Origin of the sequence: Pseudomonas sp. PGPR40 (genome assembly GCF_022014505.1) — a bacterium.
Lineage (GTDB): Bacteria > Pseudomonadota > Gammaproteobacteria > Pseudomonadales > Pseudomonadaceae > Aquipseudomonas.
In genome coordinates, this window is record NZ_JAKLSP010000005.1 from 1 (window position 1) to 114229 (window position 114229).

At 59.1% G+C, this 114229-nt stretch carries 112 protein-coding genes, 4 tRNA genes and 1 riboswitch (1 of these 117 cut by a window edge); of the genes, 34 read left to right on the plus strand and 82 right to left on the minus strand.

What is annotated here, in order from left to right; translation table 11 throughout:
* Positions 1–372 precede the first annotated feature (372 nt).
* The 5 genes from MEB48_RS06005 to MEB48_RS06025 form a co-directional block, all read right to left on the minus strand.
* Positions 373–780, minus strand: coding sequence for a sel1 repeat family protein (locus tag MEB48_RS06005; protein WP_237882800.1), 408 nt, complete (start codon positions 778–780; stop codon positions 373–375).
* Positions 781–1152, minus strand: coding sequence for a hypothetical protein (locus tag MEB48_RS06010; RefSeq protein WP_007898892.1), 372 nt, complete (start codon positions 1150–1152; stop codon positions 781–783).
* Positions 1149–1490: a helix-turn-helix domain-containing protein gene (locus tag MEB48_RS06015; RefSeq protein WP_237882802.1), complete on the minus strand. Its 342-nt coding sequence runs from the start codon at positions 1488–1490 to the stop codon at positions 1149–1151. Before MEB48_RS06015 ends, MEB48_RS06010 begins: the two co-directional genes overlap by 4 nt.
* A gap of 115 nt (positions 1491–1605) precedes the next feature.
* Positions 1606–2061, minus strand: a complete 456-nt coding sequence (locus MEB48_RS06020; RefSeq protein ID WP_237882804.1) for a YkvA family protein — start codon at positions 2059–2061, stop codon at positions 1606–1608.
* A 295-nt stretch (positions 2062–2356) separates the two neighbouring features.
* On the minus strand, positions 2357–3070 hold the full coding sequence (locus MEB48_RS06025) for an FKBP-type peptidyl-prolyl cis-trans isomerase (RefSeq protein ID WP_237882806.1): 714 nt from the start codon (positions 3068–3070) through the stop codon (positions 2357–2359).
* A gap of 269 nt (positions 3071–3339) precedes the next feature.
* Between MEB48_RS06025 and MEB48_RS06030 the strand changes: the two genes are divergently transcribed.
* Together MEB48_RS06030 and MEB48_RS06035 are read left to right on the plus strand one after the other, a co-directional pair.
* Entirely contained in the window at positions 3340–5172 is a 1833-nt protein-coding gene (locus tag MEB48_RS06030) for a di-heme-cytochrome C peroxidase (protein WP_237882808.1), read from the plus strand.
* A gap of 3 nt (positions 5173–5175) precedes the next feature.
* Complete coding sequence (locus MEB48_RS06035; protein WP_237882810.1) at positions 5176–6312, plus strand: catalase family protein; 1137 nt, start codon at positions 5176–5178, stop codon at positions 6310–6312.
* 219 nt (positions 6313–6531) lie between these two features.
* Here MEB48_RS06035 and MEB48_RS06040 read toward each other — a convergent pair.
* The 4 genes from MEB48_RS06040 to MEB48_RS06055 form a co-directional block, all read right to left on the minus strand.
* Positions 6532–6608 (minus strand) — tRNA-Asp (locus tag MEB48_RS06040).
* Positions 6609–6627: 19 nt separating this feature from the next.
* Positions 6628–6703: transfer RNA gene (locus MEB48_RS06045), tRNA-Val, on the minus strand.
* Between the two features lie 198 nt (positions 6704–6901).
* Positions 6902–6978, minus strand: a tRNA-Asp gene (locus MEB48_RS06050).
* A 19-nt stretch (positions 6979–6997) separates the two neighbouring features.
* A tRNA-Val gene (locus tag MEB48_RS06055) sits at positions 6998–7073 on the minus strand.
* Between the two features lie 159 nt (positions 7074–7232).
* Here MEB48_RS06055 and rdgC point away from each other — a divergent pair.
* Together rdgC and sugE are read left to right on the plus strand one after the other, a co-directional pair.
* On the plus strand, positions 7233–8153 hold the full coding sequence (gene rdgC / locus MEB48_RS06060) for a recombination-associated protein RdgC (protein ID WP_030131679.1): 921 nt from the start codon (positions 7233–7235) through the stop codon (positions 8151–8153).
* A 234-nt stretch (positions 8154–8387) separates the two neighbouring features.
* Positions 8388–8702, plus strand: coding sequence for a quaternary ammonium compound efflux SMR transporter SugE (sugE, locus tag MEB48_RS06065; RefSeq protein WP_123599434.1), 315 nt, complete (start codon positions 8388–8390; stop codon positions 8700–8702).
* Positions 8703–8826: 124 nt separating this feature from the next.
* On the opposite strand, the gene MEB48_RS06070 is transcribed toward sugE, so the two are convergent.
* From MEB48_RS06070 to MEB48_RS06080, 3 genes are all read right to left on the minus strand, one after another.
* Complete coding sequence (locus MEB48_RS06070; RefSeq protein WP_237882811.1) at positions 8827–10701, minus strand: MFS transporter; 1875 nt, start codon at positions 10699–10701, stop codon at positions 8827–8829.
* Positions 10702–10823: 122 nt separating this feature from the next.
* The gene (locus MEB48_RS06075; protein WP_237882813.1) at positions 10824–11975 is read right to left on the minus strand and encodes a TDT family transporter; all 1152 of its coding nucleotides are present in this window, start codon (positions 11973–11975) and stop codon (positions 10824–10826) included.
* Positions 11976–12080: 105 nt separating this feature from the next.
* A complete protein-coding gene (locus MEB48_RS06080) occupies positions 12081–12392 on the minus strand; it encodes a cupin domain-containing protein (protein WP_237882815.1) in 312 nt (103 codons plus the stop codon).
* A 268-nt stretch (positions 12393–12660) separates the two neighbouring features.
* Here MEB48_RS06080 and MEB48_RS06085 point away from each other — a divergent pair, with 268 nt between their 5' ends.
* The gene (locus MEB48_RS06085; protein WP_237882817.1) at positions 12661–16131 is read left to right on the plus strand and encodes a hybrid sensor histidine kinase/response regulator; all 3471 of its coding nucleotides are present in this window, start codon (positions 12661–12663) and stop codon (positions 16129–16131) included.
* Between the two features lie 239 nt (positions 16132–16370).
* Here MEB48_RS06085 and rmuC read toward each other — a convergent pair whose 3' ends face one another.
* Together rmuC and MEB48_RS06095 are read right to left on the minus strand one after the other, a co-directional pair.
* Entirely contained in the window at positions 16371–17735 is a 1365-nt protein-coding gene (gene rmuC / locus MEB48_RS06090) for a DNA recombination protein RmuC (protein WP_185047204.1), read from the minus strand.
* Positions 17736–17910: 175 nt separating this feature from the next.
* Positions 17911–18234 (minus strand): sel1 repeat family protein, encoded by a 324-nt coding sequence (locus tag MEB48_RS06095; RefSeq protein WP_237882819.1) that lies wholly within the window; start codon positions 18232–18234, stop codon positions 17911–17913.
* Between the two features lie 991 nt (positions 18235–19225).
* Here MEB48_RS06095 and MEB48_RS06100 point away from each other — a divergent pair.
* The 3 genes from MEB48_RS06100 to MEB48_RS06110 all read left to right on the plus strand — a co-directional run bounded on the left by MEB48_RS06100 (position 19226) and on the right by MEB48_RS06110 (position 21624).
* Entirely contained in the window at positions 19226–19450 is a 225-nt protein-coding gene (locus MEB48_RS06100) for a hypothetical protein (protein WP_237882821.1), read from the plus strand.
* A gap of 272 nt (positions 19451–19722) precedes the next feature.
* Positions 19723–20205, plus strand: a complete 483-nt coding sequence (locus tag MEB48_RS06105) for a hypothetical protein (RefSeq protein ID WP_095051849.1) — start codon at positions 19723–19725, stop codon at positions 20203–20205.
* A gap of 147 nt (positions 20206–20352) precedes the next feature.
* The gene (locus MEB48_RS06110; RefSeq protein WP_237882823.1) at positions 20353–21624 is read left to right on the plus strand and encodes an OmpP1/FadL family transporter; all 1272 of its coding nucleotides are present in this window, start codon (positions 20353–20355) and stop codon (positions 21622–21624) included.
* 76 nt (positions 21625–21700) lie between these two features.
* Here MEB48_RS06110 and MEB48_RS06115 read toward each other — a convergent pair whose 3' ends face one another.
* The 14 genes from MEB48_RS06115 to cobO all read right to left on the minus strand — a co-directional run bounded on the left by MEB48_RS06115 (position 21701) and on the right by cobO (position 33251).
* Complete coding sequence (locus MEB48_RS06115) at positions 21701–22249, minus strand: glutathione peroxidase (RefSeq protein ID WP_237882825.1); 549 nt, start codon at positions 22247–22249, stop codon at positions 21701–21703.
* Positions 22250–22305: 56 nt separating this feature from the next.
* Positions 22306–22428 carry a hypothetical protein gene (locus tag MEB48_RS29120; protein ID WP_269137410.1) on the minus strand — a complete coding sequence of 41 codons (123 nt, stop codon included), beginning with the start codon at positions 22426–22428 and terminating at the stop codon, positions 22306–22308.
* Entirely contained in the window at positions 22425–23633 is a 1209-nt protein-coding gene (locus tag MEB48_RS06120) for an MFS transporter (protein WP_237882827.1), read from the minus strand. The genes MEB48_RS29120 and MEB48_RS06120 overlap by 4 nt, the downstream gene beginning before the upstream one ends.
* A gap of 52 nt (positions 23634–23685) precedes the next feature.
* Positions 23686–24090, minus strand: a complete 405-nt coding sequence (locus tag MEB48_RS06125; RefSeq protein ID WP_095051845.1) for a MarR family winged helix-turn-helix transcriptional regulator — start codon at positions 24088–24090, stop codon at positions 23686–23688.
* Positions 24091–24232: 142 nt separating this feature from the next.
* Positions 24233–24967, minus strand: a complete 735-nt coding sequence (locus MEB48_RS06130; RefSeq protein ID WP_237882829.1) for an adenosylcobinamide-GDP ribazoletransferase — start codon at positions 24965–24967, stop codon at positions 24233–24235.
* A 2-nt stretch (positions 24968–24969) separates the two neighbouring features.
* A complete protein-coding gene (gene cobC / locus MEB48_RS06135) occupies positions 24970–25545 on the minus strand; it encodes an alpha-ribazole phosphatase family protein (RefSeq protein ID WP_237882831.1) in 576 nt (191 codons plus the stop codon).
* The gene (gene cobT / locus MEB48_RS06140) at positions 25542–26597 is read right to left on the minus strand and encodes a nicotinate-nucleotide--dimethylbenzimidazole phosphoribosyltransferase (RefSeq protein ID WP_237882833.1); all 1056 of its coding nucleotides are present in this window, start codon (positions 26595–26597) and stop codon (positions 25542–25544) included. Before cobT ends, cobC begins: the two co-directional genes overlap by 4 nt.
* The gene (gene cobU / locus MEB48_RS06145; protein WP_237882835.1) at positions 26594–27115 is read right to left on the minus strand and encodes a bifunctional adenosylcobinamide kinase/adenosylcobinamide-phosphate guanylyltransferase; all 522 of its coding nucleotides are present in this window, start codon (positions 27113–27115) and stop codon (positions 26594–26596) included. The genes cobT and cobU overlap by 4 nt, the downstream gene beginning before the upstream one ends.
* 146 nt (positions 27116–27261) lie before the next feature.
* The gene (locus MEB48_RS06150) at positions 27262–28713 is read right to left on the minus strand and encodes a cobyric acid synthase (RefSeq protein ID WP_237882837.1); all 1452 of its coding nucleotides are present in this window, start codon (positions 28711–28713) and stop codon (positions 27262–27264) included.
* Positions 28710–29702 carry a threonine-phosphate decarboxylase CobD gene (cobD, locus tag MEB48_RS06155; RefSeq protein WP_237882838.1) on the minus strand — a complete coding sequence of 331 codons (993 nt, stop codon included), beginning with the start codon at positions 29700–29702 and terminating at the stop codon, positions 28710–28712. Before cobD ends, MEB48_RS06150 begins: the two co-directional genes overlap by 4 nt.
* A complete protein-coding gene (gene cbiB / locus MEB48_RS06160; RefSeq protein ID WP_038979718.1) occupies positions 29695–30603 on the minus strand; it encodes an adenosylcobinamide-phosphate synthase CbiB in 909 nt (302 codons plus the stop codon). Before cbiB ends, cobD begins: the two co-directional genes overlap by 8 nt.
* A complete protein-coding gene (bluB, locus tag MEB48_RS06165; RefSeq protein ID WP_237882840.1) occupies positions 30600–31250 on the minus strand; it encodes a 5,6-dimethylbenzimidazole synthase in 651 nt (216 codons plus the stop codon). The genes cbiB and bluB overlap by 4 nt, the downstream gene beginning before the upstream one ends.
* A complete protein-coding gene (locus tag MEB48_RS06170; RefSeq protein ID WP_237882843.1) occupies positions 31247–32629 on the minus strand; it encodes a cobyrinate a,c-diamide synthase in 1383 nt (460 codons plus the stop codon). Before MEB48_RS06170 ends, bluB begins: the two co-directional genes overlap by 4 nt.
* A 10-nt stretch (positions 32630–32639) precedes the next feature.
* Positions 32640–33251: a cob(I)yrinic acid a,c-diamide adenosyltransferase gene (gene cobO, locus MEB48_RS06175; RefSeq protein WP_237882845.1), complete on the minus strand. Its 612-nt coding sequence runs from the start codon at positions 33249–33251 to the stop codon at positions 32640–32642.
* Between the two features lie 81 nt (positions 33252–33332).
* Positions 33333–33564, minus strand: a riboswitch (cobalamin riboswitch).
* 154 nt (positions 33565–33718) lie between these two features.
* Between cobO and MEB48_RS06180 the strand changes: the two genes are divergently transcribed.
* Positions 33719–34303 carry a hypothetical protein gene (locus MEB48_RS06180; protein WP_237882847.1) on the plus strand — a complete coding sequence of 195 codons (585 nt, stop codon included), beginning with the start codon at positions 33719–33721 and terminating at the stop codon, positions 34301–34303.
* A gap of 68 nt (positions 34304–34371) precedes the next feature.
* Positions 34372–35682 (plus strand): PQQ-dependent sugar dehydrogenase, encoded by a 1311-nt coding sequence (locus tag MEB48_RS06185; RefSeq protein WP_237882849.1) that lies wholly within the window; start codon positions 34372–34374, stop codon positions 35680–35682.
* A gap of 146 nt (positions 35683–35828) precedes the next feature.
* Here the strand turns inward: MEB48_RS06185 and MEB48_RS06190 are convergent, their stop codons facing one another.
* From MEB48_RS06190 to MEB48_RS06210, 5 genes are all read right to left on the minus strand, one after another.
* Positions 35829–36365 (minus strand): C40 family peptidase, encoded by a 537-nt coding sequence (locus tag MEB48_RS06190; RefSeq protein ID WP_237882851.1) that lies wholly within the window; start codon positions 36363–36365, stop codon positions 35829–35831.
* A gap of 165 nt (positions 36366–36530) precedes the next feature.
* Positions 36531–37181: a C40 family peptidase gene (locus MEB48_RS06195; protein WP_030131708.1), complete on the minus strand. Its 651-nt coding sequence runs from the start codon at positions 37179–37181 to the stop codon at positions 36531–36533.
* 226 nt (positions 37182–37407) lie between these two features.
* On the minus strand, positions 37408–38112 hold the full coding sequence (gene hda, locus MEB48_RS06200; protein WP_007898944.1) for a DnaA regulatory inactivator Hda: 705 nt from the start codon (positions 38110–38112) through the stop codon (positions 37408–37410).
* A gap of 228 nt (positions 38113–38340) precedes the next feature.
* Positions 38341–39414: an AI-2E family transporter gene (locus tag MEB48_RS06205; RefSeq protein WP_237882853.1), complete on the minus strand. Its 1074-nt coding sequence runs from the start codon at positions 39412–39414 to the stop codon at positions 38341–38343.
* A gap of 30 nt (positions 39415–39444) precedes the next feature.
* Entirely contained in the window at positions 39445–40503 is a 1059-nt protein-coding gene (locus tag MEB48_RS06210; RefSeq protein ID WP_237882855.1) for a DUF2066 domain-containing protein, read from the minus strand.
* Positions 40504–40895: 392 nt separating this feature from the next.
* Here MEB48_RS06210 and purM point away from each other — a divergent pair, with 392 nt between their 5' ends.
* Genes purM through MEB48_RS06225 form a run of 3 tightly spaced genes read left to right on the plus strand, consistent with a single transcriptional unit; the run spans position 40896 to position 43326 of the window.
* Positions 40896–41954 (plus strand): phosphoribosylformylglycinamidine cyclo-ligase, encoded by a 1059-nt coding sequence (purM, locus tag MEB48_RS06215; protein WP_095051829.1) that lies wholly within the window; start codon positions 40896–40898, stop codon positions 41952–41954.
* Positions 41954–42604 carry a phosphoribosylglycinamide formyltransferase gene (purN, locus tag MEB48_RS06220; RefSeq protein ID WP_237882857.1) on the plus strand — a complete coding sequence of 217 codons (651 nt, stop codon included), beginning with the start codon at positions 41954–41956 and terminating at the stop codon, positions 42602–42604. The genes purM and purN overlap by 1 nt, the downstream gene beginning before the upstream one ends.
* Positions 42605–42612: 8 nt before the next feature.
* The gene (locus MEB48_RS06225) at positions 42613–43326 is read left to right on the plus strand and encodes a DUF3108 domain-containing protein (protein WP_237882858.1); all 714 of its coding nucleotides are present in this window, start codon (positions 42613–42615) and stop codon (positions 43324–43326) included.
* Between the two features lie 219 nt (positions 43327–43545).
* Here MEB48_RS06225 and MEB48_RS06230 read toward each other — a convergent pair whose 3' ends face one another.
* The gene (locus tag MEB48_RS06230) at positions 43546–44010 is read right to left on the minus strand and encodes a DUF3859 domain-containing protein (protein WP_237882860.1); all 465 of its coding nucleotides are present in this window, start codon (positions 44008–44010) and stop codon (positions 43546–43548) included.
* A 236-nt stretch (positions 44011–44246) separates the two neighbouring features.
* On the opposite strand from MEB48_RS06230, the gene MEB48_RS06235 reads away from it, so the two are divergent.
* Both MEB48_RS06235 and MEB48_RS06240 read left to right on the plus strand, forming a co-directional pair.
* The gene (locus MEB48_RS06235; protein WP_237882862.1) at positions 44247–44663 is read left to right on the plus strand and encodes an OsmC family protein; all 417 of its coding nucleotides are present in this window, start codon (positions 44247–44249) and stop codon (positions 44661–44663) included.
* Between the two features lie 61 nt (positions 44664–44724).
* On the plus strand, positions 44725–45612 hold the full coding sequence (locus MEB48_RS06240; protein ID WP_095051824.1) for a pirin family protein: 888 nt from the start codon (positions 44725–44727) through the stop codon (positions 45610–45612).
* Positions 45613–45759: 147 nt separating this feature from the next.
* Here the strand turns inward: MEB48_RS06240 and htpG are convergent, their stop codons facing one another.
* The 3 genes from htpG to MEB48_RS06255 all read right to left on the minus strand — a co-directional run bounded on the left by htpG (position 45760) and on the right by MEB48_RS06255 (position 48671).
* Positions 45760–47664 carry a molecular chaperone HtpG gene (gene htpG, locus MEB48_RS06245; protein ID WP_237882865.1) on the minus strand — a complete coding sequence of 635 codons (1905 nt, stop codon included), beginning with the start codon at positions 47662–47664 and terminating at the stop codon, positions 45760–45762.
* 81 nt (positions 47665–47745) lie between these two features.
* On the minus strand, positions 47746–48198 hold the full coding sequence (locus MEB48_RS06250; protein ID WP_237882867.1) for a PaaI family thioesterase: 453 nt from the start codon (positions 48196–48198) through the stop codon (positions 47746–47748).
* A complete protein-coding gene (locus MEB48_RS06255) occupies positions 48195–48671 on the minus strand; it encodes a PaaI family thioesterase (protein ID WP_237882869.1) in 477 nt (158 codons plus the stop codon). Before MEB48_RS06255 ends, MEB48_RS06250 begins: the two co-directional genes overlap by 4 nt.
* A 157-nt stretch (positions 48672–48828) precedes the next feature.
* Between MEB48_RS06255 and MEB48_RS06260 the strand changes: the two genes are divergently transcribed.
* Positions 48829–49089, plus strand: coding sequence for a hypothetical protein (locus MEB48_RS06260; protein WP_237882870.1), 261 nt, complete (start codon positions 48829–48831; stop codon positions 49087–49089).
* Between the two features lie 67 nt (positions 49090–49156).
* Here the strand turns inward: MEB48_RS06260 and MEB48_RS06265 are convergent, their stop codons facing one another.
* From MEB48_RS06265 to sdhC, 12 genes are all read right to left on the minus strand, one after another.
* Entirely contained in the window at positions 49157–49558 is a 402-nt protein-coding gene (locus tag MEB48_RS06265) for an MAPEG family protein (RefSeq protein WP_237882872.1), read from the minus strand.
* Positions 49558–50295 (minus strand): DUF599 domain-containing protein, encoded by a 738-nt coding sequence (locus tag MEB48_RS06270; RefSeq protein WP_237882874.1) that lies wholly within the window; start codon positions 50293–50295, stop codon positions 49558–49560. Before MEB48_RS06270 ends, MEB48_RS06265 begins: the two co-directional genes overlap by 1 nt.
* Positions 50296–50566: 271 nt before the next feature.
* Entirely contained in the window at positions 50567–51880 is a 1314-nt protein-coding gene (gene brnQ, locus MEB48_RS06275; protein ID WP_095051819.1) for a branched-chain amino acid transport system II carrier protein, read from the minus strand.
* A gap of 421 nt (positions 51881–52301) precedes the next feature.
* Entirely contained in the window at positions 52302–53183 is an 882-nt protein-coding gene (sucD, locus tag MEB48_RS06280) for a succinate--CoA ligase subunit alpha (protein WP_003223019.1), read from the minus strand.
* A complete protein-coding gene (gene sucC / locus MEB48_RS06285; protein WP_007898980.1) occupies positions 53183–54349 on the minus strand; it encodes an ADP-forming succinate--CoA ligase subunit beta in 1167 nt (388 codons plus the stop codon). Before sucC ends, sucD begins: the two co-directional genes overlap by 1 nt.
* 179 nt (positions 54350–54528) lie before the next feature.
* The gene (gene lpdA / locus MEB48_RS06290; protein WP_237882876.1) at positions 54529–55965 is read right to left on the minus strand and encodes a dihydrolipoyl dehydrogenase; all 1437 of its coding nucleotides are present in this window, start codon (positions 55963–55965) and stop codon (positions 54529–54531) included.
* 110 nt (positions 55966–56075) lie between these two features.
* Complete coding sequence (odhB, locus tag MEB48_RS06295; RefSeq protein ID WP_237882878.1) at positions 56076–57293, minus strand: 2-oxoglutarate dehydrogenase complex dihydrolipoyllysine-residue succinyltransferase; 1218 nt, start codon at positions 57291–57293, stop codon at positions 56076–56078.
* A 42-nt stretch (positions 57294–57335) separates the two neighbouring features.
* Entirely contained in the window at positions 57336–60167 is a 2832-nt protein-coding gene (locus tag MEB48_RS06300; RefSeq protein ID WP_237882880.1) for a 2-oxoglutarate dehydrogenase E1 component, read from the minus strand.
* Positions 60168–60426: 259 nt separating this feature from the next.
* The gene (locus MEB48_RS06305; RefSeq protein ID WP_007898989.1) at positions 60427–61131 is read right to left on the minus strand and encodes a succinate dehydrogenase iron-sulfur subunit; all 705 of its coding nucleotides are present in this window, start codon (positions 61129–61131) and stop codon (positions 60427–60429) included.
* Between the two features lie 11 nt (positions 61132–61142).
* Positions 61143–62915 (minus strand): succinate dehydrogenase flavoprotein subunit, encoded by a 1773-nt coding sequence (sdhA, locus tag MEB48_RS06310; RefSeq protein WP_237882882.1) that lies wholly within the window; start codon positions 62913–62915, stop codon positions 61143–61145.
* Between the two features lie 3 nt (positions 62916–62918).
* On the minus strand, positions 62919–63287 hold the full coding sequence (gene sdhD, locus MEB48_RS06315; RefSeq protein ID WP_153377267.1) for a succinate dehydrogenase, hydrophobic membrane anchor protein: 369 nt from the start codon (positions 63285–63287) through the stop codon (positions 62919–62921).
* On the minus strand, positions 63281–63655 hold the full coding sequence (gene sdhC / locus MEB48_RS06320; RefSeq protein WP_056852964.1) for a succinate dehydrogenase, cytochrome b556 subunit: 375 nt from the start codon (positions 63653–63655) through the stop codon (positions 63281–63283). Before sdhC ends, sdhD begins: the two co-directional genes overlap by 7 nt.
* Before the next feature lie 363 nt (positions 63656–64018).
* Here sdhC and gltA point away from each other — a divergent pair, with 363 nt between their 5' ends.
* Positions 64019–65305: a citrate synthase gene (gene gltA, locus MEB48_RS06325; protein ID WP_237882884.1), complete on the plus strand. Its 1287-nt coding sequence runs from the start codon at positions 64019–64021 to the stop codon at positions 65303–65305.
* A gap of 288 nt (positions 65306–65593) precedes the next feature.
* On the opposite strand, the gene MEB48_RS06330 is transcribed toward gltA, so the two are convergent.
* From MEB48_RS06330 to MEB48_RS06340, 3 genes are all read right to left on the minus strand, one after another.
* Positions 65594–67252, minus strand: coding sequence for a cation acetate symporter (locus tag MEB48_RS06330; RefSeq protein WP_237882885.1), 1659 nt, complete (start codon positions 67250–67252; stop codon positions 65594–65596).
* Entirely contained in the window at positions 67249–67560 is a 312-nt protein-coding gene (locus MEB48_RS06335; protein ID WP_030131730.1) for a DUF485 domain-containing protein, read from the minus strand. The genes MEB48_RS06330 and MEB48_RS06335 overlap by 4 nt, the downstream gene beginning before the upstream one ends.
* A gap of 253 nt (positions 67561–67813) precedes the next feature.
* The gene (locus MEB48_RS06340) at positions 67814–68665 is read right to left on the minus strand and encodes a glycine betaine ABC transporter substrate-binding protein (protein WP_237882888.1); all 852 of its coding nucleotides are present in this window, start codon (positions 68663–68665) and stop codon (positions 67814–67816) included.
* Between the two features lie 286 nt (positions 68666–68951).
* Here MEB48_RS06340 and MEB48_RS06345 point away from each other — a divergent pair, with 286 nt between their 5' ends.
* Positions 68952–70559 (plus strand): glycoside hydrolase family 17 protein, encoded by a 1608-nt coding sequence (locus MEB48_RS06345; RefSeq protein ID WP_237882890.1) that lies wholly within the window; start codon positions 68952–68954, stop codon positions 70557–70559.
* A gap of 20 nt (positions 70560–70579) precedes the next feature.
* Here the strand turns inward: MEB48_RS06345 and MEB48_RS06350 are convergent, their stop codons facing one another.
* A complete protein-coding gene (locus MEB48_RS06350; protein WP_237882892.1) occupies positions 70580–71575 on the minus strand; it encodes an RHS repeat-associated core domain-containing protein in 996 nt (331 codons plus the stop codon).
* Between the two features lie 219 nt (positions 71576–71794).
* Positions 71795–72163, minus strand: coding sequence for a hypothetical protein (locus MEB48_RS06355; protein WP_237882894.1), 369 nt, complete (start codon positions 72161–72163; stop codon positions 71795–71797).
* A 223-nt stretch (positions 72164–72386) separates the two neighbouring features.
* Here MEB48_RS06355 and MEB48_RS06360 point away from each other — a divergent pair, with 223 nt between their 5' ends.
* Positions 72387–73685, plus strand: coding sequence for a serine/threonine protein kinase (locus MEB48_RS06360; protein WP_237882896.1), 1299 nt, complete (start codon positions 72387–72389; stop codon positions 73683–73685).
* On the plus strand, positions 73678–74466 hold the full coding sequence (locus MEB48_RS06365; protein ID WP_237882898.1) for an MlaA family lipoprotein: 789 nt from the start codon (positions 73678–73680) through the stop codon (positions 74464–74466). The genes MEB48_RS06360 and MEB48_RS06365 overlap by 8 nt, the downstream gene beginning before the upstream one ends.
* A 175-nt stretch (positions 74467–74641) precedes the next feature.
* Here MEB48_RS06365 and MEB48_RS06370 read toward each other — a convergent pair whose 3' ends face one another.
* Positions 74642–75556, minus strand: coding sequence for a DUF808 domain-containing protein (locus MEB48_RS06370; RefSeq protein WP_237882909.1), 915 nt, complete (start codon positions 75554–75556; stop codon positions 74642–74644).
* A 135-nt stretch (positions 75557–75691) separates the two neighbouring features.
* Here MEB48_RS06370 and MEB48_RS06375 point away from each other — a divergent pair, with 135 nt between their 5' ends.
* Positions 75692–76297: a TetR/AcrR family transcriptional regulator gene (locus tag MEB48_RS06375; protein WP_237882911.1), complete on the plus strand. Its 606-nt coding sequence runs from the start codon at positions 75692–75694 to the stop codon at positions 76295–76297.
* Positions 76298–76523: 226 nt separating this feature from the next.
* On the opposite strand, the gene MEB48_RS06380 is transcribed toward MEB48_RS06375, so the two are convergent.
* A complete protein-coding gene (locus tag MEB48_RS06380) occupies positions 76524–76964 on the minus strand; it encodes a GlcG/HbpS family heme-binding protein (RefSeq protein WP_237882913.1) in 441 nt (146 codons plus the stop codon).
* A gap of 266 nt (positions 76965–77230) precedes the next feature.
* Here MEB48_RS06380 and gcl point away from each other — a divergent pair, with 266 nt between their 5' ends.
* The 9 genes from gcl to MEB48_RS06425 all read left to right on the plus strand — a co-directional run bounded on the left by gcl (position 77231) and on the right by MEB48_RS06425 (position 88320).
* Positions 77231–79006 (plus strand): glyoxylate carboligase, encoded by a 1776-nt coding sequence (gcl, locus tag MEB48_RS06385; RefSeq protein WP_237882915.1) that lies wholly within the window; start codon positions 77231–77233, stop codon positions 79004–79006.
* A gap of 133 nt (positions 79007–79139) precedes the next feature.
* Positions 79140–79922 (plus strand): hydroxypyruvate isomerase, encoded by a 783-nt coding sequence (gene hyi / locus MEB48_RS06390; protein WP_237882917.1) that lies wholly within the window; start codon positions 79140–79142, stop codon positions 79920–79922.
* A 148-nt stretch (positions 79923–80070) separates the two neighbouring features.
* Positions 80071–80961 carry a 2-hydroxy-3-oxopropionate reductase gene (locus tag MEB48_RS06395; RefSeq protein ID WP_237882919.1) on the plus strand — a complete coding sequence of 297 codons (891 nt, stop codon included), beginning with the start codon at positions 80071–80073 and terminating at the stop codon, positions 80959–80961.
* 163 nt (positions 80962–81124) lie between these two features.
* A complete protein-coding gene (locus tag MEB48_RS06400; protein WP_237882921.1) occupies positions 81125–82405 on the plus strand; it encodes a glycerate kinase type-2 family protein in 1281 nt (426 codons plus the stop codon).
* Positions 82395–83810: a pyruvate kinase gene (gene pyk, locus MEB48_RS06405; RefSeq protein ID WP_237882923.1), complete on the plus strand. Its 1416-nt coding sequence runs from the start codon at positions 82395–82397 to the stop codon at positions 83808–83810. The genes MEB48_RS06400 and pyk overlap by 11 nt, the downstream gene beginning before the upstream one ends.
* Positions 83811–83949: 139 nt before the next feature.
* Positions 83950–84864, plus strand: a complete 915-nt coding sequence (locus tag MEB48_RS06410) for an urea transporter (RefSeq protein WP_237882925.1) — start codon at positions 83950–83952, stop codon at positions 84862–84864.
* A 21-nt stretch (positions 84865–84885) separates the two neighbouring features.
* Positions 84886–85710: an ion transporter gene (locus MEB48_RS06415; protein ID WP_237882927.1), complete on the plus strand. Its 825-nt coding sequence runs from the start codon at positions 84886–84888 to the stop codon at positions 85708–85710.
* Positions 85711–85816: 106 nt separating this feature from the next.
* On the plus strand, positions 85817–86815 hold the full coding sequence (locus MEB48_RS06420) for a sulfate ABC transporter substrate-binding protein (protein WP_237882929.1): 999 nt from the start codon (positions 85817–85819) through the stop codon (positions 86813–86815).
* 299 nt (positions 86816–87114) lie between these two features.
* A complete protein-coding gene (locus MEB48_RS06425) occupies positions 87115–88320 on the plus strand; it encodes an MFS transporter (RefSeq protein ID WP_237882931.1) in 1206 nt (401 codons plus the stop codon).
* 91 nt (positions 88321–88411) lie between these two features.
* Here the strand turns inward: MEB48_RS06425 and MEB48_RS06430 are convergent, their stop codons facing one another.
* Together MEB48_RS06430 and MEB48_RS06435 are read right to left on the minus strand one after the other, a co-directional pair.
* A complete protein-coding gene (locus MEB48_RS06430; RefSeq protein WP_008014960.1) occupies positions 88412–88816 on the minus strand; it encodes a type II toxin-antitoxin system HicB family antitoxin in 405 nt (134 codons plus the stop codon).
* Positions 88816–89028, minus strand: a complete 213-nt coding sequence (locus MEB48_RS06435; RefSeq protein WP_095051789.1) for a type II toxin-antitoxin system HicA family toxin — start codon at positions 89026–89028, stop codon at positions 88816–88818. The genes MEB48_RS06430 and MEB48_RS06435 overlap by 1 nt, the downstream gene beginning before the upstream one ends.
* A 266-nt stretch (positions 89029–89294) precedes the next feature.
* Here MEB48_RS06435 and MEB48_RS06440 point away from each other — a divergent pair, with 266 nt between their 5' ends.
* Both MEB48_RS06440 and MEB48_RS06445 read left to right on the plus strand, forming a co-directional pair.
* The gene (locus tag MEB48_RS06440; protein ID WP_237882933.1) at positions 89295–89762 is read left to right on the plus strand and encodes a helix-turn-helix domain-containing protein; all 468 of its coding nucleotides are present in this window, start codon (positions 89295–89297) and stop codon (positions 89760–89762) included.
* The gene (locus MEB48_RS06445) at positions 89759–90334 is read left to right on the plus strand and encodes a PIN domain-containing protein (RefSeq protein WP_237882935.1); all 576 of its coding nucleotides are present in this window, start codon (positions 89759–89761) and stop codon (positions 90332–90334) included. Before MEB48_RS06440 ends, MEB48_RS06445 begins: the two co-directional genes overlap by 4 nt.
* A 56-nt stretch (positions 90335–90390) precedes the next feature.
* Here the strand turns inward: MEB48_RS06445 and MEB48_RS06450 are convergent, their stop codons facing one another.
* The 10 genes from MEB48_RS06450 to ccmA form a co-directional block, all read right to left on the minus strand.
* Positions 90391–90798, minus strand: a complete 408-nt coding sequence (locus tag MEB48_RS06450) for a hypothetical protein (RefSeq protein WP_237882936.1) — start codon at positions 90796–90798, stop codon at positions 90391–90393.
* 14 nt (positions 90799–90812) lie between these two features.
* Positions 90813–92015 carry a c-type cytochrome biogenesis protein CcmI gene (gene ccmI, locus MEB48_RS06455; RefSeq protein WP_237882938.1) on the minus strand — a complete coding sequence of 401 codons (1203 nt, stop codon included), beginning with the start codon at positions 92013–92015 and terminating at the stop codon, positions 90813–90815.
* Positions 92008–92481 (minus strand): cytochrome c-type biogenesis protein, encoded by a 474-nt coding sequence (locus MEB48_RS06460; RefSeq protein ID WP_237882940.1) that lies wholly within the window; start codon positions 92479–92481, stop codon positions 92008–92010. The genes ccmI and MEB48_RS06460 overlap by 8 nt, the downstream gene beginning before the upstream one ends.
* The gene (locus tag MEB48_RS06465; protein ID WP_237882942.1) at positions 92478–93014 is read right to left on the minus strand and encodes a DsbE family thiol:disulfide interchange protein; all 537 of its coding nucleotides are present in this window, start codon (positions 93012–93014) and stop codon (positions 92478–92480) included. The genes MEB48_RS06460 and MEB48_RS06465 overlap by 4 nt, the downstream gene beginning before the upstream one ends.
* A complete protein-coding gene (locus MEB48_RS06470) occupies positions 93011–94999 on the minus strand; it encodes a heme lyase CcmF/NrfE family subunit (RefSeq protein WP_237882944.1) in 1989 nt (662 codons plus the stop codon). The genes MEB48_RS06465 and MEB48_RS06470 overlap by 4 nt, the downstream gene beginning before the upstream one ends.
* A gap of 3 nt (positions 95000–95002) precedes the next feature.
* Positions 95003–95458, minus strand: coding sequence for a cytochrome c maturation protein CcmE (ccmE, locus tag MEB48_RS06475; RefSeq protein ID WP_237882946.1), 456 nt, complete (start codon positions 95456–95458; stop codon positions 95003–95005).
* Positions 95455–95631, minus strand: a complete 177-nt coding sequence (gene ccmD, locus MEB48_RS06480) for a heme exporter protein CcmD (RefSeq protein ID WP_237882948.1) — start codon at positions 95629–95631, stop codon at positions 95455–95457. The genes ccmE and ccmD overlap by 4 nt, the downstream gene beginning before the upstream one ends.
* Positions 95628–96383, minus strand: a complete 756-nt coding sequence (locus MEB48_RS06485; RefSeq protein ID WP_237882950.1) for a heme ABC transporter permease — start codon at positions 96381–96383, stop codon at positions 95628–95630. Before MEB48_RS06485 ends, ccmD begins: the two co-directional genes overlap by 4 nt.
* Before the next feature lie 80 nt (positions 96384–96463).
* Positions 96464–97132: a heme exporter protein CcmB gene (ccmB, locus tag MEB48_RS06490; RefSeq protein WP_008072659.1), complete on the minus strand. Its 669-nt coding sequence runs from the start codon at positions 97130–97132 to the stop codon at positions 96464–96466.
* Positions 97129–97764 (minus strand): cytochrome c biogenesis heme-transporting ATPase CcmA, encoded by a 636-nt coding sequence (gene ccmA / locus MEB48_RS06495; protein ID WP_223487736.1) that lies wholly within the window; start codon positions 97762–97764, stop codon positions 97129–97131. Before ccmA ends, ccmB begins: the two co-directional genes overlap by 4 nt.
* 198 nt (positions 97765–97962) lie before the next feature.
* Between ccmA and fliK the strand changes: the two genes are divergently transcribed.
* Positions 97963–99537, plus strand: a complete 1575-nt coding sequence (gene fliK / locus MEB48_RS06500) for a flagellar hook-length control protein FliK (RefSeq protein WP_237882952.1) — start codon at positions 97963–97965, stop codon at positions 99535–99537.
* Positions 99534–99863 carry an EscU/YscU/HrcU family type III secretion system export apparatus switch protein gene (locus MEB48_RS06505; protein WP_237882954.1) on the plus strand — a complete coding sequence of 110 codons (330 nt, stop codon included), beginning with the start codon at positions 99534–99536 and terminating at the stop codon, positions 99861–99863. Before fliK ends, MEB48_RS06505 begins: the two co-directional genes overlap by 4 nt.
* 120 nt (positions 99864–99983) lie before the next feature.
* Here the strand turns inward: MEB48_RS06505 and MEB48_RS06510 are convergent, their stop codons facing one another.
* The 14 genes from MEB48_RS06510 to flhA form a co-directional block, all read right to left on the minus strand.
* Positions 99984–100376 carry a DUF2802 domain-containing protein gene (locus MEB48_RS06510; RefSeq protein WP_237882956.1) on the minus strand — a complete coding sequence of 131 codons (393 nt, stop codon included), beginning with the start codon at positions 100374–100376 and terminating at the stop codon, positions 99984–99986.
* Positions 100377–100862: a chemotaxis protein CheW gene (locus MEB48_RS06515; protein ID WP_007946765.1), complete on the minus strand. Its 486-nt coding sequence runs from the start codon at positions 100860–100862 to the stop codon at positions 100377–100379. It lies immediately after the preceding gene.
* Between the two features lie 41 nt (positions 100863–100903).
* On the minus strand, positions 100904–101770 hold the full coding sequence (locus MEB48_RS06520) for a CheW domain-containing protein (protein WP_237882958.1): 867 nt from the start codon (positions 101768–101770) through the stop codon (positions 100904–100906).
* A 117-nt stretch (positions 101771–101887) separates the two neighbouring features.
* Entirely contained in the window at positions 101888–102676 is a 789-nt protein-coding gene (locus MEB48_RS06525; protein ID WP_237882960.1) for a ParA family protein, read from the minus strand.
* Positions 102677–102719: 43 nt separating this feature from the next.
* Positions 102720–103616: a flagellar motor protein MotD gene (gene motD, locus MEB48_RS06530; protein ID WP_442969066.1), complete on the minus strand. Its 897-nt coding sequence runs from the start codon at positions 103614–103616 to the stop codon at positions 102720–102722.
* Between the two features lie 12 nt (positions 103617–103628).
* Positions 103629–104369, minus strand: a complete 741-nt coding sequence (locus MEB48_RS06535; protein WP_095051775.1) for a flagellar motor protein — start codon at positions 104367–104369, stop codon at positions 103629–103631.
* Positions 104369–105505: a protein-glutamate methylesterase/protein-glutamine glutaminase gene (locus MEB48_RS06540; protein ID WP_237882964.1), complete on the minus strand. Its 1137-nt coding sequence runs from the start codon at positions 105503–105505 to the stop codon at positions 104369–104371. The genes MEB48_RS06535 and MEB48_RS06540 overlap by 1 nt, the downstream gene beginning before the upstream one ends.
* Before the next feature lie 49 nt (positions 105506–105554).
* Positions 105555–107786 carry a chemotaxis protein CheA gene (locus MEB48_RS06545; protein WP_237882966.1) on the minus strand — a complete coding sequence of 744 codons (2232 nt, stop codon included), beginning with the start codon at positions 107784–107786 and terminating at the stop codon, positions 105555–105557.
* Positions 107787–107823: 37 nt separating this feature from the next.
* Positions 107824–108612 carry a protein phosphatase CheZ gene (locus MEB48_RS06550; protein WP_237882968.1) on the minus strand — a complete coding sequence of 263 codons (789 nt, stop codon included), beginning with the start codon at positions 108610–108612 and terminating at the stop codon, positions 107824–107826.
* A 30-nt stretch (positions 108613–108642) separates the two neighbouring features.
* Positions 108643–109014 carry a chemotaxis response regulator CheY gene (locus tag MEB48_RS06555; protein ID WP_024012118.1) on the minus strand — a complete coding sequence of 124 codons (372 nt, stop codon included), beginning with the start codon at positions 109012–109014 and terminating at the stop codon, positions 108643–108645.
* Positions 109015–109182: 168 nt separating this feature from the next.
* Positions 109183–109923, minus strand: coding sequence for an RNA polymerase sigma factor FliA (fliA, locus tag MEB48_RS06560; protein WP_095051771.1), 741 nt, complete (start codon positions 109921–109923; stop codon positions 109183–109185).
* Positions 109920–110750: a flagellar synthesis regulator FleN gene (gene fleN / locus MEB48_RS06565; RefSeq protein ID WP_003222917.1), complete on the minus strand. Its 831-nt coding sequence runs from the start codon at positions 110748–110750 to the stop codon at positions 109920–109922. Before fleN ends, fliA begins: the two co-directional genes overlap by 4 nt.
* Before the next feature lie 116 nt (positions 110751–110866).
* Entirely contained in the window at positions 110867–112192 is a 1326-nt protein-coding gene (gene flhF, locus MEB48_RS06570; protein ID WP_237882969.1) for a flagellar biosynthesis protein FlhF, read from the minus strand.
* Between the two features lie 11 nt (positions 112193–112203).
* Positions 112204–114229 carry the 3' portion of a flagellar biosynthesis protein FlhA gene (flhA, locus tag MEB48_RS06575; protein ID WP_237882971.1) on the minus strand. Its footprint extends 104 nt past the window's final position, so 2026 of the gene's 2130 nt are visible here — the last part of the coding sequence; the start codon falls outside the window, past its right edge; the stop codon is at positions 112204–112206.

The following is a 114229-nucleotide window of genomic DNA, read 5'->3' on the forward strand; positions in this document are numbered from 1 at the left end:
TCCTAACAAGTCTGCTCTGACGCTACATGCCGTTGCGGTATCAGCCTCTCATCGTGCTTGATGCCTGGCGCATTCACTTGTTTGTTGCGCGACAGCGCGGCGCCTTGGCGGCGGGGAATCTCCTACAGGGTTTGGTGTCGTATGTGATTATTGCGAACGACACCAAACCCTGTAGGAGCGAGGCTTGCCCGCGAAGAGGCCCGCTCAGGCACCACAAATTCCCAGGACTAATCCATCACTAGGCATCGCCCGAAGCCCGAACCCGCAACCGCCGCCCAATCACATCCAGCCATTAATCAACAAACAGGCAGAAACGCAAACGTGGCGGGAGGTTTCCCTCACGCCACGTTAATTTGTCAGACACACAATTATTTAATCCGCAGAACTGCGAGACGCCAATTCTTTCAATTTGATCTCAGCCAGCGGATGCCCGACTTTCGCCGCCATTTCCCACCAGCGAGCCGCTTCAACCGGATCCGGCGCCTTGCTCGGCGTTCCGGCCAGGCTGATAACGCCAACCTGATAGGCCGCTTTGCCATCCCCCGCCAACGCAGCCAGGCGCAGTAATCGCACACCCTCCTCGCGCGCACCAAGACCGACGCCACGAAAGGTCAGAATGTGGCCGTAGAAGCTCTGGGCGCCGACATCACCCAGGTTCGCCATACGGGCGAATTGGCCCTCGAGCCAATTCCAGCCTCGCGGCTGACGCACAAACCACGACCAGTGGAACAATCGACGGGCCAGCCAGTAACCGGCCCGCGCCTTGAGTCGTAGAAACACTCAGGCTTCCGCCGACTCGGGGTACTCGTATTCGAACACCCGCACCACTTCCGAAGCATGCCAGGACGCGGCAGCCACGCCATCGGACGGTCCGGAAAAGCGCCCGAGGCGCTCGACACATTCAAAGAAGCCGGTGCGCGGCAAGCGGCTGGCGCCCTGGCTGATCACCAACGAGCTGCGCAACGGCTGCTCGGCTCTGGCATCCAGCGCGGCCAGATGCTCAAGGGCTGCGGTCAATGTTTGCATGGCCGGCGTGGGTAGCTGCAAACGCTCCAGCAACGCCCGATAAGTCAAAAGATGGCGCTGACGACGCGCCTGGTCCAGCTCCCCCAACAATCCATCCCAATGTTGACGACTGATGCGTACGCTCACGATTCATCCCTCCATCCTGGCACCGTCAATTCCCAGGCGAGGCTGCGGCGAATAGCAGCGTCGGGTTGACGCTCACCGCTTTCGATCAAGGCGAGATATGACGGGCTGATGCCTACCGTGCGGGCGAGCGCCTCAATGGCGATGCCCTTCCCTTCGCGCAAACTGCGTAGTTGATCCAGACCCGGAAGAATCGGGTCTGGTGTCACCGCGCAAGGCACTGTGGCGTCGCGCGCTGGTTGTTGCTTGATGCCTGCTGCTTTCAGTAGAGCCTGATACTGAGCCCATGGCAGAACCGCATACTCGGGTTCGCCTTCGCGTGTAATTATCTGAATATCCATGACTACCCCGTAGGACAACGACACTTAGCGAGTCGGCGCTTTTCCTTAGAAGTGTAATCCTAACAGCGGCCAAGGTCGCGGGGGGGTATGAATATAGGGAGGATTCTGAATTGGCTCAGTTTTTTTTCGGGCCCTGAAGCTGCAGTTGTTCCGGGGTATCGGGCAGGCGTTCGACCACCGCGAGCTTCTCCGGCAGCTGGCGCTTGCGCCAGGCGCGGAAGGCGTTGAGCTCGTCATCGAGGACTTTCATCAACCAGGCGAGCACGGCAATGTCGTCGAGCATGCCAAACATTGGAAGGAAATCCGGGATCGCATCGAGCGGACTCAGGAAGTACATCAGCCCCGCCACCACCGAAACTATTGCTTTCGGGCTGATGGCCCGGTATTCGCCACGCCAGTAAGCCAGGCAGAGTGCCTGTAACAGGCGCAGATCGTCTTTGAGCTTACCCAGACGATTCCCCTGGCTGGCACCTTTGCTGGCAACCGCGAACAGCAGGGTCGGCAAACGACCACGGGCGAGCAGGCGTCCGGCCAGAGGCAGGAAACGAGCGAAATTCCAGGGCGTTTTCATTTGTTCCTCTCGCTGAAATGTTATCCACACAAATTGTGGATAACCTTGTGAACAGAGCTGCATTTCATCGCTGAAAGCCCCGTCTCATAAGGGCCTGACTCAGATCGGGCGTTTTTTACTCACATAAAAAAACCCCAAGATTTCATTGACTTGGCGTTCTGGCCCGTCTAGATCGAGCGCTCTCACTGGCTATGACTTCAGCGTACCGCATCCGTTCGCTTTGTTTACCTCCACTGAACGCCAGATGCAACAACGCCCCGCATAAGCGAGGCGTTGTTGTCAGAGCGGACGCGGATTACTGGGGGGCGTCTTGTTTTGCTGGATCCTTGATGGCCAGCAGCTCCAGGTCGAATACCAGCACCGAGTTGGCTGGGATCGCCGGGCTTGGGCTTTGGGCGCCGTAAGCCAGTTCGCTAGGGATGTACAGTTTGTACTTCTCGCCAACGTGCATCAGTTGCAGGCCTTCGACCCAACCCGGAATCACACCGCTGACCGGCAGATCGATCGGGCTGCCGCGCTCGACGGAACTGTCGAAAACGGTGCCGTTGGTCAGTTTACCGGTGTAGTGAACAGTCACCACGTCGGTCGGCTTGGGCTGTGCGCCATCGGCCTTCTTGACCACTTCGTATTGCAAACCGGAAGCCGTGGTGATGACACCCGCTTTCTTGCCGTTCTCTTCGAGGAATTTCTTGCCGGCAGCGGCCGACTCTTCGCTCATCTTGGCCAAACGTTCTTCAGCACGCTTCTGCAATGCTGCGAAGGCTTCAACCAGTTCCTCATCCTTCAGCTTCTGTTCTTTCTTGCCGACGGCATCTTCGATGCCTTGGGCTACGGCTTTGGAATCCAGGTCATCCATGCCTTCTTGAGCCAGGCTTTTGCCCATGTTCAGGCCAATGCCGTAGGAAGCTTTTTGCGCCGGGGTTTTCAGCTCTACGCTGGTCTGCGAATCACAACCCGCAAGTACCAGGCCAACCAGGGCCACCGCCGCCGCCAACCGATGCTGTTTCATGCTATTTCCTTGTTCATGCGCCTAAAGGGCAATCGAGTAAAGCCGCGAGCTTATCAGGCGGCCACGACCAATGGCTACCGGCATGAGAGCAGGAAACGTCTGATAAGTTCAGGTGTTTAAACGCATTTCGGGATTAGAACGATGAAGCTTCTGTCATCTGGCTCTTACAGCGTCGTATGCAGGTTCCCACAGCCTCCGGCGTAATGGCCTCTTGCCGCATCTCGTCAGCTGAGGCATAAGACAGCTACAAACTGACAAGGATGTTTATCTTGCGCCTCATATTCCGCTTGCTGATTCTGATCGCTGTACTGCTGGGGCTGTCCCTTGCCGTGGTGCTGTACTACGTTGCCAACCCGAAATTGCCGGTCTGGTCACCGGCACAACAGGTGAATTATCTGGAGCAATGGAGCGCCGCCGACCGACAGACTTACTACTTCACGCCTCAGGGTACCCAGGTCAAAGGTTTGCGCTATGACTGGTTCAACGCCCTGGAACTGCCCTTCTCGCAACGCCGATTCGCCGCTCCCGAATACCTCGCACGCTTTGGTTTTCTGATCGACCCGAACCAGAAAGCTACGCCGAACAACCCTGGTAACCTGCCTGTCGGCTTTGCCCGTCATCAAAATCCCGGCAGTCAGGACGAGTTTCTGGACATCACTTGTGCCGCCTGCCACACCGGCGAATTGCGCTTCAATGGCCAGGCCGTGCGCATCGACGGCGGCTCGGCACAGCATGTGTTGCCGTCCAGCGTTCCTACGCTGCGAGGCGGAAGTTTCGGACAAGCACTGGTCGCCAGTCTGACCTCGACTTACTACAACCCCTGGAAATTCGAACGTTTCGCACGCAACGTTCTGGGTCAGGACTACGACGCCCGGCATCAACAGCTGCGCAAAGACTTCAAAGTCTCCCTCGATACCTTCTTGAAAGTCGCCTGGAACGACACCCATCGCGGCCTCTACCCCACCGAAGAAGGCCCCGGTCGTACTGACGCCTTCGGGCGTATTGCCAACGCCAGCTTCGGCGACGCGATTTCACCCGCCAACTACCGCGTGGCCAATGCTCCGGTGGACTACCCGCAACTGTGGGAGATGTGGACCTTCGACTGGGTGCAATGGAACGGTTCGGCGCAGCAACCGATGGCCCGTAATATCGGTGAAGCCTTGGGTGTGGGCGCTACGCTGAATTTCTTCGACAGCAGCGGGCAGCCGCTCAAGGGCGACGACCGCTACCCGTCCAGCGTCAGGGTGCGCGATCTGCACCGGATCGAAGAAACGCTGCAACGACTCAAACCGCCTGCCTGGCCGGAGGCCCTGTTGGGCAACATCGATAAGCCCATGGCCGCAAAAGGCCGCGAACTGTTCGCTGAAAACTGCGCAGGGTGTCATGTACCTCGCGTCACACAAAGCGACGGCAGACCGGTGCAACATCTGAAATTGCTGCCTGTGGAGGTGGTTGGCACAGACCCCGGCGCCGCCAACAACATTGCCGACCATCGATTCGACCTGACGGCCTTGCAGTGGGATCCGGCAGAGCTTGCGCAACTGGACGTACAACTGCATCCCAAACCCACGGAACCATTGGATTTGAGCCAGTTATCAGTGGCCAAGGGATTGGCTTACGTCACTGCTTTCGTGGGCACCCAGGCCTACCGCGAAGCCAATGTGACGCCCGCAGAGCGCCCGAACCTGGACGGATTCGGCCTGCCGATCGGCGTTCAGGAATTACGCAGCTACAAGGCCCGACCACTGGCGGGCGTCTGGGCCACGCCGCCGTTTCTGCACAACGGTTCAGTACCGAGCATCTATCAACTGCTCTCGCCCCAGGATGAACGCGCGACCACATTCTACAAAGGCACCTTCGAATACGACCCCAAGCATTTGGGCTATCGCACCGAAGCCTTCACCAATGGTTTTGTGTTCGACACGCGCATCACCGGCAATCACAACAGCGGTCACGAGTTCCGGGCAGGCGAGCGCGGGAATGGCGTGATCGGTCGCCTGCTGCAACCGGAGGAACGCTGGGCGCTGCTGGAATACCTGAAAGTGCTGGGCGGCCCGCTGGAGTCGCAATTGCCAGACCACCGTCTCAGTCAAAAGGATTGACCCATGCTGATCACTCTCTGGTTGCGTCTGGGCGCCTTCCTTGGCAAAACCCTGCTGTGGTTGCTGGGTCTGGGCTTGCTCGGCTGGGCGCTGGTCATGGCCTGGTCCACCTGGCAGCATCGCGGCCCGGTGTCGGCTGAAGAGCTGATTCCGGAAGGCGAAGCGGCAATGACCCAGGACATCATCCAGACCGCCGTGCGTATCGTCGATCAACACCGTGAAAGTACCCGCTACCTGCGCGATGCCCATGCCAAGGCTCATGGCTGTGTGAAGGCCGAGGTTCAGGTGCTGCCGGATCTGGCGGCGGAGCTACGTCAAGGGGTGTTCAGCGAACCCGGCAAAACCTGGCAAGCGACGATGCGTCTGTCCAATGGCAATGCGTATCCGCAGTTCGACAGCATCCGCGATGCCCGGGGCATGGCGATCAAACTGTTCGATGTGCCCGGCAAACAGTTGCTGAGTGACCGACAAGGGCGCAACGAGCAGGATTTCGTGATGTTCAACCATCCGAACTTCTTTGTCAGCGATGTCGCCGAGTATCGTCAGAATGTGGCCGCTCAGGCTGATGGCAAAAAGGTGATGGCGTTCTTCCCGGGTTGGGACCCGCGCACCTGGCAGGTGCGCCATCTGTTTATTGCGCTGGCGACCCTTTCCCCTGCCCCGGCAAGCCCGACGCAGACCACTTACTTTTCGGTATCACCATACAAGTTTGGTGAAGCCAACGCCAAATTCCGGGTGATGCCGGATCCTGATAGCTGCCCGGCCTACGTGCTGCCTATGCAAAATGAAAACCTGCCGAACTTCCTGCGCAGTGCGCTGAACCAGCAGTTATCGACCGATCGAGTGCCGGCGTGTTTCGTCTTGCAGATCCAGCGCCAGGATGTGGGCAAGTACATGCCGATCGAAGACACCAGTATCGAGTGGAGCGAAAGCTACGCGCCCTTCGAAACCGTGGCCAGGATCAAACTGCCTGCCCAGGACTTCGACACCCCGGCGCTGAACCTGCAATGCGACAATCAGTCGTTCAACCCATGGTTCGGCCTTGAAGCCCATAGGCCGATTGGCGGGATCAACCGGTTGCGCAAAGCCGTTTACGAAGCTGTCAGCGACTATCGACACAGTCGCAACGCCGAACGATAGGCAAGGTAGAAACGAAAAAGGCTTTTCGTAGGAGCCAGGCTTGCCGGCGAAGGCGCTCTTAAGGACGCCTTCGCCGGCAAGCCTGGCTCCTACAATTACCCGAACAGGTCGCTTTTTCAGTGGAAGACCAGCACAAAGCCAAATCCCAGACAGCAAAAAGCCCGCATTAAGCGGGCTTTCTGTGGTGACCTGGCGTTCAGTGTTCCAGGTTACCGAATATGGCGCAGCGGACGGGACTCGAACCCGCGACCCCCGGCGTGACAGGCCGGTATTCTAACCGACTGAACTACCGCTGCGCGTAGCGTTGAAAGTAAATGGTGGGTGATGACGGGATCGAACCGCCGACATTCTGCTTGTAAGGCAGACGCTCTCCCAGCTGAGCTAATCACCCTTTACCTTCGTTGCGGGGCGCATTATGCCACAGGTTTTTATAAAGTGTTGATTTATTTGAAGTTTTTTTCAAAAAATCTAAAAACCGGTGAAACGATGCAACCCACAGGAACAACAGTGAAACTTGAGGCAGAAAAAAGCCCGCCTAAGCGGGCTTTTCCGTGGTGACCTGGCGTTCAGCGTTCCAGGTTACCGAATATGGCGCAGCGGACGGGACTCGAACCCGCGACCCCCGGCGTGACAGGCCGGTATTCTAACCGACTGAACTACCGCTGCGCGTAACACTTAAAACGAATGGTGGGTGATGACGGGATCGAACCGCCGACATTCTGCTTGTAAGGCAGACGCTCTCCCAGCTGAGCTAATCACCCTTCGCTTCGGTGTGGCGCGCATTCTACGGAGCGACCCAACCTCTGGCAAGTACTTTTTTAAATAATTTCCTCAGGCCTTCCAAAGGCTTAGCGAAGGGTTGGCCTATGACGCCGCGCGGAGAATAATGCCCCCCTTTGTATAAAGGAGAGACTCACCCCATGTGGTTCAAAAACCTGCTTATCTATCGCCTGACCCAAGATCTGCCTTTTGATGCTGAGGCGCTGGAAACTGCACTGGCCACCAAACTGGCGCGTCCATGTGCAAGCCAGGAGTTGACCACCTACGGTTTCGTCGCGCCGTTCGGCAAAGGCGAAGATGCCCCACTGGTGCATGTCAGCGGCGATTTCCTGCTGATTGCCGCACGCAAGGAAGAACGCATTCTGCCAGGCAGCGTTGTACGTGACGCCGTCAAGGAAAAGGTCGAAGAGATCGAAGCCGAGCAAATGCGCAAGGTCTATAAGAAGGAACGCGATCAGATCAAGGATGAAATCATCCAGGCTTTCCTGCCCCGCGCCTTTATCCGTCGCTCGTCGACCTTCGCCGCCATCGCGCCGAAACAGGGTCTGATCCTGGTTAACTCGGCCAGCCCGAAACGTGCCGAAGACCTGCTGTCCACCCTGCGCGAAGTGATTGGCACCCTGCCGGTGCGTCCGCTGACCGTAAAAATGTCCCCGACCGCGACCATGACCGAGTGGGTCACCACCCAGAAAGCCGCGAATGATTTCTTCGTGCTGGACGAGTGCGAACTGCGCGATACCCACGAAGACGGCGGCATCGTGCGTTGCAAGCGTCAGGACCTGACCAGCGAAGAAATCCAGCTGCACCTGAGTACCGGCAAAGTGGTCACTCAACTGTCGCTCGCCTGGCAGGACAAACTGTCGTTCGTGCTCGACGACAAAATGGTGGTCAAGCGCCTGAAGTTCGAAGACCTGCTGCAAGATCAGGCGGAACAGGACGGTGGCGACGAAGCACTGGGCCAACTGGACGCCAGCTTCACCCTGATGATGCTGACGTTCGGCGACTTCCTGCCGTCGATGGTTGAAGCGTTGGGTGGTGAAGAGACCCCGCAGGGTATCTAAGCCGACGCACGGTCTAAATGTGGGAGCGGGCTTGCTCGCGAAGGCGATCTGCCATTCAACGATGATGTTGACTGCCAGGACGCCTTCGCGAGCAAGCCCGCTCCCGGCGAATCAAGCCGCCGACTTGATCCTCGGATTAATGATGGGCACTCTATGGCGCAACGCGGGGACGACCTCGCGGTTCGATCGAGTGATTAATCCGGGGACGACCCCATCCATCGATGGAGGTCTGTGATGTCCTGGATCATTCTGTTTTTCGCTGGTTTGTTCGAAGTCGGCTGGGCCGTCGGCCTGAAATACACCGACGGTTTCAGCCGCCCTCTTCCTACCGCACTGACCGTGGCCGCCATGGCGATCAGCCTTGGCCTGCTGGGCCTTGCCATGAAGGAATTACCGCTGGGCACGGCCTATGCGATCTGGACCGGGGTGGGTGCAGTCGGAACGGTAATCGCCGGGATCATTTTGTTTGGCGAATCCATGGCGCTGTTTCGGCTGGCCAGTGTGGCGTTGATCATTGCCGGGTTGGTTGGGCTCAAGATTAGCGCTTAGGCCTCTACCGTCTTCGCGGGCAAGCCTCGCTCCTACAGGGGTTGGTGTCGTATGTGATTATTGCGACCGACACAAAACCTGTAGGAGCGAGGCTTGCCCGCGATGAGGCCCGCCCGATCACCGACTATCTAACGGCCCCACGCAATTCCCCCACCAACCCTTGTAGTGTCGCCGGTTCAGCCACTTCAACGGCCACCGCCGGCCCCGCCACCAGAGTCACCCGCGACCACAGCCTGCGAAACACGCCCTTGTCCGGATCACGGCTGAAGAAACTTCCCCACAATCCCTGCAACGCCAGCGGAATCACCGGCACCGGTGTTTCTTCGAGAATCCGTGTCAGCCCGCCCTTGAACTCATTGATCTCGCCATCGGCAGTCAACTTGCCTTCAGGGAAAATGCACACCAACTCGCCATCCTTCAGATACTGGGCGATGCGAGTGAAGGCTTTTTCGTAGATCTGTATATCTTCCTGACGCCCCGCGATCGGAATTGCCCCGGCGGTGCGGAAGATGAAGTTCAGCACCGGCAAGTTGTAGATTTTGTAATACATCACAAAGCGAATCGGCCGACGCACTGCGCCGCCAATCAGCAAGGCATCGACGAACGACACATGGTTGCAAACCAGCAGTGCCGCGCCTTCATCGGGAATCAGCTGCAGATTGCGATGCTCGACACGGTACATGGAATGGCCGAGCAGCCAGATCATGAAACGCATACTGAACTCAGGGACGATCTTGAAGATGTAAGCGTTGACGCCGATGTTCAGCAGCGACACCACCAGGAACAGCTGCGGGATCGACAGCTTGGCGAGGCTCAGCAAGACGATCGACACAATCGCCGACACCACCATGAACAGGGCGTTAAGAATGTTGTTGGCGGCGATTACCCGTGCCCGTTCGTTCTCGACGGTGCGCGACTGGATCAGCGCATACAGCGGCACGATATAGAAACCGCCGAAGATTCCGAGCCCGAGAATATCGATCAACACCAGCCAGGCGTGGCCAAATACCAGGACTTCGATCCAGCCATGGCCAGCAACGCTGTCTGGAATCCCATCAGAATGCCACCACAGTAACAGGCCAAACACCGTCAGACCGAATGAGCCGAAAGGCACCAGACCGATCTCGACTTTGCGCCCGGAGAGCTTCTCGCAGAGCATCGACCCCAGTGCGATACCGACCGAGAACACCGTCAGAATCAGCGTCACCACGGTCTCGTCGCCGTGCATCCATTCCTTGGCATAGGCCGGAATCTGCGTCAGATAAATCGCCCCGACAAACCAGAACCATGAGTTGCCGACGATCGAACGCGATACCGCAGGGGTTTGCCCGAGACCCAGTTTCAAGGTGGCCCAGGACTGGCTGAAGATGTTCCAGTTCAGGCGCATTTGCGGCGATGCCGCCGCGGCCCGGGGAATGTTGCGGCTGGCGAGGTAACCGAGCACCGCGATACCGATGATGGCCGTGGACACCACCGGTGCGTAGTTGCTGGCGGACATCATGATCCCGGCACCAATCGTCCCGGCGAGAATTGCCAGGAAGGTGCCCATTTCTACCAGACCGTTGCCGCCCACCAGTTCTTCTTCGCGCAAGGCCTGCGGCAGGATCGAATACTTCACCGGCCCGAACAGCGCCGAATGGGTGCCCATGGCAAACAGCGCCACCAGCATCAGCGACAGGTGATCGAACATGAAACCGACCGCGCCCACCGCCATGATGACGATTTCCCCGAGCTTGATCAGACGGATCAGCGCGTCCTTGGCGAACTTTTCCCCGAACTGCCCGGCCAGCGCCGAAAACAGGAAAAACGGCAGGATAAACAGCAACGCACACAAGTTGACCCAGATCGAGCGGTCACCCTCGATAGTCAGCTTGTACAAAATGGCGAGAATCAGCGACTGCTTGAAGATGTTGTCGTTGAACGCCCCAAGCGACTGCGTGATAAAAAACGGCAGGAAGCGCCGAGTGCGAAGCAAGGTGAACTGTGAGGGGTGACTCATCTTCCATGTGTCCTGATGTTGGCTAGAGAGTGGGTAGCTGATTTTAGGTAGAGAGTGGCGTGGATACTTTTATTGGAATATCGATCCTAGATCCAGGCCACAGACTACCCAATCTTTGCCGGTTATTTCTTTAATCCTGCAATGCACGGCGAAACAAATAACTCACCCCGCCACGCGCCCTGCACCGTACGTTTGGCGACGATCAACCACATCACCGCCAGTAACGCCACCAACACGCAACCAAAGACACTGAAAAACGTCAGGCTCAAGGTGCTGGCCAGTTTCAGCGTAGCCAGGGAGTAGACCCCCAGCGGGAACGTGAAGCCCCACCAGCCGAGGTTGAACGGGATACCGGCGCGCAAGTAACGCACGGTGATCAGCAACGCCATCAGCATCCACCAGAGCCCGAAGCCCCACAGCGTGATGCCGGCCACCAAGCCAAGCCCTTCGGCAATCTCACCGATACCCGGCAAACCGTTGGCGGCAAAGATCGCTGGCGCATCGTCGCCTAACAGCAACATGCCCAGCGCACCGGTGCCAATCGGCCCAAGGGCCAGCCAACTCGAGGCGGCCATATTTTCGTGGGGCAATTTATGCAACGCCATGCGCAATAACAGGATAGTCAGAATGCTGAACGCCACCGGCAGGGAAAACGCCCAGAGCACGTAGCTGGTCACCAACACCACGAGCTGTGAATGGGCATCGACCAAGTGCGGCACCAGCAAGCCGCCACTGGCAGCTGCCACTTCCGCCGCCACCACTGGCAACAGCCAGACGGCGGTCATTTGGTCGATGCTGTGCTCCTGACGGGTAAACATCATGTAGGGAATCAATACGCCGCAGGCCAGCGACATCGCCACGTCGAGCCACCACAGCACTTCGGCGAGATGAATCACACCGTCGCCCCAGCGCGGCAGCCCGAACAGCAGAACGCCATTGATGATGGTCGCAAGCCCCATGGGAATGGTGCCGAAAAACATTGAAACCGTGGAGTGCCCAAAAATCCGCCGCGCCTCGTCGAAGAACATGACCCAACGCGCGGCATACAGGGCCGTGAACAAAACAAACAGGGCAATATTGAACAGCCACACCCCTTCGGCAAAGGCATGCAGACCGGGATTCGACACCGGCAATTGCGCAAGCGCCAGTGCCAATACACCCGTGCCCATGGTCGCCGCGAACCAGTTGGGGGTGAATTGGCGGATGGCCTCTCGAGGGTGCTGCAAATGACTGAGCGGTTTGATACCGGGTTTGACGCTATGGGTGCAGGTCATGGTGAACTCCTGTCCTCTTGTGAGGTGGAGCTCATGATAGATCCGAATAGAATATCGATATAACGGGTAATATCTCTAACTGTTATCTGCTTTACAGATAACCAATCAGACACTGCCTTCAGATTCGATCACCAATATTCTTGCCACACCCAACGGATGAGCCACATGCTCGGCGCCCACTGAGGCATAAAAAATATCGCCGACTTCGAGTAGCGTTTCTTTTTCCAGGCCTTCTTCGCGATAACGCATCTGCACCTGCCCATCGAGTACCACGAACACTTCCTGACCGTCGTTGATGTGCCATTTATAGGGCTGATCGGTCCAGTGCAAACGAGTGGTGATGCCGTTCATGTTGGCGATATCCAAAGCGCCCCAGGCACGATCGGCGGTGAAGGATTGGCTGCGGATGATTTTCAAGGGGTCGGTCCGTCGAAATGAATGGCGGTGCCAAGGCTAACGGTCATGGAACATCGATGCCACAGACTTTGACGGACTGCATCGGTTGATCGATATTGCGTTGCTGTAGGAGCGAGGCTTGCCCGCGAAGGGGCCCGCACAAATGACAGATAATTCGCCTGCGACACACCACCGCGCCACGACCTTGGTCGACACTGACTAACGCTGGTGGTCATGCGAAACTGTTTTGACCGGGCGCAGTCCCGGATGTCTTTTGCCTGGAGCTCCCATGTCGCTGTCCATCGGGCTGATCGCCACCGTCGCCCTGGCCTATATGGCCATCCTGTTCGCTATCGCCTTTTACGGCGACCGTCGTAGCACGCCGTTGCCGCCACGGGTGCGTGCCTGGGTGTACAGCCTGTCGCTGGCCGTTTATTGCACCAGTTGGACATTCTTTGGCGCCGTGGGCCAGGCGGCCGAACAACTCTGGTCATTCCTGCCGATCTACCTCGGGCCGATCCTGTTGCTGGTGTGTGCGCCGTGGGTTCTGCAAAAAATGGTGATGATCAGCAAGCAGGAAAACATCACCTCCATCGCCGACTTCATCGCCGCCCGTTATGGCAAATCCCAATCGCTGGCGGTGGTGGTGGCGCTGATCTGTCTGGTCGGCGTGTTGCCCTACATCGCCTTGCAGCTCAAGGGCATCGTGCTGGGCGTGAACCTGCTGATCGGCGCCGGTGCCGATGCCATGGGTACCCGCGCGCAGGACACTGCACTGATCGTCTCCTTGGTGCTGGCGCTTTTCACCATCGTTTTCGGTACCCGCAACCTCGACGCCACGGAACACCACCGCGGCATGGTGCTGGCGATTGCCTTTGAATCGCTGGTCAAGCTGTTCGCTTTTCTCGCGGTCGGCGCGTTCGTGACCTACGGCTTGTACGACGGTTTCGACGACCTGTTCGACCAGGCCATGCTCGCCCCGCGCCTCGAAGCGTACTGGAAAGAAACCATCAATTGGCCGTCCATGGTGGTGCAAACCGGCGTGGCGATGATGGCGATCATCTGCCTGCCCCGGCAGTTCCACGTGACCGTGGTTGAAAATATCGAGCCCCAGGATTTGCGCCTGGCCAAATGGGTGTTCCCGGCCTATCTGGCGCTGGCAGCGTTGTTTGTGGTGCCGATCGCACTGGCCGGTCAGATGTTGCTGCCCAGTTCGGTATTGCCGGATTCATTCGTCATCAGCCTGCCCCTGGCCCAATCCCACCCTGCCCTGGCAATGCTGGCGTTTATCGGCGGTGCTTCAGCGGCGACCGGCATGGTGATCGTGGCCAGCGTGGCGCTGTCGACCATGCTTTCCAACGATCTGTTGCTGCCCTGGTTACTGCGGCGCAACAACGCCGAGCGACCGTTCGAAGTGTTCCGCCAGTGGATGCTTTCGGCGCGTCGGGTGAGCATTGTGGTCATTCTGCTGCTGGCCTACGTCAGTTATCGACTGCTGGGCTCCACCGCGAGCCTGGCAACCATCGGCCAGATCGCTTTCGCCGCCGTCACCCAACTGGCCCCGGCCATGCTTGGCGCGCTGTACTGGAAGCAGGCTAACCGTCGAGGGGTATTCGCCGGGCTGGCCGCCGGCACGTTCCTCTGGTTCTACACCCTGGTGCTGCCGATTGCCGCCAACGGTCTCGGCTTGCCCCTGAGCAGTTTTCCGGGCCTGGCCTGGCTGCAAGGCAACCCGTTGAACCTGCCGATCACCCCGCTGACTCAAGGCGTGGTGCTGTCCCTGGCGGGTAATTTCACCTTGTTCGCCTGGGTTTCTGTGCTGTCGCGCACGCGGGTGTCGGAGCACTGGCAGGCCGGCCGCTTCATCGGCCAGGAAATCAGCGCCCGCCCCAACGCCCGTTCGATGCTGGCGGTACAAATCGACGACTTGCTGCAACTGGCTGCCCGTTTTGTCGGCGAAGAACGGGCTCGTCAAAGCTTCATCCGTTTCGCCTACCGTCAGGGCAAAGGCTTCAATCCGAACCTGAATGCGGACGGTGAATGGATCGCCCATACCGAACGCTTGCTGGCCGGTGTACTCGGCGCATCTTCAACTCGGGCGGTGGTAAAAGCCGCCATCGAAGGTCGGGAAATGCAACTCGAGGATGTCGTGCGGATCGCTGACGAAACCTCGGAAGTGCTGCAGTTCAACCGCGCCTTGTTGCAAGGCGCCATCGAGAACATCACTCAGGGCATCAGCGTGGTCGACCAGTCGCTGAAACTGGTGGCCTGGAACCGGCGCTACCTTGAGCTGTTCAACTACCCCGACGGTTTAATCAGCGTTGGCCGGCCGATTGCCGACATCATTCGCTACAACGCCGAGCGCGGTCTGTGCGGGCCCGGCGAAGCGGAGGTGCATGTCGCCCGTCGCTTGCACTGGATGCGTCAGGGCCGGGCCCATACCTCCGAGCGGCTGTTTCCCAATGGTCGAGTGATCGAGCTGATCGGTAACCCGATGCCCGGCGGCGGTTTCGTCATGAGTTTTACCGACATCACCGCGTTCCGCGAAGCCGAGCAAGCGCTGAAAGAAGCCAACGAAGGCCTCGAGCAACGGGTCACCGAACGGACCCACGAACTGTCGCAACTCAACCTTGCCCTGACCGAAGCCAAGGGCACCGCCGAATCGGCCAACCAGTCGAAAACCCGTTTCCTGGCCGCCGTCAGCCATGACTTGATGCAACCGCTGAACGCTGCGCGGCTGTTCTCTGCCGCCCTCTCTCATCAGGAAGACAGTTTATCCAGTGAGGCGCAGAAACTGGTTCATCACCTGGACAGTTCGCTACGCTCGGCCGAGGACCTGATCAGCGACCTGCTGGACATTTCCCGCCTGGAAAACGGCAAGATCAACCCTGATCGCAAGGCCTTCGAACTCAATGAGTTGTTCCGTACATTGGGCGCCGAGTTCAAGGCTCTGGCGCAAGAACAGGGCTTGGAGTTCCGTGTCCGGGGCAGCGCGTTACGGGTCGACAGCGACATCAAACTGCTTCGGCGGATTTTGCAGAACTTCCTGACCAATGCCTTCCGCTACGCCAAAGGGCCGGTGCTGCTCGGCGTTCGGCGGCGCAACGGTGAGCTGTGCCTTGAGGTCTGGGATCGTGGACCGGGCATTCCGGAAGACAAACTGCAGGTGATTTTCGAAGAGTTCAAACGCCTCGACAGCCACCAGACCCGGGCCGAAAAAGGTTTGGGCCTGGGCCTGGCGATTGCCGATGGTCTGTGCCGCGTGCTGGGTCACACCTTGCACGTGCGTTCCTGGCCGGGGCGTGGCAGCGTGTTCAGTGTCAGCGTGCCGCTGGCCCGGGCACAAACCGTGGCGCCGACCAAAGTCGCCGAACTCAATGGCCATTTGCTCAGCGGCGCGCAGGTGCTGTGTATCGACAACGAAGACAGCATCCTGATCGGCATGAACAGTTTGCTCACGCGCTGGGGTTGCCAGGTCTGGACTGCGCGCAATCGTGATGAATGCGCGACGCTGCTTGGCGATGGGATGCGTCCGCAATTGGCGCTGGTGGATTACCACCTGGACGATGGAGAGACCGGAACCGAATTGATGGCGTGGTTGCGCACGCAACTGGGCGAGCCGGTGCCAGGGGTGGTGATCAGTGCCGATGGACGACCGGAGACGGTGGCCCAGGTGCATGCGGCGGGCCTGGATTACCTGGCCAAACCAGTGAAACCGGCGGCGTTGCGGGCATTGTTGAGTCGGCATTTGCCGTTGTAATGCGGCAAGCTTTGCATCCTGTAGTGGGGCGATTGACGCCTTCGCGGGCTTGCCCCAATGCCTGTCAGTTAAGCCGCGAGACCCTGTAGGAGCGAGCTTGCTCCGGGCGGCGTTCCGACGAAGACGGCAGTACAGTCAACATTGATGTCGCCTGACCTACCGCTTTCGCGAGCAAGCTCGCTCCTACAGGAGTTTCGCTTAACTGACTGGCATTGGGGCAAGCCCCCGAAGCTTTTCGGCTATTCAGGCAACTCGGCCAAGCCATCGACATCCGTCATCGCCCGCTCCAGCAGGTCCGCCGGCAAGCTCTTGCTGGCCCGCGCCCCAAGCAGTTTGAGCTGCTCGCTGCGGCTGACCAGGTTGCCGCGGCCTTCTGTCAGCTTATTGCGTGCAGAGCTGTAGGCCTTGTCCAGTTGCTGCAGGCGATTGCCGACTTCATCCAGATCCTGAATGAACAACACGAACTTGTCGTACAGCCAACCGGCGCGCTCGGCGATTTCCCGGGCGTTCTGGCTCTGGCGCTCCTGCTTCCACAGGCTGTCGATGACCCGCAAGGTGGCCAGCAACGTGGTCGGGCTGACGATCACGATATTGCGGTCGAATGCCTCCTGAAACAGCGTCGGCTCAGCCTGCAACGCCGCAGAAAACGCCGCTTCGATCGGGACGAAAAGCAGAACGAAATCCAGGCTGTGCAAGCCGTCGAGCCGCTTGTAGTCCTTGCCGGCCAAGCCTTTGACGTGACTGCGCAGGGACAGCACATGCTGCTTGATCGCGATCTGGCCGATGGCATCGTCCTCGGCCGCCACATATTGCTGATAAGCCGTGAGGCTGACTTTGGAATCGACTACGACCTGCTTGTCGCCGGGCAGGTAGATAATCACATCCGGCTGGAAACGCTCACCGTCCGGGCCCTTGAGATTGACCTGGGTCTGGTACTCACGCCCCTTCTCCAGGCCCGCGTGCTCAAGCACCCGTTCGAGAATCAATTCACCCCAGTTGCCTTGGGTTTTCTGCCCTTTCAAGGCGCGCGTCAGGTTGGTGGCTTCGTCGCTCAGGCGCAGGTTCAGTTGTTGCAGCCGCTCCAGTTCCTTGGCCAGGGAAAAGCGCTCGCGGGCTTCGGCCTGATAGCTTTCCTCGACGCGTTTTTCGAACGACTGGATCCGTTCCTTCAACGGATCGAGCAACTGCCCCAAACGTTGTTGGCTGGTTTCGGCAAAGCGTTGCTCACGCTCATCGAAGATCTTGCCCGCCAGCTCGGCGAATTGTGCACGCAGCTCGTCTCGAGAGCCTTGCAGGTCGTTAAGGCGCTGCTGATGGCTTTCCTGCTGCTCACGCAGTTCGGCGTTAAGAGAGGCTGCCTGAGCGTCGAGGCGACGCAACTCAGCCTCTTTGCCTGCGCGCTCGATATTCCAGGCGTGGGCCGCGTCACGGGCATCGTCGCGCTCGATCTGCAGCAGTTCGACTTCACGGCGCACGGCGGCCAGATCGGCCTGTTTGGCGGCGTTGGCCTGGCTCAAGTCGGCGATTTCATCACGACAGGTATCAAGTTGGGCATTCAAGCCGTCCTGCGTCAGCTGGGCGATGGCGAGGCGCTCTTCCAGCAGCGCCAGCTCGGCCTGCCCCGAACTTGCCCGACGCTGAAGTTGCCAGGCCAGTACCAGTAACGGCAGTGCAGCGCCCGCCAGACCCAGCAATGCGCTGGTCAAGTCCATCGCCATAGCCACTCCTGCCGATTAGATAAAGCGTGAAGGTTAACCAAGGCGTCAGGTCTTGGACAGCTCAGTCTTCGGTCAGGCCGAGTTCCTGTTGTGCGCGTCGGTCGCCCGCACGTGCGGCCTGACGCAACAGCTCCTGACCAATGCGGCGATCCCGGGCATTTCCACATTCGCGGCACATCAGCTGACCGAGGCGGCTTTGCGCAGCCACGACGCCTTCGCGGGCAGGCTGCTTGAGCAAGCGTCCGGCAAAGTGTTTGACGTTGGAGTTTTCGCCCAGTCGCGGGCTATCCAATAGCCACTCGGCCACGCGCATTGAAAAGCGCTTGGGTGGGGTAACACTGGGGGATGTTGGGGCAACAGGGACTGATACTGAGCGAAACTTCATAAAGCACTGTGGGGCAGATCGGAAGGCGCGCCACTCTACTCTTTTTTTCGTACAGGTAAAGCCGAAAAAAGCCTGCACGCCCGTCCTAGAGCAAGCGCTTGGGACAATCCACAGAAGCTGTGGATAACTCAGTGGACAACCGCCTTTGAACTCGCGCAAAGCCGTGTGGGATGGGGCTCGCAGTCAAACTGACGATTTTTTCACCAGTAAAAAAAAGCGATGTTTTTCATTGACTTAAATTTTCATTACAGGCACCCACTCCCATTGAGGCGAGGATGACAGTGGGATTACAGTTCGCGCAACTTATGTGCACAAGTCCCTGCGAGGCAGTTATATCGATGCGCTTTTTCGGCGCGTTTTCTGGTAAGGCCTGGGGATAAACCCGGGCAACCCGCGCGACGATTGATCCTGGCTCGATCGTTCTCTCGGATCAACGGTAGGATTGCGGGTTATCACGGGGCACTCGTCTGCGGATGACGCTTGCGACCACTCAGCTGGAACTCGTCGGTAGGTACTCCAGCGATCTTTTTTGCGAACAGACTTCCCTTCGGCAGTGCAATCCGTTAGTATCCGCGGCGTTAGTACCAAGCTGAAAGTCAATTCTGGTCGAACAAATCCCCCCGGTCAGCCTTCTCCAAGAGAGGCCCTCACCGACAAAGCGGGATCGACCACCTCGATGGTTTCCAGGTAAACCTTGCGCCAACATAGCCTTTGAATCGAAAACAAAGGGTGTTGCGAAGCTCACTTACTCTGACCGAACCAACCTGCAAATTGATCAGGATCTTCACCCTGGGCCCAGAACCTTTGCCCTTGATGTGTTGCCTGCCCTCCTAAGTACGTACCTGCCAGCCCAAGCGCGCCAATTTATCAGCGCTTCAAACTGGCTGCTTTGTTCCAGTCGGGTTCTTCGTTCGACCAATGGTGGTCGTCGTCACTGGAACGTTTTAACTTTGCACGGTTCTTATCCGTGTCGCTTGTAGGAACACCCATTATGTCCACTCAAATCCACGCTCAGGATGCCATTCGCACCCTAACCAACGCTTTTGCTCCAATGAACTGCCTGATCATGGCCGCTCGCAAAGGCTGCTTCAGCTTCACTCTAGTCAACGAACACGGCATCGCTCGTCACAGCGAACGCCTGTACCCCGATCAATACTCCAGCGCAGAACCGCTGCAGGCCGTGATCGAACGTACTCGCCAGGCATTGATTGCCTGAGACGCCAGAAAGGCTGAAACCCCAAAAACCCTGCTGAAAAGCGGGGTTTTTATTGCCCGATATTTCTAATTTCATGGCCTGCGACTAAGCACCAACCGATATAACGGTTATAACTCGAAGCCGGAAATATTTTAAAAACAGTCCTTTACAGCGAAATAATGACACTACACTTCAACTCAAGCGGCTTGATCCGCTTGCGGCGAGCCTGAATCGATCCAAGCTGCCAAGGCGCCTTTCAGGCCTCGCCGACCACCTCATGTTTCGAGGGGCTTATGGGTATCGCTGCCAGCGAACTGTGTCGTTATGTGATCCGCCCGACATTGATCTACCTCGGGCGCCACAGCGCAACTGCCGAATCCCTGCTGCTGGGCATCGCCGCCAGTCAGTCAGCCCTGGGTTCAGCCCTGCATGACCGCCGTGGACACGGCTTGTACCGAATCACCGAACTCCGCCACAAGGCACTTTGGGATCACTACCTGGCTCTGGACCCGGATCGGGCAAGCCTGGTCCGCGGCTTGGCCAGCCAGCATGCTTTTCTCAGCGGCCCGCACGTGGAATTGACCGTCAACCTGCGTTACGCCACTGCCATCGCCTGGCTGCTGGTAGAAGAACAGAACACTCCCCTCCCCGCCTCCGATGACCTGTTGGGAATGGCCCGAATCTGGCGCCAGACATTCCAGCCCCAAGGTCGTCTGCGAGATTTCACCTATGCCTGGCAAACCTGTGTTTCATCCTTGAATCAGGTCGCCTGCTGATCTCCCCATTTTCCGAAGATCGTGCAAAATGTCGCGATTTTGGTCGGATTGTCCTACAAAACCGCTCTAACTCAAGCGATATAGGCTATAGCGCCCGAACGAAAATGTTGGTAATTTTCGCCCCGGTGATCACCAAGAGTTCTAATAATGAAAAAAGTAATGCTCAAAACCACCCTTAGCCTCGCCGTTGCCTTGGCATCCACCCAAATATTTGCGAGTGGCTTTGCCCTCAATGAACAAAGCATCAGCGGGATGGGTACAGGTTTTGCCGGGCGATCTTCCTCTGCCGACGACGCAAGCACCATTTTTGGCAACCCTGCCGGTATGTCTCGCCTCAAGCGCGAACAAGTGACCGGTGGTGCTGCACTGCTCGACGCACACACTGACATCAGCCACGCCAGTTCCAGCCCGAATAGCGGCAGCAACGATGGCGACATGGTTCCGCTCGTTGCCGTACCGATGGGCTACTACGTCAAGCCAATCGATGAGCATTGGGCATTCGGCATTGGCATGTATGCCCCGTTCGGTCTGGTGACCGACTACGAGAACGGCTTTGCCGGCCGTTACTTCGGCAGCAAGAGCGAAGTGAAAGTCATCACCTTGCAACCGACCGTCAGCTACGCCTTCAACGACAAAGTGTCGATCGGCTTCGGCCCGACCATCAACCGCATCGAGGGCACACTGGAATCGAACCTGTCGATCACCCAGGCCGCGCCGGACGGCAAGGTCAAGATCAAGGGCGACGACACCGCGCTGGGCTACAACATCGGCGTGCTGGTTCAAGCCACCGACAGCACGCGCGTTGGCCTGACCTACCACTCGAAAGTGAAGTACAAGCTCGAAGGCGACACCAAGATCAACTACAACGTCCTCGCAGCGGTGGGCCAGAGCACAAGCCAGAAGTACGATGCTTCGCTGGACCTGACCACGCCTGAATCGGTCGACTTCTCGGTCACTCACGCGCTGAACGACAAGTGGACCCTCTACGCAGGCAGCACCTGGACTCGCTGGAGCCGCCTGAAAGATATCACCGTTGAAAACGAAGGCGTGCCGACCCTCCTGAACGGCCAGTTCGGCACCATCACCGAAGAACAGAACTGGCACGATACCTGGGCTCACGCCATCGGCGCGTCCTACCAACTGAACAAGGAATGGGTATTGCGTACCGGCCTGTCCGTCGACCAGGCACCGACCAACAACGTCAACCGCTCCCCGCGCATCCCGACAGGCGATCGCAAGATTTTCAGCCTGGGCGCCGGCTGGAGCCCGACTGATGATCTGACCATCGACGTGGCGTATTCCTACCTGCATGAAGAGTCGGTCAAGATCAACAACAGCAACAACCGTGGCCAGACCTATAACGCCGAGTATGAAAACTCGGCGAACGGTTTCGGTGTCGGCGCGACCTACCGTTTCTGACGGTTCGTCACTCGCTGCCTGAATTGAAGAAGCCCCGCACTCTTGTCCAGAGGCGGGGCTTTTTAGTGCGCGTCGATCAGGGTTGCGAAGCCAGGGCTTTCTCAACCGCCTCGATAAACTCGGGATTGTCAGGTTTGGTCAAGCTGGAAAAATTGGCGATCACTTTGCCTTGGCGATCGACCACGTACTTGTAGAAATTCCACTTTGGTGAACTGCTTTGTTCAGCAAGGACCTTGAACAAATGCGTTGCGTCATCGCCGCGGACTTTCTGCGGCTCGGTCATGGTGAAAGTCACGCCGTAGTTCACGTAACAGACCTTGGCAGTCTCTGCGCCATCCTTGGACTCTTGCTTGAAATCATTGGACGGAACACCGACCACCTCAAGCCCTTGATCCTTGTAACGCTGATACAGCGCCTCAAGGCCTTTGAACTGCGGGGCAAAGCCGCAGAAGCTCGCGGTGTTGACCACCACCAGTGGCTTGCCGGCGAAGCGCTGGCACAGATCGATGGATTCCTTGGCTCGCAGCTTAGGCAACGAGCCTTGCAAAAGCTCTGGGCATTCGGCTCGCGCCAATCCAGTAAAAGCCACCAGCAACGCGGGAACTGCAAGCCAGCGCATCAGCATTTCAGTGCATCCTTGAACAATCGTCAGAAAACGAAATTACTCGCCTTCGTCGCTCGCTAGCAAGCACCCATGCCCAACTGCATCAATGCCAGGCCACCTTGATGCCAGCCCCACCATGCCAAGGCCAGCAGCAATATACCGATGGCGATGACAGCCATCCGCGGCCAGAGGCTGTTCATGCGGCACTCATCCGGGTTTGCAGACGTGTCACCGGCTGCTCGCGCACCGGCCAGTTCAGGGCTGCGGCTACCAGACTCAGAAGAATCGCCACCTGCCAGATCAAGTCGTAACTCCCGGTTCGGTCATACACCACCCCACCCAACCAGCCGCCGAGGAATGATCCGAGCTGGTGGAAGAGAAAAACGATCCCACCGAGCATGGACAAATTTCGTACACCGAACAAGGTCGCCACTGTGCCGTTGGTCAAGGGCACCGTCGATAACCAGAGAAAGCCCATGGCCGCACCGAATAGATAAGCCGTGACTTGAGTGACCGGCGCCCAGAGGAACAGCACAATCACCACCGCCCGCAACAGATACAACCCAGTGAGCAAACGCGGCTTGGACATCCGCCCGCCAAGCCAGCCCGCCGTATAGGTGCCGAAGATATTGAACAGCCCGATCAGCGCCAGCACCGTGGTGCCGACGGAGGCTGGCAAATGTTGGTCCACCAGATAGGCCGGCAGGTGCACGCCGATGAACACCACTTGAAAACCGCAGACGAAAAAGCCGAACGCCAACAGCCAGAATCCTGAATGGGAACAGGCTTCGCGCAGCGCTTCAGAGAGGGTTTGCTCGTGCCCGAGAACCGGCAGCGGTTTGTCCTTGAGCATGCTCACCAGTGGCACAATCAGTGCCACCACCAGACCCAACACCAGCAAAGCCGCGGACCAGCCAAGCCAGCCGATCAATCCCAGCGTACCGGGCAACATGGCGAATTGACCGAAAGAACCGGCGGCGCTGGCGATCCCCATGCCCATGCTGCGTTTTTCCGGCGGCACGGCACGGCCGACCACACCGAGGATCACCGAGAATGAGGTGCCGGACAGGCCGATGCCGATCAGCAGCCCGGCGCTCAAGGACAAGGTCATCGACGAATCGGACAGCCCCATGAACACCAGGCCCAATGCGTACAAAACACCCCCGATTAACACCACCTTCGCGGCGCCAAAGCGGTCGGCCAGTGCGCCGGTGAACGGCTGCGCCAGGCCCCATATCAGGTTCTGCAAAGCAATGGCGAAGGCAAACACTTCGCGGCCCCAGCCGAACTCGGCACTCATGGGCGCCAGAAACAGCCCGAAGCCGTGTCGCACACCCAGGGACAACGCCAGAATCAGCGCACTCCCCAACAGCACCCAACCGCATGTCCGCCACATCGATGTCATTCTTGTTCTCCGGTAGCGGGTATATACCCGCTTAAGATCGAACAAACTGGCCTCAAGCCAGTTCGTCCAGCAGTTTCAGCAAGATTTCACGCTTCTCGGCACCCAGACGGTCGATCAACCGCTGCTGCGCCGCTTCCCAGGCCGGCAAGGCCGCTGCCAGACGTTCGCGACCCGTTTCGGTGAGCAGGACGATGCGATTGCGCATGTCTTCGCCTTCGACCAGCGTCACCAGGCCTTCACCCTCCAGCACTCGCAAATTGCGCCCCAGGGTGCTGCGATCCAGGCCCATGGCTTCGGCCAAAGACGAGATGCTCGGCTGATCCAGACGCTGCAGATTGCACAGCAGAGAATACTGGGCAACGTTGATCCCGAAGCCGTCGAGGGCGCCGTCGTAATGCCTGCTGACGCCACGAGCGGCGCGACGCAGGTTGGTGCATAAACATTGAGAAGGAAGCATGGTGCGTGTATATACCCGCGGTTAAATGAAAGCAAATTTTTCGACAGATTATTACCGTAGGAGCGAGGCTTGCCCGCGAAGGCGCCAGCACAGTCAACATTGATATCAACTGACACACCGCCTTCGCGGGCAAGCCTCGCTCCTACAAGAGCAATGCAAGACCCACCAGCACCGCCACTTCCAGCAACTCCAGCAATGCCCCTGCTGTATCGCCTGTTGTCCCGCCCAATCGCCGCACCATCACTTGCCGCAACCAGATAAACAGCACTGCAGCCAATGCAAGCGCCCACACGGCGCTAAGACCAGCCATCAGCACACAAACCACCGCACTGATCACTAACACCTGCTGACCGGCCAAACGCGGCAGATGATCGGCCAGCGCCTGCCCCAATCCACCGGGACGCACGTAAGGTGTGGTGAGGAATAACCCCAGTAACGCGCTACGACTAATCAGTGGAACGATGATCAGGACCACGCTGTGCTGCTGCTCGATCAACGCCAGCAACGCGGCGAATTTGAGCAGCAACACCAAAACCAGTGTCACCACGGCGATCGGCCCGCTGCGCGGGTCTTTCATGATGGTCAGGGTGCGTTCACGGTCGCCGTAACCCCCGAGCCACGCATCGGCGCTATCGGCCAGGCCATCCAGGTGCAACGCGCCGCTGAGCACGACCCAAACGCTCAGTAGCAGTGCGGCGTGAAGCAATATTGGCGCGCCCAGCAATAACCAGTTCAGCCCCCACAGAACTGCGCCGAACAGCAAACCGACCAGCGGATAAAACAGCAGCGAGCGGCCCAACTCCTCGGGCGTCGGCATCCCCGGCAGGCGAATCGGCAGGCTGCTCAGAAATTGCAGGGCGATCCAGAACGGCAACATGGTCAGATCGCTTCCCTTAACAAGACGCCGGACTCGACCGACAACGAGAACAGCGCGCCATGGCCAACTTCAACATTTAGCAACTGTTCACGCGGCAATCCGCGCGCTTGAGCCAGCAACAAACGCATGACGCCGCCATGACTGATCAGCAAGATTCGCTCACCCGCACAGGTCGCGTGCAGTCGTTCGATGGCCGCCAATACTCGCGCAGAAAAGTCCGCCACCGGCTCACCCTCAGGCGGAGTGAACGAATAGGGATCAGCCCAGAACAAGCCCAACGCCTCGGCGCTGGTTTCCATCAGCGCCGCCGCGCTCTGCCCTTCCCAGGCACCGAAGTGCAGTTCTTGCAGATCCTTATCCAGCTGCACTGGCAGACCCAGTTGCGTCCCCAGTTCTTCAGCAAAGCGTGCGCAACGCTGCAACGGCGAACTGACCAGTCGATCCCAAGGCCCCTGCTCGATCACCGCAGCGCGCATCTGCTCCCAGCCCTTGTCGGTCAGTGCATCGTCGAGGCTGCCGCGCAAACCGCCGCCGAGTTCGGTTTCGCCATGGCGCAACAGGTCCAGACGCAAGGTCATGCCGGGCGATCCGCCACCGCGGCTTCGGCGAACGTCGCCATCTGCCCGTGCAGGTCGCAGGCCAGACGCAACAATGGCACGGCCAATGCCGCACCGCTGCCCTCGCCCAGTCGCAGACCGAGGTCCAGCAACGGTTCGGCGTTCAAGGTTTCGAGCACATGGCGATGACCCGGCTCGGCACCGCGATGACCGAACAGCAACCACTCACGGCAGGCCGGATTCAAACGCACCGCCAGCAGTGCGGCGACGCTGCAAATAAACCCGTCGACCAACACGGCGATACCTTCCTGAGCACAGGCCAGGTACGCGCCGACCAGCGCAGCAATTTCGAAACCGCCTAGGTTGAACAGAGTCTGCAGCGCATCGCCCCGTTGAGCGTTGTGCAACACCAAGGCACGTTCGATGACCTGAGCTTTATGGCTGACACCCGCCGCGTTCAAACCGGTGCCCGGCCCGGCCAAATGCACCACCGGACAATCGAGCAAGGCACAGGCCAACGCGCTGGCTGCGGTGGTGTTGCCGATGCCCATTTCGCCACCGATGAACAACTGCGCGCCGGCTGCGATGGCGCGTTGCACACTGTCGCGGCCGGCCTGCAAAGCGAGTTCGCCTTGGGCCTGAGTCATCGCCGGCCCCTGGACGAAATTCGCCGTGCCCGGGCCGATATTCAGGTGACGCACACCCGGCAGATTCAACGACGGCGTGACAGTGCCAAGGTCGACCACTTCCAGGGAAGCCCCCAACTGCCGCGCCAACACGCTGATCGCCGCGCCGCCGCTGACAAAGTTGTGCAGCATCTGCCCGGTGACTTCCTGCGCAAATGCCGACACGCCTTCAGCAACCACACCATGGTCACCGGCAAAAATCGCGATCCACAGCTGATCGAGCGTCGGTTTGACCTGCCCCTGCAACCCGGCCAGTTGCACCGCCACCAATTCGAGCCGGCCGAGTGAGCCGGCGGGCTTGGTCAGTTGCTGTTGACGCGCCTGCGCCTGCTCGACCGCTTTCGCGTCGATTGGCTTGCATGGGTTCAGCCACCAGGAGTGAGTCATAACGCAGTTCCTTTCAAAGTCAGGGGCAGGCCGGCGACGGTCAGGACGACTCGCTGACAGCGCTCGGCCAAGGCTTGATGCAGCCAACCGGCTTCATCGACATAGCGGCGAGTCAATTCGCCCAGCGGCACGACACCCATGCCGGTTTCGTTGCTGACAAAAATGATTTCACCTGGCAACGACGCCAGGCAGTTCAGCAGGGCTTCGCGCTCGGCCGAAAGGCGCTCGGCGTTATCGAGCATCAGCAGATTGGTCAGCCACAGGGTCAGGCAATCCACCAGCAAGCAACGATCGGCACGGGCGTTTTCGCGCAGCACGCGGGCGAGTTCCAGGGGTTCTTCGATCAACGCCCATTCGGCTGGACGACGGGCGCGATGATGAGCCACCCGTTCGTTCATTTCACCGTCCTGGGGCTGGCTGGTGGCGATGTAGATGACTTGGAGCTGACTGTCTGCCGCCAGTTTTTCAGCCAGGCGACTTTTGCCGGATCGGGCGCCGCCGAGGATCAGTTGCAGCATGGTTTATTCCTTAGATGTGCGGTGTCGGGGCGGGCCTCTTCGCGGGCAAGCCTCGCTCCTACAGGGTTTTGGGCGCTCGCGAATGCTGCGAACACCTCCATTCCGTAGGAGCGAGGCTTGCCCGCGATGGGGCCAGTGCAGCCACCTCAAATCCCACAGAGCTCACGCAGCAGCGAAGTATCCAGATGCTTCTCCACCAAATCCGCCAACCGCTCGATATCGCGCTCACGCAAGGCGTGGTAATCAACCTCTTGCACATCCTGCAACCCGGCCCAGCGCAACAGCGCACTGCACGCCGCCGGCGATTCAAACAGGCCATGCAGATACGTGCCGAAAATCTGCCCATCGGCACTTTGCGCACCATCGCAGCGACCATCGTCCAGCTGCACGGCGGCGTTTTCCAAGGCCGGCCCGGTGGTCACGCCGGCATGAATTTCATAGCCGCTGACCTCCGCATCTTCCAGCACCAGACGCCCACGCACATTGCGCAACTGCTTCTCTTCTTCGAGCTGCGTTTCGAACGCCAGCAAGCCCAGACCGGCACTGGAACCCGGCGTGCCTTCGAGGCCCAGCGGATCGTGCACCTGCTCGCCGAGCATTTGCAGACCGCCGCAAATTCCCAGCACTTTTCCACCGTAGCGTAAATGCCGCGAAATCGCCGTATCCCAGCCGTTGGCCCGCAGGTACGCGAGATCGCTGCGTACGCTTTTCGAGCCAGGAAGAATGATCAGATCGGCCGACGGAATCGTCTGACCGGGGCCGATGAATTGCAGGTCCACTTGCGGATGCAGGCGCAGCGGATCGAAATCGGTGTGGTTGCTGATGCGCGGCAATACCGGCACCACCACGTTGAGTACCTGATCGGCCTTGTCGGTCTGACGCTGATCTAAACCGTCCTCGGCCTCCAGATGCAGGTCCATCACATACGGCAAAACGCCGATCACCGGTTTGCCGGTGCGTGCTTCCAGCCAGTCCAGTCCCGGTTGCAGCAAGGCGATGTCGCCGCGAAAACGGTTGATGATGAAGCCTTTGACCCGTGCCTGTTCGCTGGGTGACAGCAGCTCCAGCGTACCGACCAGATGCGCGAAAACTCCGCCACGATTGATGTCGGCAATCAGCACCACCGGGCAGTCCACCGCCTCGGCAAACCCCATGTTGGCAATGTCGCCGGCGCGCAGATTGATCTCTGCCGGCGAACCCGCGCCTTCGACCATTACCACCGGATACGCCGCGCTCAACCGTTCGTGGGAGGCCAGTACCGCTTGCATGGCGATGGCTTTGTAGTCGTGATAAGCGACCGCGTTCATCGTCGTGACCGCGCGACCATGAATGATCACTTGGGCGCCGGTATCGCTGTTGGGTTTGAGCAGCACCGGGTTCATGTCGGTGTGCGGTTCGAGATTCGCAGCCTGAGCCTGCACCGCTTGAGCACGGCCAATCTCGCCACCGTCGGCGGTCACCGCGCTGTTGAGGGCCATGTTCTGCGGCTTGAACGGCACGACGCTTACACCCTGGCGCCTGACCCAGCGACACAGCGCCGTCACCAGTGTGCTTTTACCGGCGTCGGACGTGGTGCCCTGCACCATCAACGTTGTCATGGGTTTTCCTTGGCGTAGCTTTGCAGGGCTTGCTCGAGACGTGACCAATCCGTTTCATCCGTCGGCAAGCCAAACCGCACGCTGCTGTTGTGGGTGAACAGCCGCAGCAGAATACCGCGCCGCGCCATGAACTCATGCAACGCTTCCGCCTGCTCGGTGATCAGCCACTGAAACAAGGCGCAACCGCCCTGAGGTTTGAAACCGTACTGTTCAAGCAGCAACGCCAGACGCTCGCCGGCTTCGTCAGTGCGAATGCGCTGTCGCGTGTGCCCCTCGGTATCTGTCAAGCACGCCTGGCCCAGCACGCGGGTCGGTCCGCTGACCGCCCAAGGCCCGACCTGTTCAGCCAACAATTTGAGCAACGTGCGTTCGGCCAATACAAACCCCAGCCGCACACCGGCCAAGCCGAAAAACTTGCCGAAGGAACGCAGCACAATCAAGCCGATCTGATTGGCGAACGGCGCCAGACTCAGATGCGGGGTGTTGTCCATGAACGCCTCGTCTACCACCAGCCAGCCACCGCGCCGGGCCAGCCGCGCATGCCAATCCAGCAGGCGAGCCGGGGTCAGACTAAGCCCCGTGGGATTGTTCGGGTTGACCACCACCAGCACATCAAGGCTGTCGAGAAAGAAATCGACTTCCGATTCCAGCACTTCACGCACGATGTAACCGTTGCGACGCCAGGCTTCGGCGTGCTCGGCGTAACACGGCGACAGCACGCCGACCTTGCCGGCCCGGCGCAAACGCGGCAGCAACTGGATCGCCATTTGCGAACCCGCCACCGGCACCACCTGAGCCGCACCGTAATAATCGCAGGCGGCCTGCTCCAGACCGTCATCGGTTTCCGGCAACCGCGCCCAAGCTCGAAGCGGGATGTCCGGGACCGGGAATGGCCAAGGCGCCAGACCGCTGGAGAGGTCGAGCCAATCGGCTTCGGCAATGCCGTATTCAAGCGCCGCCTTGCGCAAGCGGCCACCGTGCTCAAGCATAGAACTCAGCCCCCACGCAGAGAATCAGCAGCCATAACCATACCCCGCGTTGGACCAATTGCCAGCCACGGTCGATGGAATCGGCATCCGCCGGCACGCCTTCGCCCAATGGTGGACGCTGATGCAGTTCGCCGTGATAGATCGCCGCCCCACCCAATTCGACACCCAGCGCACCGGCACCGGCCGCCATCACCGGCCCGGCATTCGGGCTGTCCCAAGTCGGGCCTTGTGTACGCCAGCACTTCAGCGCCAGTCGGGTTTTGCCTAGCAGCGCGTAGGTCAACGCCACCAGGCGTGCGGGAATGTAATTGAGAACATCGTCGATCTTCGCCGCGGCCCAACCGAAGCGTTCGAAGCGTTCGTTGCGATAACCCCACATCGCATCGAGGGTGTTGCTCAGGCGATAGAGCACCACGCCGGGCGCACCCGCCACGGCAAACCAGAACAGCGCGGCAAACACCGCATCGCTGCCGTTCTCCAGCACTGACTCGGTGGCGGCGCGGGCGACTTCGGTTTCATCCAGTTCGCTGGTCTGACGGCTGACCAGATAACCCACACGTTTGCGTGCTTCGATCAGATCATCACTGCGCAGAGCCTTGGCCACTGGCTCGACATGCTCACCAAGGCTGCGCATACCGAGGGCGCAATAGAGCACGAGAATCTCGACGATCCAGCCAACATAAGGCGCCCAGGAAAGCGCGGTAGCCAACAAGGTCAGTGGCACGACTGCCATCACCCAGGCCGTAACGCCGTGACTGCGCCACCCGCGACCACCGGAGTTGAAACGCTGCTCGATGCGATCGGCAAAACGACCGAACGCCACCAGCGGATGCCAGCGTTTGGGTTCACCCAGCAGCGCATCCAGCGCGACCGCGGCGACACTCAACAACGCCACACTCATTGACTCACTCCCCAATAGTTTTCATACAGCAACTCGCTGAGTGGACGCGCTTGCGCCCAACCTTCGAGTACCAGCATCGGTGCCGGATAGAATTCCTTGACCGGCCCCAGACAAAGAACGGCCAAAGGCTTGGCTCCGGCCGGCAAACCCAGCAAGTCCGCCAGCGCTTGCGGTTCGAACAGCGACACCCAGCCCATGCCCAGGCCTTCGGCGCGAGACGCCAGCCAAAGGTTCTGGATGGCGCAGGACAGCGAAGCCAGGTCCATTTCCGGCAAAGTACGACGGCCGAAGATATGCCGTTCGCGATCATCCATCAGCGCGGCGACCAGCACCTCGGCGCAGTCATTGATGCCTTCGACCTTGAGCTTCATGAATTCGTCGGAGCGTTCGCCGAGGGCTTCGGCGGTGCGGATGCGTTCGTCTTCCACCAGTTGCTGGATCTTGCCGCGCAGTGCCCGGTCGCTGATGCGGATGAACCGCCAGGGTTGCATCAGGCCGACACTTGGGGCCTGGTGCGCGGCTTCGAGCAGACGACGCAGTAACTCGGGCTCGACCGTGCCGCCGCTGAAGTGCCGCATATCGCGGCGCTCGGCAATCGCGCGATAAACAGCTTCGCGTTCGGCCTGGCTGAATGCGTTGTCTGTCATGGCCTCTTCGCGAGCAAGCCCGCTCCCACATTTGAAATGCGTTCCCCTGTGGGAGCGGGCTTGCTCGCGAAGGCGGCCTCAGGGTCAGGCACAAACAGCGTGGCAATCGCCGATGGATTGGACGGAAAATAAAAATGCACATAAGAAGCCGTCATCCGTCCCTCGCGATAAACCGCCTCCGCCCCTCGCCCACCATTCGGGCTCAAGCCACGAGCAATCGGCTCAAGTTCAGTGCTGGTCAACGAGTGGTGATAGGTGTGCCCACGCAACAAACCTTCCGGCAATTCGACCGCCTGCAAGGCCAACGCGGCAAGACGCTTCTGCATCACCGCATCACCGGCCAGCAAGCCGACCAGTTCAGCGCGAGTGCCCTCGACATCGGTCAAGGAATCCAGCAGATACAGCATGCCGCCACATTCGGCGAGTAACGGTTTACCCGCCGCGTGGTGAGCGCGGATCGCCGTCAGCATCGACGTGTTTTGTGACAACGCCACATGGTGCAATTCGGGGTAACCGCCCGGCAGATAAAGGCTGTCTGCTTCTGGCAATTCGGTGTCGCGGATCGGCGAGAAGAAAGACAATTCGGCGCCCATGGCCCGCAACAGATCCAGGCTTGCGCCATAGGTAAACGCGAAAGCTTCATCCCGGGCCACGGCAATCCGCACACCGGCCAGCAACGGTTCGGCTGCGATCATTTCAGGCGCGGCGAATTCCACGGCCGGCGGTAGCGCGACGTCGCAACTGCTGGCCAGTGACTCGGCCGCGGCATCGAGGCGCAGGTCGAGATCATTCAATTCACTGGCCTGAACCAGACCGAGATGCCGACTTGGCAATTCGATGCCGGTTTCCCGGGACAATGCGCCGTACCAGCGCAAGCCTTCAGTCAGGCTGCCTTCGAGCAACTGCGCATGACGCACAGTGCCGACCCGGTTGGCCAGCACACCGGCAAACGGTAAATCCGCCTGATAGCGCGCAAGGCCCAGGGCCAGCGCGCCAAACGTCTGCGCCATGGCGGTGCCGTCGATCACGCCGAGCACCGGCACACCGAAGTGCCGCGCCAGATCGGCGCTGGATGGCGTACCGTCAAACAACCCCATGACACCTTCGATGAGGATCAGATCGGCTTCGCCAGCGGCCTCCCACAATAGACGCCGACTTTCTTGCTCGCCGACCATCCACATGTCGAGTTGATAGACCGGTGCACCGCTGGCGCGCTCGAGAATCATCGGGTCGAGAAAATCCGGGCCGCATTTGAACACGCGAACTTTGCGCCCCCGATTGCGATGCAAACGAGCGAGCGCGGCGGTAACGGTGGTCTTGCCCTGACCGGAGGCCGGCGCGGCGATCAGTACCGCCGGGCATTGACGATGGCTATTCATAAAGTGCAGTTCACAACTCGACGCCTTTTTGCGCTTTGATTCCGGCCTGGAAGGCGTGCTTGATCATGCCCATTTCAGTGACGGTGTCGGCCAGCTCGATCATCTCTTGTTTGGCGCCACGACCGGTGACCACCACATGCTGCATCGGCGGACGCGCCTGCAAGTCGCTGAGCACCTGATCGAGATCGAGGTAGCCGTGCTTGAGGGCGATGTTCAATTCATCGAGCACCACGAGGCCAATGGCCGGATCGCGCAGCAATTCGCGGGACACCGCCCAGGCAGCTTCGGCGGCGGCGATGTCGCGCTGGCGGTCCTGGGTTTCCCAGGTAAAGCCCTCGCCCATCACATGAAAACGCACCTGCTCCGGGAAGCGCCGGAAGAACAGCTCCTCGCCGGTGCTGGTGCGCCCCTTGATGAACTGCACCACGCCGCATTGCATGCCGTGACCCATTGATCGTGCGAGCATACCGAACGCCGAACTGCTCTTGCCTTTGCCATTGCCGCTCAGCACCAGCAGCAGGCCGCATTCATTCGGCGAGTTGGCGATGCGTTCATCGATCACGGCTTTTTTGCGCAGCATGCGTGCCAGATGGCGTTCGTCACGATCAGGGGTATCAGTCATGGGGGAGCTCTCCGTTGAGGCTGGATAACGGCGGGCAGGCACAAGAATAGACGGCAAAAAGCCTGGCATCGCCCACCGTGATGCCGCTGAATGGATCAGGCCGGTCTCCGGGCTCATGAGCGGCTTACGCCTGACTGCGCGCCTTCCCATGTCAGTTCGACACAGTGGCTCAAGGCGCAATCTTCACTCATTTACCGTTGCGGGGGCAGCGCCGGGATCGTGATCATTCTTCGGGTGAAGAGATTCACTCACCGGCTTCCCTGTTTCACTCTGTCGGCCACCGCCACAGAGCACCTGAAACAAGCCGCGAAGGTTAGAGGGTTGGGGGTGGAGCGTCAATTAAAGCCGGGGCGCCGCTGAGCGAATAACTGCCATCGATCAATTAACTGACGCCAATCTTGTGCCACACTGCCAGCAGTGATATCAAAGAGCCACAACCTGACAACACAATAACAAGGGTGAGCCACATGCAAGGCATGATCATCAGCAATCCGAAGCTGGAATTCCTGCGACCGGTGCTGGAACGCTGGTTTGACTGTATCGACCGCTACAACACCGTGCGCGGCGATAACGACACACCTTATTGGTACGACGAAAAAGCCAACCTCGGCCTGCTCTCCGCCGCGGCCTGGATGGCGGAAATGGTCACCTTGCAACAAACGCCGACGCGCAAGCAGAACGAAGAAGGTGAACGCAACGCCCGCGCCGATCTGTTTATCGCCAGCAGCGAAGAGCGCGCGTATCTCCAGGCCACCCAGCGCTGGCCGCGGGTCAATAGCCTGAACCTGACCCACGCACTGGCGGACATCACCAGCGACGCGAAGCGGATCAGCTACGCCAGCGACCTGAAACTCGGTTGCCTGTTCGTTGCGCCGCAAAAAGCTCAGCAGAGCGCTACACCCGAAGAACTTCAGGACATGGTCGATGACCTGCAGAAGGAACACTGCTGCGCCGTAGCCTGGTATTTCCCGTATGCCTACCGCAAGTTGCGCAACGAAGCCGGAAACTATCACCCCGGCATCGCCGTGCTATTCAAGGAAGCCCGCGGCTGACCGGTTGAACCATCGAGCGTCTACGCTTCTCTATGATTACGTCAATGCATTCATAGGGAAGATCAGTAATGCGCAAACCCCAGCTCGTTTTCATCATCGCGCTCGCCGGAGGGCTCGCCGCCTGTGGTGAAACCTCCACCTTGCAAGTTTCGGATGGCACAGGTCCCTCGCCCAAGTTGCCAGAGCCGAATAAAACCCTGATCCCGACGGTGAACATCGCCCCGGCGATCGGGTGGCCTGAAGGGGCGAAACCTGTCGCCGCGGCGGGGACTCAGGTGACGGCGTTTGCCGAAGGCCTCGATCATCCGCGCTGGCTCTACGTGCTGCCCAATGGCGATGTGCTGGTGGCTGAAACCAACGCACCACCCAAACCCGATGGTGGCGGCGTTCGCGGCTGGGTCATGGGCAAAGTCATGGGTCGCGCCGGGGCTGGCGTCCCCAGCCCGAACCGCATCACCCTGCTGCGGGACAAGGACCACGACGGCGTCGCTGAAACTCGCACGGTATTCCTGGAAAACCTCAACTCGCCCTTCGGCATGACTCTGGTCGGTAATGACCTGTACGTCGCCGACACCGACCGCTTGCTGCGTTTCCACTACAAGAACGGCGAGACGGCGATCAAGTCGCAGCCCATCAAAGTGGTTGATCTGCCGGGCGGCACGCTGAATCACCACTGGACCAAAAACGTCATCGCCAGCAAGGATGGCAGCAAGCTGTACGTCACTGTGGGCTCGAACAGCAACGTCGGTGAAAACGGCATGGATCAGGAGGAAGGCCGCGCGGCGATCTGGGAAGTGGACCGCGCCACCGGCAAGCATCGGATCTTCGCCTCGGGGATTCGCAATCCAAATGGTCTGGCCTGGGAACCTCAGAGCGGCGCACTGTGGACCGCCGTCAACGAGCGCGACGAAATCGGCAGCGACTTGGTGCCGGACTACATCACGTCAGTGAAGGATGGCGGGTTCTACGGCTGGCCTTACAGCTATTACGGCCAGCACGTCGACATTCGCGTCGAGCCGCAAAACCCCGATCTGGTAGCCAAGGCCATTGCCCCTGATTACGCAGTGGGGCCACATACCGCGTCACTGGGCCTGACCTTCGCCGAAGACAGCAAGCTGCCCGCTCCGTTCACTCAAGGTGCATTCATCGGCCAGCATGGCTCGTGGAACCGCAAGCCGCTCAGTGGCTACAAAGTGATTTTCGTGCCGTTCAGCGCTGGCAAACCGGCCGGGCAACCGGTGGACGTGCTCACCGGATTCCTCAATGACGAGGAAAAAGCCATGGGCCGGCCGGTGGGTGTGGTGATCGATCAGCAAGGCAGCTTGCTGGTGGCGGATGATGTGGGGAACAAGGTGTGGCGCGTTAGCGCGGCCAAGTAATCAGCTCGTAGGAGCGAGGCTTGCCCGCGAAAGCGGCAGCACAATCAACATTGATATCGGCTGACACACCGCTTTCGCGGGCAAGCCTCGCTCCTACAGTTTCTGCGCAGCCTCAACCTTCGCGCGAGCGGTCATGACAACCTCCGTCAGGGGTTATGTGCCAAGTGCTCGGGTTGCAAGACGCGCTTGGCGCTCAGGTAGGCTTTCTGCCAGTAGGCCTTGGACAAGCTGTCCAGCTTGACCGTGCCGCCCGTGGCTGGCGCGTGGACGAAACGACCTTCGCCGACGTAGATCCCGGCGTGGCTGACCTGGGAGCCGCCATTGGTGGCGAAGAAAATCAGGTCACCGGTTTGCAGGCCTTCCTTGCCGACACTGGGGGCCTGCATGCCGATCATCTCGCGGGTGGAGCGCGGTAAGGAAATGCCGGCGACATCGCGGTAGACGTAACCGATCAAGCCACTGCAATCGAACCCGGAATCCGGCGTGTTGCCGCCCCAGCGATAAGGCGTTCCCACCAGGCCCAGCGCGCGAAACAGCACGTCTTCTGCCGCAGGGGAAAAGGTTTGGGAAGGACCGAAAACAATCGGAGCGCGAACCACTGGCGCAGGTGGTGGTGGGCGGCTGGCGCAGGCGCTGAGCAGCGCGGCGAAGAACATGAGTGCGAGGCGGGCCGACATCGTCATAAACAGAACATCCTGATCTGGCTGCGGCTTTTTCCACCGAAAAGGCAGAAAAGAAAACCGCCTGCGCGGAACGCAGGCGGTTTGCCATCAATAATAGATCAGGATTCTAGCGGCTACGCGGCAAACTTCAAGTAAGACTTTAACTTCGCCTTACAAGTCGTACGCTTACTTGCGTGCAGTGACGATAGGAGCCGCAGCTGGCGCCATCGCGAGTGCGCGTTTGGCTTCGATAAAGGTCTTGCTCCAGTAGCTGTCACCCAGGCTATCGATCCGGACTCCACCGCTTTTGCGGCTGCTGGAGTGGATGAACTGGTTGTCACCCAGGTAGATCCCGGCGTGACTGACACGACCACGACGACCGTTGGTGGCGAAGAACAGCAGATCACCCGGCTTGAGGGCGCTGCGAGCAACCAGAGGAGCGTCAACGTTGATCATTTCGCGAGTGGAGCGCGGCAGGTTCATGCCGGCCTCTTCACGAAACAGATAACCGATGAAGCCGCTGCAGTCGAAACCAGCCTCGGAGGTGCCGCCGAAACGGTAACGGGTACCGATCAGGGACATGCCACGTTCGAGGATACTGTCGGCCAGAACTGGAAGCTGGTACGACTTGCCGCCAGCGAAGTCTGCCAGTTCTTTATCGGTGGCTACGCCGTCTTGGTAAAGAGCTTCCTGGAAAAGAACGGAAGAAGACTGCGCGGTAACTGAATTTGAAACCTGCTGTTTTGGCTCTTGCTGGGACACTGGAGAGTGAGCAGCGCAACCGAACAGCAGGGTGACGAGTGCGAGAGGCACGAGGGGTGCGAAGCGCTTTAGCATGGGCACGACCGTGGCTGATAGTTATAAAAGAAGCCGCGACTATGCCCGCTATCAACCTCATTTGCAAATTCAATCGATCTTTATGTGACTTTTCGGTTTCTCGTTTACATCTAAGCGCTTAAGCCCATTTTGAACCTTTACGCAGCCTGCCCTCTCGCAGGAAAGCGGATTTGTTGACGCCTGGAATATGCCAAAACCCGCGTAAAACCTGAGGTTAATCAGGTTTTTACCAACCAAGGGTTTCTTTCAGGAACGGTATTGTCAGCTTGCGCTGAGCCTGAAGGGAGGCCTGATCGAGGCGTTCAAGCAGCTCGAAAAGCGCACTCATGCTGCGGGTACCGCGGGTCAAAATAAAATGCCCGACTTCGTCGGTCAGGTGCAGGCCGCGACGGGATGCGCGCAACTGCAAGGCACGCAATTTGTCTTCGTCAGAGAGTGGACGCATCTGAAAAATCAGCGCCAGTGTCAGCCGCGACTTGAGGTCTGCCAGCTTCACCGGCAACTCGCGCGGAGATGTCGAGGCGGCGATCAGCAGACGCCGGCCGCTGTCACGTAGACGGTTGAACAGATGGAACAGCGCCTCTTCCCAATCCGCCTTGCCAGCGACCGCTTGCAGATCGTCCAGGCAGACCAGTTCGTATTGTTCGAGGTTGTCGAGGATTTCGATGCCGCGGTCCAGCAACTCGGCCAACGGCAGGTACACCGCAGGCTCGCCCAACTGTTCGAAGCGCAGACAGGCCGCCTGCAACAAATGCGTGCGCCCTACCCCGTCCTTGCCCCAAAGGTAAATCAGGCTTTCCGTCCAGCCGGCGTCGGCTTCGCAGAGCCGCTCGACATAGCCGAGTGCAGCGGCATTGGCGCCTGGGTAGTAATTGATAAAGGTAGCGTCATCACGCAGACGCACACCTAGGGGCAGCTGAATCGGTTTCATGCTGACTGAACAGTTCCAAAGGAACCGTTAGTGGCCTCTGTGTAAAGTTTGCGAAGTTTATACCCGTGAGGCTGACCGCACAATGCGACAGACCACAAGCAAAATCAAAGGTTTGCGTTAACGCACTGGTTTTATGACAGTTTCTTTGACGGCGCATGTGACAGCCACGCGAGCGATACGGGCAAACCTGGCACGAAACCAGACCGCCCGCTACGAGCGATTAAAAACTTACAGCTCAGATTCGTCGATACCGCCGTAGATGTCGGAATCCTTATACAAATCACGCACATGTCGCACCAGAACCATAATCACCGCCGCCACCGGCAACGCCAGCAGCACACCGGTAAAACCAAACAGCTCGCCGCCGGCCAGGATGGCGAAAATCACCGCCACCGGGTGCAGGCCGATCCGGTCGCCCACCAGCAACGGTGTCAGCACCATACCTTCCAGCGCCTGGCCAACCATGAACACCGCGACGATACCGATCAAGGGATACAGATCGCCACCGAACTGGAACAGACCGGCGATCAATGCCGCTCCAATCCCGATGACGAACCCCATGTACGGCACGATCGCCGCCAGACCGGCAATCAGACCGATCAACAACCCCAGCTCCAGCCCGACGATCATCAAGCCCGCAGCGTAGATCACGCCTAGCGCCAACATCACCAGCAACTGCCCGCGCACGAAGGCCCCGAGCACTTCATGGCATTCGCCGGCGAGGGTCATGACGCGCACTTCACGATCGCGTGGCAACAGGCTGCGGACCTTGCCCATCATCAGATCCCAGTCGCGCAGCAGATAAAAACTCACCACCGGAATCAGCACCAGATTGGCCAGCCAGCCAAGCAGCGCAAGGCCGGAAGCCGTCGCCTGACTCAGCACCACGCCGACCACATCGGTGGTCTGGCCCATGTGCGCACTGAATGCGGCCTTGAGCTTGTCGAACTTCCAGAAGCCGTCCGACAACCCCATCTTCGATTGCGCCCACGGCACGGCGGTGTGTTGCAACCAGTCGAGCATCTGCGGTGCCAATTCATACAAACGAAACAGCTGCCTGGCGAGCATCGGCACCAGCACCAACAGCAACGCGGTGACGATCAGCGTGAACAACGCGAACACCGCCACCACGCCCCAGGTCCGTGACAGACCGTACTTCTCCAGCCGATCCACCAGCGGGTCGAACAGGTAGGCCAGCAACAGCGCCACCAGGAACGGCGTCAGAATCGGGTGCAACAGGTAAACAAACACGCAAAGCAGGACCACCCCACCGAGCCAGAACCAACGCCGTGTATCGGCCATGTACCACTCCTGCTTCTATATAAAGAAAAACTACCAGCGAAAACGTAATTGCGGCGTCGGGGCCGGGGCTGGTGCTGCGACCGGTGTCGAGCCAGCCGCCACGGATTGAACAGGCGTCGTGGGGGCCGGCGCCTCACCAGCCGGAATTTCCTGCAACCTGGCCAAAGACAACTGCGCCCGCAGCTGATCGGGGCTGCCGTTGACCCGATAAAGCACGCGGTCGCCGTCGACACTTTGCAGGCGAGCGCCAAAAGGCTCCAGCAAACGCCCGAGCGTCGCATAACGTTCCAGGTTCATCCCCTGCACCTCCAGCAATTGCTCGCTCGATGCACCCGGTTTGGCGGCAAAACGCGGCGCCAGGCGTTGGCTGACCGCCAGCATCACAGCATCGGCCAGCGCTGCGGTATCGGCACCCTGCACGCTACCCGCTTCTTTCTGATCGCCCAACCATAAACGCCACTTGGCTTGCCATTGGCCACCCTCTTCACGGGCATGCACCGCCAGTAATGCGTCAGCATTGTATCGGTCGGATGCGTCACGCAGCGGCGCCGGGTCTGCACTTTCCAGATTCGGCGCCGTGGCGACAATCTGCTCATCCAGGTCCGCCAGCGGCAAACGCAGCGGCAGCCCACGATGTTGAGCCGCTCGACGCAGTGGCGTAGCGCTGGCCTGACCATCGCCGACCAGGCTCGACCCTTCGGCGGAATCGTTCAGCCACCAACCGAGGATCGACGGCCGGTTGGCGCCCCATACAGCCAACCCGGCACGCCGCAAGGCCTGTTCCGTGGTGGCCGGATCGAAATCGACTTTCAGCACTTGCGGCGGCCCGGCGTCGTAACCGAACTGACTGATGATCTGCTGAGGGTCTTTGCGCACGGCCGCCAGACCCGGGTTCTGCGCAGCCTTGGGGTCACCGGTCAGGCGCAACACCAACGTATCCAGCGCCCGCTGAGTCGCCTGATCGCGTTCCTCCGGTGTCTGGCTGCTGACAGGTTCGCGCACTTGATAGAGGCTTTTGACTGTTTCGGCATGGCTGGTCAGGCTGACCATGGATAAACAGCCTACGAACAAGCATTTAAGAAAACGCATAAAAAGATTCCTGACGACAAGAGCGGCTGGAACATACCGCATGAACATGAAGACGATTGAGCTAGGCTGTGACCACACGCTCAAGCAAAACATTCACACGATCACGTTAAGTTTTCGCATTGACATAACGATAGACGGTTAGCGTCGATACCTTATACAGCCATGCGGGACGCCACCAATACGAGCAATATCGGTTTTTTTAACGCGATATGCCCCTGCCCGTCGGTACGAGGATGGCCGCTGCCCCTCAAGCCTGATAAAATCGCGCGCCTTCGCAGACCGGCAACAGCCGGGCGCCCTGAAATTCGCGTACGGCAATTGCCCTTCGCCAGCTTCAGTGGCCCCACTGGACTCGGTCGTTACCCCCTGAATCCCCCCTAAAGGCCTGGATCATGAGCAAGCAACCCTCCCTGAGCTACAAGGACGCCGGTGTAGACATCGACGCCGGTGAAGCATTGGTCGAACGCATCAAGAGCGTCGCCAAGCGCACTGCGCGCCCGGAAGTCATGGGCGGCCTGGGCGGTTTCGGCGCCCTCTGCGAAATCCCGGCCGGTTACAAGCAACCGGTACTGGTATCGGGCACTGACGGCGTCGGCACCAAGCTGCGCCTGGCGCTGAACCTGAACAAGCACGACAGCATCGGCATCGACCTGGTTGCCATGTGCGTGAACGACCTGGTGGTCTGTGGCGCCGAGCCGCTGTTCTTCCTCGACTACTACGCCACCGGCAAACTGAACGTCGAAACCGCGACCCAGGTCGTGACCGGCATCGGTGCTGGCTGTGAACTGTCCGGCTGCTCCCTGGTCGGCGGCGAAACCGCTGAAATGCCTGGCATGTACGAAGGCGAAGACTACGACCTGGCCGGCTTCTGCGTCGGCGTCGTGGAAAAAGCCGAAATCATCGACGGTTCTAAAGTCGCTGCCGGCGATGCCCTGCTCGCCCTGCCGTCATCCGGCCCGCACTCCAACGGCTACTCGCTGATCCGCAAGATCATCGAAGTGTCCGGTGCAGACATCGAAAACATCCAGCTCGACGGCAAACCGCTGACCGACTTGCTGATGGCCCCGACCCGCATCTACGTGAAGCCGTTGCTCAAGCTGATCAAGGACACCGGTGCCGTCAAAGCCATGGCCCACATCACCGGTGGTGGCCTGCTGGACAACATCCCGCGCGTTCTGCCAAAAGGCGCACAAGCGGTGGTTGACGTCGCTAGCTGGACTCGCCCTGCGGTGTTCGACTGGCTGCAAGAGAAAGGCAACGTCGACGAAAACGAAATGCACCGCGTGCTGAACTGTGGCGTCGGCATGGTCATCTGCGTTGCTCAAGAGCACGTTGAAACCGCACTGAACGTACTGCGTGAAGCCGGCGAGCAGCCTTGGGTCATCGGTCAGATCGCCACCGCTGCCGAAGGCGCGGCTCAGGTCGAACTGAAGAACCTTAAGGCTCATTAATGTCCGCAACCTGTGATGTGGTGGTGCTGCTGTCCGGCACCGGCAGTAACTTGCAGGCCTTGATCGACAGCACGCGGACCGGCGACAGCCCGGTTCGCATTGCTGCGGTGATTTCCAACCGCGCCGACGCCTACGGCCTGCAACGCGCCAAAGGTGCGGGTATTGACACCCGCACCCTGGATCACAAGGCTTTCGAAGGTCGCGAGGCCTTCGATGCCGCGCTGATCGAACTGATCGACGCCTTCAACCCCAGACTCGTGGTACTGGCCGGCTTCATGCGCATTCTCAGCGCTGACTTCGTGCGCCACTATCAGGGTCGCCTGCTCAATATCCATCCCTCGCTGCTGCCCAAATACAAAGGGTTACACACCCATGAGCGCGCGCTGGAGGCCGGCGATACTGAACATGGCTGCTCCGTGCACTTCGTCACCGAGGAACTCGATGGTGGACCACTGGTCGTACAGGCAGTAATACCGGTAGAGTTGCACGATTCGCCGCAGAGTCTGGCGCAGCGAGTCCATACCCAGGAACACCTGATCTACCCGATGGCCGTACGCTGGTTTGCTGAAGGTCGTTTATCACTCGGTGAACAAGGTGCTTTACTGGACGGACAGTTACTCGCGGCCAGCGGCCACTTGATTCGAACCTAGGAGATTTTATGCGTCGCGCCCTGCTCTTCGCTTGCGCTCTGTTCGCCCTGCCGTTTGCGCAGGCCGCAGACCTTCAACCCTTCTCCGCCAGCTACACCGCCGACTGGAAACAGCTGCCCATGAGCGGCACCGCCGAACGCAGCCTGACCAAGGGAGCCAACGGCGTCTGGAAACTCAGCTTCAAGGCGTCGATGATGATCGCCAGCCTGACTGAAGAAAGCACCCTGACCCTGGACAAGGACACGCTGCTGCCGCAGTCCTATCACTTCGAACGCGGTGGCCTGGGCAAAGCCAAGAAGGCTGATCTGGACTTCGACTGGGCCAACAAGATGGTCACCGGCACCGATCGCGGCGACCCGGTCAAACTGCCGCTCAACCGTGGCATGGTCGACAAATCCACCTATCAACTGGCGCTGCAGCATGACGTGGCCGCCGGCAAGAAAAGCATGAGCTATCAGGTCGTCGATGACGGCGAAGTCGATACCTATGACTTCCGCGTGCTGGGCTCGGAGAAAGTCGACACCAAGGCTGGCCAGATCGATGCGATCAAGGTCGAGCGCGTGCGCGATCCGACACAAAGCAAGCGCATCACCGTGCTGTGGTTCGCCAAGGACTGGGATTACCTGCTGGTCCGTCTGCAACAGGTCGAAACCGACGGCAAGGAGTACAACATCATGCTCCTCGACGGCACGGTCAACGGCAAGACGGTCAAAGGCAGCTGATCCGCACAACATGAAAGCCCCGCAAATGCGGGGCTTTTTTTCGTCGATTAACCTGGCACCCCAGATTCCCTGTAGGAGCGAGCTTGCTCGCGAAAGCGGTACATCAGGCGACATCAATGTTGACTGTACTGCCGTATTCGCGAGCAAGCTCGCTCCTACAGGAATTTTGCTTAACTGACTGGCATTGGGGCTTGCCCGCGCTTCGTTGGACGGGAACGATCAGCGCACGGTAAAACGCTGCTGAGCCAGTAGACGGTCGCCCTGGAACACCATGAAACGCCATTCACCGGGAACGACTTCGTGACTTTCGGTGAACTCGAAAGCCATCAGGTCTTGCGGAGCGCCTGGCACCAGTTTCTGGGTCACTTCCAGTTTGTCGTGACGCACGCCGTCTGGAGTACGAATGCCCGGCGTGAAATAGAGCAACGTCAGCGGCTGGTCTTCGGCGACCTTGCCGGCCAACTGGTAACGCATCCCGAACTTGGTGCCCAGTTTCGCCGGGACGATTTCGGTCTGCTGGATCTGTTCATTGCTGCGGCGCAAAACGCGCTCGCCCGATTGCAGTTCGGCTTTCGGGCCAGCGAACACGCCGTATTCCACCGGGCCTTCGACGTGGACTTCGGCACTGGCCAGACCACTCACGAGCATCAATGTGGCCAGGGCGGTTAAACGGGTGAGGTGCATGGTGCGCTCCTTGATTGAGATGAGCGCGAGGGTATGACGCCGGGGTGACAGGACGATGACAACCTGTAGGAGCGAGGCTTGCCCGCGAAGAATGCACCACGGTTATTCAGGTATTACGCGTCATCATTCTTCGCGGGCAAGTCGGATCGCCGCACCGCTCGCTCCTACAGGAATGCTCTATTAATTCAGGGTCTTTTTTGATCGAATGACTTTCCCTGTTATCTGCGAGGTTTCCCATGACTGTTACCGTCAATACCATCTGCGCCGAAGGTTTTCGTCACAGCGTCCAGATCGATGATCACGAACTTTTTGCCGATGTGCCGAAAACCTCTGGCGGCGAAGGCACCGCGCCTGAACCACACGACTACTTCGATGCTGCCCTCGGTGCCTGCAAGGCCCTGACGTTGAAAATGTATGCGAAGAAGAAGGGCATCCCGCTGACGGGCGTCGAGGTTGAGGTCACGCGCGACAACAGTGAAGAACAGAAAGGCAAATACGCCCTGCACGTCGAACTCACGCTCAAGGGTGTGCTCACCGACGCCCAGCGCGATGAGCTGCACCGCGTGGCCGACCGCTGCCCGGTCCACAAGCTGATGACCACTTCTGACATCAGCATCGAAACCCATCTGTCCGAAGGTGCGTTCAGCCAATAGCGGCAAGGGCTGCGCAAGCGGGTTATGCTCCGTGCGTCACCCGCTCAGCCTGGAATGCACCATGAACACGCCACTCGTGATCCGCCCTCGCGCCGAAGATGTCGAAGGCCAGCCGATTCTTCGCCCGTTGCCGTCAGCTAAATGCCGCAACGTCGGACCTTTCGTGTTTTTCGACCACATGCTCGAAACCCGTTACCCAGCGGGCAAAGGCATGAACATCCGTCAGCACCCGCACATCGGCCTGTCCACCCTCACCTACCTGTTCGAAGGGCAAATCCAGCACAAGGACAGCCTCGGTTCCGATCAGGTGGTGAATGCCGGCGATGTCAGCTGGATGACGGCGGGTAGCGCAATTGCCCACGTTGAACGCACGCCCGAAGCCTTGAAAGAAAGCGGCTTTACCCTGCACGGCTTACAGATCTGGCTGGCTTCGCCCAAGGATCGTGAACACGGCCCGGGACATTACAGCCACCATCCGGCTGACACGCTGCCAGTCAGCGATAACCTTGGCGTGAAGATACGCATGATCGCCGGGTCAGGCTTTTGCCTCGAATCGCCGGTCCCGGTGCTTTCTCCTACGCTGTACGCCGAATTGAATCTGCAAACGGCGACCACATTGCTGATTCCCACCGAGCACGAAGAACGGGCGCTGTATGTGTTGAGCGGCGAGGCGCAGCTTGATGGCGAGCTGCTGGAGCGCTACACGCTAGTGGTGCTGCCAGCCGGGGAAGAGATGACACTGTTTGCCGAGAGCGACTGTCATGCCGTGCTCTTTGGCGGAGCGCCACTGGATGGACCGCGACGGATCAACTGGAATTTCGTCGCCAGCGATCCGGCATTGATCGATGAGGCCCGTCGGCGCTGGGCGGCCGGGGATTGGCCGACAGTGCCGGGGGAAAGTGAGCGGATCGAACTGCCGAAACACCGAAGCCCGCCAACTCCCTTGTAATTGATCGGCTGATCGTTCCCACGCGCAGCAAAGGATGCAGGCCGTGACGCTCCGCGTCACTGGACGCGGAGCGTCCCTAGAGGCATTCCCACGCAGAGCGTGGGAACGATCAAAAAACCCGCCGAAGCGGGTTTTTATACAGCGCGGTTAAACCGACAGTTCAACCAGCAGCTTGTTCAGACGCCGCACGTAAGCGGCCGGGTCTTTCAAGCTGTCGCCGGCCGCCAGGGCCGCCTGATCGAACAGAATGTGCGACAGGTCGCCGAAGCGCTCGTCGCTCTGCTCGTTGTCGAGTTTCTCGATCAGCGGGTGAGCCGGGTTGAACTCGAAAATCGGCTTCGAATCCGGAACCTTCTGACCGCTGGCTTCCAGGATCTGACGCATTTGCAGGCCCAGGTCCTGCTCGCCAATGGCCAGAATCGCCGGGGAATCGGTCAGACGGTGAGAAACCCGTACTTCAGCGACGGACTCACCCAAAGCGGTCTTGAGACGCTCAACCAGGCCTTCTTTGGACTTGGCGACTTCTTCCGCGGCTTTCTTGTCCTCTTCCGAATCCAGATTGCCGAGGTCCAGGTCACCGCGTGCCACGTCGACAAAGCTCTTGCCGTCGAAATCGCTGAGGTAGCTCATCAGCCACTCGTCGATGCGGTCGGTCAGCAGCAGCACTTCGATGCCTTTCTTGCGGAAGACTTCCAGGTGCGGGCTGTTTTTGACTTGCGCGTAAGTTTCGCCGGTCAGGTAGTAGATCTTGTCCTGACCTTCCTTGGCGCGAGCCAGGTAATCGGCCAAGCCCACAACTTGCTCGCCGTCGTCGCCCTGAGTGGACGCGAAACGCAGCAGGCCGGCAATTTTCTCTTTGTTGGCGAAGTCTTCTGCCGGGCCTTCTTTCATGACCTGACCGAAGTTCTTCCAGAAGCCTTTGTATTGCTCAGGCTCGTTCTTCGCCAGTTTTTCCAGCATGTCCAGAACGCGCTTGGTCAGCGCCGATTTCATGGAATCGATGATCGGGTCTTTCTGCAGGATTTCCCGCGACACGTTCAGCGACAGGTCGTTGGAATCGACCACGCCTTTGATGAAGCGCAGGTACAGCGGCAGGAACGACTCGGCCTGATCCATGACGAACACACGCTGCACGTACAGCTTCAGGCCTTTCGGCGCTTCACGCTGGTACAGATCGAACGGAGCACGGGTCGGCACATAAAGCAGCGAGGTGTACTCGAGTTTGCCTTCGACCTTGTTGTGGCTCCAGCTCAGCGGGTTTTCGAAATCGTGAGCGACGTGCTTGTAGAACTCCTGGTATTCCTCGTCCTTTACTTCAGTACGAGGGCGAGTCCACAGGGCGCTGGCGCGGTTGACGGTTTCCCATTCAACGGCCGGTTGCTCTTCACCTTCAGCGGCTGCCACTTCTTTCGGCAGCTCGATCGGCAAGGCGATATGGTCGGAGTACTTCTTGATGATGTTGCGCAGACGCCAGCCATCGGCGAACTCGTCTTCAGCGGATTTCAGGTGCAGAACGATGCGGGTGCCGCGGTCGGCTTTCTCGACGGTGGAGATTTCGAATTCGCCTTCGCCCTTGGACGACCAGTGCACACCTTCGCTGGCGGCTACGCCGGCACGACGGCTGAATACGTCGACTTTATCGGCGACGATGAAGGCCGAGTAGAAACCGACACCGAATTGACCGATCAGGTGCGAGTCTTTTTTCTGATCGCCAGACAGGTGTTTCATGAAATCGGCAGTGCCGGATTTGGCGATGGTACCCAGATGGGTGACCGCGTCGTCACGGCTCATGCCGATGCCGTTGTCTTCGAGGGTGACGGTTTTAGCGTCTTTGTCGAAGCTCACACGGATTTTCAGTTCAGCGCCACCTTCCAGCAGCTCAGGCTTGGCCAGCGCTTCAAAGCGTAATTTGTCGACAGCGTCAGAGGCGTTCGAGATCAATTCGCGAAGGAAAATTTCCTTGTTGGAATACAGCGAATGGATCATGAGGTGCAGCAGTTGCTTCACCTCGGTCTGGAAGCCCAGGGTTTCCTTTTGAGTTTCCACACTCATGGTCATCAAACTCCAATCAGATGGCAGTGGCCGCGACCTTGAGGGTCGACGGCGGGTTGTCCTCAGAGTTGGGGGCTGAGATCAGGATTTCAAGGGCTCTTCGATTTTGAAGTGAGCGCGGGCCGTAGCAATGGGCTCGGCTTCAGTGCTTTGCCAGGCGGTAATCGCCACGTTTGCCACCCGACGCCCCTGACGGCATACCTGGCATCTGGCCCAGGTATCGCGAAACTGCCCCGCGCGCAGGTAATCGAGTGAAAAATCGATAATCTTCGGCACGCCGGGCGAGCCGGTGAAAATCAGCAGGTGCAATGCCGCCGAGAGCTCCATGAACCCGGCAATCACCCCACCATGAATCGCCGGCAATATAGGATTACCAATGTTGTCCTTGTTGGCCGGCAGACGAAACAGTAGCTCATCCCCCACCCGCGAACATTCCACGCCAATCAGCCTGGCGTAGGGAATCAGATCCAGCAGCGAGGCGTAGTCCCCCTGCGCATGGGCCTGTTGAAGTTGCTCCTTGAACCTGTCGGTCATTTCGCACCTCCAGCAATGGCGCCGCCAAAACCCTTAGTGCCTTTAATGCCCTTGCCCATGCGCATGAAGGTGCCCACCACATGAGCGATGGGCTGGTCGGGGTGGTCCTGATAGGCAAAACCGCGCGCAAAGATCACGTCGGTGGTCACTCGGTAGCATTGGGCGAAGCCGTACACGTGCTTGTGCGGCTCGGCGGCGTGCATGTAATCGATGCGCAAGTCGAGCGTCGGGCAAACTTCGAATTCGGGCAGCACGCAGAGAGTGGCCATGCCGCAGGCGGTGTCCATCAGCGAAGTCAGTGCACCGCCATGAATCACCCCGGTTTGCGGGTTGCCGACGATCTGCGGGCTGTACGGCAGAATCACCGTCAACCCTTCGCTGCTGGCACTGTGAACGCGCATGCCGAGTACCTGACAATGCCGCAATGCCGACAGGAATCGCGTCGCACGCTCAAAAACGGGGTTTTCGGCCATTGGATAAAACTCTTCTTAGTGTCGGGCCAACATAGCAGGTTAGAGGGCAAAAGTTCCGCAGCAAAACAAACTTATATATCTGTGCGAATCAAGGAACTTAAACCTGATCGCCGTGCTCGAAAGGCCAAGTAGATATTTCCATAAGGAGAAACACCCCATGCGTAAGACTTTAGCTATTGCCTTGATGTTGACCGCTTCCCTCGGTCTCGCTGCCTGCGATAAAAAATCCGAGGACAAAGCTCAAGAAGCCACCAAACATGCTGAGCAAGCTCAGGAAAAAATGAACGAGGCAGCAAAAGAAAACGCCGAAGCTGCCAAAGCTCAAGCCGAATCGAACGAAGCAGCGACAAAAGAAGCCGCTCCAGCGCCTGCCCCAGTCCCAGCTCCAGTACCCGCTCCCGAAGCACCTAAAAACTAAAACCGTTTTTAGTGTGATAAAAGAAAACCCGCCAAGTGCGGGTTTTTCTTTTTATTGGCGATAAGTGTTAGAGCAAAACCGATCTAAAAGTCGGACTAATCATCAGCAACAACGAACACACTAAACCCACAAACCACACCAGGCTGCGCTGCCAGGCCAGATCTACCCAATAGCACAGCAAGTAAATGACGCGCGTGATCACGAAGATGATTGCCAGCGCATCAATCAGCCATCCCGCCGTCTGCGTGGTGTGCGCCATCAACACCCCAACCGCAAACAACAGGAACGCCTCGAAACTGTTCTGGTGGGCCGCCAATGCACGGGCACCAAAGCCGGTAAATTGCGCCTGCTGCTGGCGCGGCAGATGATTGTTGTAACCACCCTGCTCGTTCATGGCCTTGGCCACTGGAATCTTTGCCACGTAAATCAACAATGCGCTGATAAACACACACCAGAACGGAATACTCATCAAGCTTCTTCCTTGTTCGCTTCAGGCAATGGCGCCTCTGTAGGGGTATACACCATTACATCAAGAACGTCGGAGTGAAACTCGCGGCGATACAACACCAGCACGACGCCGGCACTCATCAACATGAACAACCAGGGGCTGACAAACCACGCCAGCATGGTCATGCCGAAGTAATAGGAACGCAGACCGAAGTTGAACTGGTTGGCCGCCATGGAGATGACACGGGCGGCTCGGGAAGCGAAGGCTTTGCGTTCTTGCTCGGACACATGGCGCTCGCCAATCATCGGCGCCGAGCCTACGAGAATCGCCGCAAAGTTGTACTGACGCATGCACCAGCTGAACGTAAAGAACGCATAGACAAACACCAGCGCCAGGCACAACAACTTGATCTCCGACATGCCTTGAGAGGCCTGTTGCACCATCGGGATATCCGCCAGCAACGACACGGCTCTGTCGGACGCACCCAACACCGTGAGAATACCGGCCAGGATAATCAGCGTACTGGAAGCGAAGAACGAGGCATTACGCTCCAGGTTTCCGATCACGCTGGCATCGGCAATGCGGTTATCGCGCAACAGCATGCGGCGCATCCAGTCTTCGCGATACAGGTGCAGTACGCTGGCCAGGCACGCGGTGTCGCGGCCCTTCCATGTGGCATAACGGGTATAACCACCCCAGCAGATGACAAACCAGAGCGCGGCGAGGATGTGGATCAGATTGGCGTGGATGAACGACATGCAATTCCCTGTGAGACATTGGCAACAGTAGAACCTGTAGGAGCGAGCGATGCGGCGACCCGACTTGCCCGCGAAGGCGGCGTGTCAGTCGATAATTTCTTCGGATCTGACATCGCCTTCGCGGGCAAGCCTCGCTCCTACACAGGTAGTGCTTCGACGTTAGCGCAAGGAAAAAGACACTGCATCACACGCATAAAAAATGCCCCGTATCGATTGATACGGGGCATTTCTGTTTCTGCTTGATGGGCCCGCTTGTGGCGGGCCGTAAGCGTTAAGCCAGCGCTTCTTCGCGCTTGCCCAGCAGACGGTCACAAGCCACGGCAACCACCAGGGTCATGACCGACGGCACCAGCCAAGCCAAACCCTGCTCGCTCAACGGCAAATGAGCCAGTTGAGTTGGCATCCAGTCCGCAAGTCCGGCGCCCTTGAGGGCATCGATCAGGCCGAAGATGAACGACACCAGCATCACCGGACCGACAATGCGGCCCTGCTCATGCCAGAAGTCTTTGCAGAAACTCAGGGCGACCAAGGCGATGCACGGCGGGTAGATGGCGGTCAGCACCGGGATCGAGAACGCGATCAGCTTGGTGAGGCCCAGGTTGGACACCAACAGGGAGAACGCCGCCAGAATAATCACCAGTGTCTTGTAGGACAGTGGCAGTACACGGCTGAAATATTCAGCACAGGCACACGTCAGACCGACCGCTGTCACCAGGCAGGCCAGGGAGATCAGTACCGCAAGGAAACCGCTGCCCAACGAACCAAACGTATGCTGCACGTAAGCGTGCAATACCGCCGCGCCATTGGCGGCACCGGCGGCCACTTCATGGCTGCCCGAACCGAGACGGAACAGACTGACGTAAACCAGCGCCAGGCCCACGCCGGCAATCAGCCCGGCGATGATCGCATAACGGGTGATCAACGCCGGCGATTCCACGCCCCGGGAACGAATGGCGTTGACAATGACAATGCCGAATACCAGCGCACCCAGGGTATCCATGGTCAGGTAACCATTGATAAAGCCTTGGGAGAACGGTGCAGCGACATATTCAGGAGTGGCCACGCCGATATCACCAGCCGGCAACGCGAACGCGGCAATGCCGAGAACAGCCAAGGCAATGATCTTCAGCGGCGCAAGGAAACGTCCTACGGTATCCAGCAGACGGCCCGGATAGAGCGAGATGAAGAACACCACCAGGAAGTACACCGAGCTATAGAGGAACAGCGCCAGCGGGCTCTCGCCGGTCAACGGCGCCAGGCCTACTTCAAACGACACGGTCGCGGTGCGCGGCGTCGCGAACAACGGGCCGACAGCGAGGTAGCACGCGGCTGCCAGCAGGCCACCGGCGACTTTACCGATCGGGCTGCTCAACGCATCCATTGCACCACCGACTTTGGCCAGGGCAACAACGGTGATCACCGGCAGACCGACCGCGGTGATTAGAAAACCTAGCGCCGCCATCCAGACATTAGGCCCGGACTGCAAACCGACGATAGGCGGGAAGATGATGTTGCCAGCCCCGACGAACAGGGCAAATGTCATAAAACCCAGTGCCAGGATGTCCTGGCCTTTCAACACTTTCATTAAGGAAATACCACACTACTGAATCGGAATTTAGAGAGGGATTTCCCTTATGGGTGAGGGAAATGCTGTCGGCCCGTATAGGACTGACCCGTTTAGCGCGTCGCTGCCTTGTGGGCCGCGGACGCAAAAATGGCTGCTAGCCTAACGAATTTGCACGACAAACGCACTGTTAGGGTGCGATCTATCCGATACGCGACACTTCAATGTCGCGTTTACATATCTAATTTTCCTGCCTCCGCGCAGATCGTTCCCACGCTCTGCGTGCGAATGCATCCCGTGACGCTATGCGTCACATTCAAAGGCGGAACGCGGAGCGTCCCCGGCGGCATTCCCACGCAGAGCGTGGGAACGATCACCCGGAAACGACAAAGGCCACCCGAAGGTGGCCTTTGCCTGGTGAAGCGTCAGTTAAGCGCGAGGCTTACTTGACGGCCCAACCGGTCAGCTCGGCCAGGGCCTTGCCGATGTCTGCCAGCGAACGCACGGTTTTAACGCCTGCGTCTTGCAGCGCAGCGAATTTCTCGTCTGCAGTGCCTTTGCCGCCAGAGATGATTGCGCCAGCATGGCCCATGCGCTTGCCCGGAGGAGCAGTCACACCAGCGATGTAGGAAACAACCGGCTTGGTCACGTGTGCCTTGATGTAGGCAGCCGCTTCTTCTTCAGCCGAACCGCCGATCTCGCCGATCATGACGATCGCTTCGGTCTTCGGGTCTTCCTGGAACAGCTTCAGGATGTCGATGAAGTTCGAACCCGGGATCGGGTCACCACCGATGCCGACGCAAGTCGACTGACCGAAACCGGCGTCAGTAGTCTGCTTCACAGCTTCGTAGGTCAGGGTGCCGGAACGGGAAACGATACCGACCTTGCCTGGCAAGTGAATGTGACCTGGCATGATGCCGATCTTGCATTCGCCTGGAGTGATCACGCCTGGGCAGTTAGGGCCGATCAGGGTAACACCCAGTTCGTCGCACTTAACTTTAGCGTCCAGCATGTCCAGGGTAGGAATGCCTTCGGTGATGCAGACGATCAGCTTGATGCCGCCGAAAGCAGCTTCCAGGATCGAGTCTTTGCAGAAAGGAGCCGGAACGTAGATCACGCTGGCGGTAGCGCCAGTGGCAGCTACTGCGTCTTTAACGGTGTTGAACACTGGCAGACCCAGGTGCTCGGTGCCGCCTTTGCCTGGAGTTACACCACCAACCATTTTGGTGCCGTACTCGATGGCTTGCTGGGTGTGGAAACTACCTTGCGAACCGGTAATACCCTGGCAGATAACTTTGGTGTCTTTATTGATCAGGACGCTCATTATTTGCCCTCCGCAGCTTTGACAACTTGTTGAGCAGCGTCGGTCAGGCTGGTAGCAGCGATGATGTTCAAACCGCTTTCTGCCAGTACTTTAGCGCCCAGCTCAGCGTTGTTGCCTTCAAGGCGAACAACAACCGGGATTTTCACGCCGACTTCTTTCACTGCGCCGATGATGCCTTCGGCAATCATGTCGCAACGAACGATGCCGCCGAAGATGTTGACCAATACTGCAGCGACGTTAGTGTCGGACAGGATGATCTTGAACGCTTCGGTTACGCGTTCTTTGGTAGCACCGCCGCCCACGTCGAGGAAGTTGGCTGGTTTGCCGCCATGCAGGTTGACGATGTCCATGGTACCCATGGCCAGGCCAGCACCGTTGACCATGCAACCGATGTTGCCTTCCAGTGCTACGTAGTTCAGTTCGAACTTGGCAGCGTGCGCTTCGCGCGGATCGTCTTGCGACGGATCGTGGAAAGTCTTCAGCTTAGGCTGACGGTACATGGCGTTGGCGTCGATGTTGATCTTGGCGTCGAGGCAATGCAGATCGCCGTCAGCCTTGATCACCAGCGGGTTCACTTCCAGCAGAGCCAGGTCGTGATCCTTGAACAGCTTGGCCAGACCTACGAAGATCTTGGCGAACTGAGCAACTTGCTTGCCTTCCAGACCCAGCTGGAATGCCAGCTCGCGACCCTGGAATGGCTGAGCGCCAACCAGTGGATCGATAGTGGCCTTGAGGATTTTCTCAGGGGTGTCGTGAGCGATTTTCTCGATGTCCACGCCACCTTCGGTGGAAGCCATGAACACGATGCGACGGCTCGAACGGTCAACGACAGCGCCCAGGTACAGCTCTTTAGCGATATCAGTGCACGATTCAACCAGGATCTTGGTGACTGGCTGACCATTGGCATCAGTCTGGTAAGTCACCAGACGCTTGCCCAACCACTGTTGAGCGAATGCTTTGGCGTCTTCTTTGCTGCGAACCAGCTTTACGCCGCCCGCTTTACCGCGACCACCAGCGTGGACCTGGGCTTTGACAACCCACTCGGTGCCGCCGATTTTGTCGCAAGCTTCTGCTGCTGCTTCCGGGGTGTCTACTGCGTAGCCGGTGGAAACTGGCAGGCCGTATTCAGCGAACAGCTGCTTACCCTGATACTCGTGAAGATTCATGCTTATTACCGTCTTCGTTAGGTACTGCGCATTCGGTGCTGCACTTGTTCAAGTGCCGCACCACCTGTGACTGCTGCTTGCGTAGCTGAGCTACACAAGACTGCGTCCAGCGGACATTCCGCGGTGAGTCTTGCATGCAAGGCTCACGACGGGCCGTACCGCCGTGGTTTCTTATTGTCTTAACGCTTCTTGCGGTTGGCGATGTGGATGGCGCCGCCATTCACTGCCAAAGCTGCTTCGTGCAAGGCTTCAGACAGGGTCGGATGGGAGAAAACCATCATTCCCAGGTCTTCAGCGCTGGTGCCGAATTCCATACCGATCGCGCCCTGCTGAACCAGTTCTGCAGCGCTCGGGCCAATCACGTGGACGCCCAATACGCGGTCAGTCTTGGCATCGGCAATGACTTTCACGAAACCGCCGGTGTCGTTGGCTGCCATGGCACGGCCACTGGCTGCGAACGGGAAGGTGCCAACGTTAACTTCAACGCCTTCAGCCTTCAAGGTCTGCTCGGTTTTGCCGACCCACGCGATTTCCGGGTGAGTATAAATAACTGACGGGATCAGGTCATAGTTGATTTGGGCTTTGTGGCCCTTGATGCGCTCAACCACCATGATGCCTTCTTCGGACGCCTTGTGCGCCAGCATCATGCCACGAACCACGTCGCCGATCGCGTAAACGCCCGGTACGCTGGTCGCGCACTGGTCGTCAACGAAGATGAAGCCACGTTCGTCGATGGTCACACCGCTGTCGGCAGCCAACAGTTCGGTGGTCACTGGACGGCGACCAACGGCAACGATCAGCTTGTCGAAAGTGATGCTCTGTTCGCCATTGGCGTCGGTGTAGTTCACAACGACTTCGTCGCCGTTCACTTTGGAACCGGTGACGCGAGCGCCCAGCTTGATATCCAGACCTTGCTTGGTCAGGGTTTTGTAGGCTTCTTTGGAAACGGCGTCGTCAGCGGCTGGCAGGAACTTCTCCAGGGCTTCCAGAACAACCACTTCAGCGCCCAGACGGGACCAGACCGAACCCAGCTCCAGACCGATCACGCCAGCGCCGATAACGCCCAGACGCTTGGGTACGGCCTGGAATTCCAGTGCGCCGGTCGAATCGACGATCACGTTCTGGTCAACCGGAGCCGGCGGAATGTCGATCGGACGCGAGCCCGAAGCCAGAATCACGTTCTCGGCTTCGATGATTTCAACGCTGCCGTCTGGCTTGGTCAGTTCGACTTTCTTGCCGGCCAGCAGTTTGCCGTGGCCTTGCAGGGAAGTGACGCCGTTGGCCTTGAACAAGGTCGCAACGCCAGAGGTCAGGCCTTTGACGATGGTGGATTTACGACCGACCATCGCTGCCACGTCCATGGTCACGCCAGCGTGGTTGATACCGTGGATCGCGAAGCCTTCTTTGGCTTCCTTGTATTTCCAGGAGCTGTCCAGCAGCGCCTTGGATGGAATGCAACCGACGTTCAGGCAAGTACCGCCGAGGGCCAGTTTGCCTTCCTTGTCGGTGTATTTCTCGATGCAGGCAGTGGAAAGGCCCAGTTGCGCTGCTTTAATGGCAGCCACGTAGCCGCCAGGGCCCGCACCAATCACTACCACGTCGAATTTCTGAGTCATGTGTCATTCCTTCTCGAATCAAACCGGACGATCCCTTTTGAGGACCGTCGTGGGACGAAGCTGGTCATTACAGAAGGGCCGCTCATCGCTGAACGGCCCGTGCAACGAAATCAGATATCCAGCAGCAAACGAGCCGGGTCTTCCAGCAGGTTCTTGATGGTAACCAGGAAGGTCACAGCTTCTTTGCCGTCGATCAAACGGTGATCGTAGGACAGAGCGAGGTACATCATCGGACGGATAACGACTTGACCGTTGATCGCCATAGGACGCTGCAGAATGTTGTGCATGCCCAGGATGGCCGCTTGTGGCGGGTTGACGATCGGAGTCGACATCATCGAACCGAAGGTACCACCGTTGGTGATGGTGAACGTACCGCCAGTCATCTCGTCCATCGACAGCTTGCCGTCACGAGCCTTCTTGCCGAAGGTGGCGATGCCGCCTTCGATTTCAGCCAGGCTCATCAGTTCGGCGTTACGCAGAACCGGTACAACCAGGCCGCGGTCGCTGGAAACAGCAACACCGACGTCAGCGTAGCCGTGGTAAACGATGTCGGCACCGTCGATCGACGCGTTGACAGCCGGGAAGCGTTTCAGCGCTTCGGTGGCCGCTTTCACGAAGAACGACATGAAGCCCAGGCGCACGCCGTTGTGGGACTTCTCGAACAGATCCTTGTACTTCGAACGCAGGGCCATGACTTCGGTCATGTCGACTTCGTTGAACGTGGTCAGCATCGCCATGTTCGACTGAGCTTCAACCAGACGCTTGGCAACGGTGGCCCGCACGCGAGTCATCGGTACACGCTTCTCGACGCGATCGCCAGCAGCGAAAACCGGAGCAGCAGCAGCCGGTGCAGCAGCCTTGGCAGGCGCGGCAGCCGGAGCGGCTTTCTTGGCAGTAACAGCTGCCACCACGTCTTCCTTGGTCACACGACCGCCTTTGCCAGTGCCGGCAACGGAAGCGATGTTGATGCCGTTTTCTTCAGCCAGCTTGCGAGCAGCCGGTGCAGCAACAGGATCGTCTTCGCCGACTTCGGCAGGAGCAGCGGCAGCGGCAGCAGGTGCAGCAGCGGCGGCTGGAGCGGCAGCAGCACCGCCCTCACCGATGGAGCCCAGAACTTCGTCGGACAGAACGGTGTCGCCTTCGTTCTTGACGATAGCGCCCAGCACGCCGTCAGCGGTGGCCAACACTTCCAGTACGACTTTGTCAGTTTCGATGTCGACGATCAGTTCGTCACGCTTGACGGCGTCGCCCGGTTTTTTGTGCCAGGTGGCAACGGTGCCATCGGCAACCGATTCCGGGAAAGTGGGGGCTTTGATTTCGATAGCCATTATCTGTGGGTCCTTAAATTCGGTTTCAGGTGCGCGAAGGCGTTAAACAGTAAAGGCGTCTTGCAGCAGTTGTTCTTGCTGCTCAGCGTGCATCGATGCGTAACCACAAGCAGGTGCAGCAGAAGCCTCACGGCCCGCGTACTCGAGTACGAGAGACTTGTCGTGATTGCCAACGATGCGGCGCATGTGGTGTTGGCTGCAGTACCAGGCACCCTGGTTCATCGGCTCTTCCTGACACCAAACGATATGTTTGAGGTTGGTATAAGGAGCCAGGACTTCGTTCAAGTCGTCCTCAGGGAATGGGTACAGCTGCTCGATACGCACGATGGCGATGTCGTCACGACCTTCGGCACGGCGTTTTTCCAGCAGGTCGTAGTAGACCTTGCCGCTACACAGAACAACACGCTCGACCTTTTTCGGGTCCAGGGCATCGATTTCCGGGATAACGGTCTGGAACGAACCTTCGGCCAGATCTTCCAGGGTCGAGATGGCCAGTTTATGACGCAACAGCGATTTCGGCGTCAGGACGATCAGTGGCTTGCGCAGCGGGCGAATCACCTGACGACGCAGCAAGTGGTAGATCTGGGCCGGCGTGGTCGGCACGGCTACCTGAATGTTGTGCTCGGCGCACAGTTGCAGGTAACGCTCCAGACGAGCCGAAGAGTGCTCCGGACCCTGACCTTCATAACCGTGCGGCAGCAGCATGGTCAGACCGCAAAGACGGCCCCACTTGTGCTCGCCACTGGTGATGAACTGGTCGATAACCACTTGAGCGCCGTTGGCGAAGTCGCCGAACTGGGCTTCCCAGATAACCAGCGCATTTGGCTCGGTAGTCGAATAACCGTATTCGAACGCCAGAACCGCCTCTTCAGACAGGAACGAATCGTACAGGTCGAAGCGTGGCTGACCTTTGTACAGGTTCTGCAGAGGAATGTAGCTGCCGGCGTCTTTCTGGTTGTGCAGGACGGCGTGACGGTGCGAGAACGTACCGCGACCGATGTCCTGACCCGTCATGCGGATCGGGTGACCTTCGAACGCCAGGGTCGCGTACGCCATGGTTTCGGCGTAACCCCAGTTGATCGGCAGGCCGCCCGCTTGCATCTTCTGACGGTCTTCGTAGATTTTCGAGACCTGGCGCTGAACCACGAAGCCTTCCGGAATTTCCAGCAGCTTGGCGGACAGTTCCTGCAAGGTTTTCAGATCGAAGCGAGTGTCGTGACGCGCGGTCCAGGCATGGCCCAGATACGGACGCCAGTCCACGAACAACTCTTTGTTCGGCTCTTTGACCAGGCTTTTTACTACGTGCAGACCGTTGTCCAGCGCGTTGCGGTATTCGTCGACTTTCGCCTGAACACGCTCAACGTCCAGTACACCGCTCTGGGTCAGACGATCGGCATACAGTTCACGGGTGGTGCGCTGTTTGGTGATCTGCTGATACATCAGAGGCTGGGTGCCGCTTGGCTCGTCGGCCTCGTTGTGGCCGCGACGACGGTAGCAGACCAGGTCGATCACCACGTCGCGCTTGTACTGCATGCGGTAGTCGATGGCCAGCTGGGTCACGAACAATACAGCTTCCGGATCATCACCATTCACATGGAGGATCGGCGCCTGGATCATTTTCGCGACGTCGGTGCAGTACTCGGTGGAACGCGAGTCTTCCGGATTGCTGATGGTGAAGCCGACCTGGTTGTTGATCACCAGGTGGATCGTGCCGCCAGTCTTGAAGCCGCGGGTCTGCGACATCTGGAAGGTTTCCATGACCACGCCTTGACCGGCGAATGCTGCGTCACCGTGGATGGAAATCGGCAGAACCTTTTCACCGGTAGGGTCGTTACGACGATCCTGACGGGCGCGGACCGAACCTTCGACCACTGGAGAAACGATTTCCAGGTGAGACGGGTTGAAAGCCATGGCCAGGTGAACTTCACCGCCGGTGGTCATGACGTTGGACGAGAAGCCCTGGTGATATTTAACGTCACCGGAACCCAGTTCGACCTTCTTCTTGCCTTCGAACTCGTCGAACAGCTCGCGCGGGTTCTTGCCGAAGGTATTGACCAGCACGTTCAGACGACCACGGTGGGCCATGCCGATCACGATTTCCTTGGTGCCGTAGGAACCGGAACGCTGGATCAGCTCGTCGAGCAACGGAATCAGGCTCTCGCCCCCTTCCAGACCGAAACGCTTGGTGCCCGGGTATTTGGTGCCCAGGTATTTTTCCAGGCCTTCAGCCGCGGTAACGCGCTCAAGCAAGTGGCCCTTGATATCGGCAGAGTACGTCGGACGGCCGCGCACGCTTTCCAGACGCTGCTGGAACCACTGGCGCTGCTCGGAATCGACGATGTGCGTAAATTCAGCGCCGATGGTGCGGCAATATGTCTGCTGCAACGCTTCGTGAATTTCGCGTAGGCTCGCCTCCTCTTTGCCGATGAACAGGTCGCCGGCACGGAAGGTCGTATCAAGATCGGCATTGGTCAAGCCGTAATGATTGATTGACAGGTCTGCAGGTGCAGGACGCTGCCACAGCCCCAGCGGGTCAAGCTGGGCTGCCTGGTGGCCACGCATACGGTAGGCCTGGATCAATCGCAGCACTTCAACTTGCTTCTTCTCGTGCTCACTGCTCACGCTGCCGGCGGAAACCGGTTGGGCGCGGCGCTGGTTCTTTGCCAGCAAGACGAAATGATCGCGAATCGTGGAGTGCGAAACATCGGTAGCAGTGTTGCCATCAGCAGGCAACTTCTGGAAGTAGGTGCGCCACTCTTCTGGCACAGCGTTAGGGTCGTGCAGGTAGAGCTCGTAGAGCTCTTCCACATAGGCAGCGTTACTACCAGATAGGTAGGCGCTGTTCCACATGCGCTGCATCACGCTTTCTTGCATGCTTGGTCACCCTCGGTTAGGGGAACACCACCGGCGTCGACACCGAGAAAACTTGCAGAAGTCCGAATGCAGCGACTAAAACAAGCCACTTAGGATCACGCTGATAGTCCGGGTACCAGCCCGGATGCCCCTGCTTGTCTCATTTCTTCAAAATAAGAGCCGCAGCTTATGGCTGCTGCTCTGGTTATAGCCATGACGCGGGTTGAAGCCCGCGCCACAGCCTCTTCGGTTACAGCGGTCTACGGTTACAGCAGCTGAATCACACGCCGCTTTGCAGCAGCATGTTACGGATGTGACCGATGGCCTTAGTCGGGTTCAGGCCTTTCGGACAAACGTTGACGCAGTTCATGATGCCCCGGCAGCGGAATACGCTGAACGGGTCATCCAGCGAAGCCAGACGCTCGGATGTCTTGTTGTCGCGGCTGTCTGCCAGGAAGCGATAAGCTTGCAGCAGAGCAGCCGGACCCAGGAACTTGTCCGGGTTCCACCAGAAGGACGGGCACGAAGTCGAGCAGCAAGCGCACAGGATGCACTCGTACAGACCGTCGAGCTTTTCACGCTCTTCAGGGGACTGCAGACGCTCGATGGCCGGAGCCGGCGTGTCGTTCTGCAGGTATGGCTTAACCTTTTCGTATTGCTTGTAGAAGATGCTCATATCGACGACCAGGTCACGAATAACCGGCAAACCTGGCAGCGGACGAACGATCAGCTTGTTGCGTTTTACGACGGCAGACAGCGGCGTGATGCACGCCAGACCGTTTTTGCCGTTGATGTTCATGCCGTCGGAACCGCAAACACCTTCACGGCAAGAGCGACGATAGGAGAAACCTTCGTCCTGCTCTTTGATCAGGGCCAGCACGTCCAGCACCATCAGGTCTTTACCACCGGTATCAACCTGGAATTCCTGCATGAACGGCGCAGCGTCCTGATCAGGGTTGTAACGATAAACACTAACTTGCAACATGGCGGCCACCCTTAATAAGTCCGAATCTTAGGTTCAAAAGTCGGAACAGTCTTCGGCGAGAAGTTCACAGCACGTTTGGTTACGCGCTTGTCACCCGGGAAGTACAGGGTGTGGCACAGCCAGTTTTCGTCGTCACGGTCTTCGAAGTCTTCACGGGCGTGAGCACCGCGGGACTCTTTGCGCACTTCTGCGGCGATGGCGGTGGCTTCGGCCACTTCCAGCAGGTTCTGCAGTTCCAGCGCTTCGATACGCGCGGTGTTGAACGCCTGGCTCTTGTCGTTGATCTTGACGTTGGCGATACGGCCACGCAGATCAGCCAGCTGAGCAATACCCTTCTGCATGTATTCGCCGGTACGGAACACACCGAAGTAGTTCTGCATGCAGCTTTGCAGTTCGCGACGCAGGGTTGCCACGTCTTCACCTTCAGTACGCTCGTTCAGAGCGGACAGGCGTGCCAGGGCAGCTTCGATATCGGCGTCAGTAGCGTCGTCGTATTCGATACCGTCGGTCAGCGCTTTTTCCAGGTGCAGGCCGGCAGCACGGCCGAATACCACCAGGTCGAGCAACGAGTTACCACCCAGACGGTTGGCACCGTGAACCGATACGCACGCCACTTCACCGACCGCGAACAGGCCTGGAATGATGGTGTCTACGCCATCGGCGTCCTGAGTCATCGCCTGGCCATGAATGTTGGTGGCAACGCCGCCCATCATATAGTGGCAGGTCGGAACGACCGGAACCGGAGCGACTACCGGGTCAACGTGTGCGAAAGTCTTGGACAGTTCGCAGATACCTGGCAGACGGCTGTGCAGCACTTCCTCGCCCAGGTGGTCGAGTTTGAGCATCACGTGGTCGCCATTCGGGCCGCAACCGTTGCCGGCGATGATTTCCTTGACCATCGAACGGGCAACAACGTCACGACCGGCAAGGTCTTTGGCGTTCGGAGCATAACGCTCCATGAAACGCTCGCCGTGCTTGTTGATCAGGTAACCACCTTCACCACGGCAACCTTCGGTGACCAGTACACCGGCGCCGGCGATGCCGGTCGGGTGGAACTGCCACATTTCGATGTCTTGTACCGGAACGCCTGCACGCAGCGCCATACCAACGCCGTCACCGGTGTTGATCAGGGCGTTGGTGGTCGAAGCGTAGATGCGACCTGCACCGCCGGTGGCCAGTACGGTGGCCTTGGCACGGATGTAGGTGGTTTCGCCGGTTTCGATGCAGATGGCAATCACGCCAACGAATGCGCCGTCCTGGTTTTTCACCAGATCAACAGCGTAGTACTCGTTAAGGAACGTGGTGCCGGCTTTCAGGTTGCCCTGATAAAGGGTGTGCAGCAGCGCGTGACCGGTACGGTCGGAAGCGGCGCAGGTACGGGCAGCCTGCCCGCCTTTACCGTAATCCTTCGACTGACCGCCGAATGGACGCTGGTAGATACGACCCTGTTCGGTACGGGAGAACGGCATACCCATGTGGTCCAGCTCATATACCGCAGCCGGGCCTTCCTGACACATGTATTCGATAGCGTCCTGGTCACCGATATAGTCGGAACCCTTGACGGTATCGTACATGTGCCAGCGCCAGTCATCGTTCGGATCGGCAGACGCGATGGCGCAGGTGATGCCGCCCTGGGCCGATACGGTGTGCGAACGAGTCGGGAAAACCTTGGTGATCACGGCAGTCTTGTGACCGCCTTGCGCCAGTTGCAGCGCTGCGCGCATGCCGGCACCGCCGCCACCAATAATGATGGCGTCGAAAGAAATCGTTGGAATGTTAGCCATGAATCAGATACCCCAGAGAATCTGCACACCCCAGACGAAGTAAGCGAACATCGCAACGCCGCATACTGCCTGGAAAAGGAAACGTACTGCAGTCGCGGACTTGCCCAGCGCCATCGGCGTAAGGTAGTCAGTCGCGATGGTCCACATGCCGACCCAGGCGTGAGCGCCCAGGGCCACCAGGGCCAGCAGACTGAAGATACGCATCCAGTTGCTTGCGAACAGGTCGTGCCATTGGGCGTAGCCAATGCCAGGGTTCGCAACGAGGTATCCGATCAGGAAAATGAAATAAGCCGCGAGAACAACCGCAGACACACGCTGTGCCATCCAGTCATAGAGGCCCGAACGCGAAAGGTTTGTAACGCTGGTTACCATATCCAAACTCCTGCCAGAACGATCAACACCACGGATACGGCGATGATAATTTTCGAGCCCAGGCGGCCGCCTTCCAGCGTCTCACCGATGCCCATATCCATGATCAAATGGCGCACACCGGCTACCAGGTGATACAGAAGAGCGGACAGGAGGCCCCATGCTACGAACTTGGCCAGCGGGCTGGTCAAGCATGCCTTCACGTCGGCAAAACCTTCCTCGGAACCCAGAGACTTGCCCAATGCATACAGCATGAAGCCAAGGCCCAGGAAGAGGATGATGCCGGAAACACGGTGAAGGAACGACGTAACGCCGGTGATGGGGAGTTTGATGGTCCTTAGGTCTAGGTTTACAGGTCGTTGGCTTTTCACGGCTTTTTTTTCACACTGAAGAGCCCCTAACAATCAGGGCAAAGTTGTTGGGGAGTGCACTGGTCAGGTAACCACCACCCAGGGATGCGACCCCCAATAAAGCTGGCCCAAAAGCCCCTGGCGGTCGGTGGCCGAGTATAGACAGTTAGGCTACTAATGACAACGCGTTCACCTTCCCCTAATAGCTGATTGCACAAGTGGGATAAAAGGCGTAAACGGCAGTCATTTTCGAGAAAAAAGTCCGGTTAAAGCCTTCTGGAGCAAGACTTTAGGCAAATTGACATTCGAATTTATCTCACTATAGTGGTGCGGGCCCTGCGTGGGGGGTCTGTCTGATGATTTCAAGCATAAATAGGAGGCCACATGGCTGACAAAAAAGCGCAGTTGATCATCGAGGGCGCAGCCCCCGTCGAGCTGCCCATTTTAACCGGCACCGTTGGTCCCGATGTTATCGACGTTCGGGGCCTGACGGCCACGGGCCGTTTCACCTTTGACCCTGGTTTCATGTCGACCGCCTCCTGCGAGTCGAAGATCACCTATATCGACGGCGACAACGGCATTCTGCTGCACCGCGGCTACCCGATCGAACAGCTGGCTGAAAAGTCGGACTACCTGGAAACCTGCTACCTGTTGCTCAACGGCGAATTGCCGACCGCGGAACAGAAGGCCCAGTTCGTCGGCACCGTGAAGAACCACACCATGGTTCACGAGCAGTTGAAGACCTTCTTCAACGGCTTTCGTCGCGACGCCCACCCGATGGCCGTCATGTGCGGCGTAGTGGGCGCCCTCTCGGCCTTCTACCACGACTCCCTCGACATCAATAACCCGCAGCATCGCGAAATCTCCGCGATCCGCCTGGTTGCCAAGATGCCGACCCTGGCTGCAATGGTTTACAAGTACTCCATGGGCCAACCCATGATGTACCCGCGCAACGACCTGTCGTACGCGGAAAACTTCCTGCACATGATGTTCAACACCCCGTGCGAGATCAAACCGATCAGCCCGGTACTCGCCAAGGCCATGGACCGAATCTTCATCCTCCATGCCGACCACGAGCAGAACGCATCGACTTCTACGGTACGTCTGGCCGGTTCGTCGGGCGCCAACCCGTTCGCCTGTATCGCCGCTGGCATCGCTGCATTGTGGGGCCCTGCCCACGGCGGTGCGAACGAAGCCGTTCTGACCATGCTTGACGAGATTGGCGATGTTTCGAACATCGACAAGTACATCGCCAAGGCCAAGGACAAGAACGATCCGTTCAAATTGATGGGCTTCGGTCACCGGGTTTACAAAAACCGCGACCCACGCGCTACCGTCATGAAGCAGACCTGCGACGAAGTACTGAAAGAACTGGGTATCACCAACGATCCGCAACTCGAACTGGCCATGCGCCTGGAAGAGATCGCCCTGACCGACCCGTACTTCATCGAACGCTCGCTGTACCCGAACGTAGACTTCTACTCGGGGATCATTCTCAAGGCGATCGGCATTCCGACCAGTATGTTCACTGTGATCTTCGCTCTGGCGCGGACTGTCGGCTGGATCTCCCACTGGAAAGAAATGCTCTCCAGCCCGTACAAGATTGGCCGTCCGCGTCAGTTGTACACTGGCTATGAGTCGCGTGATATCACCAAGCTGGAAGACCGCTAACAAGACCTGTTTTACGATAATGTCTTGAGCTGAGCTGTACCGGAAACGGCCTCTATTTAGATAGGGGCCGTTTTTGTTTGGGCCAAGTGGCGATTAACTCTTTGATTGTGAACATATCCGCTTCTGCAGAAACGGATATGTACACGATCAAATAGCCCGGTCGGCTATCAGACCGCCTTCGCGGGCAAGCCTCGCTCCTACAGAGACAATGAGCGCCCAATAAAAATGCCCCGATCTCTCGACCAGGGCATTTTGTGTAGCTCAGCTTATATATAGAAACTCAAAGCCTTAGTGCGATACCGCCCCACTCGCCCCCAACCCGGTCTGCGAACGAACGAATTGTGGGAAGAACAGCGCCCGCTCATTGTCAGCCGCTGTGGATTTGTCGGTAATCGAGAAGAACCAGATCCCGATAAAGGCAATGATCATCGAGAACAGCGCCGGGTATTCATACGGGAAGATCGCCTTCTCGTGACCCAGGATCTGCACCCAAATGGTTGGCCCCAGCACCATCAAGCCAACAGCACTGACCAGACCCAGCCAGCCGCCGATCATCGCACCGCGCGTCGTCAGCTTCTTCCAGTACATGGAAAGCAGCAGCACCGGGAAGTTGCAGCTCGCCGCGATGGAGAACGCCAGGCCCACCATGAACGCGATGTTTTGCTTCTCGAACAGAATGCCGAGGCCGATCGCCAGCACTGCCAGGGCGATGGTGGTGATTTTCGAGACGCGGATCTCGTCCTTCTCGTTGGCCTTGCCCTTCTTGATCACACTGGCATACAGGTCATGGGACACCGCCGAAGCACCGGCCAGGGTCAAACCGGCAACCACCGCCAGAATGGTCGCGAACGCCACTGCCGAGATGAAGCCCAGGAACACACTGCCACCCACTGCGTTGGCCAAATGCACCGCCGCCATGTTGTTGCCACCCAACAGCGCGCCAGCCGCGTCTTTAAAGGCCGGGTTGGTGCTGACCAGCAGGATCGCGCCGAAGCCGATGATGAAGGTCAGGATGTAGAAGTAGCCAATGAAGCCGGTTGCATACAGCACGCTTTTACGCGCTTCTTTAGCGTCGCTCACGGTGAAGAAGCGCATCAGGATGTGTGGCAGGCCAGCAGTACCGAACATCAGTGCCAGGCCGAGGGAGAACGCCGAGATCGGATCTTTCACCAGGCCGCCCGGGCTCATGATCGCTTCACCTTTAGGGTGAACCTTGATCGCCTCGGAGAACAGCGCGTTGAAGTCGAAGTTGACGTGTTTCATCACCATCAGCGCCATGAACGAGGCACCGGACAGTAACAGCACAGCCTTGATAATCTGCACCCAAGTGGTCGCCAGCATGCCGCCGAACAGCACGTACAGGCACATCAGGATACCGACCAGAATCACCGCAACGTGGTAGTCCAGGCCGAACAGCAGCTGAATCAGCTTGCCGGCACCGACCATTTGCGCGATCAGGTAGAACGCCACCACTACCAGCGAACCACACGCCGACAACGAGCGGATCTGGGTTTGCCCCAGGCGATAGGACGCCACGTCGGCAAAGGTGTACTTGCCCAGGTTGCGCAGGCGTTCGGCGATCAGGAACAGAATGATCGGCCAGCCCACCAGGAAGCCGATCGAGTAGATCAGGCCATCGTAGCCGGAGGTGAACACCAGGGCGGAAATACCCAGGAAGGACGCCGCGGACATGTAGTCACCGGCAATCGCCAGACCGTTCTGGAAACCGGTGATTTTGCCGCCCGCCGCATAGTAGTCGGCCGCCGAGTTGTTACGCTTGGATGCCCAATAAGTGATGCACAGGGTTGCACCCACGAACGCCACGAACATCAGGATCGCGGAGACGTTGAGCGGTTGTTTCTGCACCGCACCCGTCAGGGCGTCAGCCGCCCAGGCGCCAGGTGCAAAGGCTGCGAGGCTCAATAGAGCCATTAAACGCCGGATCATTGCTGAGCCTCCTTGAGAATCGCATTGTTCAAGTCGTCGAATTCGCCGTTGGCGCGTCGCACGTAGATGCCCGTCAGGATAAAGGCCGAAACAATCAGCCCGACGCCGATCGGAATGCCCAGGGTAATCGAAGACTCGGGGCTGATTTTCGCGCCCAGAATATGCGGCCCGTAAGCAATCAGAAGGATGAATCCGGAGTACAGCCCAAGCATGATCGCTGAAAGAATCCAGGCGAATCGTTCTCTCTTGCTGACCAGCTCCTTGAAGCGCGAGCTGTTTTGAATCGAGAGGTAAATGCTGTCGTTCATTGTTTTTATCCTCGCAGCACAGATTTAAAGTTGGAACGTGATCCACTCTATGCGGCTGCCGGACAGGTTCCAGACGACCTTAGTATTAGAACGACATGATGGTTTCGTTTCCCTGTAGGAGCCCGGCTTGCCGGCGATAGCGTTATTGAGGGTGCCATCGCCGGCAAGCCGGGCTCCTACAGGAATGCAAAAGGCCCCTTGGCATTTATGCCAAGGGGCCTTGATAGGTGCTGACTAGACGCTTCAGATCAAATCATTTGATCCAGTCGGCAACGCGTTCCGGGTGTTTGGCCACCCAGTCCTTCGCTGCGGCTTCAGGCTTGGCGCCCTCTTGAATCGCCAACATGACCTCGCCGATTTCGTCTTTCGACGCCCACTGGAAGTTCTTCAGGAACTTCGCGACTTCCGGCGCTTTGGCATCCAGGCCTTTGCTGCCGATGCTGTTCACGGTTTCAGCCGCGCCATAAACGCCTTTCGGGTCTTCCAGGAAGCGCAGTTTCCACTTGGCGAACATCCAGTGTGGCACCCAACCGGTAACGGCAATGGATTCGTTTTTCTTCTCGGCACGGGTCAGCTCGGCAATCATGCCGGCGCCGGAACTGGCCTTTAGTTGATACCCGGTCAGGTCGTAATCCTTGATGGCCTGTTCGGTCTTGAGCATCACGCCTGAACCGGCGTCGATGCCAACGATGCGCTTCTTGAAGCTGTCGTCGGTTTTCAGATCCTCGATCGATTTGGCCTTGACGTACTCCGGCACGATCAAGCCGATTTTTGCATCCTTGAAGTTCGGGCCGTAATCGACGACCTGATCCTTGTTTTTGGTCCAGTATTCACCGTGAGTCACGGGCAGCCACGCCGACAGCATGGCGTCGAGTTTGCCGGTGGCCACGCCCTGCCACATGATTCCGGTGGCAACGGCTTGCAGCTTCACGTCATAACCGAGTTTCTGCCTGATCACTTCTGCGGCCACGTTGGTCGTGGCAACGCTGTCCGACCAGCCATCGACATAACCGATAGTCACTGCCTTGCCTTCGGCGCTGGCCATCGTAGAACTGATCGCCAGCACCAAAGCGGCACCTGCGCCCAAGAGTCGTCGCATCTTCATCGTTACTTCCCCGAAAGTGCTGCGCTCGACGGATGTCGAGCCGCTCAACGTATTGTTATGGTGCACAGCGCCCCCATCACGCCTCACTGCAAACTCGTTCGAACATCAGCGGAGTACTGACGATTGGATGATCAACCTGACGCCCGCGACGACCTGCTCTGCCAGCGACCTCAAGGCATCGAGAAACGACATCAGAAGGCCATTAATTGCAACCGTCGAAAATCCATCCGCCACCCCGCCCGAACTTTGCATGTCAAAATCATGCAGGCCACCAAGCCCGGGACAAATGCAGGTAACATGCGCGGCTTTGTTCCCAGACGTCCTGACCATGCCCGCGACATCCCGCTTTCCTTTTTTTGCTTATTTATTCGCTTGCCTGCTGGGGCTGTTTGCCCTCGGCGGCTTCTGGTATGGCCTCGGCAAACCGGTGATCCTGCCGGACGTGGCCAGCGCGACGCACAAGCTGCAATGCGCCTCCTACACCCCGTTCGACAAAGACCAATCGCCGTTCGATGTGCCGTTCAAACTGCGCCCCGAGCGCATGGACGCTGACCTCGCGCTGCTGGCGACTCGTTTCGAATGTATCCGCACCTATTCCATGACCGGCCTCGAGGCCCTCCCCGATCTGGCGCGCAAGCACGGCTTGAAGCTGATGATCGGCGCCTGGGTCAACAGCAACCCGGTGGACACTGCCAAGGAGGTCGACCTGTTGATCGCCTCGGCCAATGCCAACGCCGATGTCGTGACCTCAGTGATCGTAGGTAACGAAACCCTGCTGCGCAAGGAAGTCACCGGCGCACAGTTGGCGAAGCTGATCAACAAGGTCAAAAGTCAGGTCAAACAACCGGTGACCTACGCCGATGTCTGGGAATTCTGGCTCAAGCACCCGGAAATCGCTCCGGCGGTGGACTTCCTGACTATCCATTTGCTGCCGTACTGGGAAGATCACCCTTGGAACGTCGATGTTGCCCTGGGGCAAGTGGCCGACGTGCGTCATATGTTCGGCAAAATGTTTGCCCCCAAGGACGTGATGATCGGCGAAACCGGCTGGCCGAGCGAAGGTCGTCAGCGCGAAACTGCGCTGCCGAGTCGGGTCAATGAAGCCAAATTCATTCGCAGTTTTGTGATCATGGCCGAGCAGCAAGGCTGGCATTACAACTTGATCGAAGCCTTCGACCAACCGTGGAAACGCGCCAGTGAAGGTGCGGTTGGCGGTTATTGGGGGCTGTTCGATGCTGATCGTCAGGACAAGGGCGTGCTGGCAGGTCCTGTTTCGAACGTACCGTACTGGTCGCAATGGCTGATGGTGGGTGGCTTGATTTTCATTGGTACGCTGATCCTCGGCGGTCGCGTTCGCAGCACCCGTGCGGCGTTGGTTCTGCCACTGCTCGCTGCGTTGGCGGCCTGTTCGATCGGCGCCTGGGGCGATCTGGCTCGGGTCACCACGCGATTTGCCAGTGAATGGTTGTGGGTGGCGTTGCTGACGGGGTTGAATCTATTGGTGCTGGCCCATGCTGCGCTGACCTTGAGCACTCGCACTGGTTGGCGTGAACAGGCATTCAACGCCTTTGAGCGCCGGGCTGGATGGCTGGTCGCGGTGGCCGGTTTTGCCGCGGCCGTGACGATGCTGGAACTGGTGTTCGACCCGCGTTATCGCAGTTTCCCGAGCGTGGCGTTCATCGTGCCGGCGCTGGTGTATCTGTGCCGTCCGGTGAGCGTGCCGCGCCGGGAGATTGCCATGCTGACCTTCATCATCGGCGCTGGCATTGCGCCGCAGTTGTATCAAGAAGGCTTGCAGAACCAGCAGGCTTGGGGATGGGCGCTGGTGAGTGGGTTGATGGTGGCGGCGTTGTGGCGGTGTTTGCGGGTTCACGTAATCCAAGCTGAACGTTGATCAACTAAAGGTTTTGTTATCTAAATTGAAGACCTTCTCACTGCCCAGCGGGCAGCTTCCACAGCGTTTTTTCGTTGAGCGGGATACTTAAGAAAATGTATGTCCATTCCGCGCGTCAGCTCAGTTTCTGCCTGAGAAAACAAGTTCTGAGCCTTGATGTAAGCTTTGTGCGCCGGCTGCGCTGGAATTTCAGCGGGATCGAACCCTTTAGCTTTAACAAGGCGCTCAAGCACCGATAGATCTTTTGTGACTGCTTTTAATTGATTGGATGCCTGTTCTTTGGCATCGAACAAACTACCCAATTTTTTTATATCACTGCTCTGCACACTCTTCGACAACAAACGACTCGAGCTGGCCAAATCAAGAGCATCAAGGGTAGTAGCGTTAGACGCCACCCTCGTTGGACGTCCGGCTGCACTGCCTAGAGCTTTCGCTGGCAAACCTGCCGCTCGCTGCATATATTTTCCGAAGAAAGCAGCTAAAAAAACATGGCCCGTCGGATCCACCCGATTGACAGGATCCCCAGAGCAATATGCGTACGCATTCACCCCACCCTTCTCAAACGGACTCAGATTGTCCGGGCTATGGAATCGCATCAACACCGGGTTAAAAACGCGGTACCCGCTCCCTAATAAATAATGTCCAGTCACCGAATCCCTACGCTCGCCATTGAATCCCAGCAGACTGATCAAACCACTTTCAGGGGAACGATGACCATAGGCGGAATAAGCAGAACGCTGATGCTGACCGACGGCTACGAAGTGCAGAATGGAACGTTGCAAATCAGTAGCCAGCAACGCGGAGTCAATATGCCCCCCGTGATGCTGTCGCTGCGCCAATAACTGCTCTTCGTACTCGAACAGCGAGCACTGCACCGTCCCCTGTATTTCCGTGGCCAAATGATTTTTTCGATAAAAGTGCTGAACACTGTCCTGACTCAGCGGCGCACAACTCACAACCCGATCCAACGGGTCGTACTGATAGCGGCACAGCACCGTTTCTCTCTGACCCGTCATGGCGTTGCTCCGTTTCTCATCCAGGGTTTGATGATTAGATTCGGAGTTAATGGGGCGACTGTCTACTATCAGAACTGATAGGTGGGAAGGGAGACAATGTGAATTCTTTGGCGTGACTACTGGCCTCTTCGCGGGCAAGCCTCGCTCCTACAGGTCCGTGGCGTACGCAATTGTCACGGTCGACATGTAGGAGCGAGGCTTGCCCGCGAAGGCTGACCATCAAGCGCTACGAGAAGCCCGGACCAGACGCAATGCAGCAATCACCACCGCAAACACCGCCAACGTGGTGTTGTACAACGCCAGCGCCGGAAACCCGAACACCAGCGCCAGCACCGCCAGCCACCACCCCGCTCGCCCAGGCAGCACAAAACCGAACGCGGCGGCGGCCACGGCGGCCCAGCCCAGCACCTTGAAATGAATCATAAAGCCCAGGTTCGAACGAATCTGGCATTCCCAGCGACTGGCCTCGTCAACGCAGATGCCGACCCATTGCGCATCCTCCATGAAGCCATAACGTGCGCCATAACTGGCGGCCAGCCACAATGGCAGAAGAACGAGCAACAGGATCACGGGCAGACGGCGGGACATGAAGCACTCCAATAAACGAAATCGGCGGCCAGCTTAATCCCCCGACAGCCTTACGCAAGCGCTAACAACAGTTAACTGGTCAGACAATCACTGCAAAGTGTATCGTCCCGCTACCGTTGCTCCGAAATCAGGTTTGTCTGGTGCCGATCATGGCACTTTGGCGCGAATCCTGTGGTCATAGCCTGCGAACTTCATTCGGCACCTTCCTCTAAGGGATCTAGTCATGCTCCGTTCCTTGCGCTGCGCCGCCCTGTTTGGCGGCTTGATTTTAAGTGCGTCCGCGTCGGCGGCCGACATTGATGCCGCCAGTTACGGCTATCCCCTGACCAACCCGTTCGAGGCGACCATCGCCACGACACCGCCGGAGTTACGCCCGGAATTGCCGCTGGACGACGACATCAATCAGTCGGACCGCAGCGTCACGATGCGTCCCGAGCGCGAGTTCAGCCTGCCGGACAACTTCTGGCCGGTAAAGCAACTCACCTACCGCATCGCCACGCAAGATCAAGCGGCACCATTGATTTTCCTGATCTCCGGCACCGGTGCCCGCTACGACAGCACCCTCAACGAGTACCTGAAAAAGCTCTACTACAAGGCCGGCTATCACGTGGTGCAACTGTCGTCGCCGACCAGCTTCGACTTCATGACCGCCGCTTCGCGTTTCGCCACCCCCGGCGTGACCAAGGAAGATGCCGAAGACATGTACCGGGTAATGCAGGCCGTGCGGGCGCAAAATCCGAAACTGCCGGTCACCGACTATTACCTGAGCGGCTACAGCCTCGGCGCTCTGGATGCGGCCTTTGTGGCGCACCTGGATGAAACTCGTCGCAGCTTCAATTTCAAGAAAGTCTTGCTGCTCAACCCGCCGGTCAACCTTTACACCTCGATTACCAACCTGGACAAGCTGGTACAAACAGAGGTGAAAGGCATCAACAACAGCACGACCTTCTATGAGCTGGTGCTGGACAAACTGACCCGTTACTTCCAGCAAAAAGGCTACATCGACCTCAACGATGCCCTGCTCTACGACTTCCAGCAGTCCAAGCAGCATTTGAGTAACGAGCAGATGGCCATGCTGATTGGCACTTCGTTCCGCTTCTCGGCGGCCGACATTGCCTTCACCTCGGACCTGATCAATCGTCGCGGCCTGATCACGCCACCGAAATACCCGATCACCGAAGGCACCACTCTCACACCTTTTCTCAAACGCGCACTGCAATGCGACTTCGATTGTTATCTCACCGAACAGGTCATCCCGATGTGGCGCGCGCGCACCGACGGCGGCAGCCTGTTGCAACTGATCGATCAGGTCAGCCTGTATGCGCTCAAGGATTACCTGCACGACAGCCCGAAAATCGCTGTCATGCACAACGCTGACGACGTGATCCTCGGCCCTGGCGACCTGGGGTTTCTGCGCCGGACCTTTGGCGATCGTTTGACTGTTTATCCATTGGGCGGCCATTGCGGCAACCTCAACTATCGCGTCAACAGCGACGCCATGCTGGAGTTTTTCCGTGGCTAAGTACCCCCTGCTGCTCGCAGCGTTACTCTGTGCAGGCGTCGCCAACGCCGACAACAGCAAAGCCAATGCACCTGTGGTGGTCGATAGTGACGGCTTCAAGGAACCGCTGAGTAAACTCAAGTTCAACCCAGGGCTGGATCAACGCGAGTTCGAACGCTCGACGCTCAACGCGTTGAACGTCTATGACCCGCTGGAAGAGTGGAACCGCCGCGTCTACCACTTCAACTACCGTTTCGACCAATGGGTATTCCTGCCGGTGGTCAACGGCTATCGCTACATCACTCCAAGTTTCCTGCGCACCGGCGTCAGCAACTTCTTCAACAACGTCGGCGATGTACCGAACCTGATGAACAGCCTGCTGCAATTCAAAGGGCAGCGTTCGATGGAAACCACCGCGCGCCTGCTGCTCAACACCACCATTGGTGTCGCTGGCCTGTGGGACCCGGCTACCGCCATGGGGCTGCCGCGTCAGAGCGAAGACTTCGGCCAGACGCTAGGCTTTTACGGCGTACCGGGCGGCGCCTACTTCGTGCTGCCGATCCTCGGCCCGTCGAACCTGCGTGACACCGCGGGCCTGATGGTCGATTACACGGCCGAATCGGCGATCAACTTCCTGAACGTTTCCGAAGTCAGCTCCAACCACCCGGAAGTCCTGGCGCTGCGCATCATTGACAAGCGCTATCAGACCAGCTTCCGTTACGGCCAGCTAAACACGCCGTTCGAATACGAGAAAGTGCGTTACGTGTACACCGAGTCGCGCAAGCTGCAGGTTGCGGAGTAATTGCGTAGGTAACAAAAAAGGCCATTCGATTTGCGTCGAATGGCCTTTTTCATGCGCGTATCTCAAACACCACCAACCTACTGTGGGAGCGGGCTTGCTCGCGAAGAGGCTATCACATCCAATATCAATGTTGACTGACACACCGCTTTCGCGGGCAAGCCTCGCTCCTACAGGTTCAAGCCTTTACCGTTTTCCAAACTTTGCTGACAGCCATCACCCCAACCAACACCGCCGCACCCGCGACAATCCCGGCTACCGCATTCAGCAACGTCGGCACGATAAACCCGCCACCGCCAGCACTCGCACTGACACTTTCGATCCAGTGATGAACCACCGGCACGCCGTGGGTCAGAATCCCGCCGCCCACCAAAAACATCGCCGCCGTGCCGATCACTGACAGGCTTTTCATCATGTACGGCGCTGCACGCAAAATCCCGCTGCCGATGCTTTTGGCTATCTGGCCGGGCTTCAGGGCCAACCACTGACCGAGGTCATCGAGTTTGACGATCCCGGCCACCAGGCCATAGACGCCGATGGTCATGACGATGGCGATGCCCGAGAGCACGATCACTTGCTGGGTCAGCGAAGCATCAGCCACGGTGCCCAAGGTGATGGCGATGATTTCCGCCGAAAGAATGAAATCGGTGCGGATCGCACCCTTGATCTTGTCCTTCTCGAACGCCACCAGATCGACCGCCGGATTGGCCACGGCCTCGACCAGTTCTACGTGTTCGGCCTGATCTTCAGCTTTGCTGTGCAGGAATTTGTGGGCGAGTTTCTCGAAACCTTCGAAGCACAGGTAAGCGCCACCGACCATCAACAACGGTGTGACCAGCCACGGAATGAACGCGCTGATGGCCAACGCCGACGGCACCAGGATCAGCTTGTTGAGGAACGAACCCTTGGCCACCGCCCACACCACCGGGATTTCCCGCTCGGCACGCACGCCGGAAACCTGCTGGGCGTTGAGCGCCAGATCGTCCCCAAGCACACCGGCGGTTTTCTTCGCGGCCATTTTGGTCATCAACGCCACATCATCCAGTACGGTGGCGATGTCGTCGATCAGCACCAGCAAACTGCTACCTGCCATGAATCAGGTTTCCTTCTTGAATGAATGGTACGCAGCATAGCGCGACCCGAGGCTACACGGGGGCATTCTTGAGCGCCGCGCGAGGCCGGTGCTACCATGCGCAACCGCCAGAACAGGCAAGGAACTCCTTGGTTTATGAGCACCATCCGCGAGCGCAACAAAGCATTGATCCTGCGTGCCGCCAGTGAAGAATTTGCCGACAAGGGCTTCGCTGCGTCCAAAACCAGTGACATCGCGGCCAAGGCCGGGCTGCCCAAGCCCAACGTCTACTACTACTTCAAATCCAAGGAAAATCTCTACCGCGAGGTTCTGGAAAGCATCATCGAGCCGATCCTGCAGGCCTCGACGCCGTTCAACGCCGATGGCGTGCCCGGCGAAGTGCTGAGCGGTTACATTCGCTCGAAAATCCGCATCTCCCGTGACCTGCCCTTCGCCTCCAAGGTGTTCGCCAGCGAAATCATGCATGGCGCTCCGCACCTGAGCCCCGACCTGGTCGAGCAGCTCAACGGCCAGGCCAGGCACAACATTGACTGCATCCAGACCTGGATCGATCGCGGCCAGATCGCCCCGATCGACCCCAACCACTTGATGTTCAGCATCTGGGCCGCAACTCAGACCTATGCCGATTTCGATTGGCAGATCTCCGCGGTGACCGGCAAGGCCAAACTGGATGAGGCTGACTATGAAGCGGCGGCGCAGACGATTATCCGGTTGGTGCTTAAGGGGTGTGAGCTGGACTGATAGACCGCGGTGCGGCATTCGCGAGCAAGCCCGCTCCCACATTGGATCTACTGCGTTCACAAAATCTGTGAACAACCGAGATCAACTAATGAAATGGCTACCCCCGCCGCCCCCTGCGATCGCCCACTAAGCTTTCGCAGGGGGCTCATCGGAGACTGTTGCCATGAACGAAGTAGCTATTGCCGCCATCGACCTGGTCGAAAGCGGTAAATCAGTCACCCCATAATCAAGCCGTCACCCCCGCATCCGCCCTAAACCCCTGCGTCTCGATCGCCCTGATCGCACACTGCTCATCAACATCAGACAAATCCCCGCTGATGCCCACAGCCCCCAACACAGTCCCATCCTGATCCCGAATCAACACGCCGCCCGGTACCGGGACGACGCTACCCTGCCCCAGGGTATTCAGCGCGGCGAAGAAAGCCGGGCGTTGTTGGGCATCCTGGGCCAGCAAGCGTGAGCCCTTGCCCAGGGCAATCGCACCCCAGGCTTTGCCGATGGCGATCTGTGGGCGCAGCAGGCTGGCGCCGTCTTCGCGTTGCAGCGTTATCAAGTGCCCGCCGGCGTCCAGCACGGCAACGGTCAAGGGCGCGGCAGAGATTGCACGACCTGCGGAGAGGGCCTGATTGGCCAGGTTGACTGCGACGTTCAAGGTTAAAGCGCTCATGGTGCCGTCCTCATTTTGTTTTTGGGAAAGCCGTTGGATTGCTTTCTGTTGCGCAATCCGATGCAACAAATAGAACACAATGAGTTATTTTTTTGTATACAATAATTTTCGAAAAGCGCGACACGCGACGAAAAGCCACAGTTTCTTGGGCTTCCGACGAATGAAACAGCTGCTTGAGAAAATGGATTGACCTGCGCCGTCCGCCGTGAATACACTCTGCGCAAAGCCACTTGTATACAATTACAAAACGTAAGAGGCACAAAACAATGAGCAAAATGAGAGCAATCGAAGCCGCCGTTCTGGTGATGCGCCGCGAAGGGGTCGATACCGCTTTTGGCATCCCGGGCGCCGCGATCAACCCGCTGTACTCCGCCTTGCAGAAGGTCGGTGGCATCGATCACGTCCTCGCTCGCCATGTTGAAGGCGCCTCGCACATGGCCGAGGGCTACACCCGCACCAAGGCCGGCAATATCGGCGTGTGCATTGGCACCTCCGGCCCAGCCGGTACCGACATGGTCACCGGGCTCTACAGCGCCTCGGCCGACTCGATCCCGATCCTGTGCATCACCGGTCAAGCACCGAGGGCCCGCATGCACAAGGAAGACTTTCAGGCCGTTGACATCACCAGCATCGTCAAGCCGGTCACCAAGTGGTCGACCACCGTTATGGAGCCGGGCCAGGTGCCCTACGCGTTCCAGAAAGCTTTCTATGAAATGCGCTCCGGCCGCCCAGGCCCGGTGCTGATCGACCTGCCGTTCGACGTGCAGATGGCTGAAATCGAATTCGACATCGACGCCTATGAGCCGCTGCCGCTGGCCAAGCCCACCGCTAACCGCGTACAGATCGAGAAAGCCCTGACCATGCTCGACCAGGCTGAGCGCCCATTGCTGGTCGCCGGTGGCGGCATCATCAATGCCGATGCGAGCGAGTTGCTGGTGGAGTTCGCTGAGCTGACCGGCATTCCTGTGGTCCCGACACTGATGGGCTGGGGCACTATCCCGGACGATCACCCGCTGATGGTCGGCATGGTCGGTCTGCAAACCTCGCACCGTTACGGCAACGCGACGATGCTGAAGTCCGACGTGGTGCTGGGCGTCGGTAACCGTTGGGCTAACCGTCACACCGGTTCGGTCGACGTTTACACCGAAGGTCGCAAGTTCATTCACGTCGACATCGAGCCGACTCAGATTGGCCGCGTGTTCACCCCGGACCTGGGCATCGTATCCGACGCCGCTGCCGCGTTGACCGTGTTCATCGAAGTCGCTCGCGAATGGCAAGCCGCTGGCAAGCTGAAAAACCGCAGCGCCTGGCTGCAAGACTGCCAGCAGCGTAAAGCCAGCCTGCAGCGCAAGACTCACTTCGATAACGTGCCGGTCAAGCCGCAACGGGTTTACGAAGAGATGAACCAAGTGTTCGGCAAGGACACTTGCTACGTCAGCACCATCGGTCTGTCGCAGATTGCCGGCGCGCAGTTCCTGCACGTCTACAAACCACGTCACTGGATCAACTGCGGTCAGGCCGGCCCGTTGGGCTGGACCATCCCGGCAGCACTCGGTGTGGTCAAGGCTGATCCGACCCGCAAGGTGGTGGCGCTCTCGGGTGACTACGACTTCCAGTTCATGATCGAAGAACTGGCGGTGGGCGCGCAGTTCAAGCTGCCGTACATCCACGTTGTCGTGAACAACTCGTACCTGGGGCTGATCCGTCAGGCCCAGCGCGGTTTCGACATGGACTACTGCGTGCAGCTGTCCTTCGACAACCTCAACGCTCCGGAGCTCAATGGTTACGGGGTTGACCACGTAGCGGTTGCCGAAGGCCTGGGTTGCAAGGCGCTGCGGGTGTTCGAACCAGCTCAGATCCAGCCTGCCCTGCGCAAGGCTCAGGAGCTTATCGAGGAGTTCAAGGTGCCGGTGATCGTCGAAATCATTCTGGAGCGCGTGACCAACATTTCCATGGGCACCGAGATCAACGCCGTCAACGAATTCGAAGACCTGGCGCTGGTCGGCAACGATGCGCCAACGGCGATTTCGTTGCTCGATTGATGATCGTTCCCCGTGTGGGAGCGGGCTTGCTCGCGAAGGCGGCGGCACAACCAACATTGATGTCGCCTGACACACCGCTTTCGCGAGCAAGCCCGCTCCCACAGGGGACTGCACAAATTTACGGGAGACCACCATGCCGCGTTTCGCAGCCAACCTGTCCATGCTGTTCACCGAGCAGGATTTTCTTGCCCGTTTCGACGCTGCCGCCAAGGCCGGCTTCAGTGGTGTCGAATACCTGTTTCCCTACGATTTCAGCTCCGCCGAAATCAAGGCCAGGCTCGATGCCAATGGCTTGACCCAGGTGCTGTTCAACCTGCCGGCCGGTGACTGGGCCAAGGGCGAGCGCGGTATCGCGTGCCTGCCGGATCGGGTCGAAGAATTCCGCGCCGGTGTCGATCTGGCCATCGCTTACGCCAATGTGCTGGGCAATACCCAGATCAACTGCCTGGCCGGTATTCGTCCACAAGGCGTCGACGATGCCACCATGGAAAAGACCTTTGTCGCCAACCTCAAATACGCGGCCGACAAGCTGCAAGCGGCGGGCATCAAACTGGTGATGGAAGCGATCAACACCCGCGACATTCCGGGTTTCTACCTGAACAACACGGCGCAAGCCCTGTCGATTCGCGAACAAGTCGGCAGTGCCAATCTGTTCCTGCAATACGACATCTATCACATGCAAATCATGGAGGGCGACCTGGCCCGGACCATGGCTGCACATCTGGGCGAGATCAACCACATCCAGTTGGCCGACAACCCAGGGCGCAATGAACCGGGCACCGGTGAAATCAATTACCGCTTCCTGTTCGAACATCTGGACCGCATCGGTTATCAGGGTTGGGTTGGCTGCGAATACAAGCCGCTGACCACCACTGAAGCGGGTCTGGGCTGGTTGAAAACCCATAACGCGATTTGATCTGACACCGCGTCATCGTTCTTCGCGGGCAAGCCTCGCTCCTACAGGGGCCAGAATTGTCTGTAGGAGCGAGGCTTGCCCGCGAAGGCGTCCTCGCTGTCACCCCACGAATTTGCGAACAGAGCAATAAAAACAAGAGGATTTTCTCATGGCTAAAATCGGATTTATCGGCACCGGCATCATGGGCCACCCAATGGCGTTGAACCTGCAGAAAGCCGGTCACAGCCTGTTCCTGTCGGCACATCACGACCCGGCCCCGGCCGACCTGATCGCCACTGGCGCCGTCGCACTGGCGAACCCGAAAGAAGTGGCCCAGGAAGCCGAATTCATCATCGTCATGGTCCCGGATACCCCGCAGGTCGATGACGTGCTGTTCCGCGCCGACGGCGTTGCAGCGGGCGTGAGCAAGGGAAAAGTCGTGATCGACATGAGCTCGATCTCGCCGACCGCCACCAAAGCCTTCGCTGCCAAGATCAATGAGAAAGGCGCGCAATACCTCGACGCGCCGGTTTCCGGCGGTGAAGTCGGTGCCAAGGCTGCAACCCTGAGCATCATGGTCGGTGGCGAAGCCGATGCCTTCGAACGCGCCCTGCCGCTGTTCCAGGCGATGGGCAAGAACATCACCCTGGTCGGTGGCAACGGCGACGGGCAAACCGCGAAAGTGGCGAACCAGATCATCGTCGCGCTGAACATCCAGGCCGTGGCCGAAGCGCTGCTGTTCGCCTCGAAAAACGGTGCCGACCCGGCCAAGGTCCGTGAAGCGCTGATGGGCGGTTTCGCTTCGTCAAAGATTCTTGAGGTTCACGGCGAACGCATGATCAAAGGCACCTTCGATCCGGGCTTCCGCATCAGCCTGCACCAGAAGGACTTGAACCTGGCCCTGGCCGGCGCTCGCGAACTGGGCATCAACCTGCCGAACACCGCCAATACCCAACAAGTGTTCAGCACTTGCGCGGCCATCGGTGGCAGCAACTGGGACCACTCGGCGCTGATCAAGGGCCTGGAGCACATGGCGAACTTCTCGATTCGCGATAAGTAACACCTGCCCCGTACTGATCGTTCCCACGCTCTGCGTGGGAATGCATCCCGGGACGCTCCGCGTCCCTGCCGAGCGGACGCGGAGCGTCCAGTTGAGGCATTCCCACGCAGAGCGTGGGAACGATCATTTGCGCTAAACAAAACAATAAGACTGGGAGCCCGCCATGTCGGTCGATCCGCAACAACTGCTGCGCGAGCTGTTTGCCACAGCCATCGACGCGGCCCATCCGCAGCATGTCCTCGAAGCCCATTTACCCAAAGATCGCAGCGGTCGAGTGATCGTTATCGGCGCCGGTAAAGCCGCGGCGGCCATGGCTCAGGTGGTCGAGCGCTGCTGGCAGGGTGAAGTGTCCGGCCTGGTGGTGACCCGTTACGGCCACGGCGCGCCGTGCGAAAAAATCGAAGTGGTCGAAGCCGCGCATCCGGTGCCGGATGCAGCCGGTCTTGCCGTGGCCAAACGGGTACTGGAACTGGTCAGCGACCTGAGCGAAGACGACCGCGTGATCTTCCTGCTCTCGGGGGGTGGATCTGCCCTGCTCGCCTTGCCCGCCGCCGGCATCACCCTCGCCGACAAACAGTCGATCAACAAAGCCCTGCTCAAATCCGGCGCGACCATCGGCGAGATGAATTGTGTGCGCAAGCACCTCTCGGCGATCAAGGGCGGTCGTCTGGGCAAAGCCTGCTGGCCGGCCACGGTTTATACCTATGCGATTTCCGATGTACCGGGCGATCTCGCCACGGTCATCGCGTCCGGCCCCACCGTGGCCGACCCGAGTACCTCGGCCGAAGCGCTGGCGATCCTCAGGCGTTATGGCATCGAAGTCCCGGCCTCGGTGCGCACCTGGCTGCAAAGCCCGGAATCGGAAACGGTCAAACCCGGCGATCCGAGTCTGGCCCGCAGTCATTTCCAATTGATCGCTCGCCCACAGCAATCGCTGGAAGCGGCAGCGGTGAAAGCCCGTCAGGCTGGTTTCAGTCCGTTGATTCTCGGCGATCTGGAAGGCGAATCCCGGGACGTGGCGAAGGTCCACGCCGGTATTGCGCGGCAGATCGTCCAGCACGGCCAGCCGCTGGCAGCGCCGTGCGTGATTCTGTCCGGCGGCGAAACCACCGTCACCGTGCGCGGCAATGGCCGTGGCGGGCGCAACGCCGAATTCCTGCTGAGCCTGACCGACAGCCTCAAAGGCCTGCCCGGCGTTTACGCGCTGGCCGGTGACACCGACGGTATCGACGGCTCCGAAGACAACGCCGGCGCCATCATGACCCCGGCCAGTTACGCCCGCGCCGCCGCCCTCGGCCTGAGCGCCAGCGATGAACTGGACAACAACAATGGCTACGGCTATTTCGCGGCGCTGAATGCGCTGATCGTCACCGAGCCGACCCGCACCAACGTCAACGACTTGCGCGCCATTCTGATTCTCGAGAGCCCTGAACATGACGCCTGACAAGAAGGTCAAAATCCTCGCCACCCTTGGCCCGGCCACCAACGGGATCGATGACATCCGTGAACTGGTGCAGGCCGGGGTCAATATCTTTCGCCTGAACTTCAGCCACGGCGATCATGCTGACCATGCACAGCGCTATCAGTGGATTCGTGAAGTCGAGCGCCAGCTGAATTACCCGCTGGGGATTCTGATGGACCTGCAAGGCCCGAAACTGCGGGTCGGCAAATTCGCCCAAGGCAAAGTGCAGCTGCATCGCGGTCAGGCCTTGCGGCTGGACCTGGACCCGACGCCGGGCGATGAGCGCCGGGTCAACTTGCCTCACCCGGAAATCATCGCAGCGCTGGAGCCAGGCATGGACCTGCTGCTGGACGACGGCAAGCTGCGCCTGCGGGTGGTGACCCGATACGCCGACGCCATCGACACCACGGTGCTTAATGGCGGCGAGCTGTCGGATCGCAAAGGCGTCAACGTGCCGCAAGCGGTGCTGGATCTGAGCCCGCTGACCGCCAAGGATCGTCGCGACTTGAGCTTCGGTCTGGAGCTGGGGGTGGATTGGGTCGCGCTGTCGTTCGTGCAACGCCCGGAAGACATCCTCGAAGCCCGCGCACTGATCGGCGACAAGGCGTTTTTGATGGCGAAAATCGAGAAGCCATCGGCCGTGACGCAACTGCGGGAAATCGCCGAATTGAGCGATGCGATCATGGTCGCTCGCGGTGACTTGGGCGTAGAAGTGCCGGCCGAGAGCGTGCCGCAGATTCAGAAAAACATCATCAGCACCTGCCGCCAACTCGGCAAACCGGTGGTGGTGGCGACGCAGATGCTGGAGTCGATGCGTTTCTCCCCGGCCCCGACCCGCGCCGAAGTCACTGACGTCGCCAACGCGGTGGCCGAAGGTGCGGACGCGGTGATGCTGTCGGCCGAAACCGCGTCCGGCGAATACCCGCTGGAAGCGGTGCAGATGATGAGCAAGATCATCCGTCAGGTGGAAAACGGTCCGGACTATCAGGCCCAACTGGACGTGAGCCGACCGAAAGCCGAGGCCACGGTGTCGGACGCGATCAGCTGCGCCATCCGCCGGATCAGCAATGTGCTGCCGGTGGCGGTGCTGGTGAACTACAGCGAATCGGGTACTTCGAGCCTGCGGGCTGCGCGGGAACGGCCGACGGTGCCGATCCTCAACCTGACGCCTAATCTGCAAACCGCTCGCCGGTTGACGGTGGCGTGGGGCGTGCACTCGGTGGTCAACGACCGGCTGCGCCAGGTGGATGAAGTGTGCTCGACGGCGTTGGAGATTGCCCAGGCACAGGGGATGGCTCAGCGCGGCGATACGTTGTTGATCACGGCGGGCGTGCCGTTCGGGCAGCCGGGGTCGACCAATTCGCTGCGTATCGAAACCCTGATTTAACCCCTACACGATGATCGTTCCCACGCTCTGCGTGGGAATGCAGCCCGGGACGCTCTGCGTCCCAAGAGCAGACGCAGAGCGTCCATTGAGGCATTCCCACGCAGAGCGTGGGAACGATCTGTACTGAACGACCCTCATCATGCCCGCCAACCACTTCAACACCCACTGTCCCGACTGGGCCACTGCCCTGCTCAATGGCTTCAGCCAGATATTCCTCCAACGTCATCCGCTGTGCGGTCTGCTGTGTCTGTTGGCGATTCTGTTCAGCGCGCCGGCCTTGCTCGGCGGTGCGTTGCTGGGAGGGGTCGCCGGGTTGCTCACCGCGCAACGTCGCGGGTACACCAAGGCTGATCGTCAGGCCGGGCTGTTCAGTTACAACGGTGTTTTGCTCGGCTTGCTGCTGAGCCTTTATTTCCCATGGTCGGCGCTGTTGCCACCGCTGATCATTGCCTGCGGCGGCCTGAGTGCGATGCTCACCCAGCAATGGCTCAAGCACACCCGCGATCATCATTGTCTACCGGCTTACACCGCGCCCTTCGTTGGATTGAGTTGGTTGTTGCTTGGCTTTGCCGCACCCCAGCAATCCATTCCACCGATCGAACTGAATACCCTCAACCTGCTCGCCGCCTCATTGAAAGGGCTCGGTCAGGTGCTGTTTCTCGGTCATCCGCTGGCCGGCGCACTCATTGCCATCGGATTACTGATCGCCGACCGCCGCGCCTTCCTATGGGCGCTGCTCGGCTCCGCCGCCGGCCTCGGATTCGCCCTGTTGCATCACGAAACATCAACCGCCCTGCAGGGTTTGAGCGGCTACAACGCCGTGCTCGCCGCCCTCGCCTTCAGCCAAAATCGTCGCCAGCCCTGGCTGCCATTGTTGGGAATCCTGCTGGCGGTGTTGCTCACACCGGGGTTTGCCGCACTCGGCCTGACCACGTTGACTGCACCCTTCATCCTCACCTGCTGGCTGATTCGCGCAGGCATTCGGGTGCTGCGTCAGGCCGCCATGGACAGCGCGCCTTGCGCTACCGGGGAGAATCGACCTAGGCTTCGCTGATTCCAGGTTCAGGCGCTTTCCATGGACAGCAATAAAAATTGGCGTGAAGAGCTTTACGTCATCATTTTCCAGGCCGACACCCCGGCCGGTCGGCGCTTCGACAGCATTCTGCTGTTGATCATCCTCGCCAGCCTGGTGATCGTGATTCTGGACAGTATCGACAGCGTTCACCAGAACTACGCCGACCTGCTGGCGTACATCGAATGGGGCTTCACCGTCGTTTTCGCCATCGAGTATGGCCTGCGCCTGTACTGCTCGCCCAAACCGTTGCGCTACGCATTCAGCTTTTATGGGCTGGTGGATTTGCTGGCGATCGTGCCCGGCATTCTCGCGCTGTATTACAGCGATGCGCAGTACCTGCTGATTATCCGGATCATTCGGATGCTGCGGATTTTCCGCGTGCTCAAGCTCAGCCCGTATCTGAAGCAAGCCAACTATTTGATGACGGCGTTGCGCGGCAGCAAGCAGAAGATCGTGGTGTTTCTGCTCAGCGTCAGCACCCTGGTGACGGTGTTCGGCACGCTGATGTACGTGATCGAAGGCCCGGAACACGGCTTCACCAGCATCCCCAAAGGCATCTATTGGGCCATCGTCACGCTGACCACCGTGGGCTTCGGCGACATCGTGCCCAAGACGCCATTAGGTCAGGTGGTTTCGTCGCTGGTGATGATCACCGGTTACTCGATCATCGCCGTCCCGACGGGGATTTTCACCGCGGAACTGGCCAACGCCATGCGCGGTGAACAACTGCAACACGATTGCCCGACCTGCAAGAAAAACAGCCACGAACACGGCGCAGCATTTTGCTCCCGTTGCGGCAATGCGTTGTTCAGAAAACTGGAATAAGCAAAGTGCTTTTTAATCTTTAAAGGACTATGCGAGCCCGGCTATAGTCGCCGGCAAATTGCCAACACTTTCCATCGAACATGTTTGATAAAACAAGGAATGCGCAGTGAAAAAACTCTTTGGCGCCTCACTTCTGGCCGCTGGCCTGGCCTTGGGCAGCGTGGCTCAGGCTGCACCGACCCTGCTTAACGTTTCCTACGACGTGATGCGTGATTTCTACAAGGACTACAACGCTGCCTTCCAGAAACACTGGCAAGCCGAGCACAACGAAAACATCACGCTGCAGATGTCCTTCGGCGGCTCCAGCAAACAGGCGCGTTCGGTGATTGATGGCCTGCCAGCTGATGTCATCACCATGAACATGGCCACTGACATCAATGCCCTGGCGGACAACGGCAAACTGGTCCCGGACAACTGGGTCACGCGCCTGCCGAACAACAGCGCGCCATTCACCTCGGCCACCGTGTTCATCGTGCGCAAAGGTAACCCGAAAGCCCTGAAAGACTGGCCCGACCTGCTCAAGGACGGCGTACAAGTAATCGTCCCCAACCCGAAAACCTCGGGCAACGGCCGTTACACCTACCTCTCGGCCTGGGGCTATGTGCTGAAAAACGGCGGCGACGAAGACAAGGCGAAAGCCTTCGTCGGCAAACTGTTCAAACAAGCACCGGTGCTGGATACCGGTGGCCGTGCAGCGACCACCACCTTCATGACCAACCAGATCGGCGACGTACTGGTGACCTTCGAAAACGAAGCGGAAATGATTGCGCGTGAGTTTGGTCGTGATCAATTCGAAGTGATTTATCCGAGTGTTTCTGCCGAGGCCGAACCGCCAGTGTCCGTGGTCGACAAAGTGGTCGATAAAAAAGGCACTCGCGCTGCCGCTGAAGAATATTTGAAGTACCTGTGGTCTCCGCAAGGTCAGGAAATTGCGGCTGCCAACTACCTGCGTCCGCGTGATCCGGCGATATTGGCCAAGTACACCGATCGCTTCCCGAAAGTGGATTTCCTTTCGGTCGAGAAGACCTTTGGTGACTGGCGCACTGTGCAGAAGACCCACTTCAATGATGGTGGGATTTTCGATCAGATCTACAGCGGTCAGTGATTCCTGAGCCCAATGAATAGGCGACCTGCTACGGTCGCCTTTTTTTTCGTGGCGAGCTTGTATGACCCGTCTTGAACCTCTGTAGGAGCTGGCTTGCCAGCGAAGACGGCCTCACGTCATGCAGCGCTCATGACAACGCCTTCGCCGGCAAGCCGGGCTCCTACGTGTCGACGGCGTTCAAAATGTCTGTGGAGCCTTCATTGCACACAGAAATAATGACTATCACTTCAAACCTTCTTCCGCCGCTCTAGCCAGCCGATTAGGCTCCCCGCATTCCTTTTTGTTCAGCGAGACCCGTAATGACCCCAACGACTCAGGTGCCACTCGGTGCCGCGACAATGACCCGAGGCATGGTGCTGCTCTTCGCCTTCTGTTGCGGCGCCATCGTGGCCAACATCTACTACGCCCAGCCGATCATCGGCCTGATCGCGCCGGACATCGGCCTGACCGACACCATGGCCAGCCTGATCGTTTCGCTGACGCAGATTGGTTATGCGCTGGGTCTGTTCTTCCTGGTGCCGTTGGGTGATCTGCTGGAAAACCGACGCTTGATGATCATCACCACCGTGGTGGCGATTGCCAGTCTGCTGGGCGCGGCATTCACCGATCAGCCGAACGTGTTTCTGCTGATCTCGTTGCTGGTGGGGTTCAGCTCGGTGTCGGTGCAGATCCTGATTCCACTGGCCGCCCACCTGGCGCCGGAAGAATCCCGGGGCCGCGTAGTCGGCGGCATTATGGGTGGTTTGCTGCTGGGGATTCTGCTGGCTCGACCAGTGTCCAGCGTAATCGCCGACCACTTCGGCTGGCGTGCGATGTTCGTCATCGCAGCGGTGTTGATGGCGGCTATCAGCATCGTGCTGGCCCTGACCATCCCCAAGCGCCAGCCTGATCACAGCGCTTCTTATGGCCAGTTGTTGGGTTCGCTCTGGACGCTGTTGCGTCAGCAGCCGGTATTGCGTCAACGGGCGTTTTACCAAGCCTGCATGTTCGCCACCTTTAGCCTGTTCTGGACGGCAGTGCCGCTGGAACTGTCGCGTAATCATGGCTTGTCGCAAACCCAGATCGCGATCTTCGCTCTGGTCGGTGCCATCGGCGCGATTGCCGCACCCATCGCCGGTCGACTGGCCGATGCCGGCCATACACGCATCGCCTCGCTGCTGGCCCTGCTATTCGCCAGCCTGAGTTTCATGCCGGCGTTCATCCATCCGATTTACAGTGTCATCGGCCTTGCCGTCACCGGCGTGGTGCTCGACTTCTGTGTGCAGATGAACATGGTTTTGGGCCAGCGCGCGGTCTATGCCCTCGATGCCAAAAGCCGCGGCCGTTTGAATGCGCTGTACATGACCAGCATCTTTATCGGTGGTGCATTTGGTTCTTCGGTGGCCAGCGCGGTGTATGAGCATGGCGGCTGGTTGTGGATCGTGATTGTCGGCAGTGTGTTTCCACTGTTGGCGTTGTTGCGGTTTTTGAGTGTTTCGCAGAGGCGTTCGTTGGCGACGGCTTAAGACGCTAAAAGCTTCGCGGGCAAGTCGGATCGCCGCACCGCTCGCTCCTACAGGTCTTGCATTGTCCCTGCAGGAGCGAGGCTGATACCCCTCAATGCCGAACCAGTTTCTCCATCGCCGCATCCGCGAGAAAGGAGGAGCGGCTTTTGACATTGTGCTCTCGCACATAGCGGTCAATGCGCTGGATTACGTAGCCAGGCAGTGTCACGTTGACCTTCTCGGTCTTGCCCAGATACGGCGAGATGTCGAGTTCCAGCATTCCCCAACCCATGTCGGCAAATTCCGGATTCTCGCGGTGCGCAGCCGCTGAGGTCGGCATCGGAATTGACTCCCCGTCTGCCATGATCTCCTGCAGCATGATGTGGGCAATTTCGACCGCCGCGTTGTAAGCATCTTCAAACGTATCCCCGGCCGTTACGGCACCTGGGATATCGGGGATCTGAATACCGATGGCGGTGTTCTCGTCGCCCCACTCGATACAGATTGGGTATTGCATTATGGATCTCCTGCCAAACTGGCTCCCGGGCAATAAAGCCCGGCTCGCCTCCTGATGCTTTTGACCGTCCCGATCGGCAAATCCTTTTTCGGATGAGGGACGGGTATCGTGTAAGGGTTGTAACGGTGAGTGAAGAGGTGATGACTGCCGGTGACCCGGTCCAGTGTCCAGCCCGCCTCTATCAGCTCTTTGATCAATAACCTGCTCTGCACCACCAGCCTCCTTGCTCCGGCCCAATAAAAATAACCCTAGAGTTATATTTACTCAAGCACAAAAGTTCGGAGTGCGACGTTCGGTTGTTTTACAGGGTGTTGATTTGATCGGATCGTAATCAGCTAGAAGACTCGGACATTTGTCAATTTCCTCTAAAACTTGCTGGCAAAAAAGTCATAAACAAGCTTGATTTTCGTTTATTGCGGTTTTCGTTTGATTCGAATAGCCTTTTCAGCATCGTTACTCAGAATCCTGGAATTTCATCATGTCCTTAATCATCCACCCACCGATCAACCTGCCCATGGCGCGCGAAGTTCAGGCCGCTATCGAAGGCCAGCGCGCCCTTGCTGCCTATCTCGCGACTCAATTCGAAACCCAACGCATCCAGATTTTCGACGAGCAGAATGAAGCACACAGCGTCGAACTGCCCACTTCAGCCCTTCGATTGCTGATCGACATACTGGCTGCATTGGCAGAAGGCAATGCGGTAAAGGTCGTCCCGGTTCACGCGGAACTGACCACCCAGGAAGCGGCGGACTTGCTCAATGTCTCACGCCCGCACCTGATCAAACTGCTGGAGTCCGGCGAGTTGTCCTACCACAAAACCGGCAAGCACCGACGTGTGCGCTTTGCCGATTTGATGGATTATAAAAACCGGCGCGACACCGCCAGCGAGCAAGCAATGACGCTTCTCGCCGAGCAAGCACAAGCGTTAAGGACAGGATACGAGTGAGGCATTCCCCTTTTACCGCTGTATATGACGCATGTGTTTTGTACCCTGCTCCCCTGAGAGACTTTCTGATGTGGCTCGCACTCTCCGGACGTTTCAGGGCGCGATGGTCACTGGAGATACACAACGAATGGAAGCGCAATCTGCTGAAAAACCGCCCGGACCTGACAACAGAGCAACTGGATCGCACGTCCGCCTTGATGGATCAAGCCATACCCGATGCTTGCGTATACGGTTACGAAAAGTTGATCGAAGGGCTCACACTGCCCGACATCGATGACCGACATGTTCTGGCTGCCGCCATACGCTGCAATGCCAGTGTCATCGTGACGTTTAATCAGAAAGACTTTCCGGATGAAACACTCGGACCTTTTGGCATCGAGGCGCAGCATCCTGACGAATTCGTCGATAACCTCTTTGATCTGGATCCGGCAGCGGTTGTCGCGGCAGCACAACGGCAACGCAAACAGCTAAAGCTGCCGCCGATGGATGTCGGTACCTATCTTGATCTGCTCTTTCGCCAAGGCCTGATTCAGTCGAGCAAGGCATTGACCCATTATCGGGCGATTCTTTAATCGCCTCTCACGAACCCCAAAAAGCAAAACGGCGATCCTCAGATCGCCGTTTCCATTCACTGCCCGAATTTTCTGCCTAACCCACCCGGCACGCCATTGATGTTCGTCTCTTCCCACGGCCCGTTGGGGCTGATCGAGCGGCTCCAGCCGTTGTTCCAGCGGTAGTAGGTGCGCTGGCGGTAGAAGGTGTTGGTCTGATCATCGAGGACGTAAACGCCGAGCTTCGCGTCCCAATGGCTATTGCCGCCCGGTGGCGGGGCGAAGCTGGCAGAGGTGCGTGGCACCGGCTTCGAAGGTTTGACCGGGGTACTCGGTTTGCTCGGTACCGTCGGCGGAACCGGTTTGGTACTCGGCTGCGAAGGCGGGATTGGCGGCAGCCGTTCGGGTTCGTACTCCTGGACCGCACAAGCGCTTAGCCCCAAAACCATCATGCTGAGGAGAGTGATACGAGCGAAGGCGGTCATGGTGGCGTTTCCTGTTATTTATCCGGGCTGTCGATGATCAGTTTTTGTTGCGCGGTGGTGCTGGTGGCCAAGGGTTGGCTGCGACCGATCCATTCGCCGGCAGTCGGTTGGCCGGCGCGGGAGATGCGCGCAACCAGTTGGACTTCAGGGAAGTTCGACAGTTTCAACTGGGGCATCATGGCGTCGGCATCACCCAGTTCGACAGTTGCCGGCAAGTCGGCGACGGTCAGACGCTTGGCGGCCAGCGGCGCGGGCGGGCCGGAGATGGCGCGGGCGAAGATGAACACGCTGTCACCCGGCAGGACCTTGGCTTTCAGCTCTGGTGCCAGATCGACTTGCACTTTGAGCAGTGCTGCAGCTTTGGCCGCAGGCGCCTGGGCAACCTTGCCACCACTGGCTTCGAGTTTCTCGGCGGCCCGAGTAATACCGCCTTGCAGCGCGACGCGGGATTTATCATCCGGCGGCAGTTGCGCCAGCAGTCGATTCCAGTAGTCGATGGCCTCCTGGTAGCGCTCGCCTTCGAAGGCCGCAATGCCCAGCAGACCAAGGCTGGTGACTTCTTTCGGATCAGCTTTCAGCGCTTCGTCGGTCAGGGCCTGAACCTTGTCCGACCACTTCTTGCCGTCGGCGAAATATTGCGCCTGGGCCCATTGCCCGAGCAGTTCCGGCTGACGACCGGCCAGGGCTACGGTGCGTTCGAAGATCTTCGCCGCATCGCCCGGACGGTCCTGAGCCATGTAAGTGCGACCGAGGAAGTACAGGCCCTCGGCCGAATCCGGTTGGGCGGCGACCGCACGCTCCAGCCGACGGGTCATTTCTTCCATCGACTGCGGCGCCCGGGCGAATTCGCGGGTCAGCTCGACTTTGTCGCTGGCGCCGAAATGCAGGTATAGCCCAAGGCCCAACACCGGCACCAGAATCGCCGCCAGCAATGGCAACGGCTTGCCCAGACGCGACACACGCGGCGCCTCGACGCCTTCGGTGTCGGCGAGCAGTTCACGGGCAGCTTCGGCGCGGCCGGTGTCCATTTGTTCGGCGTTGAGCACGCCTTCTTCCTGCTGAGTCTGCAACTCAGCCACGCGCTCCTGATAAAGCGCGACATTGAGTGCCGTACGATCCTCTTCAAGCTGAGCGCGGCGACCACGCAGAACGGGGATCAGCAGAAAACTCAGGGCAACCAGGAGCAGCAGGCCTGCAGCGAGCCAGAAATCAATCATGCTTGGTTTTATCCAACAGGTGGTCGAGGCGCTCGCGCTCCTCGGCAGAAAGCGTGTCCGGGCTGTCAGTGCGTTGCACGCGACGACGGCGGACGATCACGACGATAACCACAAAACCGCCCAGCAACAGGCCGGCAGGGCCGAACCAGAGCAGTGCGGTTTTGGCGTTGAGGGCAGGTTTGTAGCGGACGAAATCACCGTAGCGGTCGACCATGAAATCGATGATTTGCTGGTTGTCCTTGCCCTCGCCGAGCATGCGGAAAATCTCTTTGCGCAGGTCGGCGGCGATCGGTGCGTTGGAATCGGCGATGTCCTGATTCTGGCACTTGGGGCAACGCAACTCTTTGGTCAGCTCGCGAAAGCGCTCACGGTCGCCTTCTTTGGCGAACTCGTAGGTGTCGATGGCCGCGTGGGCCACACCGGCCATGCTCAAGCCGAGGACGGCGGCAGCGATCCAACGCTTCATGGCTTGGCCTCGTCGACCAGCGCCTGATACTTGGCCGCCAGTTTTTCGCGCCAGACTTGCTCGTCGATCACGCCGACGAATTTGTCGCGGATGATGCCCTTGGCGTCGATGAAGAAGGTTTCCGGTGCGCCATAAACGCCGAGGTTCAGGCCAAGGGTGCCGGCATCGTCACGGATGTCCAGTTGATACGGGTTGTGGAACTCGGCCAGCCACTTCAAGGCATCAGCGTTGATGTCCTTGTAGTTGACTCCGTAGATCACCACGCCTTGCTGCGCCAATTTGTTCAGCACCGGATGCTCGACCCGGCAGGAAATGCACCAGGTGCCCCAGACGTTGACCAGTGCCGGTTTCCCCAGAATGTCCGCTTTGGTCAGGGTTTTGTCACCCTGCACCGAGGGCAGCGAAAATTCCGGGAATGGTTTGTTGATCATCGCCGAGGGCAACTCGGCCGGGTTCAGGTACAGGCCCCGATACAGAAAAACAGCAACCACCAGAAAAATCGCCAGTGGCAACAGCATCAACCAACGTCTCATGCGGTGGCTCCCGTCATGCCGAGCGCTTCACGCACGCGGCTTTTCACCTTGACCCGATAACGGCGATCCAGCGCCGCCAGCAACCCGCCGAGACCGGTGAGCAACCCACCGAACCAGATCCAGCGCACGAACGGCTTGACGTGCACGCGGACCGCCCAGGCGCCCTCGCCCAGCGGTTCACCCAATGCGACGTAAAGGTCACGGGTGAAACCGGCATCGATCCCGGCTTCAGTCATCACCGAATTCTGCACGGTGTACAGGCGTTTTTCCGGGTGCAGCACGCTGATTTCCTTGCCATCGCGGATCACCCGCACGGTGCCCTTGTCGGACGTAAAGTTCGGCCCTTCGAAGTGCTTGGCGCCTTCGAACACGAATTGATAACCGGCCAGGCTCATGGATTCACCCGGCGCCAGGCGCAGATCACGCTCGGCACTGTTCTGGCTCGACAACACGACACCGAGCGCGCACACGGCTATGCCCAAATGCGCGATTTGCATGCCCCAATAGCTGCGGGTCAGGGTCGGCAGACCTTTGATCAGGCCCTTGTGACGCGTCTTGTCGAAAATATCCCGCACACCGGCCAGCAACACCCAGGCAGCCAGCATGAACGTCGCCAGCACCGCCCAATTGAAATCGCCGTAAGCGACACCGGCCACCACGGCCAGCGCAGCGCTACCGAGCAACACCGGGGTCAACATGCTCATCAGCCATTTGACCGGGGTGTCTTTCCAGCGCACCAGCATGCCGACCGCCATTACTGCCATCAGTATCGCCATCAATGGAATGAACAGCGCGTTGAAGTACGGCGGGCCGACCGACAGCTTGGCGCCGGTCATCGCGTCGAGGATCAATGGATACAAGGTGCCGAGCAGGATCATCGAAGCGGCGACCACCAGCACCAGGTTATTGCCCAGCAGCAGGGTTTCCCGGGACCAGAGATTAAAGCCGACCTGGCTCTTGACCACCGGAGCGCGCAGGGCGAACAGTGTCAGCGAACCACCGACCACGAACAGCAGGAAGATCAGGATGAACACGCCGCGCTCCGGATCGGAGGCAAAGGCATGCACCGACGTCAGCACGCCAGAACGCACGAGGAAGGTGCCGAGCAGGCTCAACGAAAACGCGGCGATGGCCAGCAACACGGTCCAGCTCTTGAACACGCCACGTTTTTCCGTGACCGCCAACGAGTGAATCAGCGCCGTGCCCACCAGCCAAGGCATGAAGGACGCGTTTTCCACCGGGTCCCAGAACCACCAGCCGCCCCAGCCGAGTTCGTAATAAGCCCACCAGGAGCCCAACGTAATACCGATACCGAGGAAGGCCCAGGCTACGATCGTCCACGGACGGGACCAGCGCGCCCACGCTGCATCGAGGCGACCACCCAGCAGCGCGGCGATAGCGAAGGCAAACGCCACCGAGAAACCGACATAGCCCATGTACAGCATCGGCGGGTGAACGATCAGGCCGATGTCTTGCAGCAAGGGGTTGAGGTCGCGTCCATCCGTTGGCATCTGCGGCAGGATTCGGGCGAAAGGATTAGACGTCAGGATCAGGAACAGCAGGAAACCGGTGCTGATCATGCCCATCACCGCCAGTACGCGAGCGAACATCTCTTGCGGCAACTGCCGGGAGAACACCGACACCGCGAAAGTCCAGCCGCCGAGGATCAGTGCCCACAGCAGCAACGAACCTTCGTGAGCACCCCAGACGGCGCTGAATTTGTAGTACCACGGCAAGGCGCTGTTGGAGTTGCTGGCCACGTAAGCGACGGAGAAGTCGTCCGCCATGAACGCGTAAGTCAGGCAACCGAAAGCGAACAGCAGAAACGCGAACTGCCCCCATGCCGCGGGCTGGGCCAGGCTCATCCACAAGCGATCACCGCGCCAGGCACCGAGCAATGGCACCACGGCCTGCACCAGCGCGAAACACAGCGCGAGGATCATGGCCAGGTGGCCCAGCTCTGGTATGAAGATGCCGGAAGTCATGGATCAACCCTCCTTCGCGGGTGTAGGGGCGGATTGACCACTGTCTTTCAAAGCCTTGGTCACTTCCGGCGGCATGTACTTTTCATCGTGCTTGGCCAGCACTTCGTCCGCCACCACCACACCGTCAGCGTTGAGCTTGCCGAGGGCGACGATGCCCTGCCCTTCGCGGAACAGGTCCGGCAGGATGCCGCGATAACTGATGGTCACGGATTTGTTGAAGTCGGTAACGATGAATTTCACGTCCAGGGAATCGCCAGAACGTTGCAATGAACCCGCCTCGACCATGCCGCCCGCACGAATGCGCGTGTCTTGCGGCGCTTCGCCGTTGGCGATCTGGGTCGGGGTGTAAAACAGATTGATGTTCTGCTGCAGGGCGCTCAGGGCCAGGCCGACGGCAGCGCCGACACCGACGAGGATCGCGAGAATGATGATAAGACGCTTTTTACGCAGCGGATTCACTGGCCGTTCTCCCGGCGCAGACGACGCGCCTCTTGTTGCAGATACCGCTTGCGGGCCAGGATCGGCGCCGCCACGTTGAGGGCCAGCACCGCCAGGCTGATGCCATAGGCTGACCAGACATACAGGCCATGATGGCCCATGGCGAGAAAGTCGCCGAATGAAGCGAAACTCATCGAGCGGCCTCCAGACTGTTCTGCACTTCGGTTTTCACCCAGCTCGCCCGGGCTTCGCGCTTGAGCACTTCAAGGCGCATGCGCAGCAACAGCACCGCGCCGAAGAAACAGTAGAAACCCAGCGCCGTCAGCAGCAGTGGCAGCCACATTTCGATTGGCATCGCCGGTTTTTCGGTGAGGGTGAAGGTCGCGCCCTGATGCAGGGTATTCCACCACTCCACCGAGTATTTGATGATCGGGATGTTGATCACGCCGACGATTGCCAGCACCGCGCAGGCCTTGGCCGCACTGTCACGATTGCTGATGGCGTTGCCCAGCGCAATAAGACCGAAGTACAGAAACAGCAGAATCAACATGGACGTAAGTCGCGCATCCCAGACCCACCACGAGCCCCAGGTCGGCTTGCCCCAGATCGCGCCGGTGACCAGCGCCACGGCAGTCATCCAGGCACCGATCGGCGCGGCGCATTGCAGGGCGACGTCGGCCAGCTTCATCTTCCAGACCAGCCCGACGATGCCGCACACGGCCAGCATCACGTAGATGGACTGCGCCAGCATGGCGGCGGGAACGTGGATATAGATGATGCGAAAGCTGTTGCCTTGCTGGTAGTCGGGCGGCGCGAAGGCCAGGCCCCAGACCACGCCGACACCGATTAGCAGCAACGCGGCGATGCTCAGCCAGGGCAGCAGTTTGCCGCTGATGCCGTAGAACCATTTGGGTGAGCCGAGCTTATGAAACCAGGTCCAGTTCATTGCTGTTTCCATCACGGTTGCTGCTCGTCATCACGAGGCAGCCAAAGGGTCTTTGCTGGTTAAAAATTAACCAGACCTCATTATTCGCCGACGCTGATCTTCAGGCCAGCGGCTATTGCAAAAGGTGTCAGGGTTATCGCCAGGGCGGTCAGGCTACCAAGCCACAAGAGATAACCGGTCGCCGGCATGCCCTGCAATGCCGCCTGCAAGGCGCCACTGCCAAGAATCAACACCGGGATGTACAGCGGCAGAATCAACAACGCCAGCAACAGGCCGCCGCGCTTCAATCCGACCGTCAGCGCTGCGCCCACCGCACCGAGCAGGCTCAGCACCGGTGTACCCAGCAATAAAGAAAGCAGCAACACCGGCAGACAGGCGGCCGGCAAACCGAGCATCAACGCCAGCAAAGGTGCGAGCAAAACCAGCGCCAGCCCGGAAAACGCCCAGTGTGCCAGCACCTTGGCCAAAACCAGAATAGGCAGGGGGTGCGGCGAAAGGACCCACTGCTCAAGCGATCCGTCTTCGAAATCACTGCGGAAAAGCCCGTCCAGCGAGAGCAAGACCGATAAAAGCGCTGCCACCCAGACCAGCCCCGGGGACAAGGTTTGCAACAATTGAGGCCCGGCGCCGACCGCCAATGGGAACAAGGAGACAACGATGGCGAAGAACACCAGCGGATTCGCCAATTCGGCAGGACGGCGGAACAGCAAACGTGCCTCGCGGGCGACCAACAGGCCGAAAACACTCATACGGCCCAGTTCCCCAAATCAATGTCGCGGTAGCCGGCCGGCATCCGGGTCAGGGTGTGGTGCGTGGTCAGGACCACCATACCGCCCCGCTCGCAATGCGCCGCCAGGTGTTCTTCGAGTTGCGCCACGCCTTGTTTGTCCAGCGCGGTGAACGGCTCATCGAGGATCCACAGCGGCGGACTGTCCAGGTACAACCGCGCCAAGGCCACGCGCCGTTGCTGGCCGGCAGAGAGGGTGTGACAGGGAACATCCTCAAAACCGCGCAGCCCCACAGCCGTCAGCGCCTGCCAGATCGCCTCATGGGAAGCCGGTTGATGCAAGGCGCAGAGCCAACTGAGGTTTTCCTCGGGGGTCAACAGGTCCTTGATGCCGGCGGCGTGGCCGATCCACAACAGGTTGCGCGCCAGTTCGCTGCGTTGCTCGTTCAATGGCTGGCCGTTTAGCAATACTTGACCGGCGGTCGGGTGCATCAAACCGCAAAGCAGACGTAAAAGGCTGGTCTTGCCACTGCCGTTGGGGCCACTGATTTGCAACATTTCGCCACTGGCCAGTCTCAATTCGAGATTTTCGAAAAGCAGCCGAAGGTCTCGCTCACAGGCGAGGGCAACGGTTTGCAGGACAGGACTGGTCAAGAGATCACGGGCCTTATACGGTTCAAGTCGGCTTTGGCGCGGCCGTTAAAGAGATGCAGGATAAATGTATTGGCGGCCCGAACTAGAGAGCTGCGTCAAATAATTGCAATGTTTCCGGCACCCTGTATACAAGTGGGCGGCATTATACATGCCATCTCCTACTCTCAAGCGTGCATTTTCCGAAGGTTGTGACCGCGTATGACAGGCGAAATGAACATCCTTCCGCTACCGCAGACCACCCCGGCGACGACCCGTCCGCTGGCGGTCAGTGGCGAGTTGCTCAAGTTGCTGACGCCGATGGAGGGCTTGATCACGGCCGGTCAAACCGCCAAGGCCGAAGTGCTGTCGCTCAAGCAGGCGGATCAGATCTTTCAATTGCTGCTCAAAGTCACCCTCGACAGCGGCCGCCAGACCACGGTCCAGGCCACCAGTACCCAGCCACTGCCTCAGGGCACCAGCCTGGCAATCACCCAGCCATCGGCGGGCAATCTGGCGGTCACGGTGCAACAGGCCATCGCCTCCAGCGTCGCCGCGCTCACCCGCATCGACACGGCGCAACTGCCGGTCGGCACCTTGCTGCAAGGCAAAGTGCTGACTTCTCAGGTGATGCCACAGGTGCCGGGCCAGCCAACGATGTTTCGCTCAATGGTCAGCCTGCTCAACACCGCACTGAGCGGCAGCACCCTGAGCATCGACAGCCCGACGCCATTGCGCATCGGTACCTTGCTGAGCGCCTTGGTGCAGGACACCCAGACGCTGAAGTTCGTCCCGTTAAGCAGCCGTCAGGAACAGTTGGCGGTGACGCAACAACTGGTCAGCCAGCAAAGTCGCCAAGGCTCTCTGGATGGCTTGCTCAAAGTCCTGCAAAACCTGCCGCCGTCGGATCAGACCTCCAAAGAACTACGCACCGCCGTGGAAAAAATACTCGCCGGCCTGCCGGACGTTCAGCAACTCAGCACGCCCAAAGGCCTCGCCCAGGCACTGGCCAACAGCGGCCTGTTCCTCGAGGCGAAACTGCTGACCGGACAAAACCCGACGCTGACATCTGACATGAAAGGCGACCTGCTTAAACTGATCGCACAACTGACGCCGGGTCTGCCGGCCAATACCAATCTCAACGCGATCATTGCCGCCAATACACTGGCGCAAGCGCTGCCCGGTTTCGTGCGCAGCGCCCTGGGCATGCTCGGGCAAGTCAGCGCCAAACCATTGCCGACCAGTTTCCCTCTCCCCGAGCGTCTGCTGCAAAGTCAGGACAGTGAAGGCGACCTGGAGCACCTGCTGCGCCTGGCAGCGGCAGCCGTCTCGCGCCTGCAAAGCCATCAACTGTCGAGCCTGGAACAGACCGGGATCACCGACGACGGTCGCCTGCTCAGTACCTGGCAGCTGGAAATCCCCATGCGCAACCTGCAGGACATCGTGCCGTTGCAGGTCAAGTTCCAGCGCGAAGAAGCGCCCGAGAAAGAACAGCCGCACGAACGCCGCGATGAACGCGAACCCAAGCAACAGCTGTGGCGCGTCGATCTGGCGTTCGACATGGAACCGCTGGGGCCGTTGCAGATTCAGGCCCAGCTGATCAAAGGCAGCCTCTCCAGTCAGCTGTGGGCCGAACGGCCGTACACCGCAAGCCTGATCGAAAACAATCTGGCCGCGCTGCGCGAGCGCTTGCTGGCTTCCGGCCTGAACGTCGGTGATCTGGATTGCCACCTCGGCATACCGCCTCAAGGCCCTCAAACCCGCCTCGAACAACGCTGGGTCGACGAAACCGCATGAATGAATCCACCGCACCGCGCCAGGCCATCGCCCTTAAATACGACGGCAGCCATGCCCCTACCCTCACGGCCAAAGGTGATGAGGAACTGGCGGAAGAAATTCTGAAGATTGCCCGCGATTATGAAGTGCCGATTTATGAAAATGCCGAGCTGGTGAGATTGTTGGCGCGGATGGAATTGGGGGAGAGTATTCCGCAGGAGTTGTATCGCACGATCGCCGAGATCATTGCGTTTGCGTGGAATTTGAAGGGGAAGTTTCCGGCGGGGCATGATTCAGAGGTGGGGATGGTGGAGAAGGACATTACCGAACGCGACGACGACTATTGATCGTTCCCACGCTCTGCGTGGGAATGCAGCCCGGGACGCTCCGCGTCCCATCCAAAGCCGAACGCGGAGCGTCCGTTGAGGCATTCCCACGCAGAGCGTGGGAACGATCTTGGGTAGGCGTCAGTTCTTATGCAACTTCCTCATCAACTCCGCCTCAGCCTGGGTCAACCCGCAAGACTGGGTCAGTTCATCTACGCTGGCCCCCATCCCCACCAGGCGCGCAGCCTGAGCGAATGAAAGGCTCGACGGATCACGCTGCTCCAACTGAGCCAGTTTGTCCGGCAACGGGCCGACGACGGCGCGCAGTTCGTGCAGGTCTTCACCCATGCGCACGTTGCCGTTCTGGTAGTCGTCGACGCGTTTGGCCAGGTCCTTGATGCGCTGATCGCGCAGCGCATCGCCCTTGGCCTGTTGCACGGCGATCTGCCGCTGAGCGCGAATGTACGCCAGCAGCATCGCCAGCGTGCCTGCCCAGAAGAGGAACAGGACAATGACAGCTACCTCAAGAATCAATCAGATGTTCTCCAGGTCCGACCATTCTTCTTCGCTCATCATCTTGTCCAGTTCGACCAGGATCAGCAGTTCGTTGTTCTTGTTGCACACGCCTTGAATGAACTTGGCGGACTCTTCGTTACCGACGTTCGGCGCGGTCTCGATTTCCGACTGACGCAGGTAAACCACTTCCGCCACGCTGTCGACCATGATGCCGACCACTTGCTTGTCGGCTTCGATGATGACGATCCGGGTGTTGTCGCTGATCTCGGCATTCATCAGGCCGAAGCGCTGACGGGTATCGATCACGGTGACCACGTTACCGCGCAGGTTGATGATGCCCAGCACGTAGCTCGGAGCCCCCGGGACCGGGGCGATTTCGGTGTAGCGCAGGACTTCCTGAACGCGCATCACGTTGATGCCGTAGGTTTCGTTGTCCAGTTTGAAGGTTACCCATTGCAGGATCGGATCTTCGGAACCCTTTGCAGCCGTCGCCTTATCATTCATACCCTGACCCCTCAAGAAACCGCCCTGGCGGTGTTGTTCTGTTATGTAGGTTTGTGGGCCGGCTTGCTGCCGCCCATGTGCTTTGCCCCACCGCTGGCGATCAGCTCGGCGAGTGCGCAAACGTCGAGCAAGGCACACATGTGTTCAATCACCGTGCCCGCCAGCCATGGCCGTTGACCCCGATGGCTGCGCCATTTGATTTCGTTCGGGTCCAGGCGCAATGAACGGCTGACCTGATGCACCGCCAGTCCCCACTCGTAGCCCTGAACTGAAATAACGTATTGCAGGCCTTGACGGAAATCATCGCGATAACGATCCGGCATGACCCAGCGCGCGGTATCCAGCACTTTCAGGTTGCCGGCCTGGCTCGGCAGAATCCCGAGGAACCATTCCGGCTGACCGAACAACGGCGTCAGCTCGTGACCGGCCAAAGAATAAATCGAACCCAGGCACACCAATGGCACCGCCAGGGTCAACCCGGCAACGTCGAACAACAGGCATTCGAACGGTTCGGCAGCCCATGCCGGACGACCATCGGTTTCCACCGGTGGCGGCGTGTTGCTCGGCGGCAGATGAACTTCGACCACCGGCGGCACCAAGGCTTGCAGCAGCGGTGCAATCGTCGACACGGGCGCCAGAATCGGTGCCGGCGCTTCGATCACGGCCACGGGTGCTTTCACCACTGGCGCAACGATGGGTGCAGCGGCCACGGCCGGTTTCTGTGCATCACGGGTCTGTTCTTCAAGCACGGCAGCCTGGAACTCATCCAGCGCGGCTTCAACCTCGACAACCTCGGGCAACGCCTCGACTTCTGGCGGCCACTCTTCGGTCGCGTCCTGCAGCAAGGCGTCCAGATAGGATTGGAGGGCCAGTTGCGGACGCGAGGTGATCTTCACCGGCCGATTCATGCCTGCTCCTCTGTAGGAGCGAGGCTTGCCCGCGAAGAACGATGACGCGATTTAACTGAGAACACGGCGGTGACTGCTTCGCGGGCAAGCCTCGCTCCTACAAGGGCTGCGTTCATGTCAGGCCACCTGTGGGACAAGTTGCTGCGCCAGCAGGTGCTTGAGCAGTGCGCGGTACGCGAGAACGCCGCGGCTCTTGCCGTCGAATTGTGAAGGCGTCAGCCCTGCCCGGCTGGCGTCACGCAAGCGGGTGTCGATCGGGATGTAGCCTTGCCAGATTTCTTCCGGGTACTTGTCGCGCAACACGCGAAGAGTGCCGAGAGAGGCCTGGGTACGACGGTCGAACAGGGTCGGCACGATGCTGAACGGCAGCGCCTGTTTGCGCGAGCGATTGATCATCGCCAGGGTGTTGACCATGCGCTCCAGGCCTTTGACGGCCAGATGCTCGGTCTGCACCGGGATCACCAACTGCTGGCTCGCCGCCAAGGCATTGACCATCAGCACGCCGAGCAACGGCGGGCTGTCGATCACGGCGTAATCGAAGTCCTGCCACAACTGCGCCAGGCTCTTGGCAATCACCAGGCCCAAACCACTCTGGCCCGGCGACTGGCGCTCAAGGGTTGCCAGCGCGGTGCTCGACGGCAACAGAGAAATGCGTTCGTCACTGGTGGGCATCAGCAACTGACCGGGCAAGCCTTGCGGCACGCTGCCCTTGTGCAGAAACAGGTCGTAGCTGCTGTGTTCCAGGCTGTCGGGATCGTAGCCGAAATAGCTGGTCATCGAGCCGTGGGGGTCGAGATCGACCACGACCACGCGCTTGCCCGCCTCCGCCAGTAAACCGGCTAAAGCAATGGAGGAAGTGGTTTTACCGACACCACCCTTTTGATTGGCGACTGCCCAGACTCTCATTCGGATTGTTCCTCCCGGCCGAATGGATCGACCGAGAAATAGCTCAACGTGTTAATGCGGGTGACGGAGAATTGACGGCGCTCTCTCGTCCCGGCGACTTGACCGGGGTCGGTGCAGTTTGTGTGCCAGCCCGCTTCAATGCGGCATCCGGCTGGGCATGAGCCGTTCCGGTACCGGTGAGACTGCGGCGTACATCGAGATTGCGTGAAACCACCAACACCACCCGACGGTTACGCGCCCGGCCTTCAGCAGTGGCGTTGTTGGCCACTGGCTGGAACTCGCCGTAACCCACCGACGCCAGACGACCGGGGTTCACGCCCTGCATCGCCAGCATGCGCACGATGCTTGCCGAACGGGCCGAAGACAGCTCCCAGTTGGTCGGGTATTGCGCGGTGCGGATCGGCTGATCGTCGGTGAAGCCTTCGACGTGGATCGGGTTGTCGAACGGCCTCAAAATGGCGGCGACCTTGTCGATGATATTGAACGCGATGTCGCTGGGCATGGCATCGCCACTGCCGAACAGCAGGCTGGAATTGAGCTCGATCTCGACCCACAACTCATTGCCGCGCACGGTCATCTGGTTGGAGCTGATCAAGTCGCCGAACGCCGCGCTGATGTCATCGGCAATGCTTTTGAGCGGATCATTGGCGGCCTGGGCGATGCCGGCGTCGATCTGTTCGCTGTCCTTGACCAGCGGCTTGGCCGGGGTCACGGTCTTCGGTCGCTCTTCGCCGATGGGGATCGGCTTGAGGGCGCGGTCGGAATCGGTAAACACCCCGATCAACGCCTCGGAAATGATCTTGTACTTGCCTTCGTTGATCGAAGAAATCGAGTACATCACCACGAAGAAAGCAAACAGCAACGTAATGAAGTCGGCGTAGGAAACGAGCCAGCGTTCGTGGTTTACGTGTTCTTCAGGTTGCCGACGACGAGCCATAATCCATTTCCCCCATCAATCCATGAAGCCCTGAAGCTTCAACTCGATAGAGCGAGGATTTTCACCTTCGGCGATCGACAGAATCCCCTCCAGCAACATCTCGCGATAACGCGACTGCCGCAACGCGATGGACTTGAGCTTGGCGGCAATCGGCAGCAGCATCAGGTTGGCACTGGCCACGCCGTAGATGGTGGCGACGAAGGCGACGGCAATGCCGCTGCCCAGTTGCGATGGATCGGCCAGGTTGCCCATGACATGAATCAGGCCCATCACCGCACCGATAATGCCGATGGTCGGCGCGTAGCCGCCCATGCTTTCGAAGACTTTGGCGGCTTCGATGTCGCGGCTTTCCTGGGTGTAGAAATCCACTTCCAGAATGCTGCGAATCGCTTCCGGCTCAGCACCGTCCACCAGCAGTTGCAGACCTTTGCGTGAGTAGCTGTCGGGTTCGGCGTCGGCCACCCCTTCCAGACCGAGCAAACCTTCCTTGCGGGCGGTCAGGCTCCAGTTCACGACGCGATCGATGCCGCCGGCCAGGTCCACGCGCGGTGGAAACAGAATCCAGGCGAGAATCTGCATGGCGCGCTTGAAGGCGCTCATCGGCGATTGCAGCAGCGCGGCGCCGATGGTCCCGCCGAGCACGATCAACGCTGCCGGGCCGTTGGCCAACGCACCGAGGTGACCGCCTTCAAGGTAGTTGCCGCCAATGATGGCGACGAACGCCATGATGATCCCGATAAGGCTGAGTACATCCATCAGAGGCACGCCTCGACCAGATGCCGGCCGATATCGTCCAGGCTGTATACCGCGTCCGCGAGCTCGGCTTTGACGATTGCCATTGGCATGCCGTAGATCACGCAGCTGGCTTCATCCTGGGCCCAGATCGCACTGCCGCCCTGCTTGAGCAGACGCGCGCCTTCACGACCGTCGGCGCCCATGCCGGTCAGTACTACCGCCAGAACTTTGTCGCCGTAGGATTTGGCCGCGGAACCGAAGGTGATGTCCACGCACGGCTTGTAGTTCAGACGCTCGTCGCCCGGCAGGATTTTTACCGCGCCACGGCCGTCGATCATCATTTGCTTGCCACCCGGAGCCAACAGCGCCAGGCCCGGACGCAGGATGTCGCCATCCTCGGCTTCCTTGACGCTGATGCGGCACAGCTTGTCCAGACGCTCGGCGAAAGCCTTGGTGAAGGCGGCCGGCATGTGCTGGATCAACACGAGCGGTGCCGGGAAGTTGGCCGGCAACTGCGTCAGTACCCGTTGCAGGGCAACCGGGCCACCGGTGGAGGTGCCGATGGCGACCAGTTTGTAGGCTTTGCGTTTCGGTGCCGGAGACGACGGAGTCGCTGCATGGGTGCGAGCCGGAATCGGTGCCGGTGCCGGTGCCGGACGAACAGGCGCGCTGCCGCCATAGCTGCTGACGCTCGAAGGCGCAGGCGTCGGGGCTGGCGCAGCCACCGGGGCCGGGGCGCTGTAGGCGCTGACACGACGGTTACTGCGCGAGATGCTCAGAATCTTCTCGCACAGCAGTTGCTTGACCTTCTCCGGGTTACGGGAGATGTCTTCGAAATTCTTCGGCAGGAAGTCCACCGCGCCGGCGTCCAGCGCATCGAGGGTGACCCGCGCGCCTTCGTGAGTCAGCGAGGAGAACATCAACACCGGGGTCGGGCAGCGCTGCATGATGTGCCGCACTGCGGTGATGCCGTCCATCATCGGCATCTCGTAGTCCATGGTGATCACGTCTGGCTTGAGGGCCAGGGCCTGATCGATCGCCTCTTTGCCGTTGGTCGCCGTACCGACGACCTGGATATTCGAATCCGCTGAAAGAATTTCCGAGACGCGGCGGCGGAAAAACCCCGAATCGTCCACCACCAGGACTTTGACTGCCATAAACACTCCGTTAGACGAGGCGAGGCTCAGTCGCCCCGCTCCCGCAGAATCAAATACGCCGTGCGGCGTAACGCTTGAGCATGCTCGGCACATCGAGAATCAGCGCAATGCGGCCGTCACCGGTAATGGTGGCGCCGGACATGCCCGGGGTTCCCTGGAGCATTTTGCCCAATGGCTTGATGACCACTTCTTCCTGGCCCACCAGTTGATCGACGACGAAGCCGATCCGCTGAGTGCCCACCGAAAGGATCACCACATGGCCTTCGCGCTGCTCCTCATGAGCGGCGGAGCTGACCAGCCAGCGTTTGAGGTAGAACAGAGGCAGCGCCTTGTCCCGCACGATCACCACTTCCTGGCCGTCCACCACGTTGGTGCGCGACAGGTCGAGGTGGAAGATCTCGTTGACGTTCACCAGCGGGAACGCGAACGCCTGGTTGCCGAGCATAACCATCAGCGTCGGCATGATCGCCAGGGTCAACGGGACCTTGATGACGATCTTCGAGCCCTTGCCCTTGGTCGAGTAGATATTGATGGTGCCGTTGAGCTGGGCGATCTTGGTTTTCACCACGTCCATGCCCACGCCGCGCCCGGAGACGTCAGAAATCTCGGTCTTGGTCGAGAAGCCCGGGGCGAAGATCAGGTTGAAGCAATCCGACTCGCTGAGACGGTCCGCGGCATCCTTGTCCATCAGGCCTTTCTTCACGGCGATACCGCGCAGAACATCGGCGTCCATACCTTTGCCATCATCGGAGATGGACAGCAGGATGTGATCGCCTTCCTGTTCCGCGGACAGGATCACCTTGCCGCTGCGAGGCTTGCCCATCGCTTCGCGATCAGCTGGCTCTTCGATGCCGTGGTCGACCGAGTTACGCACCAAGTGGACCAACGGGTCGGCCAGGGCCTCGACGAGGTTCTTGTCGAGGTCGGTTTCTTCGCCGACCAGTTCCAGGTTGATCTCTTTCTTGAGCTGGCGAGCCAGGTCGCGAACCAGGCGCGGGAAGCGCCCGAAGACTTTCTTGATCGGTTGCATCCGGGTCTTCATGACCGCGGTTTGCAGGTCGGCCGTGACCACATCGAGGTTCGACACGGCCTTGGACATGGCTTCATCGCCGCTGTTGAGACCCAGACGGACCAAGCGGTTACGCACCAGCACCAACTCACCGACCATGTTCATGATTTCGTCGAGACGCGCGGTATCGACCCGCACGGTGGTCTCGGCTTCGCTGGCCGGTTTTTCCGCTGGTGGCGCAGCCGGGGCACGAGCAGCAGCCGGCGCAGCAGCGGCAACAGGCTTGGGCGCTTGGGCTTTTGGCTCGGGCGCTTTGGCGACAGGTGCCTTGGCGACCGGGGTTGCTACTGCAGAAACAGCAGAACCGGTGCCCACTTCAGTGAATTTGCCTTTGCCGTGCAATTCGTCGAGCAGCGATTCGAACTCGTGATCGGAAATCAGATCGCTGCCGGCCGCTTTAGCGGTTGGCGCAGCCGGGGCCGGGGCCGAAGCAATCGCCGACTCCAGCGCATCGACTGCAAAGTTGCCTTTGCCGTGCAGCTGATCGAGCAGTGCTTCGAACTCGTCGTCGGTGATGTCGGAGCTGTCGCCTGCCGTTTTCGGGGCAGTCGGTGCGGCGGGCGCTGCGACGACTGCATCGGCGGCGAACTGGCCTTTGCCATGCAATTGATCGAGCAACGACTCGAACTCGGCATCGGTGATTTCGTCGCTTGTCGCCGCATCGTCGGCAGGCGGAGCAACCAAAGGCACCTCGGCCTGGGCCTTGACGGCATTCAGCGAGTCCAGCAGTTGTTCGAATTCGTTATCGGTGATGTCGCCTGATTCGCTTTCAGCGGCAGGCTCTTGCACCACCTCAGCGACCGGTGCTGCCTCATCGGCGTTTTGCGGCTCGGCCAGACGGGCCAATGCTGCAAGCAATTCAGGCGTGGCAGCCGTGATCGGGCTGCGTTCGCGGACTTCGCTGAACATGCCGTTCACCGCGTCCAGTGCTTCAAGAACCACGTCCATCAGTTCCGAGTCGACGCGCCGTTCACCCTTGCGCAGGATGTCGAACACGTTCTCGGCGATGTGACAGCACTCCACCAGCTCGTTGAGCTGGAGGAAGCCGGCGCCCCCTTTTACAGTGTGAAAACCGCGAAAAATTGCATTGAGCAAATCCGCATCATCCGGTCGGCTTTCAAGCTCGACCAGCTGTTCGGACAGTTGCTCTAGAATCTCGCCGGCCTCAACCAGGAAATCCTGAAGGATCTCTTCATCGGCGCCGAAGCTCATTAAGGGGGTGCTCCTAAAGGTCTAAAAACCTGAAAACCTAAAATCCAAGACTGGATAGCAAATCGTTCACATCGTCCTGACCGGACACAACGTCTTCTCTTTTATCGGCATGAATCTGCGGACCTTCACCCTGAGAGAGATGTTTTTGCGGATCTTTTTCAGCGAGCATTGCTTCACGGTCATGTTCGATACCCGCAAAGCGGTCGACCTGACTGGCCATGAGCACGAGCTTGAGCAGGTTGCTTTCAACTTCGGTGACTAATTGGGTCACGCGCTTGATCACCTGACCGGTGAGGTCCTGGTAATCCTGGGCCAGCAGAATGTCGTTGAGGTTGCTCGACACGACGCGGTTGTCTTCGCTGCTGCGTGTCAGGAAACCGTCAACCCGCCGGGCCAGTTCGCGGAACTCTTCAGCCCCGACTTCGCGACGCATGAACCGTCCCCAATCCGTGCTCAGCGCCTGAGCTTCGTCGCTCAGGCTGTTGATCAGCGGCGTGGCGTTTTCCACCAGGTCCATGGTGCGGTTGGCCGCGGCCTCGGTCAGCTTGACCACATACCCCAGGCGCTCGGTGGCATCCGTGATCTGAGACACTTCCTCGGCTTGCGGCATGTGCGGGTCAATCTGGAAATTGACGATCGCGCTATGCAGCTCGCGGGTGAGCTTGCCCACTTCCTGGTACAGGCCGCGGTCACGGGTCTGGTTGAGCTCATGGATCAGTTGCACAGCGTCGCCGAACCTACCTTTTTCAAGGCTTTCGACCAGTTCGACCGCGTGTTTTTTCAGGGTCGACTCGAAATCGCCCTGTGAAGATTCGTTATGCTCCATAGCTCCCCCGTGACGGACTGGCTTTGCACATCAACCGATGCGTTCGAAGATCTTTTCAATCTTGTCTTTCAACGCCTGAGCCGTGAATGGCTTGACCACATAACCGTTCACACCCGCCTGAGCGGCTTCGATGATTTGCTCACGCTTGGCTTCGGCCGTGACCATCAACACCGGCAGGTGTTTGAGTTTTTCATCGGCACGCACGTGGCGCAGCAGATCAATACCGGTCATGCCGGGCATGTTCCAGTCCGTTACCAGAAAGTCGATGCTCCCGCTGTTGAGAACCGGAATGGCAGTGGTGCCATCGTCCGCCTCGACCGTGTTGGTGAACCCAAGGTCACGCAACAGGTTTTTTATGATCCGCCGCATCGTCGAGAAGTCATCAACGATGAGGATTTTCATATTCTTGTCCAATTCGACCTCCAAGCAGTCTTAAAACGCGCGCAGCACCTGAACGCGCCGTTCAATCAATTCGGCGTAACACTCAACAGTTGCATGGATTACAACGGGCCGTGACTGATGCAGCAAAATGCCGTACCAACCTCGTTCGCAGTGTCCCCACACTGCCTGTCAGCGCGCTCGCCACTCCCCCAAACGCCCCCGCAAACGGGCCGCGCACTGGCTGTGTAACTGGCTGACCCGCGATTCGCTGACCCCCAGGACCTCACCGATTTCCTTGAGATTCAACTCTTCGTCGTAGTACAGCGCCAACACCAGTCGCTCACGCTCCGGCAAATTGGCAATCGCGTCCGCCAGCGCTTTCTGGAAGCGTTCATCTTCCAGATCGCGTGACGGCTCGAGATGAGCACTGGCGCCATCCTCGTGCAGCCCTTCGTGTTCGCCGTCCTGCAACAGATCGTCGAAACTGAATAACCGGCTGCCCAGGGTGTCGTTCAAAATCCCGTAATAATCGTCGAGGCTCAATTGGAGTTCGGCCGCAACCTCATGATCTTTAGCGTCACGACCGGTTTTAGCTTCAATCGAGCGAATTGCGTCGCTGACCATGCGGGTATTGCGGTGAACCGAGCGTGGTGCCCAGTCCCCCTTGCGCACTTCATCGAGCATCGCGCCGCGGATTCGAATGCCCGCGTACGTCTCGAAACTCGCGCCTTTGCTGGCGTCGTATTTGGTGGAAACTTCAAGCAGGCCGATCATCCCGGCCTGGATCAGGTCTTCGACCTGGACACTGGCCGGCAAACGCGCCAGCAGGTGGTAGGCAATGCGTTTGACCAGTGGCGCGTAACGCTCGATCAGCTCGTACTGCGCGTCACGTGCCGACTGCTTGTAGAGGTTGTAACCGCTGGCTGTCATAGAACGGGTCCTGCGGTCTGTTGCACGAGGCGCTCGACGAAAAACTCCAGGTGCCCACGCGGGTTGGCCGGCAGCGGCCAGGTATCGACCTTCTGTGCAATGGCCTTGAACGCCAGGGCGCACTTGGAACGCGGGAAGGCTTCGTAGACGGCACGTTGCTTCTGCACGGCCTTGCGCACGCTTTCGTCGTAAGGCACCGCACCGACGTATTGCAAGGCGACGTCGAGGAAACGATCGGTGACCTTGGTCAACTTGGCGAACAGGTTGCGGCCTTCCTGCGGGCTCTGCGCCATATTGGCCAGGACACGGAAGCGATTCATGCCGTAGTCACGATTCAGCAGTTTGATCAGCGCGTAGGCGTCGGTGATCGAGGTCGGCTCGTCGCACACCACCAGCAGTACTTCTTGCGCTGCGCGGACGAAACTGACCACCGAGTCACCAATGCCCGCAGCGGTGTCGATCACCAATACGTCGAGGTTGTCGCCGATGTCACTGAAAGCCTGGATCAGGCCGGCATGCTGGGCCGGGCTCAGATGAACCATGCTCTGCGTACCGGACGCGGCCGGGACGATGCGAATACCGCCGGGCCCTTGCAACAGCACGTCGCGCAGTTCACAGCGGCCTTCGATCACGTCGGCCAGGGTACGTTTGGGTGTCAGCCCCAGCAGGACGTCGACGTTCGCCAGCCCCAGATCGGCATCCAGCAGCATGACGCGCCGGCCGAGCTCAGCTAGAGCCAGGGACAAGTTCACTGACACGTTAGTCTTCCCGACGCCACCTTTGCCGCCGGTCACCGCGATCACCTGTACGGGATGCATGCTGCCCATGTTATTTCTTTACCTTGTCTTGCATAGACGGAGGCCACATTACTGGCTGCGCGTTCACCAACTGAACAATGCATGGCAGACCATCGATGTAGGTACAAAAACTGTTCATTAATACCTTAGCCAACCTGCTTGGTCGGGCTGTGGTAAATATCAGCGAACATGTCAGCCATGGCTTCTTCGCTGGGTTCTTCCTGCATTTGCACACTCACGGCGCGGCTGACCAGCTGATGACGACGCGGCAGATGCAAATCATCCGGGATCCGCGGGCCATCGGTCAGATACGCCACCGGCAACTCATGACTGATGGCCAGGCTCAACACCTCGCCCAAGCTTGCCGTTTCATCCAGTTTAGTCAGGATGCAGCCGGCAAGGCCGCAACGTTTGTAACTGTGATAAGCGGCGGTTAGAACCTGTTTCTGGCTGGTGGTTGCCAAGACCAGATAATTTTTTGATTTGATGCCGCGTCCGGCCAGGCTTTCGAGTTGCATGCGCAGTGCCGGATCGCTGGCCTGCAGGCCGGCGGTATCGATCAGCACCACGCGTTTGCGCAGCAAGGGCTCCATTGCCTGCACCAGCGATTGGCCCGGGTCAATGTGGGTGACCGATACGTTGAGAATGCGGCCCAGGGTCTTGAGCTGTTCCTGAGCACCGATGCGATAACTGTCCATGCTCACCAGCGCAATGTTCTGCGCGCCGTACTTGAGCACATAACGGGCCGCGAGCTTGGCCAGCGTGGTGGTCTTGCCCATGCCGGCCGGGCCGACCATGGCAATCACGCCGCCCTCTTCCAGCGGCTCGACTTCCGGGGTGGCGATCATCCGCGCCAGGTGGGCGAGCAACATGCGCCAGGCCTGACGGGGTTCTTCAATTTCAGTAATCAGTGCCAGCAGATCGCGCGACAGCGGACCGGACAGACCGATGCGTTGCAGGCGGCGCCAGAGGTTGGCCTGGGCCGGACGGCTGCCTTGCAGTTGATTCCAGGCCAGCGAGCCAAGTTGCACTTCCATCAATTCACGCAGGCTGTTGAGTTCGAAACGCATCGAGTCGAATGCCCGCGGGTCGACACCGGTGGCTGTGGCAGGCGCGGGTGCCGGGCGCCGGGGCTCGGCCAGCGTCGGTTCGATCAGCGGCTCGGCGGCGGTCAACGGCAGGCCGGCGAACAATTGGCGGTTGGTGGTTTTGTCGCTCTCGCCATCGCTACGCAGGCTCAGTTCGGCCTGGGCGGTAGCGATCCGCGACTGGGTCTTGCGCAGTTCATCCTCGAGTTCCATGTTCGGAACACGCGGGGCCAGCGCCGACAATTTGTAGTCCAGGGCAGCCGTCAGCTCGACACCACCGGCGATCCGGCGATTGCCAATGATGGCGGCATCGGCGCCCAGTTCATCGCGAACCAGTTTCATGGCCTGACGCATATCGGCGGCGAAAAAACGCTTAACTTGCATAAACCACTACCTCAGCCGTTGGGCCCTACTGTCGCAACGATGGTCACTTGCTTGTTGTCAGGAATTTCCTGATAAGCCAACACATGCAAACCCGGGACTGCCAGCCGGCCGAATCGCGAGAGCATCGCGCGAACCGGACCGGCCACCAGCAGAATCACCGGTTGACCTTGCATTTCCTGACGCTGTGCCGCTTCGATCAACGAACGTTGCAGTTTCTCCGCCATGCTGGGCTCCAGCAGAACGCCCTCTTCCGAGCCTTGTCCTGCCTTCTGAAGACTATTGAGCAATATTTGTTCCAACCTTGGTTCCAAGGTGATCACAGGCAGCTCCGACTCAGTCCCTACAATGCTTTGCACGATGGCACGAGATACGCCGACGCGCACCGCGGCCACCAAAGCGGCAGTATCTTGACTCTTGGCGGCGTTGTTCGCGATGGCTTCGGCGATGCTGCGGATGTCCCGTACCGGCACCTGCTCGGCCAGCAACGCCTGCAAGACTTTGAGCAGCTGCGACAGCGAAACCACCCCCGGCACCAGCTCTTCGGCCAGTTTCGGCGAGCTTTTGGCCAGCAAATGCATGAGTTGCTGGACTTCTTCGTGGCCGATCAGCTCGCTGGAGTGCTTGTACAGAATCTGGTTCAAGTGGGTTGCCACTACCGTACTGGCATCAACCACGGTGTAACCGAGGGATTGCGCCTGGGCGCGCTGGCTGATTTCGATCCAGACCGCCTCCAGACCGAAAGCCGGATCTTTGGCGGTGATGCCGTTGAGCGTGCCGTAGACCTGCCCCGGGTTGATCGCCAATTCGCGCTCCGGGTAAATCTCGGCCTCGGCCAAAATCACGCCCATCAAGGTCAGGCGGTAGGCGCTGGGCGCCAGATCGAGGTTGTCACGGATATGCACCGTCGGCATCAGGAAGCCCAGGTCCTGGGAAAGCTTTTTACGCACCCCCTTGATCCGTGCCAGCAACTGACCACCCTGGTTGCGGTCCACCAGCGGAATCAGGCGATAACCGACTTCCAGGCCGATCATGTCGATCGGCGTCACGTCATCCCAGCCAAGCTCCTTGGTTTCCTGGGCCCGGGCCGGCGACGGCAGCAGTTCCTGCTGACGCTTGACCTCTTGCAGGGCCTGAACCTTGGCTACGTTCTGCTTTTTCCAGAACAGGTAAGCGCCGCCCGCCGCCAAGGCTGCCATGCTCAGAAAGGAGAAGTGCGGCATGCCCGGCACCAGGCCCATCACCGCCATCAAGCCAGCGGCCACCGCCAAAGCTTTTGGCGAGGCAAACATCTGACGATTGATTTGTTTGCCCATGTCTTCCGAACCGGAAGCACGGGTCACCATGATCGCAGCGGCCGTCGACAACAGCAGTGATGGCAATTGCGCCACCAAACCGTCACCGATGGTCAACAAGGCGTACACCCGACCGGCATCGCCAAAGCTCATGCCGTGCTGGAAAATACCGACCGCCATGCCGCCGATCAGGTTGATGAACAGAATCAGCAGACCGGCAATGGCGTCTCCGCGCACGAACTTGCTGGCACCGTCCATCGAACCGTAGAACTCGGCTTCCTGAGCCACTTCCATCCGGCGCAGCTTCGCCTGATTCTGATCGATCAGGCCGGCGTTCAAGTCGGCATCGATCGCCATCTGTTTACCAGGCATCGCATCGAGGGTGAAACGCGCGCTGACCTCGGAAATCCGCCCGGCGCCCTTGGTCACCACGACGAAGTTGATGATCATCAAAATCGCAAAGACCACGATACCGACCACGTAGTTACCGCCGATCACCACTTCACCGAAGGCCTGGATCACCTTACCGGCGGCGGCATGGCCGTCCTGGCCGTGAAGCATCACCACCCGCGTCGAGGCCACGTTCAGCGCCAGTCGCAGCAACGTCGCCACCAGCAGAATGGTCGGGAACACCGCAAAATCCAGCGGCCGCAAGGCGTACACGCAGACCAGCAAAACGACGATGGACAAGGCAATGTTGAACGTGAAAAACACGTCCAGCAGGAACGGCGGCACCGGCAACATC

Bases quoted from the DNA above. Each gene is read 5' to 3' on its own strand.
- MEB48_RS06015 (WP_237882802.1), bottom strand. From the start codon at position 1,490: ATGGATATTCAGATAATTACACGCGAAGGCGAACCCGAGTATGCGGTT.
- MEB48_RS06020 (WP_237882804.1), bottom strand. From the start codon at position 2,061: ATGAAAACGCCCTGGAATTTCGCTCGTTTCCTGCCTCTGGCCGGACGC.
- MEB48_RS06025 (WP_237882806.1), bottom strand. From the start codon at position 3,070: ATGAAACAGCATCGGTTGGCGGCGGCGGTGGCCCTGGTTGGCCTGGTA.
- MEB48_RS06035 (WP_237882810.1), top strand. From the start codon at position 5,176: ATGCTGATCACTCTCTGGTTGCGTCTGGGCGCCTTCCTTGGCAAAACC.
- rdgC (WP_030131679.1), top strand. From the start codon at position 7,233: ATGTGGTTCAAAAACCTGCTTATCTATCGCCTGACCCAAGATCTGCCT.
- sugE (WP_123599434.1), top strand. From the start codon at position 8,388: ATGTCCTGGATCATTCTGTTTTTCGCTGGTTTGTTCGAAGTCGGCTGG.
- MEB48_RS06070 (WP_237882811.1), bottom strand. From the start codon at position 10,701: ATGAGTCACCCCTCACAGTTCACCTTGCTTCGCACTCGGCGCTTCCTG.
- MEB48_RS06075 (WP_237882813.1), bottom strand. From the start codon at position 11,975: ATGACCTGCACCCATAGCGTCAAACCCGGTATCAAACCGCTCAGTCAT.
- MEB48_RS06085 (WP_237882817.1), top strand. From the start codon at position 12,661: ATGTCGCTGTCCATCGGGCTGATCGCCACCGTCGCCCTGGCCTATATG.
- MEB48_RS06095 (WP_237882819.1), bottom strand. From the start codon at position 18,234: ATGAAGTTTCGCTCAGTATCAGTCCCTGTTGCCCCAACATCCCCCAGT.
- MEB48_RS06100 (WP_237882821.1), top strand. From the start codon at position 19,226: ATGTCCACTCAAATCCACGCTCAGGATGCCATTCGCACCCTAACCAAC.
- MEB48_RS06105 (WP_095051849.1), top strand. From the start codon at position 19,723: ATGGGTATCGCTGCCAGCGAACTGTGTCGTTATGTGATCCGCCCGACA.
- MEB48_RS06110 (WP_237882823.1), top strand. From the start codon at position 20,353: ATGAAAAAAGTAATGCTCAAAACCACCCTTAGCCTCGCCGTTGCCTTG.
- MEB48_RS06115 (WP_237882825.1), bottom strand. From the start codon at position 22,249: ATGCTGATGCGCTGGCTTGCAGTTCCCGCGTTGCTGGTGGCTTTTACT.
- MEB48_RS29120 (WP_269137410.1), bottom strand. From the start codon at position 22,428: ATGAACAGCCTCTGGCCGCGGATGGCTGTCATCGCCATCGGTATATTG.
- MEB48_RS06120 (WP_237882827.1), bottom strand. From the start codon at position 23,633: ATGACATCGATGTGGCGGACATGCGGTTGGGTGCTGTTGGGGAGTGCG.
- MEB48_RS06125 (WP_095051845.1), bottom strand. From the start codon at position 24,090: ATGCTTCCTTCTCAATGTTTATGCACCAACCTGCGTCGCGCCGCTCGT.
- MEB48_RS06130 (WP_237882829.1), bottom strand. From the start codon at position 24,967: ATGTTGCCGTTCTGGATCGCCCTGCAATTTCTGAGCAGCCTGCCGATT.
- cobC (WP_237882831.1), bottom strand. From the start codon at position 25,545: ATGACCTTGCGTCTGGACCTGTTGCGCCATGGCGAAACCGAACTCGGC.
- cobT (WP_237882833.1), bottom strand. From the start codon at position 26,597: ATGACTCACTCCTGGTGGCTGAACCCATGCAAGCCAATCGACGCGAAA.
- cobU (WP_237882835.1), bottom strand. From the start codon at position 27,115: ATGCTGCAACTGATCCTCGGCGGCGCCCGATCCGGCAAAAGTCGCCTG.
- MEB48_RS06150 (WP_237882837.1), bottom strand. From the start codon at position 28,713: ATGACAACGTTGATGGTGCAGGGCACCACGTCCGACGCCGGTAAAAGC.
- cobD (WP_237882838.1), bottom strand. From the start codon at position 29,702: ATGCTTGAGCACGGTGGCCGCTTGCGCAAGGCGGCGCTTGAATACGGC.
- cbiB (WP_038979718.1), bottom strand. From the start codon at position 30,603: ATGAGTGTGGCGTTGTTGAGTGTCGCCGCGGTCGCGCTGGATGCGCTG.
- bluB (WP_237882840.1), bottom strand. From the start codon at position 31,250: ATGACAGACAACGCATTCAGCCAGGCCGAACGCGAAGCTGTTTATCGC.
- MEB48_RS06170 (WP_237882843.1), bottom strand. From the start codon at position 32,629: ATGAATAGCCATCGTCAATGCCCGGCGGTACTGATCGCCGCGCCGGCC.
- cobO (WP_237882845.1), bottom strand. From the start codon at position 33,251: ATGACTGATACCCCTGATCGTGACGAACGCCATCTGGCACGCATGCTG.
- MEB48_RS06180 (WP_237882847.1), top strand. From the start codon at position 33,719: ATGCAAGGCATGATCATCAGCAATCCGAAGCTGGAATTCCTGCGACCG.
- MEB48_RS06185 (WP_237882849.1), top strand. From the start codon at position 34,372: ATGCGCAAACCCCAGCTCGTTTTCATCATCGCGCTCGCCGGAGGGCTC.
- MEB48_RS06190 (WP_237882851.1), bottom strand. From the start codon at position 36,365: ATGACGATGTCGGCCCGCCTCGCACTCATGTTCTTCGCCGCGCTGCTC.
- MEB48_RS06195 (WP_030131708.1), bottom strand. From the start codon at position 37,181: ATGCTAAAGCGCTTCGCACCCCTCGTGCCTCTCGCACTCGTCACCCTG.
- hda (WP_007898944.1), bottom strand. From the start codon at position 38,112: ATGAAACCGATTCAGCTGCCCCTAGGTGTGCGTCTGCGTGATGACGCT.
- MEB48_RS06205 (WP_237882853.1), bottom strand. From the start codon at position 39,414: ATGGCCGATACACGGCGTTGGTTCTGGCTCGGTGGGGTGGTCCTGCTT.
- MEB48_RS06210 (WP_237882855.1), bottom strand. From the start codon at position 40,503: ATGCGTTTTCTTAAATGCTTGTTCGTAGGCTGTTTATCCATGGTCAGC.
- purM (WP_095051829.1), top strand. From the start codon at position 40,896: ATGAGCAAGCAACCCTCCCTGAGCTACAAGGACGCCGGTGTAGACATC.
- purN (WP_237882857.1), top strand. From the start codon at position 41,954: ATGTCCGCAACCTGTGATGTGGTGGTGCTGCTGTCCGGCACCGGCAGT.
- MEB48_RS06225 (WP_237882858.1), top strand. From the start codon at position 42,613: ATGCGTCGCGCCCTGCTCTTCGCTTGCGCTCTGTTCGCCCTGCCGTTT.
- MEB48_RS06230 (WP_237882860.1), bottom strand. From the start codon at position 44,010: ATGCACCTCACCCGTTTAACCGCCCTGGCCACATTGATGCTCGTGAGT.
- MEB48_RS06235 (WP_237882862.1), top strand. From the start codon at position 44,247: ATGACTGTTACCGTCAATACCATCTGCGCCGAAGGTTTTCGTCACAGC.
- MEB48_RS06240 (WP_095051824.1), top strand. From the start codon at position 44,725: ATGAACACGCCACTCGTGATCCGCCCTCGCGCCGAAGATGTCGAAGGC.
- htpG (WP_237882865.1), bottom strand. From the start codon at position 47,664: ATGAGTGTGGAAACTCAAAAGGAAACCCTGGGCTTCCAGACCGAGGTG.
- MEB48_RS06250 (WP_237882867.1), bottom strand. From the start codon at position 48,198: ATGACCGACAGGTTCAAGGAGCAACTTCAACAGGCCCATGCGCAGGGG.
- MEB48_RS06255 (WP_237882869.1), bottom strand. From the start codon at position 48,671: ATGGCCGAAAACCCCGTTTTTGAGCGTGCGACGCGATTCCTGTCGGCA.
- MEB48_RS06260 (WP_237882870.1), top strand. From the start codon at position 48,829: ATGCGTAAGACTTTAGCTATTGCCTTGATGTTGACCGCTTCCCTCGGT.
- MEB48_RS06265 (WP_237882872.1), bottom strand. From the start codon at position 49,558: ATGAGTATTCCGTTCTGGTGTGTGTTTATCAGCGCATTGTTGATTTAC.
- MEB48_RS06270 (WP_237882874.1), bottom strand. From the start codon at position 50,295: ATGTCGTTCATCCACGCCAATCTGATCCACATCCTCGCCGCGCTCTGG.
- brnQ (WP_095051819.1), bottom strand. From the start codon at position 51,880: ATGAAAGTGTTGAAAGGCCAGGACATCCTGGCACTGGGTTTTATGACA.
- sucD (WP_003223019.1), bottom strand. From the start codon at position 53,183: ATGAGCGTCCTGATCAATAAAGACACCAAAGTTATCTGCCAGGGTATT.
- sucC (WP_007898980.1), bottom strand. From the start codon at position 54,349: ATGAATCTTCACGAGTATCAGGGTAAGCAGCTGTTCGCTGAATACGGC.
- lpdA (WP_237882876.1), bottom strand. From the start codon at position 55,965: ATGACTCAGAAATTCGACGTGGTAGTGATTGGTGCGGGCCCTGGCGGC.
- odhB (WP_237882878.1), bottom strand. From the start codon at position 57,293: ATGGCTATCGAAATCAAAGCCCCCACTTTCCCGGAATCGGTTGCCGAT.
- MEB48_RS06300 (WP_237882880.1), bottom strand. From the start codon at position 60,167: ATGCAAGAAAGCGTGATGCAGCGCATGTGGAACAGCGCCTACCTATCT.
- MEB48_RS06305 (WP_007898989.1), bottom strand. From the start codon at position 61,131: ATGTTGCAAGTTAGTGTTTATCGTTACAACCCTGATCAGGACGCTGCG.
- sdhA (WP_237882882.1), bottom strand. From the start codon at position 62,915: ATGGCTAACATTCCAACGATTTCTTTCGACGCCATCATTATTGGTGGC.
- sdhD (WP_153377267.1), bottom strand. From the start codon at position 63,287: ATGGTAACCAGCGTTACAAACCTTTCGCGTTCGGGCCTCTATGACTGG.
- gltA (WP_237882884.1), top strand. From the start codon at position 64,019: ATGGCTGACAAAAAAGCGCAGTTGATCATCGAGGGCGCAGCCCCCGTC.
- MEB48_RS06330 (WP_237882885.1), bottom strand. From the start codon at position 67,252: ATGATCCGGCGTTTAATGGCTCTATTGAGCCTCGCAGCCTTTGCACCT.
- MEB48_RS06335 (WP_030131730.1), bottom strand. From the start codon at position 67,560: ATGAACGACAGCATTTACCTCTCGATTCAAAACAGCTCGCGCTTCAAG.
- MEB48_RS06340 (WP_237882888.1), bottom strand. From the start codon at position 68,665: ATGAAGATGCGACGACTCTTGGGCGCAGGTGCCGCTTTGGTGCTGGCG.
- MEB48_RS06345 (WP_237882890.1), top strand. From the start codon at position 68,952: ATGCAGGTAACATGCGCGGCTTTGTTCCCAGACGTCCTGACCATGCCC.
- MEB48_RS06350 (WP_237882892.1), bottom strand. From the start codon at position 71,575: ATGACGGGTCAGAGAGAAACGGTGCTGTGCCGCTATCAGTACGACCCG.
- MEB48_RS06355 (WP_237882894.1), bottom strand. From the start codon at position 72,163: ATGTCCCGCCGTCTGCCCGTGATCCTGTTGCTCGTTCTTCTGCCATTG.
- MEB48_RS06360 (WP_237882896.1), top strand. From the start codon at position 72,387: ATGCTCCGTTCCTTGCGCTGCGCCGCCCTGTTTGGCGGCTTGATTTTA.
- MEB48_RS06370 (WP_237882909.1), bottom strand. From the start codon at position 75,556: ATGGCAGGTAGCAGTTTGCTGGTGCTGATCGACGACATCGCCACCGTA.
- MEB48_RS06375 (WP_237882911.1), top strand. From the start codon at position 75,692: ATGAGCACCATCCGCGAGCGCAACAAAGCATTGATCCTGCGTGCCGCC.
- MEB48_RS06380 (WP_237882913.1), bottom strand. From the start codon at position 76,964: ATGAGCGCTTTAACCTTGAACGTCGCAGTCAACCTGGCCAATCAGGCC.
- gcl (WP_237882915.1), top strand. From the start codon at position 77,231: ATGAGCAAAATGAGAGCAATCGAAGCCGCCGTTCTGGTGATGCGCCGC.
- hyi (WP_237882917.1), top strand. From the start codon at position 79,140: ATGCCGCGTTTCGCAGCCAACCTGTCCATGCTGTTCACCGAGCAGGAT.
- MEB48_RS06395 (WP_237882919.1), top strand. From the start codon at position 80,071: ATGGCTAAAATCGGATTTATCGGCACCGGCATCATGGGCCACCCAATG.
- MEB48_RS06400 (WP_237882921.1), top strand. From the start codon at position 81,125: ATGTCGGTCGATCCGCAACAACTGCTGCGCGAGCTGTTTGCCACAGCC.
- pyk (WP_237882923.1), top strand. From the start codon at position 82,395: ATGACGCCTGACAAGAAGGTCAAAATCCTCGCCACCCTTGGCCCGGCC.
- MEB48_RS06410 (WP_237882925.1), top strand. From the start codon at position 83,950: ATGCCCGCCAACCACTTCAACACCCACTGTCCCGACTGGGCCACTGCC.
- MEB48_RS06415 (WP_237882927.1), top strand. From the start codon at position 84,886: ATGGACAGCAATAAAAATTGGCGTGAAGAGCTTTACGTCATCATTTTC.
- MEB48_RS06425 (WP_237882931.1), top strand. From the start codon at position 87,115: ATGACCCCAACGACTCAGGTGCCACTCGGTGCCGCGACAATGACCCGA.
- MEB48_RS06430 (WP_008014960.1), bottom strand. From the start codon at position 88,816: ATGCAATACCCAATCTGTATCGAGTGGGGCGACGAGAACACCGCCATC.
- MEB48_RS06440 (WP_237882933.1), top strand. From the start codon at position 89,295: ATGTCCTTAATCATCCACCCACCGATCAACCTGCCCATGGCGCGCGAA.
- MEB48_RS06450 (WP_237882936.1), bottom strand. From the start codon at position 90,798: ATGACCGCCTTCGCTCGTATCACTCTCCTCAGCATGATGGTTTTGGGG.
- ccmI (WP_237882938.1), bottom strand. From the start codon at position 92,015: ATGATTGATTTCTGGCTCGCTGCAGGCCTGCTGCTCCTGGTTGCCCTG.
- MEB48_RS06460 (WP_237882940.1), bottom strand. From the start codon at position 92,481: ATGAAGCGTTGGATCGCTGCCGCCGTCCTCGGCTTGAGCATGGCCGGT.
- MEB48_RS06465 (WP_237882942.1), bottom strand. From the start codon at position 93,014: ATGAGACGTTGGTTGATGCTGTTGCCACTGGCGATTTTTCTGGTGGTT.
- MEB48_RS06470 (WP_237882944.1), bottom strand. From the start codon at position 94,999: ATGACTTCCGGCATCTTCATACCAGAGCTGGGCCACCTGGCCATGATC.
- ccmD (WP_237882948.1), bottom strand. From the start codon at position 95,631: ATGAGTTTCGCTTCATTCGGCGACTTTCTCGCCATGGGCCATCATGGC.
- MEB48_RS06485 (WP_237882950.1), bottom strand. From the start codon at position 96,383: ATGAACTGGACCTGGTTTCATAAGCTCGGCTCACCCAAATGGTTCTAC.
- ccmB (WP_008072659.1), bottom strand. From the start codon at position 97,132: ATGAGTGTTTTCGGCCTGTTGGTCGCCCGCGAGGCACGTTTGCTGTTC.
- fliK (WP_237882952.1), top strand. From the start codon at position 97,963: ATGACAGGCGAAATGAACATCCTTCCGCTACCGCAGACCACCCCGGCG.
- MEB48_RS06505 (WP_237882954.1), top strand. From the start codon at position 99,534: ATGAATGAATCCACCGCACCGCGCCAGGCCATCGCCCTTAAATACGAC.
- MEB48_RS06515 (WP_007946765.1), bottom strand. From the start codon at position 100,862: ATGAATGATAAGGCGACGGCTGCAAAGGGTTCCGAAGATCCGATCCTG.
- MEB48_RS06520 (WP_237882958.1), bottom strand. From the start codon at position 101,770: ATGAATCGGCCGGTGAAGATCACCTCGCGTCCGCAACTGGCCCTCCAA.
- MEB48_RS06525 (WP_237882960.1), bottom strand. From the start codon at position 102,676: ATGAGAGTCTGGGCAGTCGCCAATCAAAAGGGTGGTGTCGGTAAAACC.
- MEB48_RS06535 (WP_095051775.1), bottom strand. From the start codon at position 104,369: ATGGATGTACTCAGCCTTATCGGGATCATCATGGCGTTCGTCGCCATC.
- MEB48_RS06540 (WP_237882964.1), bottom strand. From the start codon at position 105,505: ATGGCAGTCAAAGTCCTGGTGGTGGACGATTCGGGGTTTTTCCGCCGC.
- MEB48_RS06545 (WP_237882966.1), bottom strand. From the start codon at position 107,786: ATGAGCTTCGGCGCCGATGAAGAGATCCTTCAGGATTTCCTGGTTGAG.
- MEB48_RS06550 (WP_237882968.1), bottom strand. From the start codon at position 108,612: ATGGAGCATAACGAATCTTCACAGGGCGATTTCGAGTCGACCCTGAAA.
- MEB48_RS06555 (WP_024012118.1), bottom strand. From the start codon at position 109,014: ATGAAAATCCTCATCGTTGATGACTTCTCGACGATGCGGCGGATCATA.
- fliA (WP_095051771.1), bottom strand. From the start codon at position 109,923: ATGACAGCCAGCGGTTACAACCTCTACAAGCAGTCGGCACGTGACGCG.
- fleN (WP_003222917.1), bottom strand. From the start codon at position 110,750: ATGGGCAGCATGCATCCCGTACAGGTGATCGCGGTGACCGGCGGCAAA.
- flhF (WP_237882969.1), bottom strand. From the start codon at position 112,192: ATGCAAGTTAAGCGTTTTTTCGCCGCCGATATGCGTCAGGCCATGAAA.